This is a genomic window from Aliihoeflea sp., from assembly GCF_052435475.1.
Taxonomy (GTDB): Bacteria; Pseudomonadota; Alphaproteobacteria; order Rhizobiales; family Rhizobiaceae; genus Aliihoeflea.
The window spans coordinates 255,492-366,688 of the sequence record NZ_JBQVMV010000001.1 but is presented as its reverse complement, the minus strand read 5'-3'; the positions used below and the strand labels follow the sequence as shown (position 1 = coordinate 366,688).

Annotated in this window: 112 protein-coding genes and 3 tRNA genes (1 of these 115 only partly in view); 53 read left to right on the top strand and 62 right to left on the bottom strand. The window is 64.2% G+C overall.

The genetic code is table 11. The features are described from left to right. Positions 1-9: 9 nt before the first annotated feature. From ACT6QU_RS01820 to ACT6QU_RS01810, 3 genes are all read left to right on the top strand, one after another. The gene (locus tag ACT6QU_RS01820) at positions 10-1,545 is read left to right on the top strand and encodes an undecaprenyl-phosphate glucose phosphotransferase (RefSeq protein WP_444563138.1); all 1,536 of its coding nucleotides are present in this window, start codon (positions 10-12) and stop codon (positions 1,543-1,545) included. Further along, the gene (locus tag ACT6QU_RS01815) at positions 1,542-2,834 is read left to right on the top strand and encodes an O-antigen ligase family protein (protein WP_444563137.1); all 1,293 of its coding nucleotides are present in this window, start codon (positions 1,542-1,544) and stop codon (positions 2,832-2,834) included. Before ACT6QU_RS01820 ends, ACT6QU_RS01815 begins: the two co-directional genes overlap by 4 nt. A gap of 14 nt (positions 2,835-2,848) precedes the next feature. Beyond that, positions 2,849-2,925: transfer RNA gene (locus ACT6QU_RS01810), tRNA-Pro, on the top strand. A 78-nt stretch (positions 2,926-3,003) separates the two neighbouring features. Here ACT6QU_RS01810 and ACT6QU_RS01805 read toward each other — a convergent pair. The 7 genes from ACT6QU_RS01805 to ACT6QU_RS01775 form a co-directional block, all read right to left on the bottom strand. Beyond that, on the bottom strand, positions 3,004-3,312 hold the full coding sequence (locus tag ACT6QU_RS01805; protein ID WP_444563136.1) for a hypothetical protein: 309 nt from the start codon (positions 3,310-3,312) through the stop codon (positions 3,004-3,006). A gap of 79 nt (positions 3,313-3,391) precedes the next feature. After that, positions 3,392-3,931, bottom strand: a complete 540-nt coding sequence (locus ACT6QU_RS01800; RefSeq protein ID WP_024586117.1) for a MerR family transcriptional regulator — start codon at positions 3,929-3,931, stop codon at positions 3,392-3,394. Between the two features lie 113 nt (positions 3,932-4,044). After that, positions 4,045-4,386 (bottom strand): integration host factor subunit alpha, encoded by a 342-nt coding sequence (locus ACT6QU_RS01795; protein WP_024586118.1) that lies wholly within the window; start codon positions 4,384-4,386, stop codon positions 4,045-4,047. Between the two features lie 122 nt (positions 4,387-4,508). Then, positions 4,509-5,480 (bottom strand): beta-ketoacyl-ACP synthase III, encoded by a 972-nt coding sequence (locus tag ACT6QU_RS01790; RefSeq protein WP_444563134.1) that lies wholly within the window; start codon positions 5,478-5,480, stop codon positions 4,509-4,511. Between the two features lie 10 nt (positions 5,481-5,490). Then, a complete protein-coding gene (gene plsX, locus ACT6QU_RS01785; protein ID WP_444563133.1) occupies positions 5,491-6,555 on the bottom strand; it encodes a phosphate acyltransferase PlsX in 1,065 nt (354 codons plus the stop codon). A gap of 107 nt (positions 6,556-6,662) precedes the next feature. Beyond that, a complete protein-coding gene (locus ACT6QU_RS01780) occupies positions 6,663-7,208 on the bottom strand; it encodes a YceD family protein (protein ID WP_444563132.1) in 546 nt (181 codons plus the stop codon). Next, entirely contained in the window at positions 7,205-7,771 is a 567-nt protein-coding gene (locus tag ACT6QU_RS01775) for a ubiquinol-cytochrome C chaperone family protein (RefSeq protein ID WP_444563131.1), read from the bottom strand. The genes ACT6QU_RS01780 and ACT6QU_RS01775 overlap by 4 nt, the downstream gene beginning before the upstream one ends. 105 nt (positions 7,772-7,876) lie before the next feature. Here ACT6QU_RS01775 and ACT6QU_RS01770 point away from each other — a divergent pair, with 105 nt between their 5' ends. Continuing rightward, entirely contained in the window at positions 7,877-8,404 is a 528-nt protein-coding gene (locus ACT6QU_RS01770) for an outer membrane protein assembly factor BamE (protein ID WP_081718886.1), read from the top strand. A 69-nt stretch (positions 8,405-8,473) separates the two neighbouring features. On the opposite strand, the gene ACT6QU_RS01765 is transcribed toward ACT6QU_RS01770, so the two are convergent. The 12 genes from ACT6QU_RS01765 to ACT6QU_RS01710 form a co-directional block, all read right to left on the bottom strand. Beyond that, positions 8,474-10,615 (bottom strand): sodium-translocating pyrophosphatase, encoded by a 2,142-nt coding sequence (locus ACT6QU_RS01765; protein ID WP_444563130.1) that lies wholly within the window; start codon positions 10,613-10,615, stop codon positions 8,474-8,476. A gap of 141 nt (positions 10,616-10,756) precedes the next feature. After that, positions 10,757-11,971, bottom strand: coding sequence for an MFS transporter (locus tag ACT6QU_RS01760; RefSeq protein WP_444563129.1), 1,215 nt, complete (start codon positions 11,969-11,971; stop codon positions 10,757-10,759). After that, positions 11,968-12,474, bottom strand: a complete 507-nt coding sequence (gene nusB / locus ACT6QU_RS01755) for a transcription antitermination factor NusB (RefSeq protein ID WP_444563128.1) — start codon at positions 12,472-12,474, stop codon at positions 11,968-11,970. The genes ACT6QU_RS01760 and nusB overlap by 4 nt, the downstream gene beginning before the upstream one ends. After that, on the bottom strand, positions 12,471-12,935 hold the full coding sequence (gene ribH / locus ACT6QU_RS01750) for a 6,7-dimethyl-8-ribityllumazine synthase (RefSeq protein WP_444563127.1): 465 nt from the start codon (positions 12,933-12,935) through the stop codon (positions 12,471-12,473). Before ribH ends, nusB begins: the two co-directional genes overlap by 4 nt. Positions 12,936-13,121: 186 nt before the next feature. Next, on the bottom strand, positions 13,122-13,355 hold the full coding sequence (locus ACT6QU_RS01745) for a hypothetical protein (protein ID WP_444563126.1): 234 nt from the start codon (positions 13,353-13,355) through the stop codon (positions 13,122-13,124). Further along, positions 13,352-13,957 (bottom strand): riboflavin synthase, encoded by a 606-nt coding sequence (locus tag ACT6QU_RS01740; protein ID WP_444563125.1) that lies wholly within the window; start codon positions 13,955-13,957, stop codon positions 13,352-13,354. Before ACT6QU_RS01740 ends, ACT6QU_RS01745 begins: the two co-directional genes overlap by 4 nt. Next, a complete protein-coding gene (ribD, locus tag ACT6QU_RS01735; protein WP_444563124.1) occupies positions 13,957-15,063 on the bottom strand; it encodes a bifunctional diaminohydroxyphosphoribosylaminopyrimidine deaminase/5-amino-6-(5-phosphoribosylamino)uracil reductase RibD in 1,107 nt (368 codons plus the stop codon). Before ribD ends, ACT6QU_RS01740 begins: the two co-directional genes overlap by 1 nt. Then, positions 15,060-15,530: a transcriptional regulator NrdR gene (nrdR, locus tag ACT6QU_RS01730; protein ID WP_444563123.1), complete on the bottom strand. Its 471-nt coding sequence runs from the start codon at positions 15,528-15,530 to the stop codon at positions 15,060-15,062. Before nrdR ends, ribD begins: the two co-directional genes overlap by 4 nt. 36 nt (positions 15,531-15,566) lie before the next feature. Then, positions 15,567-16,880, bottom strand: a complete 1,314-nt coding sequence (gene glyA / locus ACT6QU_RS01725; RefSeq protein WP_444563122.1) for a serine hydroxymethyltransferase — start codon at positions 16,878-16,880, stop codon at positions 15,567-15,569. 189 nt (positions 16,881-17,069) lie between these two features. Continuing rightward, the gene (locus tag ACT6QU_RS01720; RefSeq protein ID WP_024586134.1) at positions 17,070-18,317 is read right to left on the bottom strand and encodes a L,D-transpeptidase family protein; all 1,248 of its coding nucleotides are present in this window, start codon (positions 18,315-18,317) and stop codon (positions 17,070-17,072) included. Positions 18,318-18,621: 304 nt separating this feature from the next. After that, a complete protein-coding gene (gene ldtR / locus ACT6QU_RS01715; protein ID WP_024586135.1) occupies positions 18,622-19,137 on the bottom strand; it encodes a transcriptional regulator LdtR in 516 nt (171 codons plus the stop codon). Positions 19,138-19,296: 159 nt separating this feature from the next. After that, entirely contained in the window at positions 19,297-19,665 is a 369-nt protein-coding gene (locus ACT6QU_RS01710; protein ID WP_444563260.1) for a DUF6163 family protein, read from the bottom strand. Between the two features lie 147 nt (positions 19,666-19,812). Here ACT6QU_RS01710 and hemB point away from each other — a divergent pair, with 147 nt between their 5' ends. Next, on the top strand, positions 19,813-20,844 hold the full coding sequence (gene hemB / locus ACT6QU_RS01705) for a porphobilinogen synthase (protein WP_444563121.1): 1,032 nt from the start codon (positions 19,813-19,815) through the stop codon (positions 20,842-20,844). Here the strand turns inward: hemB and ACT6QU_RS01700 are convergent, their stop codons facing one another. Next, the gene (locus ACT6QU_RS01700) at positions 20,845-21,942 is read right to left on the bottom strand and encodes a GGDEF domain-containing protein (protein ID WP_444563120.1); all 1,098 of its coding nucleotides are present in this window, start codon (positions 21,940-21,942) and stop codon (positions 20,845-20,847) included. 142 nt (positions 21,943-22,084) lie between these two features. Here ACT6QU_RS01700 and ACT6QU_RS01695 point away from each other — a divergent pair, with 142 nt between their 5' ends. Both ACT6QU_RS01695 and ACT6QU_RS01690 read left to right on the top strand, forming a co-directional pair. Further along, positions 22,085-22,570 (top strand): RDD family protein, encoded by a 486-nt coding sequence (locus tag ACT6QU_RS01695; protein WP_444563119.1) that lies wholly within the window; start codon positions 22,085-22,087, stop codon positions 22,568-22,570. Positions 22,571-22,658: 88 nt separating this feature from the next. After that, a complete protein-coding gene (locus ACT6QU_RS01690; protein WP_024586140.1) occupies positions 22,659-23,405 on the top strand; it encodes an arginyltransferase in 747 nt (248 codons plus the stop codon). A 6-nt stretch (positions 23,406-23,411) separates the two neighbouring features. Here ACT6QU_RS01690 and ACT6QU_RS01685 read toward each other — a convergent pair whose 3' ends face one another. Both ACT6QU_RS01685 and ACT6QU_RS01680 read right to left on the bottom strand, forming a co-directional pair. After that, positions 23,412-24,917 (bottom strand): helicase HerA domain-containing protein, encoded by a 1,506-nt coding sequence (locus tag ACT6QU_RS01685; protein WP_444563118.1) that lies wholly within the window; start codon positions 24,915-24,917, stop codon positions 23,412-23,414. A 137-nt stretch (positions 24,918-25,054) separates the two neighbouring features. Next, entirely contained in the window at positions 25,055-25,531 is a 477-nt protein-coding gene (locus ACT6QU_RS01680) for a pyridoxamine 5'-phosphate oxidase family protein (protein ID WP_444563117.1), read from the bottom strand. A gap of 230 nt (positions 25,532-25,761) precedes the next feature. Between ACT6QU_RS01680 and ACT6QU_RS01675 the strand changes: the two genes are divergently transcribed. From ACT6QU_RS01675 to ACT6QU_RS01655, 5 genes are all read left to right on the top strand, one after another. Then, positions 25,762-26,763, top strand: coding sequence for a sulfate ABC transporter substrate-binding protein (locus ACT6QU_RS01675; RefSeq protein WP_444563116.1), 1,002 nt, complete (start codon positions 25,762-25,764; stop codon positions 26,761-26,763). Between the two features lie 244 nt (positions 26,764-27,007). After that, positions 27,008-27,832 carry a sulfate ABC transporter permease subunit CysT gene (gene cysT, locus ACT6QU_RS01670; RefSeq protein WP_444563115.1) on the top strand — a complete coding sequence of 275 codons (825 nt, stop codon included), beginning with the start codon at positions 27,008-27,010 and terminating at the stop codon, positions 27,830-27,832. A 2-nt stretch (positions 27,833-27,834) separates the two neighbouring features. Further along, a complete protein-coding gene (cysW, locus tag ACT6QU_RS01665) occupies positions 27,835-28,716 on the top strand; it encodes a sulfate ABC transporter permease subunit CysW (RefSeq protein ID WP_444563114.1) in 882 nt (293 codons plus the stop codon). Beyond that, on the top strand, positions 28,713-29,735 hold the full coding sequence (locus tag ACT6QU_RS01660) for a sulfate/molybdate ABC transporter ATP-binding protein (RefSeq protein ID WP_444563113.1): 1,023 nt from the start codon (positions 28,713-28,715) through the stop codon (positions 29,733-29,735). Before cysW ends, ACT6QU_RS01660 begins: the two co-directional genes overlap by 4 nt. Positions 29,736-29,830: 95 nt before the next feature. Then, positions 29,831-31,579, top strand: coding sequence for a DEAD/DEAH box helicase (locus tag ACT6QU_RS01655; protein WP_444563112.1), 1,749 nt, complete (start codon positions 29,831-29,833; stop codon positions 31,577-31,579). A 33-nt stretch (positions 31,580-31,612) separates the two neighbouring features. Here ACT6QU_RS01655 and ACT6QU_RS01650 read toward each other — a convergent pair whose 3' ends face one another. Both ACT6QU_RS01650 and parC read right to left on the bottom strand, forming a co-directional pair. After that, positions 31,613-31,894: a PepSY domain-containing protein gene (locus ACT6QU_RS01650; RefSeq protein ID WP_444563111.1), complete on the bottom strand. Its 282-nt coding sequence runs from the start codon at positions 31,892-31,894 to the stop codon at positions 31,613-31,615. A gap of 26 nt (positions 31,895-31,920) precedes the next feature. Next, positions 31,921-34,203 (bottom strand): DNA topoisomerase IV subunit A, encoded by a 2,283-nt coding sequence (parC, locus tag ACT6QU_RS01645; protein ID WP_444563110.1) that lies wholly within the window; start codon positions 34,201-34,203, stop codon positions 31,921-31,923. 170 nt (positions 34,204-34,373) lie between these two features. Between parC and ACT6QU_RS01640 the strand changes: the two genes are divergently transcribed. Continuing rightward, a complete protein-coding gene (locus ACT6QU_RS01640; RefSeq protein WP_444563109.1) occupies positions 34,374-35,540 on the top strand; it encodes a hypothetical protein in 1,167 nt (388 codons plus the stop codon). Positions 35,541-35,553: 13 nt separating this feature from the next. On the opposite strand, the gene ACT6QU_RS01635 is transcribed toward ACT6QU_RS01640, so the two are convergent. From ACT6QU_RS01635 to ACT6QU_RS01615, 5 genes are all read right to left on the bottom strand, one after another. Further along, entirely contained in the window at positions 35,554-36,141 is a 588-nt protein-coding gene (locus tag ACT6QU_RS01635) for a DUF922 domain-containing Zn-dependent protease (RefSeq protein ID WP_444563259.1), read from the bottom strand. Further along, complete coding sequence (locus tag ACT6QU_RS01630) at positions 36,141-36,773, bottom strand: pyroglutamyl-peptidase I family protein (protein WP_444563108.1); 633 nt, start codon at positions 36,771-36,773, stop codon at positions 36,141-36,143. The genes ACT6QU_RS01635 and ACT6QU_RS01630 overlap by 1 nt, the downstream gene beginning before the upstream one ends. A 15-nt stretch (positions 36,774-36,788) precedes the next feature. Next, positions 36,789-38,582 (bottom strand): aspartate--tRNA ligase, encoded by a 1,794-nt coding sequence (aspS, locus tag ACT6QU_RS01625; protein ID WP_444563107.1) that lies wholly within the window; start codon positions 38,580-38,582, stop codon positions 36,789-36,791. Positions 38,583-38,711: 129 nt separating this feature from the next. Next, complete coding sequence (locus ACT6QU_RS01620; RefSeq protein ID WP_444563106.1) at positions 38,712-39,002, bottom strand: type II toxin-antitoxin system RelE/ParE family toxin; 291 nt, start codon at positions 39,000-39,002, stop codon at positions 38,712-38,714. After that, positions 38,995-39,273: a type II toxin-antitoxin system ParD family antitoxin gene (locus tag ACT6QU_RS01615; RefSeq protein ID WP_444563105.1), complete on the bottom strand. Its 279-nt coding sequence runs from the start codon at positions 39,271-39,273 to the stop codon at positions 38,995-38,997. Before ACT6QU_RS01615 ends, ACT6QU_RS01620 begins: the two co-directional genes overlap by 8 nt. Before the next feature lie 266 nt (positions 39,274-39,539). On the opposite strand from ACT6QU_RS01615, the gene ACT6QU_RS01610 reads away from it, so the two are divergent. Then, positions 39,540-40,778, top strand: coding sequence for an MFS transporter (locus ACT6QU_RS01610; RefSeq protein ID WP_444563104.1), 1,239 nt, complete (start codon positions 39,540-39,542; stop codon positions 40,776-40,778). A gap of 77 nt (positions 40,779-40,855) precedes the next feature. After that, positions 40,856-42,019, top strand: coding sequence for a ribonuclease D (gene rnd / locus ACT6QU_RS01605; RefSeq protein WP_444563103.1), 1,164 nt, complete (start codon positions 40,856-40,858; stop codon positions 42,017-42,019). Here the strand turns inward: rnd and ppx are convergent, their stop codons facing one another. Both ppx and ACT6QU_RS01595 read right to left on the bottom strand, forming a co-directional pair. Then, positions 42,020-43,537, bottom strand: coding sequence for an exopolyphosphatase (ppx, locus tag ACT6QU_RS01600; protein ID WP_444563102.1), 1,518 nt, complete (start codon positions 43,535-43,537; stop codon positions 42,020-42,022). 6 nt (positions 43,538-43,543) lie between these two features. Continuing rightward, positions 43,544-45,736: an RNA degradosome polyphosphate kinase gene (locus ACT6QU_RS01595; RefSeq protein ID WP_444563101.1), complete on the bottom strand. Its 2,193-nt coding sequence runs from the start codon at positions 45,734-45,736 to the stop codon at positions 43,544-43,546. Between the two features lie 150 nt (positions 45,737-45,886). Here ACT6QU_RS01595 and ACT6QU_RS01590 point away from each other — a divergent pair, with 150 nt between their 5' ends. Together ACT6QU_RS01590 and ACT6QU_RS01585 are read left to right on the top strand one after the other, a co-directional pair. Beyond that, the gene (locus ACT6QU_RS01590) at positions 45,887-46,132 is read left to right on the top strand and encodes a zinc-finger domain-containing protein (protein ID WP_444563100.1); all 246 of its coding nucleotides are present in this window, start codon (positions 45,887-45,889) and stop codon (positions 46,130-46,132) included. Position 46,133: 1 nt separating this feature from the next. Next, positions 46,134-47,276, top strand: a complete 1,143-nt coding sequence (locus tag ACT6QU_RS01585; RefSeq protein WP_444563099.1) for an FAD-dependent monooxygenase — start codon at positions 46,134-46,136, stop codon at positions 47,274-47,276. Here ACT6QU_RS01585 and ACT6QU_RS01580 read toward each other — a convergent pair. The 5 genes from ACT6QU_RS01580 to ACT6QU_RS01560 all read right to left on the bottom strand — a co-directional run bounded on the left by ACT6QU_RS01580 (position 47,249) and on the right by ACT6QU_RS01560 (position 52,218). After that, positions 47,249-47,929, bottom strand: a complete 681-nt coding sequence (locus ACT6QU_RS01580; protein ID WP_444563098.1) for a TIGR02117 family protein — start codon at positions 47,927-47,929, stop codon at positions 47,249-47,251. The two genes, ACT6QU_RS01585 and ACT6QU_RS01580, sit on opposite strands and share 28 nt — an antisense overlap. 23 nt (positions 47,930-47,952) lie before the next feature. Then, positions 47,953-48,756, bottom strand: coding sequence for an amino acid ABC transporter ATP-binding protein (locus tag ACT6QU_RS01575; RefSeq protein ID WP_024586160.1), 804 nt, complete (start codon positions 48,754-48,756; stop codon positions 47,953-47,955). A gap of 17 nt (positions 48,757-48,773) precedes the next feature. Next, a complete protein-coding gene (locus tag ACT6QU_RS01570; protein ID WP_444563097.1) occupies positions 48,774-49,931 on the bottom strand; it encodes an amino acid ABC transporter permease in 1,158 nt (385 codons plus the stop codon). Positions 49,932-49,935: 4 nt separating this feature from the next. Further along, positions 49,936-51,126, bottom strand: a complete 1,191-nt coding sequence (locus ACT6QU_RS01565) for an amino acid ABC transporter permease (RefSeq protein ID WP_444563096.1) — start codon at positions 51,124-51,126, stop codon at positions 49,936-49,938. Positions 51,127-51,189: 63 nt separating this feature from the next. After that, a complete protein-coding gene (locus tag ACT6QU_RS01560; protein ID WP_444563095.1) occupies positions 51,190-52,218 on the bottom strand; it encodes an amino acid ABC transporter substrate-binding protein in 1,029 nt (342 codons plus the stop codon). Between the two features lie 336 nt (positions 52,219-52,554). On the opposite strand from ACT6QU_RS01560, the gene ACT6QU_RS01555 reads away from it, so the two are divergent. The 4 genes from ACT6QU_RS01555 to ACT6QU_RS01540 all read left to right on the top strand — a co-directional run bounded on the left by ACT6QU_RS01555 (position 52,555) and on the right by ACT6QU_RS01540 (position 54,300). Then, entirely contained in the window at positions 52,555-53,721 is a 1,167-nt protein-coding gene (locus tag ACT6QU_RS01555) for a cystathionine beta-lyase (RefSeq protein ID WP_444563094.1), read from the top strand. A 77-nt stretch (positions 53,722-53,798) separates the two neighbouring features. Beyond that, a tRNA-Pro gene (locus ACT6QU_RS01550) sits at positions 53,799-53,875 on the top strand. Between the two features lie 24 nt (positions 53,876-53,899). Continuing rightward, the gene (locus ACT6QU_RS01545; RefSeq protein ID WP_444563093.1) at positions 53,900-54,205 is read left to right on the top strand and encodes an ETC complex I subunit; all 306 of its coding nucleotides are present in this window, start codon (positions 53,900-53,902) and stop codon (positions 54,203-54,205) included. Positions 54,206-54,223: 18 nt separating this feature from the next. Further along, positions 54,224-54,300, top strand: a tRNA-Arg gene (locus ACT6QU_RS01540). 28 nt (positions 54,301-54,328) lie between these two features. Here ACT6QU_RS01540 and ACT6QU_RS01535 read toward each other — a convergent pair. The 9 genes from ACT6QU_RS01535 to ACT6QU_RS01495 form a co-directional block, all read right to left on the bottom strand. Then, positions 54,329-55,429, bottom strand: coding sequence for a hypothetical protein (locus ACT6QU_RS01535; protein WP_444563092.1), 1,101 nt, complete (start codon positions 55,427-55,429; stop codon positions 54,329-54,331). 126 nt (positions 55,430-55,555) lie between these two features. Further along, a complete protein-coding gene (locus ACT6QU_RS01530; RefSeq protein ID WP_444563091.1) occupies positions 55,556-56,740 on the bottom strand; it encodes a hypothetical protein in 1,185 nt (394 codons plus the stop codon). Positions 56,741-56,810: 70 nt separating this feature from the next. After that, positions 56,811-58,649 carry a carbamoyltransferase family protein gene (locus tag ACT6QU_RS01525; protein WP_444563090.1) on the bottom strand — a complete coding sequence of 613 codons (1,839 nt, stop codon included), beginning with the start codon at positions 58,647-58,649 and terminating at the stop codon, positions 56,811-56,813. A gap of 90 nt (positions 58,650-58,739) precedes the next feature. After that, complete coding sequence (locus tag ACT6QU_RS01520) at positions 58,740-58,892, bottom strand: DUF5989 family protein (protein WP_444563089.1); 153 nt, start codon at positions 58,890-58,892, stop codon at positions 58,740-58,742. Positions 58,893-58,962: 70 nt separating this feature from the next. Next, entirely contained in the window at positions 58,963-59,382 is a 420-nt protein-coding gene (locus ACT6QU_RS01515; protein WP_444563088.1) for an SxtJ family membrane protein, read from the bottom strand. 29 nt (positions 59,383-59,411) lie between these two features. Continuing rightward, positions 59,412-59,654 carry a hypothetical protein gene (locus ACT6QU_RS01510; RefSeq protein ID WP_444563087.1) on the bottom strand — a complete coding sequence of 81 codons (243 nt, stop codon included), beginning with the start codon at positions 59,652-59,654 and terminating at the stop codon, positions 59,412-59,414. A gap of 326 nt (positions 59,655-59,980) precedes the next feature. Continuing rightward, on the bottom strand, positions 59,981-60,190 hold the full coding sequence (locus ACT6QU_RS01505) for a hypothetical protein (RefSeq protein ID WP_024586167.1): 210 nt from the start codon (positions 60,188-60,190) through the stop codon (positions 59,981-59,983). Positions 60,191-60,280: 90 nt separating this feature from the next. Then, the gene (hdaA, locus tag ACT6QU_RS01500; protein WP_444563086.1) at positions 60,281-60,958 is read right to left on the bottom strand and encodes a DnaA regulatory inactivator HdaA; all 678 of its coding nucleotides are present in this window, start codon (positions 60,956-60,958) and stop codon (positions 60,281-60,283) included. 3 nt (positions 60,959-60,961) lie between these two features. Further along, positions 60,962-62,095 carry an AI-2E family transporter gene (locus ACT6QU_RS01495; RefSeq protein WP_444563258.1) on the bottom strand — a complete coding sequence of 378 codons (1,134 nt, stop codon included), beginning with the start codon at positions 62,093-62,095 and terminating at the stop codon, positions 60,962-60,964. A 194-nt stretch (positions 62,096-62,289) separates the two neighbouring features. Here ACT6QU_RS01495 and purM point away from each other — a divergent pair, with 194 nt between their 5' ends. Both purM and purN read left to right on the top strand, forming a co-directional pair. After that, positions 62,290-63,354, top strand: a complete 1,065-nt coding sequence (gene purM, locus ACT6QU_RS01490) for a phosphoribosylformylglycinamidine cyclo-ligase (RefSeq protein ID WP_444563085.1) — start codon at positions 62,290-62,292, stop codon at positions 63,352-63,354. Continuing rightward, positions 63,351-64,061 (top strand): phosphoribosylglycinamide formyltransferase, encoded by a 711-nt coding sequence (purN, locus tag ACT6QU_RS01485; RefSeq protein WP_444563084.1) that lies wholly within the window; start codon positions 63,351-63,353, stop codon positions 64,059-64,061. Before purM ends, purN begins: the two co-directional genes overlap by 4 nt. A gap of 33 nt (positions 64,062-64,094) precedes the next feature. Here the strand turns inward: purN and ACT6QU_RS01480 are convergent, their stop codons facing one another. Both ACT6QU_RS01480 and ACT6QU_RS01475 read right to left on the bottom strand, forming a co-directional pair. Beyond that, a complete protein-coding gene (locus ACT6QU_RS01480; protein ID WP_444836586.1) occupies positions 64,095-65,240 on the bottom strand; it encodes a TRAP transporter substrate-binding protein in 1,146 nt (381 codons plus the stop codon). A gap of 42 nt (positions 65,241-65,282) precedes the next feature. Continuing rightward, the gene (locus ACT6QU_RS01475; protein ID WP_444563082.1) at positions 65,283-67,418 is read right to left on the bottom strand and encodes a molybdopterin-containing oxidoreductase family protein; all 2,136 of its coding nucleotides are present in this window, start codon (positions 67,416-67,418) and stop codon (positions 65,283-65,285) included. A 259-nt stretch (positions 67,419-67,677) separates the two neighbouring features. On the opposite strand from ACT6QU_RS01475, the gene ACT6QU_RS01470 reads away from it, so the two are divergent. The 4 genes from ACT6QU_RS01470 (at position 67,678) to ACT6QU_RS01455 (ending at position 70,347) form a co-directional block, all read left to right on the top strand. Then, positions 67,678-68,538 carry a 23S rRNA (adenine(2030)-N(6))-methyltransferase RlmJ gene (locus ACT6QU_RS01470; protein ID WP_444563081.1) on the top strand — a complete coding sequence of 287 codons (861 nt, stop codon included), beginning with the start codon at positions 67,678-67,680 and terminating at the stop codon, positions 68,536-68,538. A 58-nt stretch (positions 68,539-68,596) separates the two neighbouring features. Beyond that, the gene (locus ACT6QU_RS01465) at positions 68,597-69,046 is read left to right on the top strand and encodes a hypothetical protein (protein WP_024586175.1); all 450 of its coding nucleotides are present in this window, start codon (positions 68,597-68,599) and stop codon (positions 69,044-69,046) included. Positions 69,047-69,062: 16 nt separating this feature from the next. After that, on the top strand, positions 69,063-69,680 hold the full coding sequence (locus tag ACT6QU_RS01460) for a ribonuclease T2 family protein (RefSeq protein WP_444836587.1): 618 nt from the start codon (positions 69,063-69,065) through the stop codon (positions 69,678-69,680). A 70-nt stretch (positions 69,681-69,750) separates the two neighbouring features. Further along, on the top strand, positions 69,751-70,347 hold the full coding sequence (locus ACT6QU_RS01455) for a glutathione S-transferase (RefSeq protein ID WP_444563079.1): 597 nt from the start codon (positions 69,751-69,753) through the stop codon (positions 70,345-70,347). A 57-nt stretch (positions 70,348-70,404) separates the two neighbouring features. On the opposite strand, the gene ACT6QU_RS01450 is transcribed toward ACT6QU_RS01455, so the two are convergent. Then, positions 70,405-71,073, bottom strand: coding sequence for an outer membrane protein (locus ACT6QU_RS01450; RefSeq protein WP_444563078.1), 669 nt, complete (start codon positions 71,071-71,073; stop codon positions 70,405-70,407). Between the two features lie 443 nt (positions 71,074-71,516). On the opposite strand from ACT6QU_RS01450, the gene ACT6QU_RS01445 reads away from it, so the two are divergent. From ACT6QU_RS01445 to ACT6QU_RS01420, 6 genes are all read left to right on the top strand, one after another. Next, positions 71,517-72,293, top strand: coding sequence for an SDR family oxidoreductase (locus ACT6QU_RS01445; RefSeq protein ID WP_444563077.1), 777 nt, complete (start codon positions 71,517-71,519; stop codon positions 72,291-72,293). Continuing rightward, positions 72,290-74,347: an excinuclease ABC subunit UvrC gene (uvrC, locus tag ACT6QU_RS01440; protein ID WP_444563076.1), complete on the top strand. Its 2,058-nt coding sequence runs from the start codon at positions 72,290-72,292 to the stop codon at positions 74,345-74,347. Before ACT6QU_RS01445 ends, uvrC begins: the two co-directional genes overlap by 4 nt. 103 nt (positions 74,348-74,450) lie before the next feature. Further along, complete coding sequence (pgsA, locus tag ACT6QU_RS01435) at positions 74,451-75,035, top strand: CDP-diacylglycerol--glycerol-3-phosphate 3-phosphatidyltransferase (protein WP_024586181.1); 585 nt, start codon at positions 74,451-74,453, stop codon at positions 75,033-75,035. After that, on the top strand, positions 75,032-75,289 hold the full coding sequence (gene moaD, locus ACT6QU_RS01430; RefSeq protein ID WP_444563257.1) for a molybdopterin converting factor subunit 1: 258 nt from the start codon (positions 75,032-75,034) through the stop codon (positions 75,287-75,289). Before pgsA ends, moaD begins: the two co-directional genes overlap by 4 nt. 4 nt (positions 75,290-75,293) lie before the next feature. Beyond that, entirely contained in the window at positions 75,294-75,758 is a 465-nt protein-coding gene (locus ACT6QU_RS01425) for a molybdenum cofactor biosynthesis protein MoaE (protein WP_444563075.1), read from the top strand. A 99-nt stretch (positions 75,759-75,857) separates the two neighbouring features. Continuing rightward, positions 75,858-77,321 (top strand): diguanylate cyclase domain-containing protein, encoded by a 1,464-nt coding sequence (locus ACT6QU_RS01420; RefSeq protein WP_444563074.1) that lies wholly within the window; start codon positions 75,858-75,860, stop codon positions 77,319-77,321. A 72-nt stretch (positions 77,322-77,393) separates the two neighbouring features. On the opposite strand, the gene ndk is transcribed toward ACT6QU_RS01420, so the two are convergent. Together ndk and ACT6QU_RS01410 are read right to left on the bottom strand one after the other, a co-directional pair. Continuing rightward, positions 77,394-77,816 carry a nucleoside-diphosphate kinase gene (ndk, locus tag ACT6QU_RS01415; RefSeq protein WP_024586185.1) on the bottom strand — a complete coding sequence of 141 codons (423 nt, stop codon included), beginning with the start codon at positions 77,814-77,816 and terminating at the stop codon, positions 77,394-77,396. A gap of 86 nt (positions 77,817-77,902) precedes the next feature. Next, entirely contained in the window at positions 77,903-78,595 is a 693-nt protein-coding gene (locus ACT6QU_RS01410) for a glutathione S-transferase family protein (RefSeq protein ID WP_444563073.1), read from the bottom strand. Between the two features lie 71 nt (positions 78,596-78,666). Here ACT6QU_RS01410 and ACT6QU_RS01405 point away from each other — a divergent pair, with 71 nt between their 5' ends. Both ACT6QU_RS01405 and ACT6QU_RS01400 read left to right on the top strand, forming a co-directional pair. Next, complete coding sequence (locus ACT6QU_RS01405) at positions 78,667-79,179, top strand: DinB family protein (RefSeq protein ID WP_444563072.1); 513 nt, start codon at positions 78,667-78,669, stop codon at positions 79,177-79,179. Positions 79,180-79,502: 323 nt separating this feature from the next. Further along, positions 79,503-80,243, top strand: a complete 741-nt coding sequence (locus tag ACT6QU_RS01400; RefSeq protein ID WP_444563071.1) for a hypothetical protein — start codon at positions 79,503-79,505, stop codon at positions 80,241-80,243. Between the two features lie 71 nt (positions 80,244-80,314). On the opposite strand, the gene ACT6QU_RS01395 is transcribed toward ACT6QU_RS01400, so the two are convergent. Next, the gene (locus ACT6QU_RS01395) at positions 80,315-80,725 is read right to left on the bottom strand and encodes a hypothetical protein (RefSeq protein ID WP_024586189.1); all 411 of its coding nucleotides are present in this window, start codon (positions 80,723-80,725) and stop codon (positions 80,315-80,317) included. A gap of 151 nt (positions 80,726-80,876) precedes the next feature. On the opposite strand from ACT6QU_RS01395, the gene ACT6QU_RS01390 reads away from it, so the two are divergent. Continuing rightward, a complete protein-coding gene (locus ACT6QU_RS01390) occupies positions 80,877-82,757 on the top strand; it encodes an ABC-F family ATP-binding cassette domain-containing protein (RefSeq protein WP_444563070.1) in 1,881 nt (626 codons plus the stop codon). Between the two features lies 1 nt (position 82,758). On the opposite strand, the gene ACT6QU_RS01385 is transcribed toward ACT6QU_RS01390, so the two are convergent. From ACT6QU_RS01385 to ACT6QU_RS01375, 3 genes are read right to left on the bottom strand one after another with little or no spacing between them, the layout of a single operon-like run. Beyond that, positions 82,759-83,178, bottom strand: coding sequence for a hypothetical protein (locus tag ACT6QU_RS01385; RefSeq protein ID WP_444563069.1), 420 nt, complete (start codon positions 83,176-83,178; stop codon positions 82,759-82,761). Between the two features lie 18 nt (positions 83,179-83,196). Continuing rightward, on the bottom strand, positions 83,197-83,646 hold the full coding sequence (locus ACT6QU_RS01380) for a DNA polymerase III subunit chi (RefSeq protein WP_444563068.1): 450 nt from the start codon (positions 83,644-83,646) through the stop codon (positions 83,197-83,199). Between the two features lie 7 nt (positions 83,647-83,653). Next, complete coding sequence (locus ACT6QU_RS01375; RefSeq protein WP_444563067.1) at positions 83,654-85,144, bottom strand: leucyl aminopeptidase; 1,491 nt, start codon at positions 85,142-85,144, stop codon at positions 83,654-83,656. A 255-nt stretch (positions 85,145-85,399) separates the two neighbouring features. Here ACT6QU_RS01375 and lptF point away from each other — a divergent pair, with 255 nt between their 5' ends. The 6 genes from lptF to rsmA all read left to right on the top strand — a co-directional run bounded on the left by lptF (position 85,400) and on the right by rsmA (position 93,004). Next, positions 85,400-86,584 (top strand): LPS export ABC transporter permease LptF, encoded by a 1,185-nt coding sequence (gene lptF / locus ACT6QU_RS01370; protein WP_444563066.1) that lies wholly within the window; start codon positions 85,400-85,402, stop codon positions 86,582-86,584. Continuing rightward, the gene (gene lptG, locus ACT6QU_RS01365) at positions 86,581-87,669 is read left to right on the top strand and encodes an LPS export ABC transporter permease LptG (protein WP_444563065.1); all 1,089 of its coding nucleotides are present in this window, start codon (positions 86,581-86,583) and stop codon (positions 87,667-87,669) included. Before lptF ends, lptG begins: the two co-directional genes overlap by 4 nt. After that, positions 87,669-90,101 carry an LPS-assembly protein LptD gene (locus ACT6QU_RS01360; RefSeq protein ID WP_444563064.1) on the top strand — a complete coding sequence of 811 codons (2,433 nt, stop codon included), beginning with the start codon at positions 87,669-87,671 and terminating at the stop codon, positions 90,099-90,101. The genes lptG and ACT6QU_RS01360 overlap by 1 nt, the downstream gene beginning before the upstream one ends. Positions 90,102-90,211: 110 nt before the next feature. Continuing rightward, on the top strand, positions 90,212-91,138 hold the full coding sequence (locus ACT6QU_RS01355; protein WP_024586197.1) for a SurA N-terminal domain-containing protein: 927 nt from the start codon (positions 90,212-90,214) through the stop codon (positions 91,136-91,138). A 37-nt stretch (positions 91,139-91,175) separates the two neighbouring features. Beyond that, positions 91,176-92,180 carry a 4-hydroxythreonine-4-phosphate dehydrogenase PdxA gene (gene pdxA, locus ACT6QU_RS01350; RefSeq protein WP_444563063.1) on the top strand — a complete coding sequence of 335 codons (1,005 nt, stop codon included), beginning with the start codon at positions 91,176-91,178 and terminating at the stop codon, positions 92,178-92,180. Further along, positions 92,177-93,004: a 16S rRNA (adenine(1518)-N(6)/adenine(1519)-N(6))-dimethyltransferase RsmA gene (gene rsmA, locus ACT6QU_RS01345; protein ID WP_444563062.1), complete on the top strand. Its 828-nt coding sequence runs from the start codon at positions 92,177-92,179 to the stop codon at positions 93,002-93,004. The genes pdxA and rsmA overlap by 4 nt, the downstream gene beginning before the upstream one ends. 16 nt (positions 93,005-93,020) lie before the next feature. Here rsmA and gmk read toward each other — a convergent pair whose 3' ends face one another. The 7 genes from gmk to fabD form a co-directional block, all read right to left on the bottom strand. Beyond that, positions 93,021-93,674 carry a guanylate kinase gene (gene gmk, locus ACT6QU_RS01340; protein WP_444563061.1) on the bottom strand — a complete coding sequence of 218 codons (654 nt, stop codon included), beginning with the start codon at positions 93,672-93,674 and terminating at the stop codon, positions 93,021-93,023. A 2-nt stretch (positions 93,675-93,676) separates the two neighbouring features. Then, positions 93,677-94,567, bottom strand: a complete 891-nt coding sequence (locus ACT6QU_RS01335) for a YicC/YloC family endoribonuclease (RefSeq protein ID WP_444563060.1) — start codon at positions 94,565-94,567, stop codon at positions 93,677-93,679. A 21-nt stretch (positions 94,568-94,588) separates the two neighbouring features. Continuing rightward, positions 94,589-95,785, bottom strand: coding sequence for an endolytic transglycosylase MltG (gene mltG, locus ACT6QU_RS01330; RefSeq protein WP_444563059.1), 1,197 nt, complete (start codon positions 95,783-95,785; stop codon positions 94,589-94,591). Between the two features lie 96 nt (positions 95,786-95,881). Beyond that, positions 95,882-97,144, bottom strand: coding sequence for a beta-ketoacyl-ACP synthase II (gene fabF / locus ACT6QU_RS01325; RefSeq protein ID WP_444563058.1), 1,263 nt, complete (start codon positions 97,142-97,144; stop codon positions 95,882-95,884). Positions 97,145-97,196: 52 nt separating this feature from the next. Then, positions 97,197-97,433 carry an acyl carrier protein gene (locus ACT6QU_RS01320; protein WP_024586204.1) on the bottom strand — a complete coding sequence of 79 codons (237 nt, stop codon included), beginning with the start codon at positions 97,431-97,433 and terminating at the stop codon, positions 97,197-97,199. A gap of 258 nt (positions 97,434-97,691) precedes the next feature. After that, positions 97,692-98,429: a 3-oxoacyl-[acyl-carrier-protein] reductase gene (gene fabG, locus ACT6QU_RS01315; RefSeq protein WP_444563057.1), complete on the bottom strand. Its 738-nt coding sequence runs from the start codon at positions 98,427-98,429 to the stop codon at positions 97,692-97,694. A 19-nt stretch (positions 98,430-98,448) separates the two neighbouring features. Further along, positions 98,449-99,390, bottom strand: a complete 942-nt coding sequence (fabD, locus tag ACT6QU_RS01310) for an ACP S-malonyltransferase (RefSeq protein WP_444563056.1) — start codon at positions 99,388-99,390, stop codon at positions 98,449-98,451. 355 nt (positions 99,391-99,745) lie between these two features. Between fabD and rpsF the strand changes: the two genes are divergently transcribed. The 10 genes from rpsF to ACT6QU_RS01260 all read left to right on the top strand — a co-directional run bounded on the left by rpsF (position 99,746) and on the right by ACT6QU_RS01260 (position 109,988). Next, positions 99,746-100,231, top strand: coding sequence for a 30S ribosomal protein S6 (rpsF, locus tag ACT6QU_RS01305; protein ID WP_444563055.1), 486 nt, complete (start codon positions 99,746-99,748; stop codon positions 100,229-100,231). Then, on the top strand, positions 100,231-100,479 hold the full coding sequence (gene rpsR, locus ACT6QU_RS01300; protein ID WP_002963610.1) for a 30S ribosomal protein S18: 249 nt from the start codon (positions 100,231-100,233) through the stop codon (positions 100,477-100,479). Before rpsF ends, rpsR begins: the two co-directional genes overlap by 1 nt. 199 nt (positions 100,480-100,678) lie before the next feature. Then, positions 100,679-101,293 carry a 50S ribosomal protein L9 gene (gene rplI, locus ACT6QU_RS01295; protein ID WP_444563054.1) on the top strand — a complete coding sequence of 205 codons (615 nt, stop codon included), beginning with the start codon at positions 100,679-100,681 and terminating at the stop codon, positions 101,291-101,293. 143 nt (positions 101,294-101,436) lie between these two features. After that, positions 101,437-102,693 carry a class I SAM-dependent methyltransferase gene (locus ACT6QU_RS01290; protein ID WP_444563053.1) on the top strand — a complete coding sequence of 419 codons (1,257 nt, stop codon included), beginning with the start codon at positions 101,437-101,439 and terminating at the stop codon, positions 102,691-102,693. Between the two features lie 189 nt (positions 102,694-102,882). Beyond that, a complete protein-coding gene (locus ACT6QU_RS01285; RefSeq protein ID WP_024586210.1) occupies positions 102,883-104,373 on the top strand; it encodes a replicative DNA helicase in 1,491 nt (496 codons plus the stop codon). After that, positions 104,374-105,552: an alanine racemase gene (gene alr, locus ACT6QU_RS01280; RefSeq protein ID WP_444563052.1), complete on the top strand. Its 1,179-nt coding sequence runs from the start codon at positions 104,374-104,376 to the stop codon at positions 105,550-105,552. A 174-nt stretch (positions 105,553-105,726) separates the two neighbouring features. Beyond that, complete coding sequence (gene radA / locus ACT6QU_RS01275) at positions 105,727-107,121, top strand: DNA repair protein RadA (protein ID WP_024586212.1); 1,395 nt, start codon at positions 105,727-105,729, stop codon at positions 107,119-107,121. Between the two features lie 51 nt (positions 107,122-107,172). Next, entirely contained in the window at positions 107,173-107,715 is a 543-nt protein-coding gene (locus ACT6QU_RS01270; RefSeq protein WP_444563051.1) for a CvpA family protein, read from the top strand. Positions 107,716-107,771: 56 nt separating this feature from the next. After that, positions 107,772-109,244 carry an amidophosphoribosyltransferase gene (gene purF / locus ACT6QU_RS01265; protein WP_444563050.1) on the top strand — a complete coding sequence of 491 codons (1,473 nt, stop codon included), beginning with the start codon at positions 107,772-107,774 and terminating at the stop codon, positions 109,242-109,244. Positions 109,245-109,256: 12 nt separating this feature from the next. Beyond that, positions 109,257-109,988, top strand: coding sequence for an SDR family NAD(P)-dependent oxidoreductase (locus ACT6QU_RS01260; protein ID WP_444563049.1), 732 nt, complete (start codon positions 109,257-109,259; stop codon positions 109,986-109,988). Here ACT6QU_RS01260 and ACT6QU_RS01255 read toward each other — a convergent pair. Further along, entirely contained in the window at positions 109,985-110,488 is a 504-nt protein-coding gene (locus ACT6QU_RS01255) for an OsmC family protein (RefSeq protein ID WP_444563048.1), read from the bottom strand. The genes ACT6QU_RS01260 and ACT6QU_RS01255 overlap by 4 nt on opposite strands. Before the next feature lie 160 nt (positions 110,489-110,648). Here ACT6QU_RS01255 and ACT6QU_RS01250 point away from each other — a divergent pair, with 160 nt between their 5' ends. Then, positions 110,649-111,197, top strand: the 5' end (the start) of a protein-coding gene (locus ACT6QU_RS01250) for an AMP-binding protein (RefSeq protein ID WP_444563047.1). Its footprint extends 1,653 nt past the window's final position; only the first 549 of its 2,202 coding nucleotides appear in the window; the start codon lies at positions 110,649-110,651; its stop codon lies beyond the right edge, outside the window.

Here is a 111,197-nt window from a genome sequence, read left to right as displayed (position 1 = left end):
AGTGTGCCCATGAACCACAGCCAGCCGCCTCACCAGTTCACGGCGAAAGCCGTCCGCGATTTCGCCGATGCCTCGGCGCCCGCCGGCACCGGCGAGCTGAGCGAAATCGCACGCACCGTCGCCTCGCAATATCGCGCCGACACGATGTCGCCTGTCATGGTCAGCGGCTTGCTGCGTCTTTGCGAGTTCCTGATCCTCGCCCTGACCGGCCTCTCCATATACTTTGCCTATGCCAGCGGCGCCATCGGCCTAACCTATGGCTATCCGCTCGTCATTCTCGCGGGCTCGGGCCTTGGCGTGCTGCTGCTCGAAATCGCCAATCTCTACCAGCTCGGCGTCATGCGCCGGCCATTCGTGTTCCTGCCGCGCATCGTTCTCGTCGTGACCGCGACGTTCGCGCTTCTGGCGATGGCAGGGTTCTTCCTCAAGATATCCGACGAGTTCTCGCGGGTCTGGTTCGCCGGCTGGCTCGCCAGCGCCCTGCTCCTCGTCCTTTCGGGACGCGTCATGCTGTCGGTCCTGATCCGGCGGTGGGCGCGAAACGGCACGCTGGAACGACGTGCGCTGATCGTGGGCGGCGGCAAGCCTGCCGAGGCGTTGATCCGCACCATCGAGCAGGACCCCGACAACGACATCCGCATCTGCGGCATCTTCGACGACCGCGACGATTCGCGCTCGCCGCCGATCGTCGCCGGCTATCCGAAGCTCGGCTCCGTGACCGAACTCGTGGAATTCGCTCGAATCGCGCGGATCGACATGCTGATCGTCTCGCTGCCACTGAGCGCCCAATCGCGCGTCCTGTCGCTCCTGAAGCGGCTATGGGTGCTGCCGGTGGACATTCGCCTCTCAGCGCATTCGAGCCAGCTCCGCTTCCGCCCGCGCGCCTATTCCTATGTCGGCTCTGTGCCGATGCTCGACATCTTCGATAAGCCGATCAACGACTGGGATTCGGTCGCCAAGCGCCTGTTCGACATAAGTTTCAGCCTAGCCGGCCTGATCGCTTTCTCGCCGCTGATGATCGCGACCGCCATCGCCATCAAGCTCGACAGCAAGGGCCCCGTCTTCTTCAAGCAGAAGCGGCACGGATTCAACAACGAGGTCATCGAGGTCTTCAAGTTCCGCTCGATGTACACCGACCAGTGCGACCCGCTCGCACGCCGCGCCGTCACCAAGGGCGACCCGCGGGTGACGCGCGTCGGCCGCATCATCCGCAAGACCTCGATCGACGAACTGCCGCAGTTCTTCAACGCGCTTCTGGGATCGCTTTCGCTCGTCGGCCCGCGTCCGCACGCCATCAAGGGCCATTCGCAGGACCGGCTGTTCGAGGAGGTCGTCGACGGCTATTTCGCGCGGCACCGCGTCAAGCCTGGCGTTACCGGTTGGGCGCAGATCAACGGCCTGCGCGGCGAGATCGACCATGACGACAAGATCCGCCGCCGCACCGAATACGATCTGGACTATATCGAGAACTGGTCGCTCGGGCTCGACCTGAAGATCCTGTTCCTGACGCCGCTGCGGCTCCTGAATACGGAGAATGCGTATTGAGCGCCGCCGTCGGCACCCTGCCCCGCGCGGCGATCGACGCCAAGATCGTCGCGCTGACGAGTTCCGTCGCCGTGGGCCTTGGCGTCGGGCTTGCCGGGTTCGTGCAGAACGAACCGGCGCCCTACGAACTCTACATGGTCGCGCTCATCGGCATCTGGGCGCTGTTCGGGCTTGCCATCTCGCGCACGACCGCTCCCCTTCTCGTCCTGTGGATCGTCTATCTGATCGGCGGAATGGTCTCGATGACCCAGATGGACGACCTCAAGGACACGCCGCTCTACCTGGCCGTAACGGCATTCCTGGCGCTGACGGCGGTGTTCGTGGCCGCTATCGTCGAGAAGCGGGCCGGGCTGCTGCGTCCGATCTTCATCGGCTGGACACTCGCCGCCTGCCTGACGGGACTTTTGGGCATTCTCGGCTATTTCGGCGCCTTTCCCAGCGCCGACCGGTTCACCCTCTACGACCGGGCGGCCGGCGCCTTCAAGGACCCGAACGTGTTCGGTCCCTTCCTCGTGCTGCCGGCGGTATGGCTTCTGCATGGGCTCGTGACAGGCCGTCTGATGAAGATGCCGATCCAGGCATCCGGGCTTCTCATCCTGTCCTTCGCGATCTTCCTCTCCTTCTCGCGCGGCGCATGGGGTCTTTACGCCCTCTCCGCACTCACCGTCTGCGCGGCGGTCTTTCTCAACTCCTCGAGCAACAAGCTGCGGCTGCGCATCCTCGTTATGGCTCTGATCGGCATGGGCATGATCGCGCTCGCCGTCATGGTCGCGCTTCAGATTCCGCAGGTCGCGACGTTGTTCGAAACGCGCGCGCAACTCGTCCAGGACTATGACGGCGCACGGCTCGGCCGCTTCGCCCGCTACGGACTCGGCTTCGCGCTCGCCATGGAGCATCCGCTGGGCATCGGCCCTCTGGTCTTCGGCACGATCTTCGGCGAGGACACCCACAATATCTGGCTGAAAGCGCTGATGGACTACGGTTGGCTCGGCTTTGCCGCCTATGTCTCGCTGCTGGTCTTCACGGTCACAGCCGGTTTTCGCATCCTGTTCCGCCAGCGGGTCTGGCAGCCATTCCTGCTTTGCGCGTGGGTCGTGTTCATTGGCCACATCCTTCTCGGCACCGTCATTGACATGGACCACTGGCGCCACTTCTATCTCTTGATGGGCATCATCTGGGGATGCGTCGGGCTGGAAGCGCGCCATCAGGCAAGCGGTTCCGCCGCGTCACCGTCCAATTCCATTGCGCCGCGCAATTATGCGCTTGCCTTGCCAAGACCGACCAATTAGAGCTTCGCACGGCTCGGAGCGTAGCGCAGCCCGGTAGCGCACTTGACTGGGGGTCAAGGGGTCGTAGGTTCGAATCCTATCGCTCCGACCATTTTCCTTCCCCTGACCATCTTTTCCCCGATACGAAAAAGGCCGGCAATGCCGGCCTTTCGGTCAGTTTCCGTACAACTCAGCGACGCAGAAGCGCAGCGGCTGCCAGTCCCACGACCGCAAGGCCGGCGAGGACGAGTGCGGGATGTTCGCGTGCGGTCTGCTCCGCATAGCGCGCTTGCTTGCGCACCACCGGCATCCAGTCATGGATGCGCTCGGCAATGTCGTCATAGGCGTCGGATGCGGTCTCGCGCGTGTCGTCGTAGAAGTGCGAGCCGCGCTTGCGCGCCTGCCGGCTGAGGACGGACAGTTCCTTGCTCAGATGCGCAATGCGCCGTTCAAGATCGTCATCCCAGGAACGACGGCCGCCGAAGATCGAATATGACATGAGTGGTCCTTCCATTCGCCACGTGTTTGCCTAACAAACGGCGGCGCAAGGGCTTGGTTCCACTGGAGTTGCGGCGGCTTCAGCGCACCTGGTCGAGCAGGCGCTTGCATTCCAGAAGGTCGAACAGCGCCTCCTGAAGCAAGGCGCGGTTGTCGCGCGACAGGCGTTCGTCGTCGGGCGCCACCGGCCCTTCGTCCTCACCGCGACCGAGCCCGAAAAACCGGCGTGCCGGCTTGGCCTTGGCCTGGCCGAGGATCATCTCGTCGTCGCCATCGCCCTCCGGCGCGGCATGGACGGCCTCCGCCTCCTGCTGCTTGCGCTGCGCAATGGCCTCGACCGCCGCCATATCGCCGTTTCCGATGGCAATGACGAACTGGTTTCCATTGTCGCGCAGAAGCTTCTGCACGCCCTTGATCGTATAGCCCTGGTCGTAGAGCATGTGCCGGATGCCCTTGATCAGCTCGACATCCTGCGGGCGGTAGTAGCGGCGGCCGCCGCCCCGCTTCATCGGCTTGATCTGCGAAAAGCGCGTTTCCCAGAAACGCAGGACGTGCTGCGGCAGGTCGAGATCGTCGGCGACCTCGCTGATCGTGCGGAATGCGTCGGGAGACTTTTCCATGGCGTGCTCGCTTTCAGGGCTCGCGATTCGCCAGTATTACAGACCCTTAGAAGGGCATATTCAAGTGCGGGGCGGTCTTGCCCCCCGATTTTGCTGTCATGACCGGTCCGGCCTCAGCCCTTCGCGAGCTTGGCTTCCGTGACCGGATTTGCGATGGCGCGATGATTGTCGAGAATTCGCTGCTTCAACACGTTCGACGCCTTGAAGGTCATCACCCGGCGCGGAAGGATCGGCACCTCTTCACCCGTCTTCGGGTTACGGCCGACGCGCTCGTTCTTCGAGCGGACCTGGAAGGTCGCGAAGGAGGACAGCTTCACCATCTCCCCGCGGACGATGGCGTCGCAAATCTCGTCGAGCACCATCTCGACGAGTTGCGCGGATTCGGTGCGCGAAAGCCCGACCTGTCGGTAGACAGTTTCGGCGAGATCGGCACGCGTTAAAGTCTTTCCCCCCATCGGCCGTCCAACCATTCTGAAAAAACAGGCGAATTTTCAAGCAGTGAGGACGTTAGGAAATTGGGGTGTCGAGGTCAAGAACCCATTGACCCCGCTTGGTTTATCCCAGCCGCCGGCCAATGCTACCAGCGGACGAGGACCGCGCCCCATGTGAACCCGCCGCCCATGGCCTCGAGAAGCACCAGATCACCTGGCTTGATGCGCCCGGTTTCGACGCCCTCGCAGAGCGCCAGCGGCACCGAAGCGGCAGATGTGTTGCCGTGCTTGTCGACGGTGATGACGACCTTTTCCTCGGCGATGCCGAGCTTCTTGGCCGACGCATCGATGATGCGCTTGTTGGCCTGGTGCGGCACGAACCAGTCGAGATCCTCGGCCGTGATGCCTGCCTGCGCGAAGACGGATTCGACCACGTCCGTGATCATGCCGACGGCGTGCTTGAATACCTCGCGGCCCTCCATGCGCAGGTGGCCGACCGTGCCGGTGGTCGACGGGCCGCCGTCGACATAGAGCTTTTCGCGGTGCGAGCCGTCCGAGCGCAGGCTGGCCGCGAGGATGCCGCGATCGGCGATCGTGCCCTCGCCTTCGCCCGCCTCGAGGATGACCGCGCCGGCGCCGTCGCCGAACAGGACGCATGTCCCGCGGTCCTGCCAGTCGAGGATACGCGAGAAGGTTTCCGAGCCGATGACGATGGCGCGTTTGACCATGCCGCCGCGAATGTGCAGATCGGCGGTGTTGATCGCGTAGACGAAGCCGGAGCACACCGCCTGCATGTCGAAGGCGAAGCCGTGGCGCATGCCGAGGCGTTCCTGGATCTCGACCGCTGTTGCCGGGAAGGTATTGTTCGGCGTCGACGTCGCGAGCACGATCAGGTCGATGTCGTCGACGGTCAGCCCGGCCGCATCGAGCGCCGCGCGCGCCGCCGCCTCGCCGAGCGAAGCCGTCGTCTCGTCATCCGCCGCGATATAGCGCTGCGTGATGCCCGTCCGCTGGACGATCCAGGCATCGGACGTTTCCAGCACGCCCTCGAAATCCGTATTCTTCATCACGCGGCGCGGCAGGGATTTGCCGACCGAGCGCACGACCGATCTGATCATTTTCGAAATCTCACTTTCCCGCCGCAACGGTCACGTCGTCATCTTTGGCGCGCGGGCGAAGACGCCCATGGAATTGCTGCAGCTCGGCCTCGATGCGTTCCCGCAATTTTCCCTTCGCCATGTCGTAGCCGAGCTCGACGGCGGCCGCGAAGCCCTCGTCATCGGTGCCGCCATGGCTTTTCACCACGATGCCGTTCAGCCCGAGGAACACGCCGCCATTGATCTTGCGCACGTCCATCTTCTCGCGCAGGAAATCGAACGCGCCCTTGGCGAGCACATAGCCCATCTTGGACAGGAAACTGCGCGACATCGCCTCGCGCAGATATTGCGCGATCTGCTTGGCGGTGCCTTCGGCCGTCTTCAGCGCGATGTTGCCGGCAAACCCTTCCGTCACCACCACGTCGACCGTGCCCTTGCCGAGATCGTCGCCTTCGACGAAGCCGTGATAGTCGATCGACTTCAGCCCGACCTCGCGCAGGATGCGGCCCGCCTCCTTGACCTCTTCCTGGCCCTTCACCTCCTCGACGCCGACATTGAGCAGGCCGACGGAAGGGCGCTCGATGTCGAACAGCGCGCGCGCCATCGCCGAGCCGAGGATCGCGAAATCGATCAACTGATGCGCATCGGCGCCGATGGTCGCGCCGACGTCGAGGACGACACTCTCGCCGCGCACGGTCGGCCAGATGGCGGCGATGGCGGGCCGTTCGATGCTCGCCATGGTGCGCAGGCAGAATTTCGACATCGCCATCAGCGCGCCGGTGTTGCCGGCCGAAATGCAGACATCGGCATCGCCGTTCTTCACCGCCTCGATTGCCTTCCACATCGATGACTTCCACCGGCCCTGGCGCAGCGCCTGGCTCGGCTTGTCGTCCATGCGGACCGAGATTTCGCAATGGTGGAACTCGGAGACGGCCTCGAGCTTGGGCAGCTTCGCGAGGACCGGGCGAACCTCATCCTCGCGGCCGTAGATCAGGAACCGTGCATCGGGGCGTCGCTCGGCAACACGCGCCAGACCCGGCAGCGTCGTCGAAGGACCATGGTCTCCCCCCATGGCGTCGATGGAAATGCGTATCACGCGGCAATCGTCTTTCGTTGGCCCGTTTCGGGCGGCATTTCAGCAAAGTGCGGCGAAAATAGCGGTTTCGTCCCGGCAAACAACTGCCATTCGCGCTCATCCACGCTTCAACCCTCGCGCTTCAGTCCCTTCAACTGCTCGTAGAGCGGCCCGCGGTCGGCATTCGGATCGGCTGCGGGAGCGACGGGCTGCGCACCAGCTTTGCGCGGATAGGGGTCGATGCCGAGCGCGAAGAACTCCTCCGCAAGCTGGCCGACGTCGATCGTGTCGCCCGAAAACGGCTCGGGCCCGTCATCACCCTCGGCATCGAGGATCATCTCGCCGCCCTCGATCGCATCGGGGCGCATCAGCTTCGAGCCTTCGGGAACGAAGAGCGCGTCAACCTCCTCGTCGACTTCCGCATCGAACGATTCGAGCGAGACGATGCAGGACTGGACGATCTGCGCCTTCACGCGACCGGTCACCTTGACGCCGTCGCGCTTCCAGTTCTCGACCAGGAGATCGGCATGGAAGTTCTTCACCTCGACCAGATGATGCGCGTCGGCCAGCGCACGGCGCTGCTCTTCGTCTGCCTCGATGGAGACGGGCATGCCCTTGCCCGGCAGTCGCAGGACGTTCGCCTCGAAGGCGACCGGGCTCGTTTCGTCGCTCATTTGGTCGCCTCTCCCGTCGCGATCGCGCGCTCGGCTGGCAGGAAGGCGATCTCACCGGCGATGATCGCCGCGGCCGGCTGCGCCGAAAGATCGCGCGCGGACGCCATGACATAGTCGGCCATCGCCTGCGCCTCGTGCCAGTCGGTGCCGCCTGGAAAGACATTGCGGTAAAGCGCCTGCGCCAGCGCCTCGCGGTCCTGCGCCTCCAGCGCCTTGCCATAGGAATCGGCACGCCCATAGAACATCTTCGCCAGCTTCTTCATGCGCTTTGGCACGCCCACATCGCCGATGCCCAGTTCCCGCAGCGAATGGTCGACGTCCTTGAAGAACTCGTCGGTCACGTCCTGCGCGACATCCTGGATCGGTCCGTTCTCGCCGCGCGTGCGATGCAGGAACAGGAACATGTGCAGCGCCATCATCTCGTAGCGGCCGAGCGGCGTGTCGGGCACGTTCCACTGGGCATAGAGGACCGGCTGGCGCGCCGCCGCCACGATTTGTCCATAAATGCTGTGGACGATGGCCGCGTTCTCATTCCGGCGAGCGCCGAACAGTCGCTTGAACATTCCCGAAGGGCTCCTTCTGGCGGTTTCAGTGCCGGCCGTGTTGCATCGGCGCGCAAGCTGGTTTACCGCTTTTGCCCGCAGGCGCAAGGCGCGCTTAACCAAGTCATGGAGTTGTCGTTGCAAGGACGGAATTTCAAGAGCCGTGCACGGCTGGTCACTTCGGGTATCGCTGTCCTGCTTGCAGGCGTGGCTGCCGGCTGTTCCTCGATCTCGGGCGACATGAGCCCACGCCAGACCTTCCAGCAAGGTTATGTCGTCGACGAGCAGATGCTCGAACTGGTCCCGGTCGGGTCGAGCCGCGAGCAGGTGACGCTTGCGCTCGGAACGCCTACCACCACGGCGACCTTCGACAACGAGACCTACTATTACATCTCGCAGACGGCCGTTCGGAACGTCGCGTTCCAGAATCCGCGCGTCGTCGACCGCAAGATCCTGGCGATCTATTTCGGCGCGGACGGCCGCGTCTCCAACATCGCCAATTACGGCCTGCAGGACGGACGCGTGTTCGACTTCATCTCGCGAACCACGCCGACCGCCGGTGGCGATGTGAACTTTATCCAGCAGATGATCACCGGCGTCGTTGGCGGCACGCCGATCGGGACTGGCGCGGGCCGCGGTGCGGTCAACTTCTAGAATTCGGTCCAACACCACAAAGAAGGGGCCGCGGTATTGCTACCGCGGCCCCTTTTCCATGTGCATCGATCAGTTGTGCGCGAGCACGGCCAGCAGCAGAAGCGCCATGATGTTTGTGATCTTGATCGCCGGATTGACGGCCGGGCCCGCCGTATCCTTGTAGGGATCGCCGACGGTATCGCCGGTCACGGAGGCCTTGTGTGCATCCGAGCCCTTCAGATGGCGCGTGCCGTCCTTGTCGATGAAGCCGTCCTCGAACGACTTCTTCGCATTGTCCCAGGCGCCGCCGCCCGACGTCATCGAGATGGCGACGAAGAGGCCGTTGACGATCACGCCCAGCAGCGTTGCGCCGAGCGCCGCGAAGGCTGCGGCCTTCGAGCCCGAGACCAGCAGGATGCCGAAATAAACGACGATCGGCGCCAGCACCGGCAGCAGCGACGGGATGATCATTTCCCGGATCGCCGCCTTGGTGAGGAGATCGACCGCCCGTGCATAGTCCGGTTTGACCGTGCCCTGCATAATCCCCGGATTTTCGCGGAACTGGCGACGCACCTCCTCCACGATGGCGCCGGCCGCACGCCCGACAGCCGTCATGGCGATGCCGCCGAAGAGGTAGGGAATGAGGCCGCCGAAGAGCAGGCCCGCCACCACATACGGGTTCGACAGCGAGAAGGAGACATCCTCCATGCCGGCGAAATACGGGTACTGGTCCGGATTGGCGATGAAATATTCCAGATCGTAGGAATAGGCCGCGAAGAGCACCAGCGCGCCGAGACCGGCAGAGCCGATCGCGTAGCCCTTGGTGACCGCCTTGGTCGTGTTGCCGACCGCGTCGAGTGCGTCGGTGGACTGGCGCACTTCCGGCGGGAGGCCCGACATTTCGGCGATGCCGCCGGCATTGTCGGTCACCGGGCCGAAAGCGTCGAGCGCCACGATCATGCCGGCCAGGCCGAGCATCGTCGTCACCGCGATCGCGGTGCCGAAGAGGCCGGCAAGCTGGAACGTCGCCAGGATGCCGCCGATGATAACGATTGCCGGAAGGGCCGTCGATTCCAGCGAGACGGCGAGGCCCTGGATGACGTTGGTGCCGTGGCCGGTCACCGACGCCTGCGCGATCGAGTTCACCGGGCGCTTGTTGGTGCCGGTATAGTATTCGGTGATCACCACGATCAGCGCCGTCACCACGAGGCCGATCAGGCCGCAGATGAAGAGGTTGGTGCCGGTGACGTCGATGCCGTTGACGACGCCGATGGAGCCCCAGCCGATGGTGAGCGAGGTTGCCGCGCCGATGCCGACGACGGTCAGAAGACCGGTGACGATCAGGCCGCGATAGAGCGCGCCCATGATCGAGGCATTGGAACCGAGCTTGACGAAGAACGTGCCGATGATCGAGGTGATGATGCACGCGCCGCAGATCGCCAGCGGGTAAATCATGATCGAGCCCAGCATGTCGGAACCTAGGAAGAAGATCGCGGCGAGGACCATGGTCGCGACGACGGTCACGGCATAGGTTTCGAAGAGATCCGCCGCCATGCCTGCGCAGTCGCCGACATTGTCGCCGACATTGTCCGCGATCGTCGCCGGGTTGCGCGGATCGTCCTCGGGAATGCCCGCTTCCACCTTGCCGACGAGATCGCCGCCGACATCGGCACCCTTGGTGAAGATGCCGCCGCCCAGACGCGCGAAGATCGAGATGAGCGATGCGCCGAAGCCGAGCGCGACCAGCGCGTCGATGACCATGCGGTCGGACGGGGCGGCGCCCATCGGGCCGATCAGCACCCAGTAGTAGACCGAGACTGCAAGCAGCGCGAGGCCGGCCACAAGCATGCCGGTGATCGCGCCCGCCTTGAAGGCAATGTCGAGGCCGGCCGACAGGCTGTTCGACGCTGCCTGCGCGGTGCGCACATTGGCGCGGACCGAGACATGCATGCCTATGAAGCCGGCGACGCCGGAAAGGACGGCGCCGATCAGGAAGCCGATCGCGGCCGTGACCCCGAGCAGCCACCAGGTGATGGCGAAGACCACGACGCCGACGAGCGCGATGGTTGTGTACTGGCGAGTGAGATAAGCCTGCGCGCCCTCCCGGATCGCGCCCGCAATCTCCTGCATGCGTGCATTGCCCTGATCGGCCGCGAGGACCGACTGGGTGGCCCAGATCGCATAGACGATGGACAGCAAGCCGCAGGCGATGACGACGAAAAGCATGGTCATTGCCGATTTTTCCTTGATGCTCGCCCGGCAGAACCCCTCCCCGGGCATTGGGAACGAAGCCGGAATCGCTCGTCATCCGACATTCGAGGGCAGCTTATGCGAAGGATTCCGCACACATCAAGGAGTTATTCTTACGCATGGTCAGTCGCGTACGGCCAGGATGCTCGGCGGGCGCAGGGCAAGGACGGCCAGGGACGCCAGGCAGGCAAGGCCCACCGGGAAGATGATCCAGTTCAGCATTTCCCAGCCGGCGAAATTGTAGACCAGGCCCGACATGAACGAGGCGAAGGCAACGGTCGAGAACAGGACAAAATCGTGAAAGCCCAGCGCGCGGCCTTTCTCGGAGGGGTGGTAGGTCTCCGCGACCATCGCGGTCGCGCCGATGAAGCCGAAATTCCAGCCGATGCCGAGAAGAACGAGAGCCGTCCAGAACTGCCAGAGCGCAATGCCCGACAGCGCGACGACGGCGCAACCAATCAGCAGGACGAGGCCGGCCGCGACGATTCTTTCCTTGCCGAAACGAGCGATCAGTTTGCCGGTAAAGAAGCTCGGCGCAAACATGGCCATCACGTGCCACGAAATACCGAGCATGGCCTGATCGGTCGAGAAGCCGCAGCCGACCATCGCAAGCGGCGCGCCGGTCATCACAAAGCTCATCAGCGCATAGGTGCCGACGCCGCAGAGAAGTCCGGTCGCATACTTAGGCTGCCGCACGATCTCGCGAAGCGGGCGTGCCGGGACGTTGGCGCCAGCGCTCGCATGCGTTTCAGGCTGACGCTTCGGCAAAACCGACAGGATCAGCGCTCCGACCGCGGCAATGCCGAGCACGGACGCGAACGTGCCGGCGAACATGACCGGTGCCATCAATTCGCGCGTGAAAATGACGATCTGCGGCCCGATGATCGCCGTCAGCACACCGCCGGCGAGCACAAAGGAAATGGCCTTCGCCTTGAACGCGGCGGGCGCCGATTCGGCCGCTGCAAACCGAAATTGCTGCACGAAGGCGTTGCCGATGCCGATCAGCGCTAGGCCCGCCGCGAACAGCCAGAAATTCTGCGCGAACAGGGCGAGCGTCGCAACGAGACCACCAGCGGCGGTCATGCCGGTGCCGGTCATAAAGCCCAGCCGCAAACCCAGCCTTTTGAGGACCAGCGCCGCCGGAACGGCGCCGAGCGCGACGCCGATGGTGAAGCCGGTAACGGGCGCGGTCGCAAGGCTCTTGTCGGCGCCGAGAAGATAGAAGCCGGCAAGGCCGCCGACCGAAATCGCGATGGGCGCCGCCGAACCCACGATGGCCTGCGCAGCGGCGAGAACGATCGCCGTGCGCCGTGCATCGCGGGTCGTGGCCGTCGTCATGCCTTCAGCGTTCCGCCCCTGCCCTCGTTGCGCAGGCGCCGCGCCACGCGGTCGAGCACGGCGTTGACGAGCTTGGGCTCTTCCTCGGTGTAGAAGGCCTTGGCGATGTCGACATATTCGGTGACGATGACCGCAACGGGTACGTCGGCGCGCTTCATCAGTTCATAGACGCCGGCGCGCAGGATCGCCCGCAATGTCGAATCCAGCCGCGACAGCGGCCAGTCGTCGGTCAGCGCCTGCCGGATCACCGGATCGATCGTCTTCTGGTCCTCGACCACGCCTGAAAGGATCGCCCGGAACCATTGCGCATCCGCCTCGCGATAGGTCGCCCCATCGACTTCCTTGCCGAGCCGGTAGGCTTCGTACTCGGCCGAAATCTCGAGAAGTCCGGTGCCGGCGACGTCCATCTGGTAGAGCGCCTGCACGGCGGCAAGCCGTGCCGCGCCGCGTTTGTTGGCTTGACGGATCGGCGGCGTGGTCGGGAGTTCGTCGGCTTCGCTCATCGGGACGCACCTGCCAGTCGCTTGCGGGTCTCCACCATCGTCAGGGCGGCACGCGCGGCAAACCCGCCCTTGTCGCCCTCGTTGCGGCGGGCGCGCGCCCAGGCCTGGTCGTCGTTCTCGACGGTCAGGATGCCGTTGCCGATCGCAAGCGATTCATTGACGGAAAGATCCATCAGCGCGCGGCAGGATTCGTTCGCGACGATGTCGAAATGATAGGTCTCGCCCCGGATCACGCAGCCGAGCGCCACGAACGCGTCATAGTCCGCACCGCCCCCATCCGCACCGTCGAGCGCGAACGAAATGACGGCCGGAATTTCGAGCGCGCCGGGCACGGTGACGACATCGTAGCTCGCACCGGCCGCATCGAGCGCTGCCTTGGCGCCGTCCAGAAGGGCGTCGGCCAGATCGTCATAAAAACGCGCTTCGACGATCAGAACTTTGAGGGGTTCCTGATGGGGCATGAATGTCTCCGGGATTGGCCCGGTGACTTAGGCCGATCCGGCCGAGTTCGCAAGCGAAGCTTTGGAGAAAGTCAGCCGGTCAGCGCTTCAGCGAACGCTCGTGCAGGCGCACGGCGATGTAGGCGCCAATGGCGATGATCGCGGGCAGGCCCAATGAGGTGAACCAGAACATGGGATCGGAAAAGCTCATGGCTTCAAACCCTTTAGAATGCGCCTTGCCCACAAATGTAGTGCAGTTGCGATGCCAAGCCAACCGGCTGCCGTGAAGGCAAGCCAATAGCCGATCGGCGCGGCAAAGCTTATCACGCCATAGAGATAACCAGCCAGCGGCGTTGCCACGCCCACCGTGAAGCACGCCGTCGACGCGCGATCGAGCGCATTCGCCAGAAGCTTGGTGCGTTCGTTGTCGATCACGCTCATTCGTCGCGCGCTTCCATCAGGCGCGCGGCATAGCGCGCCATCGTGTCGACTTCCAGATTAACGTGGTCGCCAACTCGGCGCGCGCCCCATGTCGTCACGCCGAGCGAGTGGTGGATCAGGAGGACGTCGAAGAGGTCGCCGTCGACGCCGTTGACGGTGAGCGACGTGCCATCGAGCGCGATGGAGCCCTTCGGCGCGATAAATTTGGACAATGCGCGGGGGGCGCGGAGGCGAAAGCGGACGGCGTCGCCTTCGTCGATCCGCTCGACGATCTCCGCCATGCCGTCGACATGGCCGGAGACGATGTGCCCGCCGAGTTCGTCGCCGATCTTCAATGCGCGTTCGAGGTTGAGGTGGGAGCCGACCTGCCAGTTGCCGGCCGTCGTCAGTCGCAGGGCCTCTTCCCACGCCTCGACCTCGAACCAGCGGGAACCATCCGAAGGCAGCGCGACGACGGTCAGACAGACGCCGGCGCAGGCGATCGAGGCGCCGATGGCGATGGTCGCCGGATCGTACTCAGTGCCGATGCGCAGCCGGATACCCTTGTCGAGCGGTGCGATGGTCTTGATCTCGCCGATGTCGGTGACGATCCCAGTGAACATCAGTCGATCCTTACATATTCGCAGCAGATATCGCCGCCGAACACATCGCGGCGGACGAGACGGAAGCCTGGGCGAACCCCGGCCGGGTCGATGGGGGATGCGACGCCGCCCTCGCCGATCGGTTTCGCGCCGACGAAGAGCACCAAACGGTCGACCAAGCCTTCGGCGAGAAACTGGCGCGCGGCCATCGCACCGCCCTCGACGAGAAGTGTCAGAACGCCGCGCGCTGCCAGGTCCTCGAGAAACTCCGGCAGGGCGATGCGGCCTTCGTGCTCGTCGCAGGCGATGAAGCCGACGCCGAGTTCCTCAAGCGCCGCACGACGGCCGGCATCGGCGTCGATCGCGGTTGCCAGCAGAACCGGCGTCTCGCGTGCGCTCGTTGCAAGTTTCGACGTCGGCGAGAGTCGCGCATCGCGGTCGAGGACGATGCGGATCGGCGAACGTTTCTCCAGCCCCGGCAGGCGGCAGGTGAGTTCAGGATCGTCGGCCAGAGCCGTGCCGATGCCCACGAGGATGGCGTCGCTTTCGGCGCGCAGGCGATGAACCTGCCGGCGTGCGATGGGCCCGGTTATGGGAACCTGTCCCTCGCCTATGCGACCGATCATGTCATCGGAGGAAACCGCAAGTTTAAGAGTCACTTCCGGACGTTTGCTCAAAGATCGAGTCAGGTAGCCTTTGAGCAGGTCGGCTGCGTCATCGGCGCGAATCTGGGGCGTCACGTCGATCCCGCCGGCTTCGAGGATCGCATATCCCTTTCCGGACACGCGCGGATCGGGATCGGCGGCCGCGCCGACGACCCGGGCAATGCCGGCACGGACAAGCGCCTCGGCGCAGGGTGGCGTGCGGCCGTGATGCGCGCAGGGCTCCAGCGTGACATAGGCCGTCGCGCCGCGTGCCTGCTCCCCGGCTTCCGCGAGCGCCTCCGCCTCGGCATGAGGCCGCCCGCCGATCGCGGTGATGCCGCGCCCCACGATCACCGATCCTTGGCCGTCGTCACGCACGATCAGCGTCCCCACGGATGGGTTGGTCGACGTCAGGCCAAGATTGCGGCGCGACAGGCGGACGGCGGCTGCCATGTACCGGCGATCGGTCTCGCCGACGCTCATTCTCGCGAGGCGTCCTCGTCGCTCTTCAATTCACCGAGCAGATCGTGGAAATCGCGCGCTTCGCGAAAGTTCTTGTAGACAGACGCAAAGCGTACATAGGCGACATCGTCGATGGATTTGAGCGCATCCATGACGAGCCGGCCGATTTCGTCGGATGGAATTTCCGTCTCCCCAGAGCTTTCGAGCTGGCGCACGATGCCCGTCACGGCACGCTCGATCCGCTCCGGCTCCACATTGCGCTTGCGCAGCGCGATTTCGACGGAGCGCATCAGCTTGTCGCGATCAAACGCAACCTTGCGGCCCGACCGTTTGACCACAACGAGATCGCGCAGTTGCACACGCTCGAAAGTGGTGAAGCGCCCGCCGCAGACCGGGCAGACGCGGCGGCGGCGGATGGCCTGCCCGTCTTCGGCAGGCCGGGAATCCTTCACCTGGGTGTCTTCAGACTGGCAATAGGGGCAGCGCATGCGTCTCTTTCAACAAATGGTGTGCTGCCCCAGCGTTTAGCCCAGATACGGATAGATCGGGAAGCGCTCGGTCAGCGCGACGACCTTTTTCTTCACCTCGGCTTCGATGGCGGCATTGCCCTCGTCGGAATTGGCGGCCTTCAGCCCATCCATGACTTCGGCGATCAGCTTGCCGATCTCGCCGAATTCGGCGACGCCGAAGCCGCGCGTGGTGCCGGCGGGGGTGCCGAGGCGGATGCCGGAGGTGACGAAGGGCTTTTCCGGGTCGAACGGGATACCGTTCTTGTTGCAGGTGATGTTGGCGCGGCCGAGTGCGGCTTCCGCGCGCTTGCCGGTCGCGTTCTTCGGACGCAGATCGACCAGCATCGAATGGTTATCGGTGCCGCCCGAAACGATGTCGAGGCCGGTTTCCTTCAGGCTCGCGGCCAGCGCCTTGGCATTCGCGACGACATCCTTGGCATAGGTCTTGAATTCCGGCTGCAGCGCCTCGCCGAAGGCAACGGCCTTGGCGGCGATGACGTGCATCAGCGGGCCGCCCTGAAGGCCCGGGAACACGGCCGAGTTCATCTTCTTGGCGATCGCCTCGTCGTTCGACAAAATCATGCCGCCGCGCGGGCCACGCAGCGATTTGTGGGTGGTCGTCGTCACGACATGGGCGTGCGGCAGCGGCGACGGGTGCACGCCGCCGGCAACGAGGCCGGCGATATGCGCCATGTCGACCATCAGATAGGCGCCGACGGCGTCGGCGATTTCGCGGAAGCGCTTCCAGTCCCAGATGCGCGAATAGGCGGTGCCGCCAGCGACGATCAGCTTCGGCTTGGCTTCATGCGCAAGACGCTCGACTTCGTCCATGTCGATCAGGTGGTCGTCTTCGCGTACGCCATAGGAGACGACGTTGAACCATTTGCCCGACATGTTGACCGGCGAGCCATGGGTCAGGTGACCGCCCGAGTTCAGGTCGAGGCCCATGAAGGTGTCGCCCGGCTGGAGAAGCGCGAGAAACACGGCCTGGTTCATCTGCGAGCCGGAGTTGGGCTGCACGTTGGCGAAATTGCAGTCGAACAGCTTCTTGGCGCGCTCGATCGCCAGTTCTTCGGCGATGTCGACGAACTGGCAGCCGCCATAGTAGCGCTTGCCCGGATAGCCTTCGGCATACTTGTTCGTCATGATCGAGCCCTGCGCCTCCAGCACGGCGCGGCTGACGATGTTTTCCGAGGCGATCAGCTCGATTTCGTGGCGCTGGCGCCCGAGTTCCTTTTCGATCGCGCCGAAGATTTCGGGGTCGCGGTCGGCGAGGGACTGGGTGAAGAAAGCATTCGGCTGGGCGGAAGCGGCAGTCGCGGTGGCCATGGCAGATCGACCCTTCTGGCGTGTGGCGGTAATCCGTGGAGCGGCGCGAATATCACACTATCGCCTGCGCGGCCATGTGCGGTTTGCGCAATTTACGGTTCCGGTCGCGACTGGATCAATGCGGCAAATGCGCGAAACGAAAAGGCCGCCCCGAGGGACGGCCTTTCGCAGAAAGACGTGCGAACGCGATCAGGTCGCGGTCGAAATCTGCAATTCCGACGAACCGTCGAGCGCATAGATGTCGTCGCGGAACTGGACGACGCCGTCGCTGGTCGACCAGGCCGACACATAGCTGAAATGGACGGGCACCGGATTGGTGACGGCCACGGCCACGTCGGCATCGTTGATGATCGTCTGCTCGAAGCGATTGCGATCCCAGCCCGGCGTCTCGCGCAAGATCCAGGTGACGAGATCGCGCACGTTCTGAACGCGCACGCAGCCGGAAGAGTGGAACCGTTCCTGATTGGCGAAGAGGCTCTGCTGCGGCGTGTCGTGCATATAGACGGCATGCGGGTTGTGGAAGTCGATCTTGACGGAAGCCATGGCGTTGATGCGGCCCGGGTCCTGGCGGAAGCGCAGCTTCGCGGCCTCTTCCGTCTGCCAGTTGATGGTCAGCGGATCGACCTCGCCATTGGGGCCGAGAATGCGGATGCCGTTTTCGGTCAGGTAGTTCGGGTTCTGGCGCATCAGCGGAATGATGTCGCGGCGAACGATCGATTCCGGTGCATTCCAGTACGGATTGACGATGATCTGGTGAATGTTCGAATCGAGAATGGGCGTCTGGCGATCGATCTTGCCGACCACCGCGACGTGGCGGCTCACGACACGGCCATTTTCGACTGCCTCGATCTCCGCGGCCGGGATGTTGACCATCACGTAGCGGTTGGCCGTCGTTCCGACCTTCTCGCCGAGGCGGCCGAGATTTCGCTCGAGCTGGCCAAGGCGCACCTGCGCCGACGCGTTGAGCGAGCGGTAAGTATAAGGACCGGTGACGCCGTCGGCCGGAATGCCGTGGCGGTTCTGGAAGCGCTTCAAGGCCGCATCGACATAGGAATCGAAAGACGGCGACATCCCTGCCCGCTCGGACAGATCGCCCGAGATCATCAGGCGCTGGCGCAGCACGTCCACGTCCGGATCGACGACGCCGAGTTGCAGCTTCTTCTGATCGGGAACCATCGGCCAGCCGCCGCGGGCGGCAATGTCCTGATAACGGACGATCGCGTCCTGCAGGTAGACCAGCGTGTCGGGGCTGAAGATCGGACGGGTGGTCGCAACCTGCCCGCCATCGGAGACCTGCGCGTCGAACTGGTCGCCCCAGCCACGGCGGTTCGAATTCAGGATCGAGTCGATCACGTTCTGCGCATGGGCGCTTTGCGACACGGCGGCGGCCGCAAGGGCGGACGCACCGGTGAGAAAGGTTCTGCGGCTGGTTTTCATCTTCTGTCCCGACGCTTCAAGATATGACGGCGCAAGCACGCGCGGTGCGAAGAGTCGAGACTAGTGGGTTAACCTTAACGAAACGCCACCATCCCCGACCCGTGGATTCGGTCGAAATACCGGATGACGTCCGGTCACATTCCAATATGGCGGCTTCGTGACCGTCGGGAAGCTTCGACGGAGGTGTTGCAGTTCGACGACACCTGCGCTGGAGCCGTCCTCGCCCGGCCGCGGATCGGACACCACCCTTGAAGGCGAGTCCGATGCGCCGGCGTCGGCGATGAGCGAGAGGCGTCGCCTCGCCTTACATGCGGTAGGCGATGGTGTCGTTCCAGAAGCGGTCGAGGCGCTGGAGAGCCTTGTTCATCTGCTGGAACTCGTCCTGGCCGATGCCGCCGACCTTTTCGATCGAGCCGATGTGACGGTCATAGAGCGCGCCGACCAGATCGGCGATCTCGCGGCCCTTCGGCGTCAGGCTGACGCGGACCGAACGACGGTCGATGCGCGAGCGCTGGTGGTTGATGAAGTCGAGATCGACGAGCTTCTTCAGATTGTAGGAGACGTTCGAGCCCAGATAGTAGCCGCGCGAGCGCAATTCGCCGGCGGTCAGTTCCGAAGAACCGATGTTGAAGAGCAGCAGCGCCTGGATGGCATTGATGTCGCTGCGGCCGTTGCGGTCGAACTCGTCCTTGATGACATCAAGAAGACGGCGGTGCAGCCGCTCGACGAGCTGAAGAGATTCAAGGTAGAGCGAGCGAATGGAATCGCCGCGGTCTTCGTTCATCTGGACGTTCTTCGACGTCGTACGCGAATTGATCATGGTCGTGCCTCTCGTTAAACGCCGGTGACTTTGTTTTTGATCTCACCTTGGGCACGACCCTAACCAATGCATCTAAAATTCGACTTAAACCGCAGGCTTAACATGAGCTTACCGGGAACTCCCGGATTTCAGGGTTAAGCTGCGGTTAGACCGAAAGGTTCATTTTTCCTCTCTGCGGCGCTCTGCCCAGCGATGCAGCCGGAAACCAGCATAGACCACCACGGTCAGCGCATGGACGATGAGCACGAGATCGCGGCGACCGTAGAGCTCGGGAAAGCCGGCATACATGACCGTCTCGGACACCGCGCACACGAACCAGATCACCGGCCCCCACGATGCCAACATCCAAAGCCCGCTCGCGGCAAAAGGATAGAGCACCGCCAGACAGACGGCGGCCACCTGCCAGTGGACCGGCATCAGGTCGAAACGCCAGGTCAGCCCGTCATAAAAGCCGAGAAGCCTGATCCAGTAGAGAAGGCCGAGCCCGGCGCAAAGCGCAGCGACCGCACGCAGGAACGTCTCGAACATCGTTTCGGAGGCCGACAGGCGCGGCAGGGCCGAATGAATGGACTGGATCACGGATCGGCGACCTTCAGATGTTGGAACCGGCTGGGCGAGACGGGTTGGACCCGCATTCGGCCCATGATACATCCCGCGCTATCAGGAGACGCCATCATGAACAAGATCACCCGCCCTGTTGCCACCACCTTGCGCACGGTCGATGAAATCACCGGCGGCCGGCGACTGCGGCGGATGCGCAAGGCGGACTGGTCGCGGCGCATGGTGCAGGAAACGCGCCTGACGGTCGACGACCTGATCTGGCCGATCTTCGTGGTCGATGGCGAAAAGCGCCGCGATCCCCTCCCCTCGATGCCCGGCATCGAACGCTATTCGGTCGACGTCGCCGTCGAGGAGGCCAAGCGTGCCGCGCAGCTCGGCATACCGGCGCTCGCGATTTTCCCCAATGTCGACATCGCGCTTCGCGACCAGAGCGGCTCGCACATCCTCGACCCGGACAATCTGATCAACCGCGTCACCCGCGCGATCAAGCAGGCGGTACCCGAGATCGGAATCATCACGGACGCCGCGCTCGATCCCTTCACCAGCCACGGCCATGACGGCATCCTGCGCGACGGCGTCATCGTCAATGACGAGACGGTGGCGCAGGTCGCCGCCGCCTCCGTGCTGCAGGCAGCGGCAGGCGCCGACATCGTCGCGCCGTCGGACATGATGGACGGGCGGATCGGCGCGGTGCGTGACGCGCTCGATGCGGCCGGCTACCAGGACGTCGCGATCATGTCCTATGCGACCAAATTCTCGTCGGCCTTCTACGGCCCTTATCGCGAGGCGATCGGCACGAGCGGCCTTCTGAAGGGCGACAAGAAGACCTACTATCTCGACCCGGCGAACGCCGCCGAGGCGATCCGCGAGACCGAACAGGACGTGATCGAGGGCGCGGACATGATCATGGTCAAGCCCGGCATGCCCTATCTCGACATCATCCGCCAGTTGAAGGACGAGTTCGCGCTGCCGACCTTCGCCTATCAGGTCTCGGGCGAATACTCGATGATCGAGGCGGCCGCGGCCAATGGCTGGATCGACGGCGAGCGCGCGATCATGGAGAGCCTGCTCTCGTTCAAGCGCGCCGGCTGCGACGGCATCCTGACCTATTTCGCGCCGCGCGTGGCGCAACTCCTCAAGAGCTGATCAGGCCGCGCGGCGCAGCTCCACGCGGTTGCGGCCATTGTTCTTGGCGTCGTAGAGAGCATCGTCCGCCGCCTTGAAGACGCTCGGGAAGACCACGCCGGCCTTGTCCGCGCCGCTGACGCCGATGCTGACCGTGACCTCGAGATCGGTTCCTTCCACCGCGAGCGACTGACCGGCGACGCTCTGGCGGATACGCTCGGCGACGCGTTCGGCCACACGAAGCGACGTCGCGGGCATCAGCACCGCGATCTCCTCGCCGCCATAGCGCGCAACGATGTCGGTCTGTCTGGTCTCGGCCTTGACGATGGCCGCGATCGAGGCGAGCACGCGGTCGCCTGCGAGATGTCCGAAACGATCATTGATCGACTTGAACCGATCGACATCGACGAGCAGCATCGCGAAAGGCGATCCCTTGGCGCGTGCGCTTTCGCTGATCCGGTATGCCAGACGGTCGAAGGTGCGCCGGTTGGCGAGCGCGGTCAGCGCGTCGGTGCTGGCTTCGGTCCGCAGTTCCTCCTCGCGTCGAAAGTGCCGGTCCTCGCGTGCCAGGAACGCGCCGAGCAGAAGGATGCCGAGGACGGCATTGGTGACGAGGGGGATCGCGGCCGTCTGCACCACCGAAACGGCAGTCTGCCGGGGCAGCAATGCAAGGCAGGCGAGGACCGAGCAGATCGCGAGCGACAGGACCAGCAACTGCTCGGCATTGGGCGTGCGGCCCTTCCAGATGCGATGGAACACGTAGCCGATGGTGGATGCCATCGCGATCGCGGCCAAGCCCGTCACGGCACCCGCGCCGCCCTGGATCATCCGGAAGATCCCCATGATACAGGCTGCAATGACGGCCGCGACCAGCCCGCCGAAAGGCGCCGCCAGGGCGGCCATCACCGTGCGCGAATCGAGCTGGACCCCTTCCGGCGTGCGGATCAGGTCGGCCATCGAAAGGACCCCGGCCAGTCCGAACAGAAGGCCGATCATCACGCTTCGACCGCCAAGTTTCGGAGCGTGACGCACCAGCGTCGAATAGGCCATCACCACCAATGCCATCAGGCCGGCATTGTGGAGGAGGCTGAGAAAAATTTCGCTCGGGGCGTAGGACACTAGGCACGTTCTCCTGCAACCACGCATAGCGATGGCGGCTTTCAGTTGTTTCGATCAGATCGATAAAATTTGAATGAATCGCCCGGCTTGCGATCACGGTTGCGCGATCCCATCTTGATCACGGCAGCAAAGGAACGATCCCATGAACACGACCTCATCGACCGATCGCATCCATGACGGCGAAATTCTCAACGACCGCCTCAACGATGCACGCGTCTATGACGGCGTGCGCACGCGGCGCATCCTGGCTTTCTGCATCGACTATCTGATCGTCGGCCTCCTGATGATCGTTCCCGCCATCGTCATCGGCCTGCTCGGGGTGCTGACGCTCGGCCTCGGCTGGATGCTGTACGGCATCCTCTTCCCCGTCGTCGCGCTCGGCTATATCTGGTGGACGCTTGGCGGAGCCTCGCAGGCGACCGTGGGTATGAACATAATGAACATCCGTCTCGAACGGCTGGATGGCGGACGCATCGACGGACCGCTTGCGGTGCTTCATTCGGTGCTGTTCTGGGCGGGCAACGTCATCCTGACGCCGTTCATCCTGCTGGCCACGCTGTTCCTCGACCGCAAGCGGGCCGTTCACGACCTGCTGCTCGGCACCGTGGTCACGCGCACCGACCGTTAAGCGGAACTTGATGTCGCGCGGCTTGCCAACCGACGCGACTGGGGATTTCATATCCCGATCGCGGCAATCCATTCCGACTCGACGGTCAATGACGCACCAGCCTACGCAGTCACCGCAATTCTTCCTGACGGCGCCATCGCCCTGCCCTTACATCGAGGGCGAGTTCGAGCGAAAGGTGTTCACGCATCTGGTGGGCGACAAGGCGCCGGAGATGAATGACCTTCTGACGCAAGGCGGCTTTCGCCGTTCGCAGAACATCGCCTACCGGCCTGCCTGCGAGACCTGCCGTGCCTGCGTTTCCGTGCGCATTCTCGCCAACGAGTTCCAGCCGACGAAGAACATGAAGCGCGTCTCGGCGCGCAATGCGGACCTCATCGGCGCCGAGCACAAGGCCGAACCATCGAGCGAGCAATATTCCCTCTTCCGCACCTATCTCGACGCCCGCCACAAGCGCGGCGGCATGTCCGACATGACGGTGCTCGACTATGCGATGATGGTCGAGGACACTCATGTCGACACGCGGGTGATCGAGTACCGCAGACGCGGACCCGACAGTTTCATCACCGGCAAGGGCCAGGGCGAGCTCATCGCGGTCGCCCTGTCGGACCGGATGGGCGACGGCCTTTCGATGGTCTACTCGTTCTTCCACCCCGACATGGAGGACCGTTCGCTCGGCACCTTCATGATCCTCGATCACATCCAGCGCGCCCGCGCGCTCGGGCTGCCGCACGTCTATCTGGGCTACTGGGTCAACGGCTCACGCAAGATGGGCTACAAGGTGCGCTTCAAGCCGCAGGAACATCTCGGGCCCCAGGGCTGGGACCGCGTCGAATAGACCGGGTTACTCGGCCGCCTGGCGCGGAATGATGTCCTCGCCCGGCCGGTCAGGCTGGTCGGGTGCCGTTTCGCAGCCGAGGTCGGGGAAGACGACGATGCGCTTGCCCGTCAGGTCGGTGCGCACGACGATCAGATCGCGCTCTTCGAAATAGGTCAAAAGGCGTCGCGCGCGGTTCGCGGAATGGCTGCCATAGGCACGCGCCAACGCCGCGTTGCTGGGGCATGGCCGACCTTCGACGGCCGCCAGCGCGATGATCAAGAAGATCGGCTGGATGTCCTCGGCCAGATCCTTCGACAGGTCGAGCGCGGTGCGCCATGCGTCGCTCGTCGCGGTGTCCTCGCACACCCCGGTCCGGGCGATCGCCAGCCGGCGCTTGAACTCCGGCAGATCGACCGGGCTGCCCGGCACACGCCGGATGCGGCAGCGCACGAGGAAATCCTGGTAAAGCACCGCCACCGTTCGGAAGGGCAGTTCCGGATCGTCGGCGATCTCGCGCATGACGAGGTCCAGCAGTCGCTCGCGCTCGACCTTGTCGATCTCCGGAAACAGGGCCTGCACCGGCTCTTCGGCCGTCTCGCGCGGGCGCGACAACTGCTCAAGGATGTCGGCCGTCGGCGTGGGTGGCGGCGGGGGCCGGCGCACCGGCGCGCGTACTTCCTCGGGTCCTCGCTGGAAGATCAGGTCGCGCGCCTCGTCGCTCGTTTCGGGCAGCGGCATCAGCTTCGGGCTGACCGATCGCGCGGACGTCTCCACCGTACCGATGGTCACCGGCATCGGCCGGCGCGAGACGGCGGGGCCGAGCGCGACGAAGGAGCCGCGCTGCAGGTCGCGGAACTGCTCGGCCTGCCGACGGTCCATGCCGAGCAGGTCTGCGGCGCGCGCCATGTCGATGTCGAGAAAGGTGCGGCCCATCAGGAAGTTCGACGCCTCGGCCGCGACGTTCTTGGCAAGCTTGGCAAGGCGCTGCGTGGCGATGACGCCCGCAAGGCCGCGCTTGCGGCCGCGGCACATCAGGTTCGTCATCGCGCCGAGCGAAACGCGACGCGCCTCGTCCGACACCTCGCCCGCCGCCGCCGGCGCGAAGAGCTGCGCCTCGTCGACCACCACCAGAACCGGATACCAATGCTCGCGCTCGGCATCGAACATGCCGTTCAGGAAAGCTGCGGCGGCCTTCATCTGCTGGTCCGCATCGAGCCCTTCGAGATTGACCACCACCGAAACCCGGTGCTGGCGGATGCGGCCGGCGATGCGAACGAGCTCGGCCTCGGTGCGCGCGGCGTCCACCACGACATGGCCGAACTTGTCGGCCAGCGTGACGAAGTCGCCCTCCGGATCGATGATGCATTGCTGCACCCACGGCGCGCTCTGTTCGAGCAGCCGGCGCAGGAGGTGCGACTTGCCGGAACCGGAATTGCCCTGCACGAGCAGGCGCGTGGCGAGCAACTCCTCCAAATCCATCATGGCCGGCGCGCCGTGCGCGCCCTTGCCCATATCGATGCCGACTTTCAATGCAAATCTCCGATCAGAGCAGCCCTTCTATCATCCGCGCGCGTCGATGCGGGGATGCTTGCAGGGCAATCCACAACTCGCTGCGCCAACAAAAAGGCCCGCCGAGGCGGGCCTTTCCAGAATCGCTCCGGGCAAGCCTAGAGCTTCACCTTCTCATTGTCGCCCATGTCCGGTCGGCTGTCCGATACGGCGGCGGTGAGCATCTTGATATAGCTGACGACCGTGCCGGGGCTGTCCCAATACTGCGCGTCGTTCGGCGTGACCTTCAGGACGCGGATCGAGGGGTCCTCGGGGTCGTCCCACCAAGCCTTCGCCGGCGTCGACCAGAGTTCCTTGATCTTCGCGCGATCGTTCGAGACGGCCGCGCGACCGGTGACCGAGACATATTTCTGGTCGCCGGCATCGGCGAAAAACAGGCCGACATGCGGGTCGCGCTGGATTTCGTCGTCCTTGTGGCTTTCGGCATCGGTCAGGAAGTAGATCGCATGCTCCTCGCGCTCCAGGTGCGCGGCCATCGGGCGGGCCCGAATGTCCTGCCCATCCTTCGTGGCAAGCATGCAAAAGCCGATCTTCTTCATCAGCTTCCAAACATGGTCGATGTTGTCGTCGCTCATCGTATTCCTCTCGGGTTGAATGGAAGCGTCCAACCTCGCGAGGACGCGAGTTGTTCCAACGAGCCGAGAGCATCCCAGCTCAGATTGGATTCATTTTCCTGAAAATCGCCTGCATATGAAAACTCATCCCATTCTCTCTGCGATGGCGGCAGTCGCGGACCTTCATGCCGTACAGTCGCGCGGTTAGATTCCGGTTCCAATCATCCGCCATTTTGACGAGGAAAATTTCAATGAAGCGCCTCTTGCTCGCCGGCGTCGCCGCCGCCCTCCTCTTCGGTGCGCCTGCCCATGCGCAGCAGCCGACCTCGCTCCTCAACGCCTCCTACGACATTGCCCGCGAATTGTTCGCAGCGATCAACGCGGCGTTCATCCCCGCCCACAAGGAAGCGACCGGGCAGGACGTCACCGTCGACCAGTCCCATGCCGGAACGTCCCGCCAGGCACGTGCCATCGCCGAGGGGCTCGAGGCCGACGTCGTGACCTTCAACCAGGTCACGGACATCGACTTCCTCGTCCAGAACGGCTTCGTTTCCGAAGACTGGCAGAGCGAGTTCCCCAACCAGTCGTCGCCCTTCTATTCGCTGCCGTCCTTCCTCGTGCGCGAAGGTAATCCGAAGGGCATCGAGGACTGGGATGATCTCGTGCGCGAGGACGTCCAGGTCATCTTCCCGAACCCGAAGACCTCGGGCAATGCGCGCTACACCTATCTTGCGGCCTATGCCTACGCACTCGAAGCCTTCGATGGCGACGAGACCAAGGCGCAGGAATTCGTGAAGACGATCTTCGACAACGTTCCGGTCTTCGACACGGGCGGACGCGCCGCCACGACGACCTTCGTCGAGCGCCAGATCGGCGACGTGCTGATCACTTTCGAGGCGGAGACGAAGGCCATCGCGCGCGAGTTCGGCGAGGATCAGTATGATCTCATCACGCCTTCGGTCAGCCTTTTGGCCGAATTCCCCGTCGCCATCGTCGACCGCGTCGCCGAGCGTCGTGGTTCGGGTGAACTCGCCAAAGCCTATCTCGACTTCCTCTACACCGAGGACGGCCAGCGCATTGCCGCCGAAAACGGCCACCGCGTCGAGAACGAGGCGGTCGCGCCCGAATTCGCCGAAAATTTCCCCGAAGTTCGCCTCGTGACCGTCGAGGACGTGTTCGGCGGTTGGGACAAAGTGCAGGAAGAGCACTTCGCCTCCGGCGCGATCCTCGACCAGCTTTACGGCCAGCGTTAATTCGCTACACAGTGACTACCCATCCGGCGGGCTTCGGTCCGTCGGATTTCGTTTTGATGGATGATGAAATCGTGGCGTTCTACGTTGCCCCCCTCTGGCCTGCCGGCCCTCGACCCCGCAAGGAGGGAGATGGGGGAGTGGCGGACCATAGAGCGCGAGATAAACCCCCCCCCCGGGGAGATGGCCGGCAGGCCAGAGGGGGGCGCGAAGGATCGTATTCGTATCCGTCGAATGGGTTCGCGTCATGAGCCGCCGCCGCGTCATCCCCGGGCTGCCGCTCTCCCTTGGCATCACGCTCTTCTATGTCGGCCTCATCATCGCCCTGCCGCTGGGCGCGCTGATCTTCAAGGCCGCGAGCCTCGGGCCGGAAGCCTACTGGAACATCATCTCCTCCGAACGCGCGGTGGCCAGCTATCGCGTCACGGTGCTGTCCGCTCTGGCCGCCACGCTCTTCAACCTCGTCTTCGGTCTCGCGCTCGCCTGGGTTCTGGTGCGCTATTCCTTTCCCGGACGGCGGCTCGTCGACGCGATCGTCGACCTGCCCTTCGCACTGCCGACCGCCGTTGCCGGTATCGCGCTGACCACCCTCTTCGCCCCCAATGGCTGGTTCGGCGGCCCGCTTCTGGAGGCTGGCATCCGCGTCGCCTATACGCCGATCGGCATCATGATCGCGATGGCGTTCACCAGCCTGCCCTTCATCGTGCGCACCGTGCAGCCGGTGCTCGAAGACCTCGACCCGGCGCTCGAGGAAGCCGCGCAGTCACTCGGCGGCAGCGACCTGTCGATCTTCTGGCGCGTGATCCTGCCGATCCTCTGGCCCGCACTTCTGGCCGGCACGTCGCTCGCCTTTGCGCGCAGTCTCGGCGAGTTCGGCGCGATCATCTTCATTGCCGGCAACCAGCCCTTTTCGACCGAAATCACTGCGCTTCTCGCCTTCATCCGGCTTGAGGAATACGACTATCAGGCTGCCGCTGCGATCGCCTCCGTCATGCTGATAACCGCCTTCGTCATGCTCGCGGTGACCAATTTCATGCAGGCGCGGGCGCTGCGCTACACGGCGAGGAGCTGACCATGCGACATGCGACAGGACGTCCGCCAAGGATCGGCGACAGGCCAGCCATCCGCCGCGCGCTCATCGGCCTCGTGCTGATCACCGGCGCGCTTCTCATTCTCGCCCCGCTCCTGGTCATCGGTGTCCAGGCCTTTTCGATGGGCGTCGGCTATTTCGGCGCGACCATCGCCAACCCCGATACGCGCCATGCGATCTTCCTGACCGTCGCCACCGCGCTGATCGCGGTGCCGATCAACACCATCTTCGGCGTCGCTGCCGCATGGGCGGTGACGAAGTACGATTTCTGGGGCCGACGCTTCCTGATCGTCATCATCGAAATACCGTTCTCGATTTCGCCGATCGTCGCCGGCGTCGCCTATCTCTTCGTCTACGGACTGCAGGGCCTGTTCGGGCCGATGCTGCAATCGGCCGAGATCAAGGTGCTGTTCGCCCTGCCCGGCATCGTCCTCGCGTCGATGTTCGTAACCGCACCCTTCGTCGCCCGCGAGCTCATCCCGCTGATGCAGGCGCAGGGGCGCGACCTCGAAGAGGCCGCGACCTCGCTCGGCGCATCTGGCTGGCGCACGTTCTTCTCCGTCACGCTGCCCAACATCAAATGGGCGCTGCTCTATGGCGTCGTCCTGTGCAACGCCCGCGTGATGGGCGAGTTCGGCGCGGTGTCCGTCGTCTCGGGCAACATTCGCGGCCAGACCAACACGCTGCCGCTACACATCGAGCTGCTCTATCACGACTACAATTCCGTCGGCGCGTTCGCGGCCGCATCCATTCTCGCGCTGCTCGCCGTCGTGACCATCATCGCCAAGGTGCTGCTCGAGCGCCAGGGCGCCGGCCGCCGCTCGCGTCCCGCACTTGCCGCCCCCATCGTCGAGGCCAAGCCATGAAGATCGCCCTGAAGAACGTCGCCAAGACTTTCGACACGTTCCGCGCCGTGCGCGGCGTCTCGCTCGACATCGAAAGCGGCGAACTCGTCGCGCTGCTCGGGCCCTCCGGCTCCGGCAAGACGACGATCCTGCGCATGGTCGCGGGGCTCGAATATGCCGATGAGGGGCAGATCTTCTTCGGCGACGAGGATGCGACCGATATCCCCGTGCGCGAGCGTGGCGTCGGCTTCGTCTTCCAGCACTACGCGCTTTTCCCCCACATGACCGTCGGCGAAAACGTCGCCTTCGGCATGAAGGTGTCGAAGAAGAAGCGCTCCAAGGCCGACATCGCCGCGCGCGTCGGCGAACTCCTGCGCCTCGTGAAGCTGGACGGGCTTCAGGACCGCTTTCCGAACCAGATTTCCGGCGGCCAGCGCCAGCGCGTCGCCCTGGCCCGCGCGCTCGCGGTCGATCCGAAGGTGCTGCTGCTCGACGAGCCGTTCGGCGCGCTCGATGCCAATGTGCGCCGCGAACTGCGCCGCTGGCTGCGCGAAATCCATTCCGAACTCGGCATCACGACGCTGTTCGTCACGCACGACCAGGAAGAGGCGCTCGATCTTGCCGACCGCGTCGTCATTCTCGACGAGGGCAGGATCGTGCAGGAAGGCACGCCCGAAGAAGTGACGCGGCAGCCCAAATCGGCCTTCGTGGTGCGCTTCCTCGGCGACACCAACCGGCTCGGCGCGTCTGTCGCCAACGGCATGGCCGATCTCGGCGGCGCGTCCATCGCCGCGCCAGCGCTCGCGGACGGCAAGGCCGACGCCTATCTGCGGCCGAGCGATCTCACCTGGTCGGCGACCGGCGGCGGCATCCCCGCCTCGGTCGAGCGCGTTCTCGACCGCCCCGATTCCCGGCGCGTCATTGCCTTGACCGACCGCGGTGATCCGCTCGAATTCGACGTCGCGCCCGAAGTTGCGGTCAGGGCCGGTGACCGCGGCTTCGTCCAGATCGCCCGCGCGCAGCTTTTCGCAGCGTATTAGTCGCTTCTATACATTTGCGGCAAACCCGGGTAGGAAGGCGCAAAATTCAGCGCCGCGCCCGTTGCGCCCGCGCGCCCACTCCCGAAAGACGACCGATGACCGAATTCGAAGGCATTTTGCCTCCGCTTGCCGCCGCACTTGAAAAGCGCGGCTATTCCTCCCTGACTCCGGTGCAGAAGGCCGTGACCGGCTCCGAACTCGGAGATGCCGACGCGCTCGTCTCGGCGCAGACCGGCTCCGGCAAGACCGTCGCCTTCGGCCTCGCGCTCGCGCCGACGCTGCTTGGCGATGACGAGCGTTTCGGCCCCGCCGCCGCGCCGCTGGCGCTCGCCATCGCGCCGACGCGCGAGCTTGCCCTGCAGGTCAAGCGCGAGCTCGAGTGGCTTTATGCCGAGACCGGCGCCACCGTCGCCTCCTGCGTCGGCGGCATGGACATGCGCTCGGAGCGTCGCACGCTCGAACGTGGCGCGCAGATCGTCGTCGGCACGCCGGGCCGCCTGCGCGACCACATCACGCGCGGCTCGCTCCAGCTCGACGATATCCGTGCCGTGGTGCTCGACGAGGCCGACGAGATGCTCGATCTCGGCTTTCGCGAAGACCTCGAATTCATCCTCGAGGCCGCGCCCGACGAGCGCCGCACGCTGATGTTCTCGGCCACGGTCTCGAAGCCGATCGCCGAACTTGCCAAGAACTACCAGCGCAATGCCGTGCGCATCTCGACCGCTGCGGAAGCGCGCCAGCATGGCGACATCGAATATCGCGCGCTCACCGTCGCCGATGCCGACCGGGAGAACGCGATCATCAACGTTCTTCGCTACTACGAGCCGACCAACGCACTCGTCTTCTGCGCGACCCGTGCGGCGGTCAACCACATGACCGCGCGCTTCAACAATCGTGGTTTCTCGGTCGTTGCGCTCTCCGGCGAACTCAGCCAGAACGAGCGTACCCATGCGCTGCAGGCGATGCGCGACGGGCGCGCGCAGGTCTGCATCGCCACCGACGTCGCCGCGCGCGGCATCGACCTGCCAAACCTCGAACTCGTCATCCACGCCGACCTTCCGACCAACCGCGAGACGCTGCTTCACCGTTCGGGCCGTACCGGTCGCGCGGGCCGCAAGGGCATGAGCGTTCTGATCGTGCCGAACAAGGCCGGCAAGCGCGCGAGCCGGCTTCTTCAAAGTGCCTCTATCAACGCCCAGTGGGGCAAGCCGCCGACGGCGGAGGAAGTCGTGCAGCGTGACGACGAGCGCCTGCTCGCCGATCCCGCGCTCTCGGAGCCGATCACCGAGGACGTCGAGGAGTTCGTCCGCCAGATCCTCGAAAAGCATGGCGCCGAACAGGTCGCCGCCGCCTATGTCCGCGCCTATCGCGCGGGCCGTTCGGCGCCGGAAGATCTGATGGAGGTCAACTTCGTCGAGGATCGCAAGGCCGCCAAGGAGCGCGAGCCCTTCGGCGACGCCGCCTGGTTCTCGCTGTCCATCGGCCGCAAGCAGAATGCCGAGCCGCGCTGGCTGATTCCGATGCTGTGCCGCAACGGGAACCTGACCAAGAAGGACATCGGCGCCATCAAGATGATGCCGGAGGAAACCTTCGTCGAGATCGCCGCCGGCTCCGCCGACCGCTTCGCCGCGCTCATCGGCAAGAAGGGCGATCTCGAACGCGGTATCCGTGTAAAGCGGGTGGACGGCACGCCGGAATTCGCGCGCGACGCCAAGCCGGCGCATCGCGGCCAGAAGCCGGACCAGAAGTTCGAGAAGAAGGACTGGTCGAAGAAGCCCGGCAAGCCGAAGTTCGAAAAGCGCCCCGACGGCTTCAAGAAGAAGAAGCCGAAGCGCGAAGGCTGAAATCGAAGGGCGCCTTATGGCGCCCTGTCGAGACTATCGCGGTTGCCCCGATGCCGGATCGATGTCGATGTCGATCTTGGCGCCGTCGGCGCGGTAATATTCGATTTCCCAATAGCCGTCGCTGTCCCATTCGATTTCGTCGAAATAGCCAAAGCCGTCTTCGGCTTCGATCGTTGCGAGAATTTCTGAAAGCGGGATCGAGCCTGGCGCAGGCTGGGCGAGAGCGGGCAATGAGAGTCCGGCAGCGATCAACAGGCTGGCGGCGGCAAGTTGCAACTTCATCAAGAACTCCTCGGTTGGGTCGGTGAAGGCCAACGCAAGGTTGTAACGATGGTTTCTGGTTAGAACTTGCCCGTCCTTGGGAAGCCTTTCGGCACCATACGGCCGGCGCTGGCGCGATTGCCGATCCACTCGATCAGCTCGACCTGGCTTCGGGTGAAGGCGCGTCCGGCCGAATCCGTCCAGGTCAGCCCCGCCTCCATCGCGAAGGTCTTGGCGTCCGAAACGCCGCCATCCTTGTAGCGCTGCAGGCGCACGCCCTTGCCACGCGTCATTTCCGGCACCTCGACCAGCGGGAAGACGAGCAGCTTGCGGTTGTCGCCGACGATGGCGAGGTGGTCGCCCGAAACGGTCAGGCACAGCCGCGCCTCGTCCGGCGACTTGACGTTCATCACCTGCCTGCCCTTGCGGGTATTGGCGACGACTTCGCCTTCCGGCACGGTGAAGCCATAGCCTTCGCGGCTAACGAGCAGCAGCTTGCGCTGCGGATCGTGGACGAATGCGGTCAGGATGTCCTGGTCGTTTTCCATGTCGACCATGATCCGGATCGGCTCGCCATGCCCGCGCCCGCCCGGCAACCGGTCCGCTCCGAGCGTGTAGAACTTGCCGCCCGTGGTGAAGACGATGATCTTGTCGGTCGTCTGCGCATGGAAGGCGAGCTTGAGCTTGTCGCCTTCCTTGAACGTCAGCGCCGAGAAATCGGCCATGTGGCCCTTCATCGCCCGCAGCCAGCCCTTTTCGGACACGACGATTGTCACAGGCTCCTTCTCGATCATCGCGTGATGGATGTCGCCGACATCATGCTCCGGCGCGTCGGCAAACTGCGTGCGGCGGCGCCCGAGATCAGTGTGCGAGCCGAACTTGTCGCGGATCTTCTCGACCTCCCAGCGGATCGTCTTCCACTGCTTGGCCTCGGAGGCCAGCAGGCCTTCGATCTGCGCCTTCTCGGCGGTCAGAGCCTCATGCTCCTTGCGGATCTCAAACTCCTCCAGCTTGCGCAGATTGCGCAAGCGCATGTTGAGGATGGCTTCGGCCTGGATGTCTGTCAGGTCCCAGCGGGCGATCATCACCTTCTTGGGCTCATCTTCCTCGCGGATGATGCGGATGACCTCGTCGATGTTGAGGTATGCAATCAGAAGACCGCCGAGGATTTCCAGCCGCCGTTCGATCTCCGCCAGCCGGTGGCGCGAGCGGCGGATCAGAACTTCCTTGCGATGCTCCAGCCACTCGACGAGCACGCCCTTGAGCGACAGCACGTTCGGCACCTTGCCGCGCGTCAGGACGTTCATGTTGAGCGGGAAGCGGCTTTCGAGCTCGGTCAGCTTGAAAACGGATTCCATCAGCAGCGCTGGGTCGACCAGCCGGCTTTTCGGCACCAGCACGAGGCGGATGTCCTCCGCGCTTTCGTCGCGCACATCGTCGAGCAGCGGCAGCTTGCGGGCCAGCAGGAGTTCGGCGATCTTCTCGACCAGCCGCGCCTTCTGGACGCCGTAGGGAATCTCGGTGACGACGATCTGGTAGGTGCCCCTGCCCTGGTCCTCCTGCTCCCACCTCGCTCGCACGCGGAACGAGCCGCGCCCGGTCTTGTAAGCCTGCGCGATCATGTCGAAATCGTCGACGATGATGCCGCCGGTCGGGAAGTCCGGCCCGCGCACCATGTTCTCGTCCGGATCGGTCGGGTGCGGCTCGCGGGTCAGGAGGTCCTCGACCTCCGCGTCCGGATGGTCGATCAGGTGCAGCGCGGCCTTGCAGAGTTCTGCGAGGTTGTGCGGCGGCACCGACGTCGCCATGCCGACGGCGATGCCGGACGAGCCGTTGGCGAGAAGGTTCGGGAACGCGCCCGGCAGGACGACCGGTTCCTCGTCCTCCTCATTATAGGTCGGGCGAAAATCGACCGCATCCTCGGTGATGCCGGCCAGAAGCTCGGTCGTCACCTCGGTCATGCGCGCTTCGGTGTAGCGCATGGCGGCGGCGTTATCGCCGTCGATATTGCCGAAATTGCCCTGCCCGTCGACGAGCGGATAACGCACCGAGAAAGACTGCGCGAGGCGCACCAGCGCGTCATAGATTGACTGGTCGCCATGCGGGTGGAACTTGCCCATCACCTCGCCGACGATGCGCGCGCACTTGGCAAAGCCCTGCTCGGGGTTCAGCCGCAGGAGGCGCATCGCGTGGACGATGCGGCGGTGGACCGGCTTCAGCCCGTCGCGCACGTCGGGGAGCGCCCGGTGCATGATGGTCGAGAGCGCATAGGCCAGATAGCGCTCTTCGAGCGCCTTCTTCAGGTCGACCGGCTCGATATGATCGCCGTCTCCGGCGCCAGGCGGCAAAAGGCTTTTTCCCATGGCTATGGCTTAAACAGCCGGGGGATTCGCAGCAAGGCCACGCGCCGCCGCACCCCGTGTCAATCCACCGAAAAGCGCCACCCCATGATTTTGTGCCACAGAAACATCATTTGCGTTTTCGCCACGTCTGCGGTCATTCTCGCCGCAACTCAGACAGCAAGGTGCCTCCCATGCAGACCGTTGCAAACAGATTGAAGACACTGGCGCTTGGCGCAGCATTTGCGGCAACCACGCTCTCGGGCGCTTTCGCGCAGGATGTCGACGCTGCGCTCCAGCGCATGAAGGAACTGATGGCGGAACAGGGCGTCCAGCTCGACTGGACGAACGCCGCCATCTCCGGCTCCGATGTCAGGTTGACAGGCGTTACCGTCACGTCCGACGGTGAGTCCCGACCGATCGGCGACATCGACGTTTCGGGCGTGTCCGATGCCGATGGCGGTTACCAAATCGGCCGAATCGCGATGCCGACGTCAACCGCAACCGAGGCGGGAACGACCCTGACGATGACCGATCTCGTCATGGACGAGGTCTTCCTACCCAATGAGGGCGCAGAGAATTTTCTCTACGAGCGGGCAGCGCTCGGTTCGCTCCGTCTCGAAGCGGAAGGACGCGAGATATTCGCGCTCGCCAATCTCAATGTGGAAATCACGCCGCCCGAGGGCGATGGCGAACTTGCCTTTACGGGCGGGGCCGAGCGTTTCTCGACCGACCTGACCGTCACAGACGACGCCAGCCAAAGGCAGGTGCTGTCGCGACTGGGCTACGAACAAGTCACAGGCAGCATGGACTTTGCCGGAAGCTGGGCGACGAGCGACGGTAGGCTCAAAGTCTCTCAATATGATCTGGTCGTAGACGACGCCGGAACGCTCGGCATCACCTTCGACGTGAGCGGGTACACGCCGGCCTTCGCGAAGGCTTTGCGCGAGACCTCGCAGCGCATGAGTGCAAGTTCGGAAGCCGAGCAGTCGCGCCAGGGGCTGGCCATGCTCGGCCTGATGCAGCAGCTCAACCTGCACGGGCTGGAAATCAGCTACGACGATTCGTCTCTGACCCCGAAAGTGCTGGAATTTGCCGCAGAGGATCAAGGCGTTTCGGCGGCCGACGTCGCCAACCAGACCAAGGCCGTCCTGCCCTTCATGATGGCCGGGATCAACGCGCCACAGCTTTCGCAAATGGTGACGGCGGCGCTGTCGCAATTCCTGGACAACCCGCAATCGCTGACGATCCGCGCCGCGCCGGCCCAGCCCGTCCCGTTCTCGATGCTGCTTGCCGCCGGCATGGCCTCGCCCGACGCGCTCGTGCAGCAGTTGAACCTGAGCGTGACGGCGAACGACTAGGCGTCGAGCAAAGTCAGCCGTTGACGAGGGTCAGGATGAGCTGGTGGATGTTGCCGCCATTGCCCATCTCGACCCGGTCGAAATCCCGGCTCTTCTGGCGCTGCGCCTGCGATAGTTCGCCGAGCCGCGCCTGAAGCTTCTGGCGCACCTTCTGGCAGCCTGCGTCGTCGGGCGCGGTCAAGCCCACCGAATAGGCTTCGATGGCGCGGACCATGTCCTTGATGTCCTCGCCATGCACGTTCTCATGGGCGCGGATGCCCTCGATGAAACGATCCCAGTTGCGCTGCATGTCCGCAGACAGGCTGCTCGACGGCTTGGGCAGCGCATAGGTGATGATCAGATGCGGACGCGCGGTGACCAGCACGCAGGAACCGTCCGGCTGCGGCTGGTAGTCGCGCGACCACTTCAGATCGAAATTCGTGTAGGCGATGGCGCGGCCGATGCCGATCTTGGGGCCGTTCGCGCCGATCGACTGGTAGAGCTCGATGCCGGTTGTGCCGGAGATCGAATAGGGCTCGACACGTTCGACGGCTTCCCAATTGGCCCGGGCGGCAGGAATGGCCGTGGCGACCAGCACCAGCACTAACAGTGCACGTCGCATCATGATCCGCCCCATGCATCAATCGCCGCCGACAGGATGATGTCCGCGCCGCGGCGCAGATCGGCGAGCGATAAGGTCGCTCCGGTCGCCGAAACGTCAATATCGAGCGGCGGGACGTGGATGAAGCCCGTCATCGTCGGCTTCAGGCCGTCGCAGGCATGGGCAGCGGAAAGCGTGAAGACCGTGTTGCACAGATAGCCGCCGGCATCGTCCGACCACTCGACCGGCAGGCCCGCTGCGGCGAGACGTTGTTCGATCTCTTCGAGCGGCAAGGTCGAAGCGATGGTTTCAGGACCGGCGCAGATCGCGGCCGCCGCAGGCAAATTGCCAAGATTGTCCGGCCGCGCCTTGGCGTTGGTGTTGCGGGCAACGCGTTCGAATCGGAAACCCGTACATTCGCGCGCAAGCCCGAAATGCAACGCGATGTCCGGCTGGAAATCGGCGCAAATCGAGGCGAGTTGCGGGGTAATCGTGTCGTACTCGACCGAAAGCACAGCCGTCTTCAGATCTGCATCAATTGCGGGCGGTGTCTCGCGCAGACTTCCCACCAGCGCCTCGGTCGGGTTGACCGGCGCGCCGGGGAAGACCGAAAATCCCGTCAGGAGAATGCGCGGGCGACGCTGCTCGGTCATGCCGCCCGCCATCCGTCACGCGTCCTTCTTCGCCGTCGGCGCGACGCGCAGATGGAGTTCGCGCAATTGCTGCGGCGTTGCCGGCGACGGAGCGTTCATCAGCAAGTCCTGAGCCTGCTGGTTCATCGGGAACATGGTCACTTCGCGCAGGTTCTTGGCGCCGACCAGCAACATGACGATGCGGTCGATGCCGGCCGCCATGCCGCCATGCGGCGGCGCGCCGTACTGGAAAGCGCGATAGAGGCCGCCAAAGCGCTCCTCGACCGTCTCTCGGCTGAGGCCCACCATCTCGAACGCCTTGACCATCGTCTCCGGCAAATGGTTGCGGATGCCGCCCGACGCGATCTCGAAGCCGTTGCAGACCATGTCGTACTGGAACGCCTTCAGCGCCAGCGGATCGTCGCCCTGCAAGCCCTCCATGCCGCCCTGCGGCATCGAGAACGGGTTGTGGGCGAAGTCGATCTTCTTTTCGTCCTCGTTCCATTCGAAGAACGGGAAATCGACGATCCAGCACAATTCGAACCGATCTTGATCGATGAGGTTCAGTTCTTCGCCTGCGCGGGTGCGTGCGGCGCCTGCAAACGAGACGAACTTCTTCGGATCGCCCGCAACGAAGAAGCAGGCGTCGCCATCGTCGAGCCCGAGTTGCTGGCGGACAGCCTCGGTGCGCTCTTCACCGATGTTCTTGGCGAGCGGGCCGGCGCCTTCGAGCTTGTCGCCTTCCTTGCGCCAGAAGATATAGCCGAGACCCGGCTGGCCCTCGCCCTGCGCCCAGGAGTTCATCCGGTCGCAGAATGCGCGCGAGCCGCCGGTCTTCGCCGGAATCGCCCAGATCTGGTTCTGCTCGCCTGAAGCGAGGATGTTGGCGAACACCTTGAAGCCCGAGCCGCGGAAATGGTCGGAGACGTCCTGCATCTCGATCGGATTGCGCAGGTCCGGCTTGTCGGAACCGTATTTGCGCATGGCCTCGTCATAGGCGATGCGCGGGAATTTCTGCGTCACCGGCTTGCCGTTCGCAAACGTCTCGAACACCTGCCGCAGCACCGGCTCCATGGTGGCGAGCACGTCTTCCTGCTCGACGAAGCTCATTTCGAGGTCGAGCTGGTAGAACTCGCCCGGCAGGCGGTCGGCGCGCGGGTCCTCGTCGCGGAAGCAGGGTGCGATCTGGAAATAGCGGTCGAAGCCGGAGACCATGATCAACTGCTTGTAGATCTGCGGCGCCTGGGGCAGCGCGTAGAACGTGCCTTCGTGCAGGCGCGATGGCACGAGGAAATCGCGCGCGCCTTCCGGCGAGGAGGCCGTCAGGATCGGCGTCGAATATTCGGTGAAGCCGACATCGGCCATGCGCTTGCGCATTTCCGCGATGATCTTCGTGCGCTGCACGATGTTGCGGTGAAGCGTCTCGCGGCGCAGGTCGAGGAAGCGGTATTTGAGGCGGATGTCCTCGGGATAGTCCGGCTCGCCGAAGACCGGCAGCGGCAGTTCCTTCGCCTTCGACAGCACTTCCATGTCGCGCGCGAAGATCTCGATCTCGCCGGTCGGCAGGTTCGCGTTGACCGTCTCGTCCATGCGCGCCTTGACCACGCCGTCGACGCGGATTACCCACTCGCCGCGCACCGTCTCGGCGACCTTGAAACAGGGCGAATCGGGATCGGCGACGATCTGCGTCAGCCCGTAATGGTCACGCATGTCGATGAACAGCAGCCCGCCATGGTCGCGCACGCGATGCACCCATCCCGACAGGCGCACATTCGCGCCGACGTCGCTCTTTCGAAGTTGCGCGCAAGTGTGGCTGCGATAGGCGTGCATGGGAGGTTCTTCCGAGTTCTGGCTGGCAACGAGGGATGCCCTGGGCACCCCGAAAATCGGCGCGACAAGCGCACGCAGTGTCGCTTTTGTCAAGTTTTGCCGGTCGTCGGTATGGTTGAGCGGATCAGCTCAAAGGTCCAGTCCGCGCAGGCTTCGGGCGTGAACGACCGCGACGACCACGATGCCTTCGCTTTCTTCGCGGTAGAAGATCACATGACTGCCGTGCTCATGCCGACGAAGGCCATTGCGAATGGAATCGGCGCGGCGGCCCATCTTGCGGAACTGAGCCAACTTGTCGAACACGCCCTTCAGTTCTTCGAAATAGCGCGCGGCCTGTCGCTCGCCGAACTGTTCGAAACCGTAGACGAATATGCTTGAAAGGTCTGCGTCCGCCCGCTCGCTCAGCCGATACTCAGTCACGCAGCGTACCGCTCAGTCTCGCCATCTCCTTGGCTTCGGCAAATATGTCGTCGAGCGACCGATTGCTGATGCCGCTCGCCATTCCCTCATCGATGATCCGGCGCAACTCCTCCATGCGCACTTCCTTGTCGCGCTCCGCCTCTCGCTTTTCGCGGTCGCGTCGGATGAGGTCGCGGACATAATCGCTGGAACTGGCGAAATAGCCGGCTTCGAGTTGATCCTCGACCCACTCCTTCATCTTCTCGGGCAGGGAAATGGTCATTGTCGCCATAAGAATCTCCATATTTGTGAGTGATCGTAACAGAGATAAGCAAAATTCATAAATAATGTGAAGCACGCTCACCGCGCAGCTTTGGCCGAACCCGATGCGATCCCCATTCAGCAAGTTCGCCGTCGACGATCCCGCGTCCACAGTGCAAGCGTTCGAGCCGCTGGCTGTCACCCACGATGCCTGTGGGGTCACCCTCAAGGCCGGATTGGATCATGGCCTCGCGCCGCGGCGCGGACTATAGAACGAAGAACCCGGCCCGGATTCCCATGACCTCCATCCGCCCTCTCCTTCCCCTGCTCCTCGCCGCCGGCATCCTGCTCGCCGGCAATGGACTGCAGGGCACGCTGATCGCACTGCGAGGCCAGGAGGAAGGCTTTTCGACCGGCCTCATCGGCGTCATCGGCGCGGCCTATTTCGCCGGTTTCTTCCTCGGCTGCATGACGATCACGCAGATGCTGCGCGCGGTCGGACACATACGCTGCTTCGCTGCGCTCGCCGCCCTTGCCGCGAGCGGCACGCTGACGCTGGTTCTGTTCGTCGATCCGGTGCTGTGGATCATCGTCCGCTTCATCATCGGCTTCTGTTTCGCCGGCCTCTTCACCGTGATGGAAAGCTGGATCAATTCCAGCGTCGGCAACGAGGCGCGCGGGCGCGCGACTGCCGTCTATCGCGTCATCGATCTCGTCGGCACCACCTTGTCCCAGTTCATGATCCCGCTTTTCGGCATCGAGGGCTTCACGATCTTCGGCGTGATGGCGATCATGATCACGCTGTCGCTCGTGCCGGTCTCGCTCGGCGACCGCTCGAACCCCAAGCCGCCGGTGGAACTGAAGCTCGACCTGAAGAGCGTCTGGCTGATCTCACCGCTCGCCTGCATCGGCTCGGCAGTCGCGGGGCTCGCCAACAGCGCGTTTCGTCTCGTCGGCCCGCTCTACGCGCAGTCGATCGGCATGAATGTCGGCGAGATCGCGACCTTCATCTCATTGGGCGTCATCGGCGGCGTCGTGCTGCAATATCCGCTCGGATCCCTGTCTGACCGCTGGGACCGGCGCAAGACCCTGCTGCTGACGTCGGCCGCTGCAATGCTGGCCGCGCTCGCGCTCGCGCTGGCGACCGACGCGGGCAGCCTGATCCATTTCGCGCTGATCCTGATATTCTCGGCCTTCGCCATGCCGATCTACTCGCTGGCGGCGGCGCATGGTAACGACAATGCGGACGAAGGCGGCTATGTGAAGGTCGCGGCCGCGCTGATGTTCTTCTATGCCATCGGTGCCGTGATCGGCCCCCTCGCCTCTTCGGCGCTGCTGACGCAGTTCGGCAATTCGGCGCTCTTCTTCTATCTGGTCGGCGTCTATGCGATATTCATCTGCGTCACGCTCTACCGGATGCGCGTGCGCGCCGCCCCGCCGCGTGCAGAGCGCGGCCGCTTCACCGCGCTTTTGCGAACCTCGCCGTTCTTCGCCAAGCTTGCGTACAAGCCGGGCAAGGCCGACAGGCAGAACTGAGCCGTGTCGAGAATCCGGTTGACGCACGGTCGATCGGCTGTGAATGAGAAGCAAAGGACAGGATAGCCAAGCAAGACATGCATCTCATTCAGGATCAGGCCGAACTCGAAGCCGTCGTCGCCCAGCTCGAACAGTCGAGCTTCGTCACCGTCGATACCGAATTCATTCGCGAGACGACGTTCTGGCCGATCCTGTGCCTGATCCAGATGGCCGCGCCCGGCGTTACGGCGCTCGTCGATCCGCTTTCCAAGAACATCGACCTCGCGCCGTTCTTCCGCCTCATGGCGAACGAGAAGGTCATCAAGGTCTTCCATGCTGCACGGCAGGACATCGAGATCGTCTTCCATCTCGGCGACATGATCCCGCATCCCGTCTTTGACACGCAGGTCGCGGCGATGGTCTGCGGCTTCGGCGACAGCGTCTCCTACGACCAGCTCGTCCAACGGATCACCGGAACCCGGCTCGACAAGTCGTCGCGCTTCACCGACTGGCGCCATCGCCCGCTTTCCGACAAGCAGCTCGAATATGCTCTGGCAGACGTCACCTACCTGATCGAGGTCTACGAATATCTGCGCGCCGAACTCGAGCGCGAAGACCGTGCGCACTGGCTGACCGAAGAAATGGACGTCCTCACGGCCCGCGAGACCTACGATCCGCATCCCGACGATGCCTGGAAGCGGCTCAAGATGCGCGTGCGCAAGCCGCAGGAACTGGCGATCGTGCAGGCGCTGGCCGCCTGGCGCGACCGCGAGGCCCGCGAGCGCGACGTGCCGCGCCAGCGGGTCGTCAAGGACGACGCCATTTACGAGATCGCGCAGCAAGGCCCGCGCGACAGCCAGGCGCTTGGGCGACTGCGTTCGACGCCGAAAGGCTGGGAGCGTTCGTCGACCGCAGCGGCGCTGCTCGAAATCGTCAATCAGGCGCTCGACCTGCCGAAGGAGCAGCTTCCCAGGATGCCCAAGCAGGTTCACCAGCCGGAAGGATCGGGCGCAGCCGTCGAACTCCTCAAGGTGCTGCTCAAGCTGATCGCCGAAAAGGAAGGCGTCGCGCCAAAAGTGCTCGCATCGGGCGACGATCTCGAAAAGATCGCCGGCGAAGGCGAGAACGCCACGGTACCCGCCTTGTCGGGCTGGCGCCGCGAAGTCTTCGGCGAACGCGCGCTGCAACTCGTGCGCGGCGAGGTCGGCTTGAAATTCGAGAAGCGCCGGGTCGTCGCGTTCGATATCGCCGACGGCGAATAGCTATTCGCCGTCGACCACCAGTTCCATCGGCCGCCCCAGAACCTTGGACAACTGCGCCATGCGCCCGGCGGGGCGCTCGCCCATCAGGCCGGCATGCTCGGCGGGGATGACGAGGCAGAGCGTGCCGTCGGGCCGCGTGCGCCAGGTCAGATTCGGAATGATGCCCGGCATCGAGGCCGAGAGCAGATAGACGACGCGCAGCACCGCGCCGAGAACGCGGGCGCGCTCGACATAATGGGGCGTTGCCAGCGCCCGCATCTCCGGCGAGACGGAGTCTTCGAAGACGCCCTCGTGCCGGAACAGGTTCGCCAGCGCGATGAAGGCGCGGCCGGGGTGGTCGACGCCGATGAACGAGGCGTGGGCGATGATGTTGAGCGACTGCGTGCCGCGATATTCGGGGTGCGCGCGCCAGCCGATATCGGCGAGCAGGCATGCCGCCTGCCGGTAGCGCGAATCCGCTTCGCTTTCCTCGATGCCGAAGGTGCGGAAGCTTGTCCCCGTCCATTCGGCGAGTTCGCGCGAATGGGTGACCGATCGGGCGCGCAGGATCGCCAGTTCCTCGGCGGCGGAGATCAGCGGGTCCTTCTGCTTTTCCTCGTCTGATAGCAGCGAATAAAGATAGCCCTCGCGCACGCCAAGCGCCGAGACCACCACCTTTTCCGGCTTCATCGAGCGCATGACTTCCAGCAGCGTCGTCGCGCCGTAAGGCAAGAGCCCGCGCCGGTTCTTGGAGATCCGGTCGATGCCCTTGACCTTGTCGAGTTCGCCCGAAGCCACCTGCTTCAGGAAATCCGAAAGGCCCTCCATCGGCATTTCGTAGTGGTGCATCACGTTGAGGCGGTAGCCGTTCACCATCATGTGGAGGCGGGCGAGATTTCGCCACGTGCCGCCGACGCAATAGAAGGTGCGGCCCTGTCCGGCGCGCAGAAGCTGCGCGCGGATCAGTTCGGTGCGCGCGATCTTGGTCGCGGCCGTTGGCGCGTTCTGTGCCATCTCCTGCAGGCGAAGCCCGCCGAGCGGCAGCGTGATGCCGTCGCCAATCGTCTCGCCCGAAACATCGACGAGTTCGAGGCTGCCGCCGCCGAGATCGCCGGCGATGCCGTCGGCCGGATGAAAGCCGGAAATGATGCCGAGCGCGGAATAGTAGGCTTCCTGCCGGCCGGTCAGAACCTTGATCTTCGTGCCGAGAATGTCCTCGGCGCGCGAGATGAAGTCCGGCCCGTTTTCCGCCTCGCGCGCGGCGGCGGTCGCGATGACGTGCAGGTTTTCGGCGCCCGCCTGCTCGGATAGGGCGCGGAAGCGGCCGAATTCCTCGACCGCGCGGCGTACGCCATCGGGGTCGAGCTTGCCGGTCGTCACGATGCCGCGGCCAAGGCCCGCCAGCATCTTTTCGTTGAAGAGCACGGTCGGCGAGCGCGCGATGCCTTCATAGATGACGAGACGGATGGAGTTCGAGCCGATGTCGATGATCGACAGCGGACGCCGGTCCTGCAACCGGCCCTGGGAGGTGGCGATCATGCGGCCTTAGTCATGCTTCTTGCGGCGGTGGCGCGCGATCCGTTTCGGCGCATGGGATTTCAGGGCATTTCCGCGACCGGAGAGCGACGGGTTCGTCATGAAATATTCCTGCGCGTTGAACGGCTCTTCCCCCTCCTCCGGCGTCATCCGCCGCGAGGTGCCGTCCGGCAATACTTCGAAACTTTGCCGGTTGTCCATCAGGTTTCCCAGCATGATCTGGCCGAGGACCTGCTCGTGAACGGTCGGGTTGGTGATCGGGACGAGTGTTTCGACGCGGCGGTCGAGATTGCGCGGCATGATGTCGGCGGACGCGATGTAGACGATCGCCTCGTCCGACGGCAGGCCGTGGCCGTTGCCGAAGCAGTAGATGCGGCTGTGCTCAAGGAAACGGCCGACGATCGACTTGGCGCGGATGTTGTCCGACAGGCCCGGCACCTGCGGGCGCAGGCAGCAGATGCCGCGAACCACGATGTCGATCTCGACGCCCGCCCGGCTCGCCTCGTAGAGCGCGTCGATCACTGCCGGATCGACCAGCGAGTTCATCTTCAGCCAGATCTGCGCCGGCTTGCCCTTGTTGGCGAAGTCGATCTCGCCGCGGATGTGATCGAGCAGGCGCTGGCGCAGCGTAAAGGGCGAGATGGCGAGCTTCATCTGGTCGGTCGGCTCGGCATAGCCGGTGATGAAGTTGAAGATCTGCGCCACGTCGCGCGCGATCTGCGGCTCACAGGTGAAATAGGACAGGTCCGTATAGATGCGCGCGGTGATCGGGTGATAATTGCCGGTGCCCAGATGCACGTAGTTGCGCAGCTTGCCGTCCTCGCGGCGTACGACGAGCGACATCTTGGCGTGGGTCTTCAGTTCGAGGAAGCCGAACACGACCTGCACGCCCGCACGCTCCAGATCGCGCGCCCAGCGGATGTTGGCCTCCTCGTCGAACCGCGCCTTGAGCTCGACCAGCGCCGTCACCGACTTGCCGGCTTCCGAGGCGTCGATCAGCGCGCGCACGATCGGGCTGTCGTTCGAGGTGCGGTAGAGCGTCTGCTTGATCGCGACGACGTCCGGGTCGAGCGCCGCCTGGCGCAGGAACTGCACGACGACGTCGAAGGATTCGTAAGGGTGGTGGACGACGATGTCCTTCTCGCGGATCGCCGCGAAACAGTCGCCGCCATGCTCGCGGATGCGCTCGGGAAAGCGCGGATTGAAGGGCTGGAACTTCAAATCCTCGCGCGGCAGCGAGACGATCTCCGATATCTGGCTGATCGCCAGCGGGCCGGAAAGCACGCTGATGCGCGAGGGGCCGACATTGAGTTGCGAGGCGACGAAGTCGCGCAGCGCCGCCGGCATCTCGTCGTCGAACTCGATGCGAATCACCTGCCCGCGCCGGCGCCGCTTCAGCGCGGTCTCGAACAGGCGCACCAGATCCTCGGCCTCCTCCTCCACCTCGATGTCGCTGTCGCGGATGATGCGGAACGTACCCGATCCCTTGACCTCATAGCCGGGAAAGAGCCGCCCGATGAAGAGCTCGACCACGTCCTCCAGCGCGATGAACCGGGTGTGCTTGCGCTTGTCCGGCAGGCGGATGAAGCGGTTGAGCGCCATCGGCAGGCGCAGCAGCGCCGACATCTCCTCGCCCTCCTTGCGATGGCGCAATTGCAGCGCCATCGAGAAGCCGAGATTGGGGATGAACGGAAACGGATGCGCCGGATCGACCGATAGCGGCGTCAGCACCGGATAGATCGCCTCGAGGAAATGGTCCTCCAGCCACGCCTTGTCCTCCTTCGACAGGGGCGCGGTGCGGACGATCTCGACGCCCTCCTTGCGCAGGAGTTCGGCGAGCAGCGAAAAGCTCTTCTGCTGGTCCTCCTGCAGGCTCGACACCTCGAGCAGGATTTGTTCGAGCTGTTCCTCGGGCGTGCGTCCGTCAGGGCTCCTGATGGCGATGCCGGCGCGCACCTGGCCCGCGAGGCCCGCGACCCGGACCATGAAGAACTCGTCGAGATTGGTCGCCGAGATCGACAGGAAGCGCAGCCGCTCCAGGAGCGGATGGTTGGGGTTCTGCGATTCATCCAGCACGCGCCGATTGAACTGCAGCCAGGAGAATTCGCGATTGACGAAGCGGTCCGGATTGTCGTCCGGCGACTTGACGAGCTTTGCCACCGGGCTTGCAAAGCTTCGTTCGACTGGCTTCATCTCGTTCATCTGCTTACCCGGCTCCCCCGCGCCGCGACCATCGCGACCAATGCCCGTTCCTGCCAGCCTTTTGCGACAGTTTCATATCACGCATCTTGCAATGGTGGGGCCGATGCTGCAAACGCTCAAGGCCTATTCGTACGATCTTCGGAGTCCGTCATGGCCGGCCACGCAATTCCCCATTTCCAGAACGACGAGGGTCATCCGGTCATCGAGATCGGCGTCAAGGAATTCATGTGCGTCGGCGCGAACCCGCCTTACGACCACCCGCACGTCTTCCTCGACATGGGCGATGGCGACGAGAAGGTCTGCCCCTACTGCTCGACGCTCTATCGCTTCAATGCGAGCCTGAAGGCCGGCGAGAGCGTGCCGGCAGGCGCGGCCTATCACGAACACGCCGCTTGAGGTGAGCGCGCGCGGCGGCGTCGAGATCGCAGGCGCCGGCATTGCCGGCCTGACGAGCGCCCTCTTCCTCGCCCGTGCGGGCTTCGACGTCCAGATTCACGAACGCGCGAAATGCCTCGAGCCGGTCGGTGCCGGGTTGCAGCTTTCCCCCAATGCGACCCGGCTTCTCGATCGTATGGGCCTCCTGCCCGCGCTTGAAGCGGCATCCGTCGCGCCGCAAGCGATCGAACTTCGCGACGCACGCAGCCTCAAGGCGCTCGCCTCCGTCGCCCTCGGCGATTTCGCCGCCAAACGCTGGGGCGCGCCCTATCTCGTCATCCATCGCGGCGATTTGCAACGGATCTTGCTTGATACGGCGTTGCGGGAACCTCGAATAAGTATCCGTTTCGGATCAGAAATCGATCATACGACACATGCCGTCCTGACCATCGGCGCCGATGGCGTCTGGTCCGTGATGCGGGCCCGTATCCCCGGCGCGTCGCCGGCCCGGTTCAGCGGACACGTCGCGTTGCGCGCGCTGGTCGAAGCCGACCATCCAGCTTTCGCCGACCTCGTCGCCCGCTTATCGCCGACCAGTGTCACCGCGCTTCTCGCCCCCTCCTTTCACCTCGTCGCCTACCCGATCCGGCAGGGTCAAGCGCTCAATCTGGTCGCGATCATGCCGGGGAATGCCGGTACGGACGACTGGTCGCAATACGTCGCGGACGCAGCACCGCTGCCGGAGGATCGCGTCGGGGTGTTGCGGGACCTGCTTTCGGGCGTACATGGCTGGACGCGCTGGCCGCTTCACGACGTTGCCCCATCGGGCAGATGGGGGGATGCGAGCGGCTTCCTCCTCGGCGATGCCGCACATGCCATGACGCCCTATGCCGCGCAGGGCGCGGCGATGGCAATCGAGGATGGCGCGGCGCTGGCAAGCGCCCTCGCCGCGGCGCCCGACATCGCTTCCGCGCTCACCCGCTTTGAGGCCGTCCGCCGCCCGCGCCTTGCCCGCGTTGCCGGTCGCGCGCGGTTCAACCGCTTCGCCTGGCATGCGGCCGGCCCGGTCGCGCTCGCGCGCAACCTCGTCCTGAAGACGCGCAGCCCTGAACGCCTCGCCGCTGATTTCGACTGGCTCTACGGGTTCGACGCCGCCGCATTGTGAGCATCGACGGACCAGACGAGGCTCACCGGCAGCGGGTTCCACCAGCCGGTTCGAAAGCCGCCTTCGCGCAGCACACGGCTCGTCCACAGATTGCAGCCGACCAGCACGTTGAACCAGCCGCGCGCTTCGTAGAAACGATCGAACTCGCCATAGCCGGCACCCTCGATCACGTCCGGCCGGCCAGCCGCGTCCGGCACCAGCGTCGCCAGCACCTCGTCAATCATCGCCGTCATTTCCCGCTCGGAGACGTCGAGGACGACGACACCCTCGGCAGGCAGTTCGATTTCGCCACCAAGCGCGGCGTGGAGCACCGCGCGGTCGAGCGTCAACGCCTTCGCCGCCGGCCCGGGCTTCAGATCGGCCCATGTCGGTGTTTCGAGATAGAAGGCGCGCCCGCCCCATCCGATCACCAGCCAGGCAAGTTCCGGCGCGTCGAGCGGCAGGCCGTCTTCGGCCAGGAAGCCGAACCGGGCGAGAATGTCGGGATCGGCGGGGAAGGCGATGTCGGTGTGGATGGCGTTGGCGACGAGAAGCACCCGCCGCGTCGGCGGCTCCCCGGCGGGCGCGAAGAGCGGGCGCGGCACGATGGCGCCGAGCACGAAGGCGACCGCGGCAAGGGCCGCGATCGCGAGCAACCCGCGAAGCAGCCGCATTCGGCGGCTTCGCGTCGGCATCGTCAGTGCAGGATCTGGCTCAGGAAGAGCTTGGTACGCTCATGCTGCGGATTGTCGAAGAACTTCTCCGGCACGTTCTGCTCGACGATCTGGCCCTGATCCATGAAGATGACGCGATTGGCGACCTGGCGTGCGAAGCCCATTTCGTGCGTCACGCAGATCATGGTCATGCCTTCTTCGGCCAGACCGACCATCGTCTCCAGCACTTCCTTGATCATCTCGGGATCGAGTGCGGAGGTCGGTTCGTCGAACAGCATGATGCGCGGGTTCATGCACAATGAGCGCGCGATCGCCACGCGCTGCTGCTGGCCGCCCGAAAGCTGGCCGGGATATTTGTGGGCCTGCTCGGGAATCTTAACGCGCTCCAGATAGTGCATCGCGATCTCTTCAGCCTGCTTCTTCGGCATCTTGCGCACCCAGATCGGCGCAAGCGTGCAGTTTTCGAGGATGGTCAAATGCGGGAAGAGATTGAAGTGCTGGAACACCATGCCGACTTCGCGGCGCACTTCGTCGATCTTCTTCAGATCGTTGGTCAGTTCGATTCCGTCGACCAGTATCTTGCCCTTCTGGTGCTCTTCGAGCCGGTTGATGCAGCGGATCATGGTCGACTTGCCCGATCCCGACGGGCCGCAGACGACAATGCGCTCGCCGCGCATGACCTTGAGGTCGATGTCGCGCAGCACATGGAAGTCGCCATACCATTTGTGCATGCCGATGATCTCGATCGCGACGTCTGTGTCCGAGATCTGCATCTTCGAACGGTCGAGCGGGCGGTCACTTGCCATGACGGCGTCTTGAGTAGCCATGTCGGTTCCCCTTGGCCTTATTTTCTATGGCCGGTGTCGAGCCGGCGTTCCATGTAGATCGAATAGCGCGACATCGCGAAGCAGAACGCCCAGAAGATCAGCCCGGCGAAGATCAGGCCCGATTTCGGCGTCTGCGGCGAGGCCCAGTTCGCATCCGAGAAGTTCTGGCGCACGATTGCCAGAAGGTCGAACATGCCGACGATGTAGACGAGGCTGGTGTCCTTGAAGAGCCCGATGAAGGTGTTCACGATGCCCGGGATCACCAGCTTCAGCGCCTGTGGAAGAACGATCAGCCCCATCGACTGCCAATAGCCGAGGCCGAGCGAGGACGCGCCCTCATACTGGCCCTTCGGAATGGCCTGCAATCCGCCGCGCACCACCTCTGCCATATAGGCGGAGGCGAAGATCGACAGGCCGACGACGGCGCGCAGGAAACGGTCGAAAGTCGTGCCGGCCGGCATGAAGAGCGGCAGCATGACGCTCGCCATGAACAGGACGCTGATCAATGGCACGCCGCGGATCGTCTCGATGAAGACGACGCAGATCATCTTGATCACCGGCAGCCTCGATCGTCGACCAAGCGCCAGAAGGATGCCGAACGGAAGCGAGACCGAGATGGCGACGAAGGACAGGACCATCGTGACCAGCAGGCCGCCCCAGAGCGAGGTCTGGACGCGGTTCAGGCCGAAATTGCCGCCGACGAGCAGGAAATAGGCGACCACCGGGAAGACGCCGAAGAACACGATCGCGTTCAGCGCCTTGTAGGGGATGCGCGGGATCAGGAGCGGCACCAGCAGCGCGATGAACATCACTGCCGTCAGGTCCACGCGCCAGCGTTCGAACACCGGATACCGGCCGTACATGAACTGCGAGAACTTGGCGTTGACGAAGGCCCAGCAGGCGCCGGACCAGCCATCTGGCTGGATGCCTCCCTGCGACTGCGTCGAGCAGACCGAGCGGTCCGGCCCGACCCAGGCAGCATCGATGAAGGCCCACCGCACGATGTTGGGAAGCGCGTAGGCGACGATCAGGAGGCCGATCAGCGTCAGGAGCCCGTCGACGGGTGTCGCGAACAGGTTCTTGCGCAGCCAGCGGGTGACGCCCTTCTCGCGCTCGGGCGCATTCTGGGCGTTCACCATCTCCATGCGGACGTAGGAAAGGTCGTGTTCCTGCATGGCCCTACCGCTCCACCAACGCCATCTTGGCGTTGTACCAGTTCATGAATGCCGAGGTGATCAGGCTGAGGCCGAGATAGACGACGATCCAGATCGCCACGACCTCGATGGCCTGACCCGTCTGGTTCATGGTCGTCTGGCCGATCGCCACCAGATCCGCATAGCCGACCGCGATCGCCAGCGACGAGTTCTTGGTTAGGTTCAGATACTGGCTCGTGAGCGGCGGAATGATGATCCGCATCGCCTGCGGCACCACGACGAGGCGCAACGTGCGGCGCGGCGAAAGCCCGAGCGAATAGGCTGCCTCCGACTGTCCCTTGGCCACGCCGAGAACGCCCGCTCGCACGATCTCGGCGATGAACGAGGCCGTGTAGAGCGACAGAGCGAGATAGAGCGACAGGAATTCGGGAAGCACGACCTGGCCGCCGCGAATGTTGAAGCCTGCCATTTCCGGATATTCGAGCGTCGCGGGCATGCCCGCGACGATGAAGGCGAGGATCGGCAGTCCGAAGATCAGGCCGAGACCGACGCGGAAACCGGGGAACACCTGTCCGGTAGCCATCTGGCGACGGCGTCCCCAGCGGATGAAGAAGAAGGTCAGCACGACGCCCAGCGCGAGCGCGGCGGGGACGAGCCAGAAGCCGGGTTCGGTCAAAAGGCGCGGCAGATAAAGGCCGCGATTGTTGATCATGCCGCCGAGCGGAAGATCGACCGACTGGCGCGGTCCGGGCAGGACCGAAAGCACGCCGACATACCAGAAGAAGATGACAAGCAGCGGCGGAAGATTGCGGAAGATCTCGACATAGACGGTGCAGATCCGCGCGATGAGCCAGTTGCCCGACAGGCGCCCGATGCCGACCATGAAGCCGACGATGGTCGCCGTGATGATGCCGGTGACGGCCACGAGGAGCGTGTTCAGCAGCCCGACGATGATCGCCCGCATGAAGGTCGAGTTCGACGAATAGGGAATCAGCGCCTGGCTCAGATCGAAGCCGCTGCGCCCGTTGAGGAAGGCGAAGCCCGACGAGATGTTCGCGCGCCGTAGATTTTCCGCCGTGTTGCCGATGATCCAGTAGATGAAGCCGATCAGCGCAACTGCGACGACGACCTGAAAGACGATGCCGCGCGTCTTGGGGTCATTCACCCAGGACACCCGTGCGGGCTCTTCGCCGCGCACACTCATCTGCGAAGCCATTTTTCCTCCGCGCCAAAGAGAACGGGAGGCGGAATCCGCCTCCCGAAACCAGTCCGAACCTGCTTAGCGCAGCGGCATTGCGTATTGCAGTCCGCCGTCGGTCCACAGCGCGTTCAGGCCGCGGGCGATGGCGAGCGGGCTGCCGGCGCCGATGTTGCGGTCAAACACTTCACCGTAATTGCCGACTTCGCGGACGATGTTCTGGACCCAGTCGTTTTCAAGACCGAGGCCCTGGCCGATCGTCGACTCGTCTTCGAGACCGAGCACGCGGCGGATTTCCGGGTTCTCGGAATTCAGCATCTCCTCGAGGTTTTCCGAAGTGATGCCGAGTTCTTCGGCCTGGACCATCGCGTAGAGCGTCCACTTGACGATGTTGAACCACTGCTCGTCGCCCTGGCGCACGGCAGGTCCGAGCGGCTCCTTGGAGATGATCTCTGGCAGAACGACGTGCTCGTCCGGGTTGGCGAGCGTCAGGCGAAGTGCGTAAAGGCCCGAGGCGTCGGTCGTGTAAGCGTCGCAACGGCCGGCCTCATAGGCCGCGTTGGTCTCTTCGAAGCCCTGGAAGACAACCGGGTTGTATTCCATGTTGTTGGCCGCGAAATAGTCGGCGAGGTTGAGTTCGGTCGTCGTGCCGGACTGCACGCAGATCGCCGCGCCCGAAAGCTGAAGAGCCGAGTTGATGTCCGGCAGGGCGGTCTGATTGATCATGAAGCCCTGGCCGTCATAGTAGTTCACGCCGGCGAAGGTCAGGCCGAGCGTGGTGTCGCGCGTCAGCGTCCAGGTCGTGTTGCGAGCGAGCAGGTCGATTTCGCCCGACTGCAGCGCGGTGAAGCGCTCGGTCGCGTTGGTCGGCGTGTACTGAACGCTTTCGGCGTCGCCGAAGACCGCTGCCGCAACGGCGCGGCACATGTCGACGTCGAAACCGGTCCAGTCGCCGGCGTCATCGGGGGCGGCGAATCCGGCCAGGCCGGTGTGAACGCCGCACTGGACGAAGCCCTTGGCCTTAACGTCGTCGAGGGTCGCAGCCGAAGCAGTCGATGCGCCGAGCGCCATCGCCGCACCACCGAGAATTCCCACCATAAATTTGTTCATTGCCCACTTACCCTCTTGTTTTCGAAGCATGTTCCTAATGCTCCGTCTTGTTTTGTCTGGGAGCCGCGTGAGCGGCCTCATGCGCCACAGCGAACTGCGGCGACGCCGGCCCCCTGCCCTGTCTCCCATTCACGAAGGCCATCGAAGGCCATAAATTTTGCTGGGTCAAGCCTGAAAGCGCCAGTGGACCTATCGGCCCGTCATCATTCGGCCATCTTCCCCCACGTCGCCTCGGCCCCCTCCTTTGCCCAGCGGATGGGCAGGACCGCTGCGTTGCACCAATTCGTGCAGCCGCGTATTGATCTCGCCAAGATTTGAAACCAACGGTGGAAAAGCATGAAGAACGATGTCGATCGCAAGGGTATCAACACCCGCCTGGCCCATGGCGGCAACAATCCGCGCGATTATTTCGGCTTCGTCAATCCGCCCGTCGTTCACGGCTCCACCGTACTCTTCCCCGATGCCGCGACGATGGCCTCGCGCAACCAGAAATATACTTACGGCACCCGCGGAACGCCGACTTCCGATGCGCTTTGCAATGCGATCGACGATCTCGAGGGCTCCGCGGGCACGATCCTCGTCCCTTCGGGCCTCGCGGCGGTGACGATTCCGCTCCTCGCCTTCCTGTCGGCCGGTGATCACGTGCTGATCGTCGATTCGATCTACAATCCGACCCGCCGCTTTGCCGATTCCATGCTGAAGCGGCTCGGCGTCGAGGTGGAATATTACGCGCCGCGCGTGGGCGCCGGGATCGCCAAGCTGATGAAGCCGAACACGAAGGTCGTCTTTACCGAAGCACCCGGCTCCAACACGTTCGAAATGCAGGACATACCCGCGATCGCCGAGGCCGCCCATTCTGGCGGCGCGATCGTGATGATGGACAACACCTGGGCGACGCCGCTTTATTTCAAGCCGCTCGACCACGGCGTCGACATCTCGATTCATGCCGCGACGAAGTATCCCGCCGGGCATTCGGACGTACTGCTCGGCACCGTCTCGGCCAACGCGGATTGTTGGGAGCAGCTTTGGGACACCTATCTGACGATGGGCGTGTGTTCGGCGCCGGACGACGTCTACCAGGTGCTGCGCGGCCTGCGCACCATGGGCGTGCGGCTCGAACGCCACCAGCAAAGCGCGCTGGAGCTCGCCCGCTGGCTGGAGACGCGTGACGAGGTCGCGCAGGTGCTGCACCCCGCGCTCGAAAGCCATCCCGACCACGCGCTCTGGAAGCGCGATTTCTCCGGCTCGTCCGGCATCTTCTCGATCGTGCTGAAGTCAGGCGGCGAGCGTGAGGCGCATGCCTTTCTCGACGCGTTGAAGATATTCGGTCTCGGCTATTCGTGGGGCGGCTATGAGAGCCTGGCGGTCCACGTCAACCTGTCGGACCGGACCGTTTCGAAGGTCGACTATCCAGGCCCCGTCCTGCGCCTCCAGATCGGCCTCGAAGACGTCGCTGACATCAAGGCCGACATCGAGGCCGGGCTCGACGCCCTGCGCGCTTGAGAATCCGGCCCGATTGCGTATTTCCCCTTGCGAATGGCCTGCCGACCAACTAGGCAGGCTGCGTCCGCAGTGACCGTCGGAGCGTAGCGCAGCCTGGTAGCGCATCTGGTTTGGGACCAGAGGGTCGCAGGTTCGAATCCTGCCGCTCCGACCATGCGGCCCGAACGGAGTATGATCGATGTCCGCACGTATCTTCAGCCCCGCCAAGACGGCGATGCAGTCCGGCAAGGCCAAGACCGGGTTCTGGGTGCTTGAATTCGATCCCGAACAGCCGCGCAAGATCGACCCGCTGATGGGCTACACGTCGTCGGGCGACATGAAGAGCCAGATCCGCCTGACCTTCGAGACGAAGGAAGAGGCCGTCGCCTATGCGCAGCGCAACGGCATCGCCTTCCGCGTTCAGGAGCCGAAGGACGCGCGCCGCCGGCAGATTTCCTATGCCGAGAATTTTCGCTACGATCGCAAGATCCCCTGGACGCACTGACAGCCCTGCCCCGGTTCAGGTCCCGTAGCTCAGTTGGATAGAGCACCGGCCTTCTAAGCCGATGGTCGCAGGTTCGAATCCTGCCGGGATCGCCAACATAATCAACGCCTCGTACGCCCGACATCAGATCCTGTCGTGCAGCGCGTCGTACAGATACTTGGCGATGGCCCGCGAGCCCGAGCTCGTCGTGTGCACCGAATCGTAGAAATCCCTGCCAACATCGAAATCGATATTCTCGAAGAGATCGATACAGATTGCGTCCGCAGCCTTGCATTCGGCCATGATCGCTTCGGCAACGCGTTCTTCCACATGGTGAATGTCGACCCCGTTGACGACGTCTGCTAGCAACCGGAACTCGCTGCTTTCGTCGCCATAGGCAGGGATGCCGACGATGCGTCCGTCGATCCGGTCCCACCGGGCGCTGCGCTGGGTCACGAAAATGCTCGATGCCCCCATCTGGCGCGTCAGCCGATCGAGCTCGGCGATCCGCAGCCTAAGAGCTTCGATGTTGTCCTGGAGTTGAGGCACATCGAAGGTCGCGACCCGGCCACGGTCCACAGCCGTCGCAGGATCGACGATGTGTTCCCTCGAAACGCCGTGAGCATAAGGCGAGGCAGCCGCGTGCTGCTTGGCGATCAGGTAGAGCTGGTAGAGGACCGATTTCTCCCGGACGTAGAGCTGCCACTTCAACCGCGTCGTCTGAACCTCGACGACGTCATATGTCTCGTGGGGCGCGAATTTGAGGACGTCGTTGATTCCGACATAGTAGAGAACGTAGCGCATCTTGAGGCCTTCGATCCTGTCGAACCAGGAGGCGAAGTTGTGGATGTGGCCTATGGTCGATTGACCGTCGATCCCGGCATTGACGATCGAGACGTCGCGGCCCTCCTTCTTGAACAGACTGGCCAGAACGGCCTGGTAGGTCGCATCGTCGTCGAGATATCGCTGATCCGTCGTGCTGCCGCCCACCGTCAGAATATCGATCTCGTCGACGCCGGATTTCAGGCCGCGAAAGCCATTGTCGTCGCGCGTATAGACGATCTGCGCCGGATCGTTGCCGAACGGATTTGCCTGCTCGAGGCGCAAATTGCGGGCTTTCGTGAACTGGTAGAGGGCATGCGTGTCGGAAAACCACGAGCCGAATACGAGTTCGACGACGCCCAGTCCCACCGCGACCAGGAACAGGTTGACGGTTGCCACCTTCACGAATGATGCGAGCTTCATGCTGGCTGTCTCCAAAGCGGGCGGGTCGTGAAACGGTTCATCGTCCGCTCCCGCAGCCCGGGGTCAAAGAGCTTGCTGCGAGGCACGAGCGAAGCGCTTGCGCGGCAACCGACTGGCCGATCTCGTTCATATGCGTGTCGCCCCAGAACCAGGGAATTTCGCCCTGCCCGGCGGAACGATCAGCGGCTCCGTCAAATCCAGAAGCGGAATGCCCGTACGCACTGCCCATTTTGAGACGAAGTCACGGAACGGACCGAGTTCCCAGGCGGCGTCCTTTATCCCGCCATCGGGCGGAAAGTTGCAGAAAGGTGCAAGGACGCGCAGCTTGTCCGGCACGAATACGACCAGATAGCTTCCGCCGGCGAAACGTATGCTCGATGCGAAACGCTCGAGCGCATCCGCGATCACCTCCTGCTCGGCCTCGAGGCCCTCGAAGGAGCGTCTTCCCCACAAGAAGGTGTAGGTGCTGCCGTCGATATCGCAGACGCGCAGACCCTCGGTGCCGCCGAGATCGTCGGTGGAGACGACCAGCAGGTCCCACATCTGGCGCAGCAGGCTGTCGTCGCCCGGTTGCGGCGGCTGCTGCGGGCCGCGCTCACCATAAATCCGCGAGTCGACGAGGTCGTTTCCCTCGAATATGAACTGGGCAACGGTCCTGCCCCTGACGTCCACGTCTAGCAGATCGAAGAGTTCGTGCTCGCGTTGCGGCGAAATGGCGCTAAGCGCGACCTGCATCACGGGGCGCCCCGTCGCCGCCTCCAATTGTGCGCCGATCGTTCGGTCGAACGGGACAAGCGCGGCGACCAGAATCGAATCGCCCAGCAGGATGATGTCGACATCGTTCGCAGTCCGGTCCGGATGATTGCGGAAGCCGTACCGATCGGTGCGGAAATGGAACGGTACGGGATCGGAGGGCAGTCCCCAGATCACGGCCGTATCCTGGAAGCTCGTCCCTTCGACATCGACGTTCGGCGAAAGATCGACGCTGAGGCCGCCCAGCTCGTCCGAGTTTGCCCGCATCAGGCTCGACCATGGGATCAGCCCGACCGCCCCGCCAAGCTCGAGCAGGCCGAAAAGCGCGATCGTGGTGCCCGTCGTGGCAAGGTAGGACAGCAGCCTATGACGGGACGTCGCAGCCATCAGAAGGCCGACGCCCACAAGAACCAGGACGATGACCGGCGCTACGTGCCGAAGGCGCCAGAGACCGAAAAGTCGGCGCGCCGCGTACGTCGTTTCGGTGAAGTCCGCCGAAGCTGCCAGCAGCGCGGCCGCCGCACAAAGGCACGCACCGCCACCCAGAAGAAGGGTCATGCGGTGCCTGCCCGCCCTGGGGCGGATTTGCGACGATGACTTTACATCCCCTCCCGGCACCGAACTGTCCTCAATCGAGTTCGAAACGATCCTTGTAATCGACCTTCAGCGCCTCGTTCTGCGCCGGCTTGCGTAGGACGCAATTGCCGACGACGAGGGTCTCCATCTCGCAGCCCATGAAGCAGCGAAAGGCATCTTCGGGCGTCAGCACGATCGGCTCGCCCCGGACGTTGAAACTGGTGTTCACGACGACGGGACAGCCCGTGCGCGCCTTGAACGCCGAAATCAGCGCGTGATAGCGCGGGTTCGTTTCGCGATGCACGGTCTGGACGCGGGCGGAATAGTCGACATGCGTCACCGCCGGGATGTCCGACCGCGGAACATTGAGCTTGTCGATCCCGAACAGCGCTTCCTCGGCCGCGCTCATCTTGCGCCGACGCTCACCCGCGACTTCGGCCACGAGCAGCATGTAGGGGCTGTCGGCGTCGAGATCGAAATAGTCGGACACGTCCTCGGCGAGGACCGAGGGCGCGAACGGGCGGAAGCTTTCGCGGTACTTGATCTTCAAATTGAGGTTGCGCTGCATCTGCGGATTGCGCGGATCGCCGAGAATGGACCGTGCGCCGAGAGCGCGTGGGCCGAATTCCATCCGTCCCTGGAACCAGCCGACGGCGTGTCCGGCCTCCAGTGCGTCCACCGTCTGCTCCAGCGTGGCAGCGTCGTCGAAGGTCTCGAATTTCGCGCCCGCCTGCGTCAGGCGTTCCTCGATCTCGGATTGAGAATAGGCGGGGCCGAGAAATGAGCCGGACATCCCGTCGAGCGCTTCGGTCCTGTGGCGCGGACGGTTCATATGAGTGGAATGCGCCGCATAGGCCGCGCCGAGTGCGCCACCCGCATCGCCGGCCGCCGGCTGGACCCAGACCCGCTCGAACGCGCCGTCGCGCAGAATTTTGCCGTTGGCGACGCAGTTCAGCGCGACGCCGCCCGCCATGCACAGATTGGGAATGTCGTAGGTTCGGGCAAGGTCGCGCGTGATGCGCAACATGACCTCTTCCGTCACCGCTTGGACGGAGGCCGCCAGATCCATTTCGCGCTGGGTGAGCGGCGATTCCGGCCGGCGCGGCGGGCCGCCCATGAGGTCGTCGAAGGCCCTGGAGGTCATGGTCAGGCCGGTCGCGTAGTTGAAGTACTTCTGGTCGAGCCAGAAGCTTCCATCGGCCTTGAGGTCGACGATATTTTCGAGGATCGTGTCGGCAAATCGCGGCGCACCGTAAGGTGCCAGACCCATCACCTTGTATTCGCCCGAATTGACCTTGAAGCCCGCATAATAGGTGAATGCCGAGTAGAGCAGGCCCAGGCTGTGCGGCCACTGGATTTCGCGCACCGTTTCGAGTTGCGAACCTCGCCCGATCGCCACCGAAGTCGTTGCCCATTCGCCCACGCCGTCGAGAGTCAGGACGACCGCCTCCTCGAAGGGTGACGGGAAGAACGCCGAAGCCGCGTGGCTCTGGTGGTGTTCGGCGAAAAGGAGCTTTTCCTCGATGCCTTTTTCCGATGCGGAAAACGGCTTCAGGGCCTTCACCATCCCGACCTTCTGGAACAGCTTTTCCTTGAGCCAGATCGGCAACGCCATGCGGAACGAGGCATATCCCGCGGGCGCGTTGGCGAGATAGGTTTCCAGCAGCCGCTCGAATTTCAGGATCGGCTTCTCGAAGAAGACGACGTAGTCGATGTCGTCGAGCCCGACCTTCGCCTCGTCGAGGCAATAGCGAATGGCATTCTCGGGAAATCCCGGATCGTGTTTCTTGCGGGTGAAACGCTCTTCCTGTGCGGCCGCAACCGGCCGACCGTCGACCAGCAACGCCGCGGCGCTGTCGTGATAGAAGGCGGAAATACCCAAGATGCGCATACGCACGTCCCCACGACCCCGACAACTCGCACCATCGAGGGTGCGAGATGACCAACCAGACCCCACCGCGTAACGCCGACCGCCGTCGTCTCAAAAAACGGTGTAGATGAAGGGAGCGATCGCCGAGCCTTGCGCCAGCACGAGCAACCCGCCCACGACCAGCAACATGAAGATGACCGGAAACAGCCACCACTTCTTGCGCGCGCCCATATAGACGAAGAGTTCATTCAGAAGCGAAACCATCGCGATTCCCCAGCTCCAACTCTACTGCGACCACTCCATAAAGCTGCTTTGCCCGATGTCCCTCATGGCTCTAGAACTGCTGCTTCATGTTGGACGTGCGGGCCCGTTCGACCTGATCGACAGCGATCCAGTAGGTCGGCGTTTCGACCTTGCGCTTTCGCAACGGGTCGCGAACGCGCTGCATGATCAGTCCGGTTGGCACGATGGCGATCGCAAACAGGATCAGCATGACGACCGGATTGACGATCTTGCTGAGCAGCACCGCAAAGCGCATCCACAAGACGTTCAGCGGACGAAGCCGGCCGGGCGCAACGAAGCTGACGGTTGCAAGCACGGCCGACAGGGCAAGCGCGATGCCAAGCACGACCTCGTTCGATCGCCAGATGGCCGCGACGATCAGCGCGACCGCGGTGAACACCAGCCCGGTCGACCGGTCCGATGGCAACGGCATTTCCGGCCGGTCGAGACTTTCGTGAAAATTGCTGCCCAACTACCCCCCTCCGGCGCTCGAATGCGCCGTCACTTCCGGTCGAGCGGACGCGCGACGCCCCGCAACTGATCGATGAGCCCCCGATCGAGCTCCGAAACCATGCCTTCCGTCCGGCTCTCCAGATCGGTCAGCGCGGTGAATATGCGCTTGAGAAGGAGGTCCTTGTCGATGGCGCCCTGTATGTCCATCTCCCTGACCAGCATGACGAACATCTCGACGAGGCCGGCGTTCAGCCCCTGTTGATACAGCCGATCATTGTCCAGCGTCGTCATCGAAACCTCACTCGCCCGCAGGAAACCACAACCCTCTTCGATCGTTTCGCCGTCATCTCTCGGCGTCTTCTTGATCGGTCCCAATATTTTGTACTAGATCGCGATCTAAATAGTTTGTTATACTATATCGATCCGACCATAACTCAATAAACACTAATACAGAATGGCATCATGTCAAGCAGACGCCATTCTGCATTGCATCGCCGTTTAGATCAGATCGGATAATTGGTCTGAAAATACATGAGCCGCATGCGCTCGACGCTGTAAATGGCGCGTCCGGCGAGTCGTTTCCCGATCCGGGAAGGCGCAGCCACCCGTCAGGCGCCCTACCGCTGCAAAGGTTGGCGCGCGAGCGTTATCAGTTCGCTTTCGTCATCGATGCCGGCCAGATAATAACCGAGGATGCGCGAGGCGCGCGCCTCGCGGTCGGTCTCGTTCTCGCCGGTGCGGCCCGTGGCCTGGAAGACGCGGGCCAGGAGCGCCAGTTCGATGGGCGAGATGATCCCAGCTTCTTCCGCCTTGCGATGCAGCGGCATGGCCCCCTCCATGATGACCGTCACAGAGTAGTGGAAAATCTTTGGGACGCAACAGGATCAGTTGGTTAGGCCCGACGACCGGTGCGTCGGTCAAAGTTCGCCGACGACTTCGGCCGCAAGCGCGCGCGTGATCCGAGACTTGCGCGCGAGGGCCGCTGCGTCCAACCTTTCGACGATATCGTTGGCGCTTTCGAGCGATCGCTCCATCCGCTTGACGAGATACTGAATCACCGCCGGATCGACCTCGACCTGGCGGTCGGAGAAGAGCTTGGTGAGGACACCGGCGAGCAGCATGTCGTCGGGCTCACCGATGTCGACAACCGCCGCCGCGCGCAGGCGCGAGACGAGGTCAGGAAGCTCGATAGGCCACGCCGCCGGGCGCGTCACGGCCGTCAGCAGGAGGTGCGTTCCGGCCGAGCGGATGGCGTTGATCAGATGGAACAGGCCCGTCTCGTCGATCGGCGCGCGATCGGCATCGTCGACCAGGATCGGCCCGCGCTCGGCCCAGTCCAGCGCCTCGGGCGCGATGCCGGCGATGGCTAGCGAGGCGGCGCCGGTCATCTTCTGCCAGGCGGAGGCCAGATGGGTCTTTCCGGCCCCGCACGGCCCGACGATCACCACGACCGGAGCCGGCCAGTCGGGATAGGTGTCGATGAGATGCAAGGCGGGGCGGATCGACGTGCCCGGCACGAGATCGTCGCGGCTCGTGGCCGGCCGATGCGCCAGATCGAGCGGGATCTGCTGCGGCCGTCTTGGCGCGAGTGTCACGGATCAGACCCGGTCGAGCGGCTTTTGTCCGCCGCTATAGAGCGGCGAGGCTTCGTAGCGGCCGATCGCAAAGCGCACCAGAACGGCGACGGCCGCTGCCGCCGGCACCGCGATCAAAAGCCCGACGAAGCCGAACAGATAGCCGAAGGCGAAGAGCGCGAACATCAGCCAGACCGGATGCAGGCCGACGCTCTTGCCGACGAGATTGGGCTGCAGGATGTTGCCCTCGATGAACTGGCCGCCGAAGAAGATCGCAGCGACGAGCGCCACCATGTGCCACTCGGGCCAGAACTGGACGAAGGCGACGCCGACCGACAGAACGAGGCCGACCATCGACCCGACATAGGGAATGAAGGAGATGAGCCCGGCGAACATGCCGATCAGCAGGCCGAAATTGAGGCCGACGATGGTCAGGCCGATCGCATACATGGTGCCGAGGATGAGGCAGAGCGTGCCCTGCCCCCGGACGAAGCCGGCCACCGACGCGTCGATGTCGCGCGCGATCTGGCGCACGGTTTCGACGTTGTTGCGCGGCACGAGCTGGTCGACGCGGGCGACCATCTTGTCCCAATCGAGAAGCATGTAGAAGGCGACGACGGGAGTGACGACCAGCAGGCCGACGATGTCGACCAGCGCCTGTCCGCCGCTCCAGATCGAGGCCAGCAGCGCGGCGACCATGCCCGAGCCTTCGGAAAAGATCGAGCCGATCCCCTCTTCCAGCCCGCCCGGCTCCATCCCGATACGCGAGGACAACCAATCGAAGTCGAACGAGGTGACCAGCGACTGCAGCCGCGCGAAATAGTCCGGCACGCGCTCGATGAAGCCGGCAAGCTGGTTGGCGAGGATCGGGACGATAACCGCCAGGCCGACGACCAGAAGAAGCACGAAGGAGATCAGGATCAGCACCGTCGCCCAGATGCGCGACAGGCCGCGCCGCTCCAGCCAGTCGGCCACCGGATCGAGGAAATAGGCAAGGATCATGCCCGCAAAAAAGGGCAGCAGGACCGACGCGAAGATGTAGAGGAACAGGACGAAGACCGCGACGGCGGCCGCCCAGAACATGGCCTGCCGGCGCAGCGACATGCGCGGCTGCACCGTGGCGGGCGTCGTGGCAGGAGTGGGCGATTCCGTCGTCATGCGCTTCGTCATCCGCTGTTCGGGCAGGCTCACGACATAGGCGCGCGCGGTTGCGGTGGTCAAGTGGCCGGCAAGCAAGCCTTCGCCTTGCAGGATGGGCGTGCTTCGTGCCAAGAGCGGGCACGAGCATACGAAATTTGGACGGCTTGCGGCGAGCGTGGCTCGTAAGGCCGGTCCGGAGCGGAGTTTCTCAGATGAGCGACCAGAAGAACGGGCTCACCTATGCGCAGGCCGGCGTCGACATCGATGCGGGCAATGCGCTGGTGGAGAAGATCAAGCCGATGGTGCGCTCGACGCGGCGACCGGGCGCCGATGGCGAGATCGGCGGCTTCGGCGGCCTGTTCGACCTGAAGGCCGCGGGCTTTTCCGATCCCGTCCTCGTCGCCGCCAATGACGGCGTCGGCACCAAGCTGAAGGTCGCCATCGACGCCGGCATCCACGACACGGTCGGCATCGACCTCGTCGCCATGTGCGTCAACGACCTCGTCGTGCAGGGGGCCGAGCCGCTCTTCTTTCTCGACTATTTCGCGACCGGCAAGCTCGATCCCGACCAGGGCGCGGCCATCGTGTCCGGTATCGCCGAGGGCTGCCGACAGGCAGGCTGCGCGCTGATCGGTGGAGAGACGGCAGAGATGCCGGGAATGTATCGCGATGGCGACTACGATCTTGCGGGCTTCGCCGTCGGCGCAGTCGAACGCGGCCAATTGCTGCCGACCGACGACATCGTCGAAGGCGACGTCATTCTCGGCCTCGCCTCCTCCGGCGTCCATTCCAACGGCTATTCGCTCGTCCGCAAGATCGTCGAGCTTTCAGGTCTCGATTGGGATGCGAAGGCGCCGTTCGACAAAAGCCGCACGCTCGGCGAAGCGCTGCTCGAGCCGACCCGCATCTACGTCAAGCCGATCCTCGCCGCGATCCGCTCCACGCACGGCATCAAGGCGCTCGCCCACATCACCGGCGGCGGCTTTCCCGAAAACATCCCGCGTGTCCTGCCGAAGGATTTCGCCGCCGAACTCGACCTCGACGCGATCGACGTTCCACCCGTCTTTTCCTGGCTCGCCAAGACTGGCGGAGTCGCGCCCGTCGAAATGAAGCGCACCTTCAATTGCGGCGTCGGCATGATCCTCGTCGTCGCGTCCGGACAGGCGGCGCAAGTCGCCGCCGTTCTCCAGAAGGAAGGCGAACACGTCATGACCATCGGACGCATCGTGCCCCGTCGCGAGACCGGCGTCGTCTATCGCGGACATCTCGACCTATGAGCATCACGAAGAAGCGCGTCGCCGTCCTGATCTCCGGCCGCGGCTCGAACATGAAGACACTGGCGGAAGCCGCAGCCGGCCCGCGCGCGACCTACGAAATCGTCGGCGTCATCTCCGACAAGCCGGAGGCGACCGGCCTCAACCACGCCGCCGCCCTCGACATCGAGGCGCGCGCGATCCCGCGCAAGGAGTTTGCCGACAAGGCGGCGCACGAAGCCGCCATCGACGCGCAACTCAAGCGCTGGAATGTCGAAATCGTCGCGCTAGCAGGCTACATGCGGCTTCTGTCGGCGGATTTCGTCGAGAGTTGGAAGGGCCGGATGATCAACATCCACCCTTCCCTCCTGCCGCTCTTCAAGGGGCTCGATACGCACAAGCGTGCGCTCGATGGCGGGCTTCGCATCCATGGCTGCACCGTCCACTTCGTCACCGCCGAAATGGATGGCGGGCCGATCATCGCGCAGGCGGCCGTACCCGTCTCGCCTGACGACAACGAGGACAGCCTGACGCGCCGCGTGCTCGCCGCCGAGCACCAGCTCTACCCGATGGCCCTCGACCTCGTCGCCGCCGGCCGCGCTCAACTCGTCGGCAACCGTGTCGCCTTCGATCATCTCGGCGCATCGAGCGGCCGCGAACGCATCCTCTCGCCCTCCACCGGCCACGACAGCGAAGCCGACCTCGAATCGCTGGCACGGTTTACGCCCTGAGATCGCGTTTGTCGGGCGTTGCCCTTCCAAGCCTCAGAGCTTGAAGTATTGCTCCCGCGCCCGGACGAAGGGCGTTTCGGCCAGTTCCGTCTTGCGCCGCACGATCGCTAGAGCCGCGATGAAGCCTTCCACGGCACGCGCCGTCAATTCGTCGCCGTCGCGCAGCGAGTTGATCGCCTCCGCAGCCGCCTTGGCTCCCGCCTCGAGGATGTCTTCCGGAAACTGGCGGACCTGAACGCCATGGTCATCGATAAGCGTCTCCAGCGCCCGCGGATCATTTGCCGCAAAATCCGACGCAATCTCGTCATGCTCGGCTTGGGCCGCCAGTCTGATGATCGCCTGCAAGTCTTCGGGAAGCGCCAGATATTTGGACTTGTCGATTGCCAATTCGGCAGTCAGCGCGGGCTCGATGAAGCTGGGAAAATAGTAGTTCTTGGCGATCTGGTGGAAACCGAGCGCAAGGTCGTTGTAAGGTCCGACAAATTCGGCCGCATCCAGCGTACCCGATTGAAGAGCCTGAAAAATCTCACCTGCAGCCATGTTCGTCACTGAAGCGCCAAGCTGCTGCCAGACAGTTCCGCCAAGGCCGGGGGTTCGAAAGCGCAAGCCCTGAATGTCCGCGACGCTCGTCAACTCGTTGCGAAACCAGCCGCCGGCTTGAGTGCCCGTATCGCCGGCAAGGAAGCCCTGGACGCCGAATTGATCGTAGATGTCGTCCCAAAGCTGCTGGCCGCCCATATGGCGTATCCAAGCCGATAACTCCCTTGAGGTCATGCCATAAGGGACGCCGGAAAAGAGTGACAACCCGGCGCTCTTGTTCTGCCAGTAATACGAAGCGCCGTGGCTCATTTCGGCATTACCGTCGATGACGGCGTCGAGGGACTGGAGCGGCGGAACGAGTTCCCCTGCGGAAAAGACCTGAATCGTCAGCCGTCCGCCCGATGCCTGCGTGATGCGGTCAGCCAGGCGTTGCGCGCCTACACCCTGGCCGGGAAAATTCTTGGGCCAGGCCGTGACCATCCGCCATGTCTGAGTGTTTTGTGCGATGGCGGGCGTTGCCAAGGCGGTCGCGCTCGCAGCCACGCTGCCAGTCGCCAAACCGCCCAAAAACGATCGTCGTTGCATGTCATCCTCCCAGATGTCCCGGCGATCAATCAGTCGCTGGCAAAACACGGTCACCTCCTGACCGAGCTTTCATTACCGCATATGGAGGACGTCAATTCAACCCAAGGATGTCGCAGGTGGTCCAGCAGGTGGTGCCGGCCGCAACCAGACCTTGGTGTCGTGGAAGGCTGCGCCGCCGTAGGGGGCGGCGGCGTCGGAGCCGGTGAGGACGTTGATGCCTTCGCCGCGCTCGTGCGAGCCGTTCGGCCAGATGCCTTCGGCGATTACCACGCCGCGCTTCACGCCATCGAAAAGCTTTGCGTTCAGAACGACTTCGCCGCGTTCATTGCCGATCTCGATGCGGTCGCCGTCAGTGATTCCGAGGGCGCCTGCGTCATCGGGGTGGAGCATCAGTTCGGGCCGGCCTTCCTTCTTGCGCGAGGTCGGCATTTCGGTGAAGGACGAGTTCAGGAACGACCGCGCCGGCGAGGTCGCCATGCGGAACGGATGAGCCGGATCGGCGCTCTCGATCAGCTCGACATGGTCCGGAAATGCCGGCAAACCGGCCCAGTTTCCCTGCAAACCGATCGATTTCGGCGGTTTATTCGGCGAAACCGTCGCGATCCAGTCCGGTTTGAAGCGAAACTTTCCGCCAGAATGGCCGAATCCGCTCAAAAAATGCGCCTTTTCGAAGTCCAGCTGCATGTCCGACCAGCGTTCTTCGGAAAAGGTTTCGAAGGTGCCGAGGCCGCGCTTTTCGAGCATCTTGTCGATGTGCTGGCGCTCGGTCAGGCCGAAGCCGGGGAGGCCGGCGACACCGAGGCGTTTCGCCAGTTCCTCGATGACGAAATGGTTGGTCTTCGGTCCTTCCGGCGCATCGACGACCTTTGGCCCGAGCACGATGTGGCTTTGCCCGCCGCCGCGATAGATGTCGTCATGTTCGAGGAACATGGTCGCGGGGATGACGACGTCGGCGAGCATGGCCGTGTCGGTCATGAAATGTTCGTGCACCGCGGTGAAGAGGTCGTCGCGCAGGAAGCCTTGCTTCACAAGCCTTTGCTCGGGCGCGACGTTGGCCGGGTTGGTGTTCTGGATCAGCATCGCGGTGACCGGCGGGCCGCCATTCAGCGCCGAGGGATCGCTGGTCAGGATCGGACCGATGCGGGACTGGTCGAGATGGCGGATTTTCGGGTCGAGGAAGCGGCGGCCTTCGAGCTCGGTCTTGTCGAGCTTGAAAATGTCCGAATTGGAATGAAAGGCGCCGCCGCCTTCATATTGCCAGGCGCCGGTGACCGCGGGAATGGAGAGCGCGGCGTGCATGTTGGCCGCGCCGTTGCGGCTGCGGGTGAAGCCATAGCCGAGGCGGAAGAAGGTGCGCTTCGTTTCGCCGACGAGGCGTGCCAAGGTTTCGATCTCGGCGATCGAGAGGCCTGTGATCGATGCCGCCCATTCAGGAGTCTTCGCAACTAGGTGCGCCTCGAGCCCCTTCGGATCGTCGGTGTACTTTTCCAGATAGGCGCGATCGGCGAAGCCGTCGCGGAAGAGCACGTGCATGACGGCGCAAGCGAGGGCGCCGTCGGTGCCGGGCTTGAGGATCAGCGCCAGGTCGGCCTGCTTCATCGTCGCATTGTCGTAGACGTCGATGACGACGATCTTCGCGCCGCGTTCCTTGCGGGCCCTGACCGCGTGGGTCATCACGTTGACCTGCGTGACAACGGCGTTGGTGCCCCAGATCACGACGCAATCCGACTTCGCCATCTCGCGCGGGTCGACACCGGTCAGCGCGCCCGCGCCCATGACCCAGCCGGTCCAGGCGAGATTGGTGCATATCGTGTCGAAGAAGCCGGAATATTTCTTGGCGTGGCGCAGGCGGTGGATGCCGTCGCGCTGAACGAGGCCCATCGTGCCGGCATAGTAGTATGGCCAGACGGATTCCGAGCCGTGCTTCGCCTCTGCCGCCTCGAACTTCTCCGCGATCAGGTCGAGCGCGGCGTCCCAGCTTGCCTCCTTCCACTTGCCCTCGCCCTTGGCGCCGGCGCGCACCAGCGGCTTCAACAGGCGTTCGGGGTGGTGGATGCGCTCGGCGTAGCGGGCGACCTTGGCGCAAATGACGCCGGCGGTGTAGCTGTTTTCCTTCGCGCCATGGAGGCGGCCGATCTTGCCGTCGACGACTTCCACGTCGAGCGCGCAGGTGGACGGACAATCATGCGGGCAGGCCGAGTGGCCGATGCGGATCGGAGCGTGCTGGTTCATGCCGTGGAACCTAGCCGAAATCGTTTGCAGCGTGTAGGCCGTCGACCCAACAAAAGGATTGATCCACCATGTGTGGGTCTGTTGAATATCACCGCACGGCTGTGCCGCGCTGAAATCTGCCGGTTCGGCGTCGGTCGTCGTCGAATATGCTCGGCATGTCCTTCCTCCTCCCTCCTTGAACCGACAAATTTCCTCTGCGGCGCAGTCCGTGCGGTGATACTAAACAGCCCCCCCTCGACGCGATCGATCGGACAAAAACGTGAACTATCGCCACATCTACCATGCCGGGAATTTCGCCGACGTGGTCAAGCACATCGTCGTTGCCCGCACGATCGACTATCTGAAGCGCAAGCCCGGCGCGTTCCGGGTGATCGACACCCATGCCGGGATCGGGGTCTACGACCTGTCGTCGGACGAGGCGCAGAAGACCGGCGAGTGGAAGGACGGGATCGGCCGGCTGCTCGACGCCGATCTGCCCGGCGATGCGGCGGCGCTGATCGCGCCCTATCTCGACGCCGTCCGTGCGGCGAACCCCAAAGGCGGCCTCACCGCCTATCCCGGATCGCCAGCGATCACGCGTCATCTCCTGCGCAATCAGGACAGATTGACGGCGATCGAACTCCATCCGGCGGATGCCGAAACGCTGAAGACGCATTTTGCCGGCGATTTCCAGACCCGCGTGATCGCCCTCGACGGCTGGCTGGCGCTCGGCGCGCACCTGCCGCCGAAGGAAAAACGCGGCCTCGTCATCGTCGATCCGCCCTTCGAGCGCGAGGGCGAGTTCGACCGGCTCATCGACGGACTGGTCAAAGCGTACAAGCGCTGGCCGGGCGGGACCTATCTGATGTGGTATCCGGTGAAGAACCGGAAAGCGGTCGCCGCCTTCCGCGATGCGCTTCGCGAAGCTGGGATCGCCAAGATTCTCGACCTGTCGCTCGACATCCGGGCACCGAGTGTGCCGGAGCGCCTCGACGGGACCGGGCTCGTCGTCGTCAACCCGCCCTACCCGCTCGAAGCCGAGATGAAGATCGTGCTCCCCGTGCTCGCGCGGCTGCTCGGTGATGGCAAAGACGCAACATGGCGGGCGGAATGGCTCGCGGGGGAACGGCCTGCATCTTGACCGAAATGCGGCGGTGACAGACATTGCCGACTCATTGACCGCCTTCGGGAGACTTTCCATGGCCATTTCGCTTCGCCGGGCCGGCGCTGCTTTCTTCACGGCACTTTCCATCCTCGCCGGCGGCATGACGCATCAGGCGGCGGCGGCCGACATGGTCCGGGGCGTCTATGCGACCGATCCGGGCGTCTGCGGAAACGACAAGGTGCTCGGCGCGATCACCAAGAAGTTCGCCTATCAGGTGCGCAACGTGCCGAACCTGCCGATGGTCGACATCGTCGAATTCCGCCAGATCCGCGAGAACCGCTATTTGCCCTCGCGTCCCGACTGGCCGATCGAGCGCCGCTATTGCATCGCCAACGTTCACCTGACCGACGGCCATATGCGCGACGTCTGGTATCTGATCGAGCATCCGATGGGCTTCGCGTCGATCGGCAGCAATGTCGAATTCTGCGTTCTCGGCTTCGACCGCTGGAAGGTCTATGGCGGCAATTGCCGCGTCCTGCGCTGATCATTTGCCTGTTCGTTTGATCGGTTTGCTGGCGGCCTGCCTTGCTCTTGCAGGCTGCGGTGACGAGACCGGCGGCGAGCAGGCCGCGCCCTTCGACTTCTACGTCCTCTCGCTTTCCTGGTCGCCGAGCTATTGTGCGGCCGAAGGCGGCAATGCCGATCCGCAGCAATGCGATGCGGATCGCGATCTCGGCTTCGTCGTGCATGGGCTTTGGCCGCAATTCGATCAGGGCTGGCCGGAATTTTGCGACGACGATGCACGCAATCCGTCGCGCGCCGAGATCGATGCCATCTCCGACATCATTCCCTCCGACGGATTGATCCGCCATCAATGGCGCAAGCACGGCACCTGTACCGGGCTGGCGGCCGACGGCTATTTCGACACGACGCGCGCGGCGTTCGACAAGGTGACGGTGCCGGAGTTCAGCCAGCGCCGCGTCTCTGCAGCCGACATGCGCGATGCCTTCCTCGAGGCCAATGACGGATTGCCCGCCGATGGGCTCGCCGTCACCTGCAGCAGCGGCCTCCTGCGCGAAGTGCGCATCTGCATGACGACTGCGCTCGACTTCCGCTCGTGCTCGGAAGTCGCCGAGCGGTCCTGCCGGCAGCCGGATTTGCGCCTGCCCGCACCCTGAACGAGATGTGATTGCCGACCCGGCCGTGCTCGCATAGCTTGTCGGCAACCGATCGCATGGAGAGAAATGGATGCCGAGACTGCTTTATTCGCCCGCTTCACCTTACAGCGCCAAAGTCCGGATGGCCGCCGTCCACACCGGATATGCGCTCGAATCCGAAACGGTCGACACCAATGCCGACCCCGAGAAGCTGCTGAAGGCGAACCCGCTCGGCAAGATCCCCTGTCTCGTCACCGATGACGGCGACGGCATTCACGACAGCCGGGTCATCATGCAGTATATCGGCCGCGAGACCGGCAATACGCTCTATCCGCGAAATTCGGCGAAGCGGCTCGAAGCCGAGCGGCTCGAAGCGATCGCCGACGGCATTTGCGACTGCCTGCTCGCGCATGTTTACGAACGCCGCTTTCGGCCGGAGGAGAAAATCCACCTGCCCTGGCTCGAGCGGCAATGGTCGAAGGCGACGCGGGCGCTCGACGAACTGAACGAAAATCCGCCGAAGCTGACCAAGAAGATCACCGGCGGTCATATCGCGCTGCGGGCGACGCTCGGCTATCTGGCGCTACGCTTCGACGGCCAATGGGAACGGGGGCGGCCGAAGCTGACGCGCTGGGCCAAGCGTTTCGACGAACGTTTTCCGGAGATTGCCGCCGAGCTTCCGAAATAGCGCAAACAAAAAGGCCGGCGAAATCGCCGGCCTTTCTGCATTCAGTCGAAGACCGAATTAGAACTTCACGCCGAGGCCAACCGACACGCGGTGGTTGCTCGAGTCAAAGTCGGCACCATTGACGCCCGGAAGCGCGTAGTCCTTGCTGCCGTAGTCCGTGTAACGGTACTCGAGGCGGCCGAAGACCTGGTCGGTCAGCTTGGCATCGACGCCGGCGCCGACGGTGTAGCCGAGAGCGACGTTGGTGTCGCGGTCGCCCGTTGCAACGTCGGTGATGCGCTGACGCTCAGCGGCAACACCAGCCGTACCGTAGAGCAGGATGTCTTCCGTGACGGTGACACCAGCGCGGGCACGGAGCGAGCCGTCGACCGTGGAACGCGAGTCGAACGTGGTGGCTTCGCCATCGACGCGGCTGTAATTGATGTCGGCTTCAGCACCATACACGAACGAGCCATTCTGCATGTTGAAACCGCCGAACGCGCCGCCCATCCAGCCGTCGGTTTCGGCTTCTTCGTTGGTGGCGCGGTTGCGGGTCTCACCGTTGAAGCCGTAGCCGAGGCTCACACCGGCGTAAGGGCCGGACCAGGTGTTGACCGGAGCGAACTCCATCGGAGCGGCCGGTGCCGGCGGCTCCTGGTAGACAACGTCAGCAGCAAAGGCCGGGGCCGAAGCGAGGACGGCAACGCCGAGAGCGAGAGCGGCGGGGCGGTAGAAACGATTATTCATTTTTATAACTCCTTAGCCACGAGAACCATTACGCGGTTCCCGACTTCGAGACAGACGCTGAACCCTTACGGGAGGCAAATGGTTCCAGGCGTCGACCGAGGCGAATTTCGTTTCGAATTGCGGCTGAACCCAAACTGAAAATGGGTCATTCCCTGGCTGCAATATGGCTGCAATGTGACGTTGCATTCGTGCCACAGTAACGCACGCCTGCCTCGGTTAACTCTCTGTTTACTATACCCTAATCGGATCGGGCGCAAGGACCGTCGTCTCATGTCCGGGCGGCAATCGGCGTCTTAGTGGCGGCGTACGAGCGTCACGTTCGCGGCACGATCCGAGATCTGGGAAGATGGCGGGATCGTCATGGGAAAAGACCGGTGCGGTCTTCTGGTTTGGACGTTCGCCGCCTATATCTGTCGTTCCCTTCCCGGCAGCACGAACGGATGATGCAGACCAATCTCCAGGCAAAGCCCCAAGTCGCACTCGTCACGGGCGGTGCGCAGCGCATCGGCAGGGCCATCGTCGAGGACCTCGCGGCGCATGGCTTTGCCGTGGCGATCCATTGCAACGGTTCGCGCGCAGCGGCCGAAGACCTTTCTGCCGGCCTTGCCCGCAACGGGGCGAAGACCGCCGTCGTCGATGCGGACCTCACCGACCGCGCCGCCGTGGCGCAGCTCGTGCGTCGCGCCGAGAGCGCGCTCGGGCCGATCTGTCTGCTCGTCAACAATGCCTCGCTCTTCGAGGAGGACGGGGCCGAAAATTTCGAATGGGAGGCATGGGATCGCCATTTCGCGATCCACCTCGAAGCGCCGGCGATGCTTGCCCGCACGATGGCCGAGCGCCTGCCGGCAAGGACCGACGGGCTCGTCGTCAATCTGATCGATCAGCGGGTGTGGCGTCCGACGCCGAAATTCTTCTCCTATACCCTCTCCAAATCCGCGCTGTGGACGGCGACGCGCACACTGGCGCAGGCACTCGCGCCGGCGATCCGCGTCAACGCGATCGGGCCTGGACCGACGCTCGCCAATGCCCGGCAGGACGATGGCGATTTCAAGCGCCAGGTCGATGCGCTCCTGTTGAAGCGCGGGCCGGACCTGGCCGAGTTCGGCCGGACGATCCGTTGGCTGTGGGATGCCCGTTCGGTGACCGGCCAGATGATAGCGCTCGACGGCGGCCAGCATCTCGCCTGGGAAACGCCGGACGTCGCCGGGGTCGCGGAATGAAGCCGCCCACACCCGAAAAAGGCACCTCCGCCCTGAAACGTGCCGAACGTTCCGGTGGTGACGTCGCGGGCTATATGCCGAACGGCGACGACGAGGACGACAACGAGACCGAAGCCGAGCCGCAGCCGGCGGGCACCGATCTCGGCATCGAGTGGGATGGCGACCGCGGCGACGCGGAAGGCAAGACGGGCATCGACGTCATCCAGACGCTGGTCAAACGCCTGCCCAATTCGCCCGGCGTCTATCGCATGACGAATGCGGCCGGCGACGTGCTCTATGTCGGCAAGGCGCGCAGCCTGAAGAAGCGCGTTACGAACTATGCGCAGGGCAAAGGCCACACCAACCGGATCGGTCGGATGGTGCGCGAGACGGCGCATATGGAGTTCGTCGTCACGCGCACGGAGATCGAGGCGCTTCTTCTGGAAGCGAATCTGATCAAAAGGTTGCGGCCGCGCTTTAACGTTCTGATGCGGGACGACAAATCGTTTCCCTACATCCTTTTGACCCGCGACCACCCCTCGCCCGGCATCTTCAAACATCGCGGCGCGCGTTCGAAGAAGGGCGACTATTTCGGCCCGTTCGCCTCGGCCGGCGCGGTCGGGCGGACCATCAACTCGCTGCAACGCGCGTTCCTTTTGCGCACCTGCACGGATTCGGTCTTCGAGAGCCGGACGCGGCCTTGCCTTCTCTACCAGATCAAGCGCTGCTCCGGCCCCTGCACGAACGAAGTGTCGAAGCCCGATTATGACGAACTCGTCGACGAGGCGAAGGCGTTCCTGTCGGGCAAGTCGTCGAAGATCGTCGCGGAAATCTCGAAGGCGATGCAGGAGGCGTCGGCGGATCTCGATTTCGAGCGGGCGGCGATCTATCGCGACCGTCTGTCGGCGCTCTCCCACGTGCAGAGCCATCAGGGGATCAACACCCAGTCGACCGAGGAGGCCGACGTCTTCGCCATTCATCAGGAGGGCGGGCAGAACTGCATCGAGGTGTTCTTCTTCCGCACCGGCCAGAACTGGGGCAACCGCGCCTATTTCCCGAAGGCCGATCCCTCGATCGAGGCGCCCGAGGTGCTCGGCGCGTTCCTGGCGCAATTTTACGACGACAAGCCGATCCCGCGCACGATCCTCCTGTCACAGCCGGTAGAGGAACAGCAATTGCTGGCCGAGGCGCTGGCGACCAAGGCAGGACGCAGGATCACGGTGATGGTGCCGCAGCGCGGCGAGAAGAAGGACCTGACGGATCACGCGCTGCAGAACGCCCGGCAGGGCCTCGGGCGGCGGCTGGCCGAGACGTCGTCGCAGGCGCGGCTTCTTGCGGGGCTTGCCGAGGCGTTCGGCCTGGATCGGACGCCGCGGCGGATCGAAGTCTTCGACAATTCGCACATCATGGGAACGAACGCCGTCGGTGCGATGATCGTCGCCGGGCCGGAAGGCTTCGTGAAGAACCAGTACCGCAAGTTCAACATCCGCTCGACCGAGATCACGCCCGGCGACGATTTCGGCATGATGCGCGAAGTGATGGAGCGGCGGTTCTCGCGGCTGATCAAGGAGAACGGAATTCCCGATCGCAACGCGCCCGACGACCGCGACGAGTTTCCGGCATGGCCGGATCTCCTGCTCATCGACGGCGGACAGGGCCAGCTTTCGGCCGTGCGCAAGATTTTGGTCGATCTTGGCATACAGGAAGCGATGGCGACGATCGGCGTTGCCAAGGGCGTCGACCGGGATGCCGGGCGGGAACGTTTCTTCATTCCGGGCCGCGATCCCTTTTCGCTGCCGATGCGCGATCCGGTGCTCTATTTCGTCCAGCGCCTGCGCGACGAGGCGCACCGCTTCGCGATCGGCTCGCACCGGGCGCGGCGCAAGAAGGAGATGGTGCGCAACCCGCTCGACGAGATCGGAGGCATCGGCCCCGGCCGCAAGCGCGCGCTGCTGCACCATTTCGGCACCGCAAAGGCCGTCAGCCGTGCGGGGATCGAGGATTTGATGTCCGTCTCGGGCATCTCGGCGACCGTTGCCAAGACGATCTACGACCATTTCCACGAAAAGGGATGACGGTCGGCCGTGCTATCGGCTTGACTTGCCCCACCCGTCCCGCGAATTTGCAGCCAGCCCGGACGGTGCAGGTTCGGCGCTCCAGAATAAACGACAGGCTTTCATGTCCAATCGCGCCTTCAATATTCCAAACATCCTGACCTATGCGCGCATATTGGCGGTTCCGCTCGTCGTGCTCTGCTTCGTGCCGGACGACCGCCAACAGGCGACCGATTTCTGGCGCTGGACCGCGGTCACCATCTTCTTCGTCGCCAGCCTCACCGATTTCCTCGACGGCTATCTGGCGCGCATCTGGGACCAGACCTCGAATATCGGCCGAATGCTCGATCCGATCGCCGACAAGCTGCTCGTCGCAGCGGCGCTTCTGCTTCTGGCGGCCGAAGGCACGATCGGCGAGTGGTCGCTTTGGGCCGCCATCATCATCCTGTGCCGCGAAATCCTCGTTTCGGGATTGCGCGAATATCTTGCCGCGCTCAAGGTTTCGGTGCCGGTGACCCAGCTCGCCAAGTGGAAGACCACGATCCAGCTCGTGTCCATCGGCTTTCTTCTGGCCGGCCCCGCTGGAGACAAGGTCCTGCCCTATACGAGCGAAATGGGGCTGGCGCTGCTCTGGATCGCGGCCATGCTGACGCTCTACACCGGCTACGATTATTTTCGCGCCGGCCTGAAGCACGTCATCGAGGACTGAGCATGAAGCTGATCTATTTCGCCTGGGTGCGCGAGCGCATCGGCATTTCCGAAGAAGACGTCGACCTGCCCGGCGACGTGAAGACGGCGGGCGATCTTCTCGCGTGGCTGCGCGAGCGCGGGGACGGCTATGCCGAAGCGCTGCAGAACCCGAAAGTCATTCGCGTCGCGATCAACCAGGAGCATGTCGACCACCGCGAACCCATTGCCGGCGCGCGCGAAATCGCGCTCTTTCCGCCGATGACGGGCGGGTGACGACGTGACGGACGCATGCGTCATTCGCGTAGCTGTTCAGTCCGCCGCCTATGATACGGCAGCCGAAATCGATGCGGCGAAGGCGGCGGGCGGAAATGTCGGTGCGGTCGTCACTTTCAGCGGCGTGTGCAGGGACGAAAGCGGGCGGCTCGCCGCACTCGAGCTCGAACATTATCCAGGCATGGCTGAGGGCGAGATCCGGCGCATCGCGGCGCAGGCTGCCGAACGCTGGCCCGTCACCAGCCTGACCGTGATCCATCGTCACGGCAAGCTCACGCCCGGAGAGGACATCGTCCTCGTCGTCGCCGCTTCGATCCACCGCCAGGCGGCATTCGAGGCGGCCTCGTTTCTGATGGATTTCCTCAAGACCAGCGCCCCATTCTGGAAGAAGGAACATCTGGTCGACGGCACGTCGGGGGAATGGGTCGAGGCGAAGGATGCCGACGACGACGCTGCCGCGCGCTGGTGAGCAAATCCCCAGCCAACCGGCCCGGCCAAAATCTCCATGTTAGGCATTTGGTAGCCGCCATCGGCTAGGCTCCGATCCTTGCAATGCGGGCGGGCGGACATGCTGGAGACGGTGGCGGAAATTCAAGGCTGGCTGGACGGGGCGATGCTTGCCGTGGTGGCGTGTTCGGTCGCAGGCGCCGTCTACTTCCAGCGCCGTCACGCAGCCGTCGCCGACGAACTTTCGCGCAGCCGCTTTCTGTTCGAGAACCTTGCCGAAGGCGTCTACCGGGCCCTGCCCGACGGTCGGCACATCCGTACCAACACGGCGATGGCGCGGCTTCAGGGCTACGCCAGTTCCCAAGCGGTAATGCACGCCTCTCCTCGCCCTTCTGTCGAATGCTATGTTGACCCGACGCGCGGCGCGCAGTTTCGCGAACTGCTTTTCCGGGACGGCACCGTCACCGACTTCGTGTCGCAGGCCTATCGGCACCGCACCGGCGAGCGCATCTGGATTTCCGAATCGGCACGCCTGATCCGCCATCGCCGGACGGGCGCTCCCCTCTGCTATGAAGGCACGGTGCGCGACGTCACCGAAACGATGCAGCGCCTGAACCTGGAAGAGCGCTTCACGAAGCTGACGAGCCACCTGCCGGGCGGACTGTTCCAGTTCAAACGAGGGCACGACGGCAGCTTCGACGTCGCCTACATTTCGGACGGGTTCGTCTCGATGACGGGTCTGTCGTTCGAGCGCGGCTATCCCTCCCCGCATCGCTTCTTCGAGATCGTGTTGGAGAAGGACCGGCCGCCCTTCTTGGAAAGCTTCCACCGAGCCCGCAAGGGCGGTCGTCCGTGGGAACATGAATTCCGGATCAAGCATGGCGAGGCGTTTCGCTGGCTGCGCGTCCTCGCAACGCCGGAGCCGGTTGCCGACGGCATCATGTGGCACGGATACGTGACCGACATCTCGCTGCGCAAGGCGCAGGAAATGGAGATCCGCCGGCTCGCCTATCGCGATCCGCTGACCGATCTGGCAAACCGCCGCGCGCTGATCTACGACACCCGCAAGGCGCTTCAAGCCTGCCGTCGCGACGGCAATTGCGGTGCGCTGATCTATGTCGACCTCGACAATTTCAAGGGGCTGAACGACAGGCACGGCCATGAGGCGGGGGATCGATATCTCAAGCAGGTCGCCGAGCGCCTGACCGCCGTGGTCGGCGTTGCAGGCTACGTGGCACGGATCGGCGGCGACGAGTTCGTTGCCCTCCTGCCCGCCGAAGCCGAGGACCGGACGCGTGCACTGACGGATACCCTCTCCCTCGCCGAGCGGATGGCCGCGGAAATGGCCCGTCCCTTCCAGATCGGCGCCATCGCGCACCAGGCTTCGGCAAGCGTGGGTGTCGCCATGTTCGACGGCACCGAAACGTCCGTCGATGTGCTCCTGAAGGAAGCGGACCAGGCGATGTACGACATCAAGGCGGCAGGTGGAAACGGCGTCGGCGTCACCGATGCGCGCCGGTTGCAGGCGCTCGGCACGCAGATGCGCGATCATGCGGGTGAGCGCGACTCTCGGCTCCGCGCATAAAAAAAGCCGCGGCATCGACCGCGGCTTTTCCTGCGATTTCAATTGTTTCGAAGCTTCAGCGTCGAAACTGAATCAGCCGACGATCTCGGTGTCGGAGAACCAGTAGCGGATTTCCTGAGCGGCCGTTTCCGGCGCATCCGAACCGTGGACCGAGTTTTCGCCGATCGACAGCGCGTGAACCTTGCGGATCGTGCCCTCATCGGCATTGGCCGGATTGGTCGCGCCCATCACTTCACGGTTCTTCAGGATGGCGCCTTCGCCTTCGAGAACCTGAACGACGGTCGGGCCGGACGTCATAGTGTCGACCAGTTCGCCGAAGAACGGACGATCCTTGTGGACCGCGTAGAAGCCTTCGGCTTCGCGGCGGCTCATCCAGACGCGGCGCGAGGCGACGACGCTGAGGCCGGCATCCTCGAGCATCTTGGTGATGGCGCCGGTCAGGTTGCGCTTGGTCGCGTCCGGCTTGATCATGGAAAAGGTGCGTTCGATCGCCATGTCGGGTCTTCCTCAATTCTTTGGGGGAGTGATTGGATGCGCGTCTATACCCACCTCGCCCCGTGATGTGAAGTCCCGCCGGCGGCCTATGCGGCGGCGGGAACCGAACGGCCCAGACCGGAGTGAAGATCGAGGCAGCGGTCGAGCCACGCCCTAACGGGATCTTCGTTCTCAAGGAACTCGTAATCGGAGATGACGCGGACCCACTGGAACGCGCTCGCCACGATGTAATCCGCGAAGAGCGGGCTTTCGCCGCCGAGAAAGGGCTGGAACGTCAGGGTCGAGCGCAATGGCTCCAGGCTTGCGCGGAATGCGGGACGGCGCTCGTCGCGTGTTAAGGGGATGTCTTCGAGCCGCTTGCCGAAACGCGCCTCGCGCGTCGTGCGGAAATGCGCCTGATCCTCAGGTTGAAGCCGGTCGTGAATGTCCATGAGTGCGGCCTGCGCGAGATAAGGATGCAGGGTGACAAGCGCCCAGCGCTCGATGAAGCGCGCGGAGGCTTCACCGCCCGCGCCGCCGAAGAGGGTCGGCCGGTCGGGATAGCGTCGCTCCAGATCGAGCGCGATCTCGAAGGAATCGCCGACCGTGCGCTCGCCCTCGCGGATGACCGGAACCGTCTTGTGCCTGCCGCCCTCGACACCGGCCACGGCCGTGAAGGGCGTCGGAACACGCTCGAAGGCGAGGCCCTTGTGCGCAAGCGCGAAGGCGACCTTCCAGCAATGCGGGCTGAACGGACGGGTCGGGTCCGAGCCGACGAGATCATAAAGCAGAACGGTCATTGCTGTGCGGCCTCCCGGGCGTGTAAGCGTTACGCAAATCTATGCCCGCGACCACGACGAATGAAAACCCGATGAAGCAGCATTTCTCCATGTTCGCCGCCTATAATGCCTGGGCCAACCGGTTGATCTACGATGCTGCCACCAGGGCCGGTGACGACGCACTTTGGGCAGACCTCGGCCTTGCCTTCACCTCGCTCGGCGGCACGCTCAATCACGTCCTCGTCGCCGACGGGATCTGGATGAAGCGGTTTACCGGCGAAGGCGCGGCGGCAAAGCGGCTCGACGCGATCCTGTTTCGCGACATTGGCCCACTCTGGGATGCCCGCGAGGCCGAGGACGAGCGCATCTTGCGCTATGTCGCCGACCTGACCGACGACGATCTGGGTGGCCGCTTTTCCTATACGACCACGACCGACATGCGCACGATCTCGCAGCGCCTTGCGCCCGCGCTCGCCCACTTCTTCAACCACCAGACGCATCATCGCGGCCAGGCGCATGCCGCCCTCACCCGGCTTGCCGGTGAAGCTCCGTCGCTCGACCTCGCCTATTTCCAGCGTTCCGAAGGCGGGCGCAGCTTCGCCTAGGGCGGCAAGGACGTGCGCTTCGGGCGCTTGCCTGCGAATCACGCGCCTGAGCTGAAGAAACTGCGCGTTGCATCAATACTCGTTTAGCGGGCATCGATCTCCCGTATAACGTGCATCCGACTCCCGTATAGCGCGAATTCGGGCCGAATCGAGACAGTTCAGATTACGCTCGAATTTTATCATGATCCGTATAGTATATCTATATAACGCACTATATTTCTTTCATGATATTACTGTGAATTGAAGAAACCTTCCTCTGGGTAATCCGTATTGTTGCATGGTCGGTACCCTTCCGATCGCAACAATGGGAAGAGGAGAAGACGATGAACTTCAATTTCAGGAAAACAGCGCTGGCACTTGCGACCGGAACTGCTCTGGCATTGGCGAGCGCAGCGCATGCGCAGATCGGCGCCGGAGTGGGCGTGGGCATCGGCGGTGTCGATGCCGGCGTCGGCGCATCGGTCGGCAGTGATGGCATCGGCGCAGGTGTGGGCGCCTCCGTCGGTGGCTCGGATGGCGTCGGTGTGGGTGCCGGCGCGTCCGTCGGCGGCGGCTCTGGCGTCGATGCGGGCGCAGGCGCCAGCGTCGGCGGCTCGGATGGCGTCGGGGTCGGGGCCGGTGCGTCCGTCGGTGGCGGTTCGGGTGTCGATGCGGGTGCAGGCGTCGGCATCGGTGGCTCGGGCGGCGTAAATGCCGGCGTGGGCGTTGGCATTGGCGGTGGTTCTGGCATCGATGCCGGCGTCGGAGCCAATGTCGGCGGGCCCGGCGGCGTCGATGTCGGGCTGGGCATCGGCATTGGTGGCGGCGGTACGGGTGGTGGTCCCGGCGGACCCGGCGGGCCTGGTGGCCCCGGCGATCCGGGCGGCAATGGCGGCTCCGGCCCAGGGACCGGGCCCGGCACCGATGACACCGAAACCGGCAGTGTCTCCCCCGGCCTCGGCAGCATGAATTCGGCGGAGATCGCGCGGCTCAGCCGCCGCTGCGTCGACGTGCTGGCATCGCCAGGCGTCTACGACCGTGCGCTGGTCGACCTGTGCAACATGGTTCAGACGGCGACGCGTTAATTTTCCAGGCGGGCCTAGGATCGCCCGGATCAAGTCTCAGAGGGCGCCGGTGCGAGCCGGCGCCCATTTCGTCAGTTCACGGCAAGCGGGCCGCGCGGCATTTCGCGGGCGGCGGGCGCTGGAGCGAAGACGATGAAGGCGAAGATCGCCACGCCGAGAAACGCGATCAGCGACGAGATCGCCACGAACGGCTCGGCGCCGGCATTGCCCTGCAGCAGCAGATAAAGCGACGGCACCATGACGACGACGCCGAGCGTGTAGACGCCGAACTGGATCATGGCGAGGCGCTGGGCCGCCTTCTCCTTGTTGAGCGCGTAGTATGTGCCGAACAGCGCGCTCGTCACCCAGCCCAGAAGATTGGTATGCGCATGTGCGCCGATGACGTTGTGATTGCCGGAGATCGACATCTGCAGTCCCATGCCGATGCCGACCAATAGAAACAGAATTGCAGCCTTGAAGAAGAGTTGCGAAACCTGTGGCATTGCCGTTCACCCCTCGATGATTGTTTTCGCCGTCTTGGCGGCAGCCGATTATAACATGTTCGTGATCGACGGGTCAGGCACCGCATCGATCTAGCTCGCGAACTGCGCCCCCTTGCGCGCGATGCGGCGGCAGTCCAAACAGCGCAGCATCATGCTGGTTCTCGACGACATCTCCCTGCGCATCGCCGGTCGGCTCCTGATCGACCGCGCGACGCTGTCCCTCCCCGCAGGCGCCAAGGCCGGCCTCGTCGGCCGCAACGGCACCGGCAAGACGACGCTGTTCAAGGCGATCACCGGCGAAATGCCGACCGAAAGCGGGTCGATCAACCTGCCGCGGAACACGCGGATCGGCCAGGTGGCGCAGGAAGCGCCGGGGACGGAAGAATCGCTGATCTCGATCGTGCTCAAGGCCGACACGGAGCGCGCATCGCTGCTTCACGAGGCCGAAAGCGCGCACGATCCGCACCGGATCGCCGAAATCCAGATGCGGCTGGCGGACATCGACGCCCATTCGGCCGAGGCGCGGGCGGCGACGATTCTTGCCGGGCTCGGCTTCGACGAGGCCGCGCAACAGCGGCCGGCCTCCTCCTTTTCGGGCGGCTGGCGAATGCGCGTCGCGCTCGCCTCGGTGCTGTTCGCCGAACCCGATCTGCTGCTTCTCGACGAACCGACCAACTATCTCGACCTCGAAGGCACGCTCTGGCTCGAGACCTACCTATCGCGCTATCCGCACACCGTTTTGCTGATCAGCCACGACCGCGACCTGCTCAACCGCGCGGTTTCCTCGATCGTGCATCTGGAAAACAAGAAGCTGACCTTCTGGCGCGGCGGCTACGACCAGTTTTCGCGGCAATATGCCGAACAGGCCGAATTGCAGCAGAAGTCCATCGTCAAGCAGGAAGCCCATCGCAAACACATGGAAGCCTTCGTCGAGCGCTTCCGCTACAAGGCGTCGAAGGCGCGGCAGGCGCAATCGCGGCTGAAGGCGCTGGAGAAGCTGAAGCCGATCGACAGCTTCATGGGCGAAAGCGTGCGGCCGTTCACCTTCACCGAGCCGACGAAGACGGTGGCCGCGCCCATCATCGCGATTTCGGGCGGATCGGTCGGCTATACGCCGGGCAAGACTGTCCTGTCGCGCATGTCGCTCCGCATCGACGATGACGACCGCATCGCGCTTCTGGGTGCCAATGGCAACGGAAAGTCGACCTTTGCCAAGCTGCTCTCGGGCCGGCTGCAACTCGATTCAGGCACGATGACCATCGCGCCCGGCCTCAAGGTCGCGATCTTTGCCCAGCACCAGCTCGACGATCTGCGGCCGGAGGAAAATGCCATCGAGCATGTTCGCCGTCTGATGCCGGATGCGCCCGAGGCCAAGGTGCGCGCGCGGGTCGCCCAGATGGGTCTCGTGACAGAGAAAATGCTGACGCCCGCCAAGGATTTGTCGGGTGGCGAGAAGGCGCGGCTCCTGATGGGGATCGCGGCCTTCGACGGCCCGAACCTGCTCATCCTCGACGAGCCGACCAACCATCTCGACATCGACAGCCGCGAAGCGTTGATCCACGCGCTCAACGATTATTCGGGCGCCGTGATAGTCATCAGCCACGATCGGCATTTGATCGAGGCGTCGGCCGACCGGCTCTGGCTCGTCAAGGACGGCCAGGTGGGACCCTTCGACGGCGACATGGCCGACTACCGGCAGGTGGTGACGGGCGGTGCCTCCGACCGGCGCGAAAAGCGCGAAACGGACAAGGCCTCGAAGGCGGACAAGCGCCGCGAAGCGGCCCAGAAGCGCGCAGCGCTGGAACCGCTCGCCAAGCAGATCAAGGCGACGGAAGGCCTGATCGAGCGCACGCGCAAGCGCATCGACACGCTCGACACGGAACTGGCCGTGCCGACGCTATACGAGCGCGATCCGGGCAAGGCGGCGAAACTGGCCAAGGAGCGCTCCGACAATGTCGCAGCACTCGAGCGGCACGAGGAAATCTGGCTGAACCTTTCGACCGAATACGAAGAGGGAATATCGGCCGCCTGAACTATGGGCAGCGGACCAGACGCTCGTCGTTGCGTTCGGTTCGATCGATATAGTTGAGTTCGAGCTTTTCCTCGTTCGGCACGAAGCGCACGCGCTCGGTGACGTCCTCTGCACCGTTCGAACCGGTGCATTCGAGCGTGACCAGCCATCCCTCCCCGTTCACCTCGGGTGTGGTCATGGTGCAGGCGTAGTTGCGGGAGTCGAGCTTCTGCTCGACGATCGTGATGACACGGCTTGCGCCATCCGCCGAGCAAAAGGCCGGGTCCAGCGCCCAACGTCCATAGATGTGGCCGACGCCCGGCTGGGTCTGGACGACCGGGGCCGCGGCTTCCGCTGTCTGTGCGATCGGCGCTTCGCTGCCGCAGCCGGCAAGGGCGGCGGCGCAAGCGATCAAGGCAAGTGAAGGTAAAGTTCTATTCATGACCGCCAGAACTCTTGATCAGGCCTTGCGTTCCCAGCGGCGATCCGAGGATTGCTGCCAATAGGTGACGGTGTGACTTTCTTGCCGCAGTTGTTTCCAGCTCTCGCGCGCCTTGCGAAGCTGCTCGTCGTCATGGCCGTCAAACATGAAGACCGCGCGCTCGTATGCGGCCAGGTCGGGTGCGTCGGCACCATCGACCAGAAACCGGATCTGCGCGCCGTTCTCGTTCCCCTGCCCGGTCGTCAGCAGAACCGGGTTTTCCGAAGCGTGGGGTTCGGCATCGGTGCCATGCGCTAGGAACGAATCGTCGCGAAAGGTCCACAAGGCGGCGTCGAGCGCATCCCGGCGCTCCTCGCCCCCTGCCTGGACGACCGCCTTCCAGCCCCGGTCGACCGATTTTTCGAGGAGCGCCGGCAGCGCCTCCTCGAGTGTCGATTCGGTCAGGTGATAGAACAGGATTTCCGTCAAACGCGCCTCAGCCTTCGTAGTGATCGCGCACGAGACGGTCGAGAAGGCGCACGCCGTAGCCCGACGCCCAGGTCTGGCTGATCTCGTTGGTGGGCGAGCCCATGGCGGTGCCTGCGACGTCGAGATGCGCCCAGGGTGTGTCCTTGACGAAACGCTGCAGGAACTGGGCGGCGGTGATCGCGCCGGCATGGCGTCCGCCGATGTTCTTCATGTCGGCGTTCTTGGAATCGATGAGCTTGTCGTAGTCGGGACCCATCGGCATGCGCCAGACCTTCTCGCCCGTTGCCTGGCCCGCCTCGAAGAGACGGCCGGCGAGTTCGTCATTGTTGGAGAAGAGGCCCGCATGGTGCTGCCCGAGCGCGATCAGGATCGCGCCCGTCAGCGTCGCCAGATTGATCATGAAGCGCGGCTCGAAGCGGTCGTTGCAATACCAAAGCGCATCCGCCAGCACGAGGCGGCCTTCGGCGTCGGTGTTGAGGACCTCGATCGTCTGGCCGGACATGGAGGTCACGATGTCGCCGGGACGCTGCGCCTTGCCGTCGAGCATGTTCTCGACGAGGCCGATGATGCCGACGACATTGGCCTTGGCCTTGCGGGCAGCGAGCGCGTGCATGAGGCCGGTGACGGCGGCCGCGCCACCCATGTCGCCCTTCATGTCCTCCATGCCGGCGGCCGGCTTGATGGAGATGCCGCCCGAATCGAACACCACGCCCTTGCCGACGAAGGCGACGGGCTTGTCCTTGGCCTTGCCGCCATTCCACTTCATGACGACCATACGCGCCGGACGCTCCGAGCCCTGCGCGACGCCGAGCAGCGCGCCCATGCCGAGCTTTTCCATGTCCGCATCGTGAAGGATTTCGACTTCGACGCCGAGCGACTCCAGTTCCTTGGCCTTGGCGGCAAATTCCAGCGGGCCGAGGATGTTGGCGGGCTCGTTGACGAGATCGCGGGCCAGGAGCACACCGCCGGCGATGCCCTCCAGTTCGGCGAACTTCTTCTTCGCCCCTGCGGGATCGGCGCAGGCGACGACGAAGGCGGTTTCCTTGTCGCCATCGCCGTTGGCGTCATCCTTGCGCGTCTTGTATTTGTCGAACGTGTAGGCGCGCAAAAGAATGCCCATGGCAAGCTGCGCGGCCTCGGTGGACGACGCCTCGGCGCCGGCGACATCAAGGATCACCGTCACTTTCTTCGCCTTGCGGGCCGCGGTCTGCACCGCGCCGCCGACCTTCAGCCAGGCCTGTTCGTCGAGCGCCGACGGCTTGCCGATGCCGAGCACGACCAGCCTGTCGAGCGCGGTTCCGTGCGGCGCGAGGATGTCGGCCGAGGTGCCCATCTTGCCCTTGAACGAAGCGGCTTCCACCGCGCGGGGGAGAACGCCCTGCGGGTCATGTCCCGCCGCCGAGGCAGCCAGCCCGGTTTCCTCGCCGCTCAAGAGCACCAGAACGCCTTCTGAGATGGATGACGGCTTGGCAAAGCTGATGGCTGGGGTGCGGGACATTGGCTATCCTTGTGCGAAGGGATGGAAGGCGAGGTCGTTGCCTTTGCGGTAGAGAATCGGGCACCGCATTTCAAGAAAAGACAGGTGGGCCAGGTCGAAAGAGGTCGTCAACCAAACGTTAACCATGCGTGTTTGGCATTTGTTTGCCAAGGAGGCCGATTGTATGTTCCACGGATCGGGTTGCGTCGGCAAAGCGACGCAGCGGCAGCAGCATGCGCCGTAGACTTGCCCCAATGAACGGATCAATCAGCTCGCATGAGAGTGCTCGAAACCTATATCATGCGGCGCACCTTCGCGATTTTCGCGGTGACGCTGCTATGGGTTCTGGCCATTGTATGGACGACGCAGGTCCTCACCCGCATCAACATCGTCACCAGCAGCGGACAGTCCGCCGCAACCTTCTTCGAGATCGCCGCGCTGGTTCTGCCCGCCGTCATCCCGATCGTGATTCCGTTCGCGCTCGGAATCGCCGTCGCGCAGACGCTGAGCTCCATGAACACCGATTCGGAGCTGATCGTGATCACCGCCTCGGGCAGCCCGAAGACGACGGTGGTCCGACCGATCCTGCTGATCGCGGCCCTCGCCTCCGTCGCCTCCTTCGCCATCGAAAACGGGGTCGAGCCGTTCGCCCGCGAAAGGCTTCGCGCCCTCGTCTCCGAAGCGCGCGCCGATTTGATCACCTCGGTCGTTCAGGAAGGCACGTTCCAGACGATCGATGACGGTCTCGTCATCCAGATCAGCGAAAGGCTGCCCGATGGCCGCTTTGCCGGCATCTTCCTCGCCGATACGCGCGAGGAGGAGACCGAGCTGATCTACTACGCCGACACCGGCGCGACGATCGAACTCAATGGCGAGCACGTTCTGGTGATGCAGGACGGCGTCGTCCATCGGCGCAACGCGACCGGCAACGTCTCGATCATCCGCTACCAGTCCTATGCGTTCGACCTGGCCGAATTCGCGCCGGCAACCTCTCAGATCAACTATCTGCCCAAGGACCGGACGCTCGGGTTCCTGATGAATCCGGACCCAGCCGACCCAGTCTTCCAGAGCGCGCCGCTTGCCTTTGCGGCCGAGTTGCACCGGCGGCTGACAGACTGGGTCTATCCGCTGGTATTCGCCCTGGTGGGCCTGGCGGTTGCCGGCGATTCGCGATCCTTCCGTGAATCACGCATCCATCCACTGATCACGACCATGCTGATCGCGCTTTTCATCCGGTGGGAAGGCTTCATCGTCGGCAATGCCGCGGCCGACAGTCCTGCCGTCATTCCGGCCCTGTATGCGGTGCCGCTGATGGCGATGGCCGTGTGCATCTGGGTGATCGCGGCAAACAAGCGGCTCGAAATCCCGACCCGCTGGACCGAACGCATGCAGGAGTTCTGGACCCGCCAGGCGTCGCGGTCGATTTTTCGCCGCCGCTCCGCCTCGGAGGGCAAGTCATGATCGGACGTACCCTCGGCGCCTATTTCATGCGGCGCTACCTGATCATCACCTTCTGGTTCTTCACCGGTATCTTTGGCCTCATCTTCATCGTCAACTTCACCGAAGTCTCGCGCCGGGTCGGCGACCTGCCGGACTATTCGCTGTGGTGGGGTGTTACTTTCGCTGCCCTGCAGACGCCGTTCATCATGCAGCAGGCGGTGCCGTTCATCGCGCTCGTCTCGGGAATCGCGACGCTGATCTCGCTCAACCGCAAATATGAGCTCGTCGTGGCGCGGGCCGCCGGAATCTCGGCCTGGCAGTTTCTGTTGCCGATCTGCATCGGCGCGCTTCTCTTCGGCTTCGCCGCGCTTTTCGTCCTCAACCCCCTCGCCTCGTTCGGCTACGAGCGCACGCAGTTTCTCGAGGCCGACATTCGCGGCGGCAACAACACGCCGGTGGCCGGCGGCGAAGCGCCGTGGATCAAGCAGCGCTTCGGACAGACCGAAACCTATATCGGCGCGGCCGGCGTCCTCGACGAAGGGCTGCAGCTCGTCGGCGCGACCTTCATCGTCATCGGCGCCGACATGGACGCGATGGAACGGTTCGATGCGCAGCGGGCATTCCTGCGCGCCGGCGAATGGCAGCTCGAAAACGCCCGTCGCACCACTCGCGGCAATCCGCCGGAACTCATGGAAACGGTCTCGATACCGACCAACCTGACGCCCGAATTCGTGCTCGAACGCCTGGCAAGCCCGGAGACGATCCCGATCTTCCAACTGCCGCGCAAGATTGCTGCGGCACGCTCGTTCGGGCTGCCGGCAAACAATTTCGCCATGCACATGCACTCGATGCTGGCCATGCCGGCGCTGCTCGTCGCGATGACGCTTATCGCCGCGACAGTGTCCATGCGTTTTGCCAGAATGGGACAATCATCCGCCATGATTCTGGGTGGCGTGATGGCGGGGTTTCTGCTTTATGTCGTGACGGTTCTGGTCAAGGCGTTCGGGAGCGCCGGATTCGTGCCGCCTGTCGCCGCCGCTTGGTTTCCGGTCGTCGTCGCAGGCTTTTTCGGGGTGACTTTCTTGCTGTACAGAGAGGACGGTTAGTGAGGGGCGTGCTTTCCGGCCTGAGCAGAGCGGTTCGAGCCCGGCGCCTTCTGGGTGCGACGGCGCTCGCCGGCGTCCTCGCCGCGACCGGTTCGATCGTCGCGTTGCAGCCCGTCATCGCGCAGAGCATCGATCTGTCCGCGCAGACCGATCCCAATGCCGACATGCTGCTCGAGGCCGACACGCTGGTCTACGACAACGACCGCAACCGCATCACCGCCCTCGGCTCCGTCCAGATCGACTATGACGGCAATCGCCTCGTGGCGCAGCGCGTCACCTATGACCGCGCGACATCGCGGCTGATCGCGAGCGGAGGCGTCGAGATCATCGACCCTGACGGCACGCGCTTCCAGGCCGACGAGATCGACGTCACCGACGATTTCGCGGACGCCTTCGTGCGCACGCTGCGCGTGGAGACGCCGGACCGCGTCTATTTCGGCGCCGACAGCGCGGAACGGCGCGGCGGTGCGGTGACCGAGTTCGAGCGCGGCGTCTACACCGCGTGCGAGCCGTGCGAGGAGAACCCCGACAAGCCGCCGGTCTGGAACATCAAGGCGCAGAAGATCATCTGGAACGGCGAGACCAAGACCGTGCGCTTCGAGCGCGCGCGGTTCGAGTTCCTCGGCGTGCCCCTCGCCTGGGTGCCGGCGTTCGAGATCGCCGATCCGACGGTCAAGCGCAAAAGCGGCTTCCTTTTCCCCACCTTCGGCAGCTCGGACAATCTCGGCACCTTCATCAACGTGCCGTATTATTTCGCGCTTTCGCCGACTTACGACCTGACGGTCACGGCGGGCGGATATACGCAGCAGGGCTTCCTCGGGCAGGCCGAATGGCGCCAGCGCTTCGACAATGGCGAATACAATCTGCGGATCGCCGGGATTTCGCAGCGCGACCCCGACACGTTCGGCTCGCGCACGGTCGACGGCAACGAAACCGGGCGCGCCCTCATAGCCTCGCGCGGCGACTTCACGATCAATCCGCGCTGGCGCTTCGGCTGGGACGTCCTGGCTCAGACCGACAAGAATTTCGGCTATACCTACGATATCGAGCAGGCGAACGACTACGATCAGGTCTCGCAGGTCTATCTCACCGGCCTCGACGGTCGCAATTTCTTCGACCTGCGCGCCTATCATTTCAGCAAGCAGGAAACCGCCCTCGATTTCATCACGGACGAAAGCGGCACCCGTGAACTGAACCCCAGCGCATCGTCGCCTCTCCAGCCGTTCGTCCTGCCCTCATTCGACTACAGCGTGACGCCAGACACGCCGATCGCCGGTGGTGAGCTGACGATCGACGTCAACAGCCAGGCCCTCTGGCGCGATCGTTTCGATGGTCGCGGCTTCGCGACGCAATCCTCATCGCCGACGGGCCGCGGGATTGACGGCGGGTCCGGGCGCCTGACCGCCGAAGCGGAATGGAAGCGGACCTTCATCACCGGCGGCGGACTCCTGATCACGCCCTCGCTCCACGCACGACAGGACGCGATCGGCGTGCAATTCGGCGACGGCGCACTTTCCGACGCGGGTATTGCCAGCGTCGCCAGTGCGCAGGGCGTGGCCGCGGACATCCGCTCGGCCTACTACCGCTCGATGGCGACGGCAGGCCTCGAGGCACGCTGGCCGATCCTGTTCTCCACGTCCAGCTCGACGCATGTCTTCGAGCCGATGGGGCAGATCTTCGCCCGGCCCGACGAGCCCTATGGCGGCCGGCTGGGTATTCCGAACGAGGACGCGCAGAGCCTCGTCTTCGACGCGGCCACGCTTTTCGAGCGGGACAAATTCTCCGGCTACGACCGGATCGAAGGCGGCACCCGCGCCAATGTCGGTATCCGCTATACGGGCGAACTCGGTCGCGGCTGGGGCGTCAACGCGATCGTCGGCCAGTCCTATCATCTGGCCGGCACGAACTCCTACGCTTCGCCCGACCTCGTCTATGCCGGCGCCTATTCCGGCCTTGAGGAAGACGTTTCGGACTATGTCGGCATGGTCGGCCTGAACACGCCAGTCGGCGTCTCCCTGGCAGCGGGCGCACGGCTCGACAAGGACGATCTCGAAGTCCGTCGCACCGATGTCGCGGCGAGCTACGCGACGCAGGCCGTTTCGCTTTCGACCCAGTATTCGTTCATCGAAGCCCAGCCCGACTACGGCTTCGCCGACGATCGCCATGAAGTCCGTGTCGGCGCATCGGCGCAGGTGCACGAATACTGGCGTGTTTTCGGTAACGCCACTTTCGACCTGAACACGAGCAACCTCGTTCAGCGCCGGATCGGCTTTGCCTATGACGATGATTGCTTCGGCATCAATTTCACGGCATCGGAGACACGCGGCAACGTCAGCAACGAAGTGCTCTCGCGCGACTTCGGCATCAACATCTCGCTGCGTACGCTGGGCGATTTCGGCCAGTCGACCAGCGGCAACTCGACCACCTTCTAGCCAAGGCACAGTGCGGCTACGTCAGGCGTTGACATCGTTTTGCCCAAGATGCACTTCAGGGGCTTGCCATTCGCAACAACGCTTGCGCCCCGGATCAGGAGGCTAGACGCATGAAGACATTGCTGCTCTCGGCCAGCATCGCCCTCGCCCTCGGCTTCGCGGCCCTGCCCGAACCGGCATTCGCGCAGACGAGCGAAGTGCGCTACGTCGTCAACAACACGCCGATCACGAGCTACGACATCCAGCGACGCGCCGCATTCCTGCAGTTGCAGCGTCGCGGCGGCGGCCAGCAGGCGGCGGCGGACGAGTTGATCGAGCAGGCCTTGCGCCGCAACGAGGTTCGCCGCCTCAACATCAACATCTCCGACGACGACGTCGCGCAGGCCTATCAGCGCTTCGCCAGTTCCAACAACATGTCCCCCGCCCAGATGGACCAGGTCATGTCGCAGACAGGCGTGACCAAGCAGCATTTCCTCGAATTCATTCGCTCGCAGATGGGCTGGAGCCAGGCGCTCGCCGCACGCGCCCGCCACGATCAGGGCAGCCGCGTCAGCGAGCAGGACGCCGTGCAGCGGATGCTTCAGCAGGGCGGCGAGAAGCCGGTGGCGACAGAATACATGCTGCAGCAGGTCATCTTCGTCGTGCCCGCCGCAGAGCGCGGTGCCCGGCTTGCGACGCGCCGGCGCGAAGCCGAGGCCATGCGCGCCCGCTTCCAGGGCTGCGAATCGACCGTTCAGTTCGCAAGAGGCCTCATCGACGTGACCGTGCGCGATCTCGGCCGTGTGCTCGAACCGCAACTGCCGCCCGAATGGGCCGACCCGATCAAGTCGACCTCCGCCGGCAACGCGACGGTGGTGCGCGACACCGAACGCGGGGTCGAGTTCATCGGCATCTGCAGCGCCCGCCAGGTTTCGGACGATACGGTCGCGCAAGCGGTGTTCGAGGCCGAGAACCTTGGCAACAGCGCGGATTCCGACGATCTGAGCAAGAAGTACACGGCCGAGCTACGCGAACGCGCCCAGATCGTCCAGAGATAAGCCAAGCGCCGGCGCGTCGCGTCGCTGAAAGGTCGTCGTGCCGGCATCTCTCGTCATCACTTGCGGCGATCCGTCCGGGATCGGACCGGAATTGATCCTGAAAGCCTGGAGCGCCCGGCGCGAGCGCCCGGTCGCACCGTTCGCGGTGCTCGCTGATCCGCAACTTCTGCAAAGCCGCATGCGGCTGCTTGGCATCGAGGGCCAGATTGCAAGCATCGACGGCACGCAGCGCAGCTCCGACCTATTCGCCGAAGCCCTGCCGGTCATCCCGCTCTTCAATCGCTTCATCGACCGGCCGGGCGTTCCGGACCGGGCGAATGCGGAGGGCATCATAGAGGCCATCGAACGATCTGTCGAGTTCGTCTCCAACGGCGACGCCCGGGCCATCGTCACCGCGCCGATCTCGAAGAAGCCACTCTACGAAGCCGGCTTCCGCTTTCCAGGCCATACCGAGTATCTCGGCCATCTCGCAGCCGCCCGCTACGGACACCCCGTCCAGCCCGTCATGATGCTGGCCGGTCCGGCGCTTCGCGCGGTGCCGGTAACCATTCACATTCCGCTTGCCGACATTCCGGCCGGCCTGACGCGCGATCTCATCGTCTCGACCTGCCGGATTGTGGCGACCGATCTTCATGCCCGCTTCGGCATTTCCCGGCCGCGCCTTGCCATTGCCGGCCTCAATCCACATGCGGGTGAAGGTGGCGCGATGGGAACCGAGGAAATCGACACGATCGTTCCGGCGATCGAGGATTTGAACGGCGAGGGCATCGATGCCTTCGGGCCCCTGCCCGCCGACACCATGTTCCATGCCCGCGCCCGCGAAAGCTACGACGTGGCGATCTGCATGTATCACGACCAGGCGCTGATACCGGCCAAGGCGCTGGCCTTCGACGAGACGGTCAACGTCACGCTCGGCCTGCCCTTCGTGCGCACCTCGCCCGACCACGGCACCGCGTTCGACATTGCGGGCAAGGGCATTGCGCGCCCCGACAGCCTGCTCGCCGCGATCGACATGGCCGACCGGATGAGCCGTCTGACATGAGCATCGACGGCCTGCCGCCGCTGCGCGACGTGATCGCACGGCACGAATTGCGCGCGAAAAAGTCGCTCGGCCAGAACTTCCTGCTCGACCTCAACATTACCTCGAAAGTGGCGCGCGGCGCCGGCGACCTGACTGGCGCGACCATCATCGAGGTCGGTCCCGGTCCCGGCGGGCTCACGCGCGCACTGCTTCTCAACGGCGCAAAGCATGTCATCGCGATCGAGCGCGACGAGCGCTGCCTTGCCGCGCTGGAGGAAGTCTCCGCACATTATCCCGGCCGGCTCACGGTCATCTCGGGCGATGCGCTGACGACCGACTTCGCCGCGCTCGCCAATGGCCACGAGGATGTGCGGATCGTCGCCAATCTGCCCTACAATATCGGCACCGAACTTCTCGTGCGCTGGCTGTCGGTCGAGCCGTGGCCGCCTTACTGGACGTCGCTGACGCTGATGTTCCAGAAGGAGGTCGCGCAGCGCATCGTCGCGACGCCGGATGACGACGCCTATGGCAGGCTCGCCGTGCTCGCCGGCTGGCGGGCGCATTCAGATATCCTCTTCGACCTGCCGCCCCAGGCCTTTACGCCGCCGCCAAAAGTGACTTCGGCCGTCGTACATCTGGTTCCGCGGGAAAATCCCCTGCCTGTCGAAGGCACCAAGCTCTCGAAAGTTACGGAATTCGCCTTCGGCCAGCGCCGGAAGATGCTGCGCCAGAGCCTGAAACCGCTCGGCGGTGAGGCACTGCTCGCTCGCGTCGGCATCGAGGCGACGCGCCGCGCGGAGACGCTTTCGGTAGCTGAATTCGTGCGGATCGCGCAGGCGATCTGAGCATCTCGTCGCGAGGTCAGATTTTCTCGTCCAGCAGCCCGCTCACGAATTCGAACAGGCCGGGACGCCGGTCGCGGCGCAGGCGCTCCGCCTTCACGATCGCCTCGACGGCATGGAAGGCACGGTCGAGGTCGTCGTTGACGACGACGTAGTCATACTCCCGCCAGTGTTCGATCTCGACGCGCGCATTCTTCAGCCGCGCTTCGATGACATCGGCATTGTCCTCGGCGCGGCGCGTCAGACGGGATTTCAGTTCCCGCATCGACGGCGGCAGGATGAAGATGGAAACGATGTCGCCGCGCATCTTGTCGCGAAGCTGCTGGGCACCCTGCCAGTCGATGTCGAACAGCATGTCGTTGCCGGCCGCCATCGCCTCTTCCGCGGGCTCGCGCGGCGTGGCGTAGAAATTGCCATGAACCTCGGCCCATTCGAGCAGAGCATCATTGTCGCGCAGGATGTCGAACTCGCGCTTGGTTCGGAAATGATAGTGGACGCCTTCGATCTCGCTCGGACGGCGCGGGCGCGTCGTGACGCTGACGGAGAGCTGGAAGCCCTGGTCGCTTTCGAGCAGGTTGCGCGCAATGGTCGACTTTCCCGCGCCCGAAGGCGAGGAGATGACGAGCATCAGGCCGCGTCGACGGATCGCGACGGACGAAGGTTCGTTGTGCATTCCTACTCCAGATTCTGGACCTGTTCGCGGAACTGGTCGATGACCGCCTTCAGTTCCAGCCCGATCGCCGTGATGGCCGCCGCGTTCGACTTGGAGCACAACGTATTCGATTCCCGGTTAAATTCCTGCGAAAGGAAGTCGAGACGCCGGCCAACCGCGCTGGTTCCGGCCAGAAGCGTGCGCGCGGATGCGATATGCGTCCGCAGACGGTCGATTTCCTCGCGGATGTCCGCCTTGGTCGCGAGATAGGCGGCTTCGGCGTTGAGACGCGCCTCGTCGAGCGGCGCGCCGGTTTCGAGCAGCAGCCGCACCTGATCGGCCAGGCGCGCACGGATCGCGGCGGGATCGCGGGACGGATCGGCCGCGGCGCGCTCGGTCAGGCTTTCGATCCGGTCGATCTGGTCGAGCATGATCGCCTTCAGCGCCTGCCCCTCCTCGCGCCGCGCCTCGGTCAGCCCGGCCAGCGCTTCGCCGAGGACGGTGAGAACGGCCGCGTCGCGGGCGGCGCGCGCATCGTCATCGAGAATGCTCTCCTGCAACTCGATGACGCCGCGCAAGGCCAGAAGGCCGTCGGCACGGGCCGGAGCGATGCCGAAATCCTGTTCGAGGCGCTGGGCCAGTGTGGCAAGTTCGACCAGCAAGGTCTCGTTGACCGTGACGGCCGTCGATGCGCTCGAGAGACGGGCGACGGTCAAGTTGGCGTAGATGTTTCCGCGCTGGAACGTCTTCTGCAGCGCCTGGCGCGCGGGCTGCTCGATGCTTTCGAAGCCCGGCGGCAGGCGCAGGCGCGCGTCGAGCCCCTTGCCGTTGACGGATTTCAGCTCCCAGACGATCCGGTCGTCGCCGGCCTGTCCCGATGCGCGGGCGAAGCCCGTCATGCTCTCGATGGTCATCACGTCCCCAATTCGCGCCCGCTATTCGTCCTCGACGACCTCGTCCGCAAGAACGGCGTCGTCATCGGTCGGGGCAGCACCCGCTTCGCGGCGCTCGCGTTCGATCTGGCGCCAGCGGGCGACGTTGCGGTTGTGCTCGTCCAGCGTCTGCGCGAAGGCGTGACCACCGCTGCCGTCGGCGACGAAGTAGAGGTCGTCAGTCTGCGACGGGTTCGCGACCGCCTCCAGCGATGCACGGCCCGGAATGGCGATCGGTGCGGGCGGCAGGCCGGCGATGCGATAGGTGTTGTAAGGCGTGTCGCTCTCGATGTCGGAACGGTAGATCGGACGGTCGGACGGCTTACCCTCGCCGCCGAAGATTCCGTAGAGAAAGGTCGGGTCCGACTGGAGGCGCATGCCCTGGTTGAGACGGTTGATGAAGACCGACGCGACATGCGGACGCTCGTCGGCGCGGCCGGTTTCCTTCTCGACGATCGAGGCCAGCGTGACGAATTCCTCGATCGTGTCGATCGGCAGATCGTCGTCCCGGCGGGCCCAGATTTCCTCGATCATGCGCTGCTGGTCGGACGACAGGCGGCTGATCAGTTCCTGCCGGTTCATGCCGCGGGTGAAGCGGATCGTGTCGGCGGCGATCGAGCCTTCAGGCGGCAGGTCCGCCGGCATCTCGCCTTCGAGTTCTTCCATCGCCGCGATGCGGGCGAAAGCCTGGTGGACGGTGAAGCCTTCCGGGATGGTCAGGGCATGGAGGACGGAGCGGCCGCTCCTCAGAAGTTCCATGATCTCATACATGGAAGCTCCTGCCTTCACTTCATATTCGCCGGCGCGCAGATTGGCGTCGCTGCCATAAGCGCGAAGGCCGAGGCGGAAGATCCGCGCGTCGGAAATCAGCCCTTGGCGCTCCAGCGTCGCGGCGATTTCGGAGGTGCCGGTGTTCGGGCGAATGAGGACGGTCTGCGTCGTCGCCGACGGCCCCGTACCCTCAAACTGCACCTTGCCGTAGTAGACCGCCGCGCCAGCCGCCAGCGTCGCGAAGACGATGCAGGACATGACGAAGTTCATGAAGATGACGAACTGGCTGCGCGACCGGCGAGACCGGCGAGACGGCGGGGGCGTGCCGGCCTGCGGCCGCAACGCCTCGCTTCCCGACTTCGCAACAATGGGCCGCGACGGCATGGGCGGCTGGCCGGGCTGGTTCCCGCCTGCAGGATCAGTGGTCATCTGGCCTCGAACTCTCGAATGCAAATGGAATCGCCACGCAAAGTAGCGGCCAATATGGCAAAATCTTTGCGCGCGCAAAACGCCTGACGGGAGCGATCAGCCGTTATAGCGCTGGAAGACGAGCGATGCGTTGGTGCCGCCGAAGCCGAAGGAGTTCGACAGGGCGACATTGATCTCGCGCTCGCGCGGCTTGTGCGGGACGAGATCGATCTCCGTCTCCTTCGACGGATTGTCGAGATTGAGCGTCGCCGGCGCGATGTTGTCGCGGATGGCGAGGATGGAGAAAATCGCCTCGGCCGCGCCGGCTGCGCCGAGCAGATGGCCGATCGACGATTTGGTCGAGGACATCGAGATTTTCGACGCCGCATCTCCGACCAGGCGCTCGACGGCGCCGAGCTCGATCGTGTCGGCCATGGTCGAGGTGCCGTGCGCGTTGATGTAGTCGACGTCGGACGGCTTCAGCCCGGCGCGCTTCAGCGCCATGGTCATGCAGCGGAATGCGCCGTCGCCGTCTTCCGACGGGGCGGTGATGTGATAGGCGTCGCCCGACAGGCCGTAGCCGACCACTTCCGCATAAATCTTGGCGCCGCGCGCCTTGGCGTGTTCGAGCTCTTCCAGAACGACGACGCCTGCGCCCTCGCCCATGACGAAGCCGTCACGGTCCTTGTCGTAGGGGCGCGAGGCCTTTTGCGGCGTGTCGTTGAAATCGGTCGAGAGGGCCTTGCAGGCCGAGAAGCCGGCGATCGACAGCCGAGTGATCGGCGATTCCGCGCCGCCGGCCAGCATCACGTCCGCGTCGCCGAAGGCGATCAGGCGGGCCGCGTCGCCGATGGCGTGTGCGCCGGTCGAGCAGGCGGTGACGACCGCATGGTTCGGCCCCTTGAGGCCGTGGCGGATAGACACCTGGCCGGAGACCAGGTTGATGATGTTGCCGGGAATGAAGAAGGGCGAGATGCGGCGTGGGCCACGTTCCTGAAGGATCAGCGCGTTTTCCGCGATGCCCTCGATGCCGCCGATGCCCGAGCCGATCATGACGCCGGTGGCATTCTGGTCTTCGGTGCTGGTCGGCTTCCAACCGGAATCGGCAAGTGCGAGTTCGGCCGCGGCGACGCCATAAAGGATGAAGTCGCCGACCTTGCGCTGTTCCTTCGGCTCCATGAACGCGTCAGGATCGAAGGCGCCTTCCTGCGACATGTCGCGCGGGATCGGCATGGCGATCTTGCAGGGCAGATCGCTCGTCTCGAACTGGTCGATGGGCCGCGCAGCGCTTTTGCCGGAAAGAAGCTCTTTCCAGCCATGTTCAACACCGACGCCGAAAGGCGACAGAAGGCCAAGGCCCGTGACGACGACGCGTCTCATTGGCCGTCCTCCCTCAAAATCGTGAACATGTTTCCGCTGCGCGGCAATCGGATCAGGCGGTTGCCTTCTCGATGAACTTGACGGCGTCGCCGACCGTCAGGATCGTCTCGGCGGCATCGTCCGGGATTTCCACGCCGAATTCTTCCTCGAAGGCCATGACGAGTTCGACGGTGTCCAGGCTGTCTGCGCCCAGATCGTCGATGAAGCTCGCGCCTTCCGTGACCTTGTCGGCTTCGACGCCAAGGTGTTCGACGACGATCTTCTTGACCCGTTCTGCGGTATCGCTCATTTCGAAAAACCCTCGAGTTTGTGGTTTGCGTATGGTGTTCGGTCTTCGTTAGCCGCCCGATAGCGGCTAATCAAGCTTTAAGATGCCTTCAAATCCGGCGGGCGGCATACTGTTCCATTGCGGTGGGGAACGAGGTTGCATTGCCCCGTACCGGCGGCAATTGCGGCCCGATTACACGACTTCCGGGCCGGTTCCAAGGCGAAAGCGTACGCTTTTCGGTTGAAAAGAGCCCGCTCGCACCGTTTCCCGCGAAGACGATCAGATCATCGCCATGCCGCCATTGACGTGCAGCGTCTGGCCGGTGACGTAGCCGCCGGCGTCCGAGGCGAGGTAGATGACGGCGGCCGCGATGTCGTCGCCCTTGCCCATCTTCTTCATCGGGATCGCGCCCATGATCGCCTCGCGCTGCTTGTCGTTCAGCTTGTCGGTCATGGCCGATTCGATGAAGCCGGGGGCAACGCAATTGACCGTGACGTTGCGCGTCGCGATCTCCTGCGCCAGCGATTTGGAAAAGCCGATCAGCCCGGCCTTGGAGGCGCAATAGTTCGCCTGGCCCGGATTGCCGGTCACGCCGACGACGGAGGTGATGTTGATGATGCGGCCGGAACGGCGGCGCATCATCGGGTGCGTCAGTTCGCGCGTCAGGCGGAAGACGGCGCCCAGATTGACGTCGAGCACGGAATCCCAGTCCTCGTCCGACATGCGAACGAACAGGCCGTCGCGGGTGATCCCGGCATTGTTGACGAGAATGTCGGCGCCTTCGAGGTCCGCCTCGGCCTTCTTGCCGAGTTCCTTGACGGCTTCGCGGTCCGACAGGTTTGCAGGGAAAATCTTGACGCGATCGCCCAGTTCGCCCGCCAGCGCCTCGAGCTTCTCGACGCGGGTGCCGTGTATGCCGACGGTGGCGCCGGCCGCGTGCAGCGCGCGGGCGACCGCCTCGCCGATGCCGCCGGTCGCGCCGGTGACGAGGGCCTTCTTTCCAGTCAAATCGAACATGTGCTTCCTTTCGGATGTATCAGGCCAGATTGGCGAGCGCGGTCTCGACATCCTGCGGCGTCGTGATCGACACCGGGGTCAGGTCGCGGTTGATGCGGCGGGCAAGGCCGGAGAGGACCTTGCCGGTACCGACTTCATAAAGCGTCGTCACGTCGTTCGCGGCGAACCACTCGATCGTCTCGCGCCAGCGCACCTGGCCGGTGACCTGCTCGACGAGGCTGTTGACGATCGCATCGGGATCGGTGAGCGGCGAAACGGTGACGTTGGCGACGACGGGCACGACCGGCGGCTTCTTGTCGACCTCGCCGAGCGCGACGCGCATCGCGTCCGCCGCCGGCGACATCAGCGCCGAATGGAACGGGGCGGAAACGGGGAGCATCAGCGCGCGCTTGGCGCCCTTTTCGGTGGCGATGCGGGCGGCTTCGGTCACCGCGTCTTTCGAGCCGGATATAACGAGCTGGCCGCCGCCATTGTCGTTTGCGATCTGGCACACACCCTTGGCTGACGCCTCTTCGCAGGCCGCCTGCACGACATCCTGCTCCAGGCCGATGATCGCCGCCATGGCGCCCTCGCCGACCGGAACGGCCGCCTGCATGGCGTTGCCGCGCGTGCGCAACAGGCGCGCCGTGTCGGCGACCGAGAACATGCCGGCGGCGCAAAGGGCGGAATATTCGCCTAGCGAATGACCTGCGACATAGGCGATTTTCGACTTCATGTCGAAGCCGCGCGCTTCCATGGCGCGGATCGCGGCCATCGAAACGGCCATCAGCGCCGGCTGCGCGTTGGCGGTCAGGGTCAGCTTTTCTTCCGGCCCTTCCCACATCAGAGTGGAAAGCTTTTCGCCCAGCGCCGCATCGACCTCGTCGAACACCGCGCGCGCCTCGGGAAAGGCGTCGGCGAGATCCTTGCCCATGCCGACCGACTGGCTGCCCTGCCCCGGGAAGGTGAATGCAATCGCCATGGCGCGTCTCCTCTGGTCGTCCGGTCCGTATTCGTGGCAAAGCGTGTGGCGCAGGCGGGGCCGCAAAGTCAAGGCTGGCGGGCAAATGGCGTCCCACCGGAGCCCGAGCATTGCATCCCGGCGAAGATGGTGTATATGAGCCGCACTCTGCCGGTCCTAGCTGGGGGCTGAACGGAGGGCCATGCGCGTTTTTCGATAAGAATTGCACATGAATGAAGGCCAGGTGCCTTCGGCCTCCCGTGTCTCCGCTCTCGACCGTCTCGACCACAGCCTTTCCGCCCGCCTCGCGGGTGAGAGAAGTTGATGAGGCTTTAGCCGCTGGCGCCGCGCAGGGAAACGAAGAAAGGCAAATAACATGGCACTTTACGAACACGTGTTTCTTGCCCGCCAGGACCTCTCCGCGCAGCAGGTCGATGCCCTCGTCGAACAGTACAAGGGTGTCATCGAAGCGCATGAAGGTTCGATCGGCCGGGTCGAGAACTGGGGCCTCAAGTCCCTCACCTACCGCATCAACAAGAACCGCAAGGCCTACTACACCTTGATGGACATCACCGCCCCGGCGGCTGCTATCCAGGAGATGGAACGCCAGATGGGTCTGTCGGAAGACGTCCTGCGCTTCATGACCATCAAGGTCGAGGCGCATGAGGAAGGCCCGTCCGCGATGATGCAGAAGCGCGACGACCGTGGTGATCGCGGCGATCGCGGCCCGCGCGGCGACCGCTTCGGCGGCGACCGCGACCGTGGCCCGCGCGATCGTGACGATCGTGGTCCCCGTGGCGATCGCGACGATCGCGGCCCGCGCCGCCCGCGCGAAAACCAGGCTGAAGGAGCTGGCGCATAATGGTCGACATCAACCAGATCCCGACGCGCCGGCCGTTCCACCGCCGCCGCAAGACCTGCCCGTTCTCCGGCGCCAACGCTCCGAAGATCGACTACAAGGACGTCAAGCTCCTGCAGCGCTACATTTCCGAGCGCGGCAAGATCGTGCCGTCGCGCATCACGGCCGTCAGCCAGAAGAAGCAGCGCGAGCTCGCCAAGGCGATCAAGCGCGCCCGCTTCCTGGGCCTCCTGCCCTACGTCGTGAAGTAAGCATCTTCGTCGGAGGCGGCCTGCCGCCTCCGACGTCCCTCCCGTCATGTTCGGCATTACGGCGAGACGAGAATTTCCGAGTTGGAGCGCACCGCTCCTAACTGCCAACCGGCAGGACAGCGCCCGAAGACGCCGCATGCGGCTCTTCCTTCCTGTTCCTGCCCGCCGGACGACCGGCGCGAAGACAAGGAACAGTGACATGGACGTCATCCTGCTTGAACGTATTTCCAAGCTCGGCCAGATGGGCGAGACCGTGAAGGTGAAGGCCGGGTTCGCCCGCAACTTCCTTCTGCCGCAGGGCAAGGCGCTGCGCGCCAACGAAGCCAACAAGAAGAAGTTCGAAGGCCAGCGCGCGCAGCTCGAAGCCCGCAACCTCGAGCGCAAGAACGAAGCCCAGCAGGTCGCCGACCAGCTCGATGGCAAGACCTTCGTGGTCGTCCGTTCGGCGGGCGAAACCGGCCAGCTCTACGGTTCGGTCTCCACGCGCGACATCTCCGACATCGTGACCGCCGACGGCTTCTCGGTCGGCCGCAACCAGGTCGAACTCAACCAGCCGATCAAGACCATCGGCCTGACCAACGTCGCCATCGCGCTTCACCCGGAAGTCGAAGTGACGATCACGCTCAACATCGCGCGTTCGGCCGATGAAGCCGAGCGTCAGGCCCGCGGCGAGACGCTCGATTCGGCCGAAGCCATCTATGGCGACGACATCAACGAGAACGCCCGCCCCGACGCCTTCTTCGATCCGGAAGCGGACTACGAAGACGACGGCGAAGGCGAAGAAGCTGCCGGCGACGAGGGCGAGGAGCGCTAAGCTCCCCGTCATCAGCGCGAACTTTCAGGAACGCCCGGACCTCTGGTTCGGGCGTTTCGCATTGGTGGACCGATGGACGGCCTTCAAATCGCGGCGATCTTCCCTTACGGTAGAAGGATCGTGTCGAACCTCTTGGTCCTGCGATGTTCTGGGTGCTGAAACGTCTCGGCCGCCGGCTCGTCAGAACCGGAAACCTGCTCGTGACGGATGCGCGTGGCGAGCAACACCGGTTCGGTGACGGCTCGGGAACGCCGATCCACATTGCGATCCGCACGCGCCTTGCGGAACGCGCCATCTCCCTCAACCCCTCGCTTGCCGTGCCCGAGGCCTATATGGCCGGCGATCTGGATTTCGTTGAAGGCGACCTGATCGACTTCGTGCGCCTCTCCTACGCCAATCTCGACGTCGCCTACGCCAAGCTCGGCACGCTGAAGGCTGCCGAAACCGGGCGGCGGCTCGCCAAGCGCATCCACCAGTGGAACCCGGCGCCGCGCTCGCGCGCGAACGTCAAGCATCACTACGACCTTTCAGGCGAACTCTACCGGCTCTTCCTCGACGACGACATGCAGTATTCCTGCGCCTATTTCGAGCGGTCGGACATGTCGCTCGACGCGGCGCAGTTTGCCAAGAAACGACACCTGGCAGCGAAGCTCGCCATGCGGCCGGGCCTTGGCATCCTCGACATCGGCTCGGGCTGGGGCGGGCTCGGCATCTATCTCGCGCAGGAATTCGACGCGGACGTCCTCGGCGTCACGCTTTCGGACGAGCAGCACAAGGTCTCGACCGACCGCGCGCACCGGCTGGGGCTGGAGCGGCACGTCCATTTCGAGATACGCGACTATCGCAGCCTGCAGGAGCGGTTCGACCGGATCGTCTCGGTCGGCATGTTCGAGCATGTCGGCGTCAACCACTACCGCGCCTTCTTCGACACCTGCGCCAAGCTTCTGAAGCCCGACGGCGTCATGGTGCTGCACGCGATCGGCAGGTCCGGACCGCCGACGGCAACGGCGCCCTTCATCCGCAAGCATATCTTCCCCGGCGGCTATATTCCCGCACTGTCGGAAGTGCTGCCCTCGATCGAGCGGTCGGGGCTGATGGTGACCGACGTCGAAATCCTGCGGCTGCACTATGCCGAGACAATCCGACACTGGCGCGAGCGGTTCGCGGCCAATCGCGAGCGCGCCAAGGCGCTTTACGACGAGCGCTTCTGCCGGATGTGGGAATTCTACCTCGCCGCCTCCGAAGGCGCGTTCCGCTGGCAGGATTTGATGGTGTTCCAGATCCAGATGACCCGGCGCAACGACACGTTGCCGCTGACTCGCGACTACATGGTCGAAACCGAGCGCGTGCTTGCGCACGAACCCGCCCCGCCAAAACAGCGGCGACGGCGCAAAGCCTAAAACTTTAGCGGCCTGTTGCGCGCTTGCACATGTCAATCACCGATCGTGTTTGGCCGCGTACAGGCTGTGAAGTAATGTTGATCTTGCGATTCGCCGTTGGTCCGTTCGGGCAGTCGCGCTAGACACTCGTCACCCAGCCGCGATTCACGTTTCTCGTCCCGTCCGGCGCATCCGACAGATGGACATGGAATGGCCGAAGCCGCTCGCAAGCTCGCACCCGTCGAGACCCCGCTCTATCGCGAAGCCCCGAACAATATCGAGGCCGAACAGGCGCTGCTCGGCGCGGTGCTCGTCAACAACGACGCCTTTTACCGGGTCTCGGACTTCCTCAAGGCCCAGCATTTCCACGAGCCGCTGCACCGCAAGATCTTCGAGGTCGCGGGTGAACTGATCCGGATGGGCAAGATGGCCAATCCGGTGACGCTGAAGACCTTCCTGCCGGCCGAGGAGAAGGTCGGCGAGATGACCGTCTCGCACTATCTGGCACGGCTCGCCGCAGAAGCCGTCAACGTCATCAATGCCGCCGATTACGGCCGCGCGATCTACGATCTTGCCACGCGCCGCGCATTGATCACGGTCGGCGAGGACATGGTCAACATCGCCTATGACGCGCCGGTCGACATGTCGCCGGCCGCGCAGATCGAGGATGCGGAGCGGCGCCTGTTCGAACTGGCGGAGACCGGCCGCTACGATGGCGGTTTCGAGAGCTTTTCCGACGCTGTGAAGACCGCGATCGACATGGCCGCCGCCGCCTATCAGCGCGACGGGCATCTGTCGGGCGTCTCCTCCGGCCTGCGCGACCTCGATGGCAAGATGGGCGGGCTGCAGCCGTCCGATCTGATCATTCTTGCCGGTCGTCCCGGTATGGGCAAGACGTCGCTCGCAACCAACATCGCCTTCAACATCGCCCATGCCTATGAGCCGGAGATGCAGGCGGACGGCTCGTTCAAGGCGAAGAATGGTGGCGTCATCGGGTTCTTCTCGCTCGAAATGTCGGCCGAGCAGCTTGCGACGCGTATCATTTCCGAGCAGGCCGAGGTGCCCTCCTCCAAGATTAGGCGCGGCGACCTGACCGAGGCCGACTTCGAGAAGCTCGTCGGCTGCACGCAGACGCTGCAGAAGATTCCGCTCTTCATCGACGCGACCGGCGGCATCTCGATCGCGCAGCTTTCCGCGCGCGCCCGGCGACTGAAGCGTCAGCGCGGGCTCGACGTGCTCGTCATCGACTACGTCCAGCTCATGCAGGGCTCGTCCAAGGCGTCGGCGCAGAACCGCGTGCAGGAAATCACCGAGATCACGACCGGGCTGAAGTCGCTGGCCAAGGAACTCAACGTCCCGATCATCGCGCTCTCCCAGCTCTCGCGTCAGGTCGAAAGCCGCGACGACAAGCGGCCGCAGCTTTCCGACCTTCGCGAATCGGGCTCGATCGAGCAGGATGCGGACGTGGTGCTGTTCGTCTATCGCGACGAATATTACCTCAAGAACAAGGAGCCCGAGCGCAACACGCTCGAGCATCAGGAGTGGGAGACGAAGCTGAACGAGGTTCGCGGCAAGGCCGAAGTGATCATCGCAAAGCAGCGCCACGGCCCGACGGGCACCGTTTCGCTCTCCTTCGTCGGCGAATTCACCCGCTTTGCCGACCTCGCAGAGGAGCATCACCTTCCCGAGCGGTTCGAATAGTTGGCGTTCTTCGCAGCGAATCCGGCTGACATCGATCCGCGCATCTGCGGCGGCCGGCTGTCGATCGACGTCGAGGCGCTGGCGGCGAATTACCGCCTGCTGGCGGCGAAGGCGCGACCTGCGCGCGTCGCGGGTGTCGTCAAGGCGAACGCCTATGGGCTCGGCATCGAGGTGGTCGCGCCGGTGCTTTGGGCCGAGGGCTGCCGCGTCTTCTTCGTCGCGCTGCCGCAGGAAGGCATGGCGCTGCGCAAGCTCCTGCCCGAAGCCGACATCTATGTCCTCGCCGGCCTGTTCGAGCCACACGCGGCGCAGGCCTATCGCGAGACGCGGCTGATTCCGGTGCTCAACGACGAGGCCGACATCTCGCTATGGGAGGCGTATGGCTGGGATGCGCCGGACGGGCCGCGCCCTTGCGCGCTGCATGTCGACACCGGCATGAACCGGCTCGGGCTGAGCGGTCATCAGGTCACGCGATTCTTCCACGAGAACAAGCTGACGCGGGCGCTGACGCCGCGGCTCGTCATGAGCCACCTCGCATGCGCAGACGAGCCCGCGTCCCCCGCGAACCAGCGCCAGCTCGAATCATTCCAGTCGGTTGAGCGGCTCTTCAAAGGCGTCGTTTCAAGCCTGGCGAACTCCGCCGGGACGTTTCTTTCGGGCGACTATGCGTTCGACATCGTGCGGCCCGGCATCGCGCTTTATGGCGGTGCGCCGCAGGCAGGGCTCGCGAACCCGATGCGGCCGGTCGCCACCGTCGAGGCGCGGATCGTGCAGGTACGCGCGGCGAAGGCCGGCGAGACCGTCAGCTATGGCGGTACGGTGACGCTGGCGCGCGACACGCTGATTGCCGTCGCCGCGGTGGGATATGCGGATGGGCTTCATCGCGCGCTTTCGGGCTCGGGCGTGCCTTTGCGGGAGGCGCGGGCTGACGGCGGGCATGGCTTCATAGCCGGGCAGCGCGTGCCGATCCTGGGGCGGGTGACGATGGATCTGACGCTGTTCGACGTGACCGATCTCGGGCCGGGTGCCGTAGGGCACGGCGACTGGATCGAGTTGTTCGGGGCGAACATTCCGATCGACGAGGCGGCGGCTGCGGCGGGGACGATTGCGTATGAGTTGCTGACCTCGCTCGGGGGGCGGTATTTGCGGCGGGTGGTGCATGGGGAGCGCCATCGATGAAGGTTTGCGCTCGACGTTGGCCCCCTCTGTCCTGCCGGACATCTCCCCCGCGAGGAGGGAGATCACGCGGTGTCGGCGACGAGACTAATCTCCCCCCATGCGGGGGAGATGTCCGGCAGGACAGAGAGGGGCGCCGTAGAGCACAAACCGAGCAGATTTCGGGAATGCCCTCGAATGGCTAAATCCCGCACCCAGTTCATCTGCCAGAATTGCGGCACCGTGCACACCCGATGGGCCGGCAAATGCGATGCTTGCGGCGAGTGGAACACGCTCGTCGAGGAAGGCTCCAATTCCGGCATCGGTGCGGGTCCGGGCTCGCTGCGCTCCTCACGCAAGGGCCGCATCGTCGCGCTGACGACGCTGTCGGGCGAGATCGAGGAGGCGCCGCGGATCTCGACCGGCATCAGCGAGCTCGACCGGGCGACGGGTGGAGGGTTCGTGCGCGGGTCGGCGCTGCTCGTCGGCGGCGATCCGGGGATCGGCAAGTCGACGCTGCTGACGCAGGCCGCCGCTGCACTCGCGCGCCGGGGCCATCGCATCGTCTATGTATCGGGCGAAGAGGCGGTGGCGCAGATCAGGCTGCGCGCGCAGCGGCTGCATGCGGCAGACACGAGCGTGGAACTCGCCGCCGAAACCAATGTCGAGGACATCCTCGCGACGATTTCCGAGGGCAAGCGGCCGGACCTCGTCATTCTCGATTCGATCCAGACGCTCTGGACCGACCTCGCGGATTCCGCGCCCGGCACGGTGACGCAGGTGCGTGCATCCGCGCAGGCCATGATCCGCTATGCCAAGTCGACCGGCTGCGCGATCGTGCTCGTCGGCCACGTCACCAAGGACGGGCAGATCGCGGGGCCGCGCGTCGTCGAGCACATGGTCGACGGTGTCCTCTATTTCGAAGGCGAAGGCGGTCATCACTACCGCATCCTGCGCACCGTGAAGAACCGCTTCGGGCCGACCGACGAGATCGGCGTCTTCGAGATGTCCGACAAGGGCTTGCGCGAGGTTTCCAACCCGTCCGAGCTGTTCCTCGGCGAGCGTTCGACCAAGGCGCCGGGCGCCGCCGTCTTTGCCGGCATCGAGGGCACGCGGCCGGTGCTCGTCGAAATCCAGGCGCTGGTCGCGCCCTCGCCGCTCGGCACGCCGCGGCGCGCGGTGGTGGGGTGGGACAATTCGCGCCTGTCGATGATCCTTGCGGTGCTCGAAGCGCATTGCGGCGTCAGGTTCGCCCAGCATGACGTCTATCTCAACGTCGCGGGCGGCTATCGCATATCCGAGCCCGCGGCCGATCTTGCGGTCGCGGCGGCGCTCGTTTCCTCGCTCACCGGACTTGCCCTGCCTGCCGATTGCGTCTATTTCGGCGAAATCAGCCTTTCGGGGGCTATCCGGCCTGTCGCGCATGCGCAGCAGCGCCTCAAGGAAGCCGAAAAGCTGGGCTTTGCTCAGGCCGTCATGCCGCAGACGAGCGAAGAGGCGAGCAAGGGGGCGAACGGGCGTTTCGCGCAGCTTTCGCAGCTTGCCGATCTCGTCGTGCGCATCGCCGGCAGGCGCAAGCCGCAGGACGATTAGGAATTGGAACGAGCCGGTAGGCAGAGCCGCCGGCAGGTGAACGGAGCTTCAATGCCGATTACGCTGCTGGACGGAATTCTCGTCGGCTTCACCCTCGTTTCGGCGATGCTCGCCATGGTTCGCGGCTTCTCGCGCGAAGTGCTGTCGATCGCGTCCTGGGTCGCGGCGGCCGCGGCGGCATTCTACTTGCATCCGCTTCTGGTGCCTTACGTCGCGCCCTATATCGACAATGCGCAGCTCGCGCTCTTCGCGGCTGCAGCCATCGTGTTCTTCATTGCGCTGATCATCGTCACCGTGATCACCATGAAGGTGGCGGATTTCATCATCGACAGCCGCGTCGGCGCGCTCGACCGCACCCTCGGCTTCGTCTACGGCGCCGCGCGCGGCATCCTGGTCGTCGCCGTCGCCTTCCTGTTCTTCTCGTGGCTGGTCGGCTCCAACCAGCCGGGCTGGGTCGCGGAAGCCAAGTCGCGGCCACTGCTCGAAGGCATCGGCACCTGGCTCGAGGGCGTGCTGCCCGACGATCCCGAAAATTCGCTGATCGATCGGCTCGGCACGAGCGACGACGAGACACCGCCGGCTACCGGCAACTAGATGATCACGCGGCGCCTTTTGGCGCCGCTTCCCTTCGTTCTGAAAGGCGAGATGCCATGGCAGACGCAGACGATACCCCGTTCTCCTCCGGGGGCGACGACCGCTTTCACGACGAATGCGGCGTGTTCGGTATTTTCGGCCGTCAGGACGCGTCGGCCATCGTGACGCTCGGCCTGCACGCGCTCCAGCATCGCGGGCAGGAAGCCGCCGGCATCGTCTCCTATGACGGGACGCAGTTCCATGTCGAACGGCATATCGGCCTGATCGGCGACACCTTCACCAAGCAGTCCGTGATCGACAGCCTGCAAGGCTCGCGCGCCATCGGCCATACGCGCTACGCGACGACTGGCGGCTCGGGCCTGCGCAACGTGCAGCCCTTCTTCGCCGAACTCGCAGATGGTGGGCTCGCCGTCGCGCATAATGGCAACATCACCAATGCGATGACCGTGCAGCGCCGGCTGCAGAAGGAAGGCTCGATCTTCTCGTCGACCTCCGACACCGAAACCATCCTGCACCTGATCGCCACGTCGAAGGAGCGCGACACGAATTCGCGCTTCATCGAGGCGGTGCGCCAGCTCGAAGGCGCGTTCTCACTCGTGGCGCTGACGTCGAAGAAGATGATCGGCTGCCGCGACCCGCTCGGCATCCGCCCGCTGGTGCTCGGCGATCTCGACGGCGCCTACATCTTCGCTTCGGAAACCTGCGCGCTCGACATCATGGGCGCGCGTTTCGTCCGCGACCTGAAGCCCGGCGAGATGGTGGTCGTGACGACCAAGGGGCTGGAAAGCTTCTTCCCGTTCGAGCAGGTGAAGCCGCGCTTCTGCGTCTTCGAATATGTCTATTTCGCCCGGCCGGATTCCTCGGTCGAGGGACGCAACGTCTATGACGTGCGCAAGCAGATCGGTGTCGAATTGGCGCGCGAAAGCCCGGTCGTGGCCGACATCGTCGTGCCGGTTCCCGATTCGGGCACGCCGGCGGCGATCGGCTTTGCGCAGGAGGCCAAGCTTCCGTTCGAGCTCGGCATCATCCGCAACCACTATGTCGGCCGCACCTTCATCCAGCCATCCGATTCGATCCGCCACATGGGCGTCAAGCTCAAGCACAACGCCAACCGCCGCATGATCGAGGGCAAGCGCGTGGTGCTCGTCGACGATTCCATCGTGCGCGGCACGACCAGCCAGAAGATCGTGCAGATGGTGCGCGATGCGGGTGCGCGGGAAGTCCACATGCGCATCGCCTCGCCGCCGACCCGCGCCTCGTGCTTCTACGGCGTCGACACACCGGAGACGGCCAAGCTTCTCGCCAGCCGCATGTCGGTAGAGGAGATGGCCGAGTTCATCCGGGTCGATTCGCTCGGCTTCCTGTCGATCGACGGGCTTTACCGCGCGGTGGGCGAGCCTGCCCGCGACAACGAGCAGCCGCAATTCTGCGACGCTTGCTTCACCACGCAATACCCAACGCGCCTGACCGATCTCGACGGCGTCGACAACGTTCGCACGCTCTCCCTGCTTGCGAACAACGGGCAATAACAGACGGAAAAGATGACGGAAAAGCTCGACCTTCAAGGGCGCGTCGCGCTCGTGACCGGCGCCTCGCGCGGCATCGGCTACCATGTCGCCAAGGAGTTGGCCGCGGCCGGCGCACATGTGATCGCGGTCGCGCGGACCGTCGGCGGACTGGAAGAACTCGACGACGAAATTCAGGCGGCCGGCGGACAGGCGACGCTCGTTCCGCTCGACCTGATGGACATGCCCGGCATCGACCGGCTCGGCGGAGCGATCTTCGATCGCTGGGGCAAGCTCGACATCCTCGTCGCCAATGCTGGCATTCTCGGCATAATCGCGCCGATCGGCCATGTCGAGGCGAAGGTTTTCGACAAGGTGATGGCGACGAACGTGACCGGCACGTGGCGGCTGATCCGCTCGGTCGATCCGCTCCTGAGGAAGTCCGACGCCGGCCGTGCTATCGTGATGACATCCGACCTTGCCGCGCATCCGCGCGCCTATTGGGGACCGTTCGCGGCATCCAAGGCCGCCGTCGACGCGATGGTCAAAAGCTGGGCGCTTGAGACGCAGAACTCGGCGCTGCGCGTCAATCTCGTCGATCCCGGCCCGACGCGCACCGCGCACCGCGCACTCGCCATGCCCGGCGAAGACCCGAAGACCATCCCGCACCCCTCCGAGATCGCCGCGCGGATCGCGGCGACGGTTTCGCCGAACGTCAGCGAGACGGGGCGGCTGTTTTCGGTGCGCGAGAACCACTTTCTCGATTAAGCCGCCGTGACGGTCAGTTCCGGCTTGGTGTTGATCGTCTGGAAGACGACGCAGTAGCGCTCGGTCAGTTTCAACAGCGCGTCGATGCGCTCCTGCGGTTCATCGGTGTCGAGATGGAAATTGAGACGGATCGACTGGAAGCCGACCGGCGCATCCTTCGCGACGCCGAGCGTGCCGCGGAAATCGAGATCGCCTTCGGCTTCGACCGTCGCATTGCCGAGCCGGAATTCGAGCGCGGTCGCGACGGCCTTCAGCGTGACGCCGGCGCAGGCGACGAGCGCTTCGAGGAGCATGTCGCCGGAGCACAGCTCAGCGCCAGAGCCGCCGGTGGCCGGATGAAGCCCGGCCATTTCGAGCGCCCTGCCCGTCTCGACCTTGCAGGCGATCGACTGGTCGTCGAGCGTGCCCCGCGCCTTGAGCGTGACGATGGCGGCCGTCGCATCGTCCTTGTAGCGGGCCTTGAGCGGCGCCTGCAGGGTCTTCAGTTCCGTCGAATCCATGACCATCTCCCAATATGTTCTCAATGCTAACTGCCCATTGGTCAGGCCGCCAGCGGAACAAGCGGGGCGGCGTCCGGATTGACGTGGACTGCCATTCGGCTACCCTCCGCGCCAACGGCCGATAAGAGCCGCTTGGCCTCGAGAGGTTGGAGGTGCGGCAATGCTCCAGACCGTTCTGATCATCGCTGGGATTCTGGCGTCATGGGCCGCGTTTGCGGCGTGGCTGTCGCATCGACAGGGTATTTCGCTGCATCAGGCGCTGCTCTATGCACCGCTGAAGCTCGCCTTCCGGATCGACGATTCGTCGCTGCGGGCCGCGCAGACGCCCGGCCCCGTGATCTATGCGATCTCGCACCAGTCGCGGCTCGACCCGGCGCTGATGCTCTCGGTCCTGCCCAACGACACCCTGCACATTCTCGACGAGCCGTCGGCGCGCGCGATGTGGCTGGAGCCTTGGCGCGAGCTTGCCCGTACCATCGCCTTCAAGGCGCAGCACGTCTTCGTCAACCGCCGCCTGACCCGGCGCCTCAAGGGAAACGGCCGGCTCGCGGTCTATTTTCCCTTCGACGCCGAACCGGACGTGAAGAGCTTCCGGCTCTATCGCGCGGTCGCCAAGATCGCCGTTTCGGCGGACGCCAAGGTCGTGCCGATCTATATTCGCGGTTCCAGCCACCTGCCCGGCGCCTATGAGCCCGCGGCCAAGACGCCG

Excerpts from the sequence above, each read along its gene's own strand:
- ACT6QU_RS01780 (WP_444563132.1), bottom strand. The coding sequence starts at position 7,208 with ATGAGCGACGAAACGAGCCCGGTCGCCTTCGAGGCGAACGTCCTGCGA.
- ACT6QU_RS01535 (WP_444563092.1), bottom strand. The coding sequence starts at position 55,429 with ATGAAGCTCGCATCATTCGTGAAGGTGGCAACCGTCAACCTGTTCCTG.
- ACT6QU_RS01680 (WP_444563117.1), bottom strand. The coding sequence starts at position 25,531 with ATGAGCGACGACAACATCGACCATGTTTGGAAGCTGATGAAGAAGATC.
- radA (WP_024586212.1), top strand. The coding sequence starts at position 105,727 with ATGGCTAAATCCCGCACCCAGTTCATCTGCCAGAATTGCGGCACCGTG.
- nrdR (WP_444563123.1), bottom strand. The coding sequence starts at position 15,530 with ATGCGCTGCCCCTATTGCCAGTCTGAAGACACCCAGGTGAAGGATTCC.
- ACT6QU_RS01375 (WP_444563067.1), bottom strand. The coding sequence starts at position 85,144 with ATGTCCCGCACCCCAGCCATCAGCTTTGCCAAGCCGTCATCCATCTCA.
- ACT6QU_RS01355 (WP_024586197.1), top strand. The coding sequence starts at position 90,212 with ATGAAGACATTGCTGCTCTCGGCCAGCATCGCCCTCGCCCTCGGCTTC.
- mltG (WP_444563059.1), bottom strand. The coding sequence starts at position 95,785 with ATGACCACTGATCCTGCAGGCGGGAACCAGCCCGGCCAGCCGCCCATG.
- ACT6QU_RS01770 (WP_081718886.1), top strand. The coding sequence starts at position 7,877 with ATGGAGTTGTCGTTGCAAGGACGGAATTTCAAGAGCCGTGCACGGCTG.
- fabG (WP_444563057.1), bottom strand. The coding sequence starts at position 98,429 with ATGTTCGATTTGACTGGAAAGAAGGCCCTCGTCACCGGCGCGACCGGC.
- ACT6QU_RS01745 (WP_444563126.1), bottom strand. The coding sequence starts at position 13,355 with ATGAGCGTGATCGACAACGAACGCACCAAGCTTCTGGCGAATGCGCTC.
- ACT6QU_RS01465 (WP_024586175.1), top strand. The coding sequence starts at position 68,597 with ATGGCCATTTCGCTTCGCCGGGCCGGCGCTGCTTTCTTCACGGCACTT.
- ACT6QU_RS01635 (WP_444563259.1), bottom strand. The coding sequence starts at position 36,141 with ATGCGACGTGCACTGTTAGTGCTGGTGCTGGTCGCCACGGCCATTCCT.
- ACT6QU_RS01610 (WP_444563104.1), top strand. The coding sequence starts at position 39,540 with ATGACCTCCATCCGCCCTCTCCTTCCCCTGCTCCTCGCCGCCGGCATC.
- ACT6QU_RS01255 (WP_444563048.1), bottom strand. The coding sequence starts at position 110,488 with ATGGATTCGACGGAACTGAAGACCCTGCAGGCGCCGCTCAAGGCCCGC.
- ACT6QU_RS01290 (WP_444563053.1), top strand. The coding sequence starts at position 101,437 with ATGTTCTGGGTGCTGAAACGTCTCGGCCGCCGGCTCGTCAGAACCGGA.
- ACT6QU_RS01760 (WP_444563129.1), bottom strand. The coding sequence starts at position 11,971 with ATGACGACGGCCACGACCCGCGATGCACGGCGCACGGCGATCGTTCTC.
- lptG (WP_444563065.1), top strand. The coding sequence starts at position 86,581 with ATGATCGGACGTACCCTCGGCGCCTATTTCATGCGGCGCTACCTGATC.
- rsmA (WP_444563062.1), top strand. The coding sequence starts at position 92,177 with ATGAGCATCGACGGCCTGCCGCCGCTGCGCGACGTGATCGCACGGCAC.
- purF (WP_444563050.1), top strand. The coding sequence starts at position 107,772 with ATGGCAGACGCAGACGATACCCCGTTCTCCTCCGGGGGCGACGACCGC.
- parC (WP_444563110.1), bottom strand. The coding sequence starts at position 34,203 with ATGGGAAAAAGCCTTTTGCCGCCTGGCGCCGGAGACGGCGATCATATC.
- ndk (WP_024586185.1), bottom strand. The coding sequence starts at position 77,816 with ATGGCGATCGAACGCACCTTTTCCATGATCAAGCCGGACGCGACCAAG.
- pgsA (WP_024586181.1), top strand. The coding sequence starts at position 74,451 with ATGTCCAATCGCGCCTTCAATATTCCAAACATCCTGACCTATGCGCGC.
- ACT6QU_RS01285 (WP_024586210.1), top strand. The coding sequence starts at position 102,883 with ATGGCCGAAGCCGCTCGCAAGCTCGCACCCGTCGAGACCCCGCTCTAT.
- rpsR (WP_002963610.1), top strand. The coding sequence starts at position 100,231 with ATGGTCGACATCAACCAGATCCCGACGCGCCGGCCGTTCCACCGCCGC.
- ACT6QU_RS01385 (WP_444563069.1), bottom strand. The coding sequence starts at position 83,178 with ATGAATAGAACTTTACCTTCACTTGCCTTGATCGCTTGCGCCGCCGCC.
- ribD (WP_444563124.1), bottom strand. The coding sequence starts at position 15,063 with ATGAGCGTCGGCGAGACCGATCGCCGGTACATGGCAGCCGCCGTCCGC.
- ACT6QU_RS01820 (WP_444563138.1), top strand. The coding sequence starts at position 10 with ATGAACCACAGCCAGCCGCCTCACCAGTTCACGGCGAAAGCCGTCCGC.
- ACT6QU_RS01590 (WP_444563100.1), top strand. The coding sequence starts at position 45,887 with ATGGCCGGCCACGCAATTCCCCATTTCCAGAACGACGAGGGTCATCCG.
- ACT6QU_RS01270 (WP_444563051.1), top strand. The coding sequence starts at position 107,173 with ATGCCGATTACGCTGCTGGACGGAATTCTCGTCGGCTTCACCCTCGTT.
- ACT6QU_RS01720 (WP_024586134.1), bottom strand. The coding sequence starts at position 18,317 with ATGAAAACCAGCCGCAGAACCTTTCTCACCGGTGCGTCCGCCCTTGCG.
- ACT6QU_RS01790 (WP_444563134.1), bottom strand. The coding sequence starts at position 5,480 with ATGATCAGATCGGTCGTGCGCTCGGTCGGCAAATCCCTGCCGCGCCGC.
- uvrC (WP_444563076.1), top strand. The coding sequence starts at position 72,290 with ATGAAGCCGCCCACACCCGAAAAAGGCACCTCCGCCCTGAAACGTGCC.
- ACT6QU_RS01395 (WP_024586189.1), bottom strand. The coding sequence starts at position 80,725 with ATGCCACAGGTTTCGCAACTCTTCTTCAAGGCTGCAATTCTGTTTCTA.
- purN (WP_444563084.1), top strand. The coding sequence starts at position 63,351 with ATGAGCATCACGAAGAAGCGCGTCGCCGTCCTGATCTCCGGCCGCGGC.
- ACT6QU_RS01555 (WP_444563094.1), top strand. The coding sequence starts at position 52,555 with ATGAAGAACGATGTCGATCGCAAGGGTATCAACACCCGCCTGGCCCAT.
- ACT6QU_RS01565 (WP_444563096.1), bottom strand. The coding sequence starts at position 51,126 with ATGGCTTCGCAGATGAGTGTGCGCGGCGAAGAGCCCGCACGGGTGTCC.
- rplI (WP_444563054.1), top strand. The coding sequence starts at position 100,679 with ATGGACGTCATCCTGCTTGAACGTATTTCCAAGCTCGGCCAGATGGGC.
- ACT6QU_RS01545 (WP_444563093.1), top strand. The coding sequence starts at position 53,900 with ATGTCCGCACGTATCTTCAGCCCCGCCAAGACGGCGATGCAGTCCGGC.
- cysT (WP_444563115.1), top strand. The coding sequence starts at position 27,008 with ATGAGCCGCCGCCGCGTCATCCCCGGGCTGCCGCTCTCCCTTGGCATC.
- ACT6QU_RS01800 (WP_024586117.1), bottom strand. The coding sequence starts at position 3,931 with ATGGAAAAGTCTCCCGACGCATTCCGCACGATCAGCGAGGTCGCCGAC.
- fabF (WP_444563058.1), bottom strand. The coding sequence starts at position 97,144 with ATGAGACGCGTCGTCGTCACGGGCCTTGGCCTTCTGTCGCCTTTCGGC.
- ACT6QU_RS01560 (WP_444563095.1), bottom strand. The coding sequence starts at position 52,218 with ATGAACAAATTTATGGTGGGAATTCTCGGTGGTGCGGCGATGGCGCTC.
- ACT6QU_RS01520 (WP_444563089.1), bottom strand. The coding sequence starts at position 58,892 with ATGGTTTCGCTTCTGAATGAACTCTTCGTCTATATGGGCGCGCGCAAG.
- hemB (WP_444563121.1), top strand. The coding sequence starts at position 19,813 with ATGAACAAGATCACCCGCCCTGTTGCCACCACCTTGCGCACGGTCGAT.
- ldtR (WP_024586135.1), bottom strand. The coding sequence starts at position 19,137 with ATGATCAATTCGCGTACGACGTCGAAGAACGTCCAGATGAACGAAGAC.
- ACT6QU_RS01405 (WP_444563072.1), top strand. The coding sequence starts at position 78,667 with ATGAAGCAGCATTTCTCCATGTTCGCCGCCTATAATGCCTGGGCCAAC.
- ACT6QU_RS01320 (WP_024586204.1), bottom strand. The coding sequence starts at position 97,433 with ATGAGCGATACCGCAGAACGGGTCAAGAAGATCGTCGTCGAACACCTT.
- ACT6QU_RS01660 (WP_444563113.1), top strand. The coding sequence starts at position 28,713 with ATGAAGATCGCCCTGAAGAACGTCGCCAAGACTTTCGACACGTTCCGC.
- ACT6QU_RS01690 (WP_024586140.1), top strand. The coding sequence starts at position 22,659 with ATGACGCACCAGCCTACGCAGTCACCGCAATTCTTCCTGACGGCGCCA.
- ACT6QU_RS01390 (WP_444563070.1), top strand. The coding sequence starts at position 80,877 with ATGCTGGTTCTCGACGACATCTCCCTGCGCATCGCCGGTCGGCTCCTG.
- ACT6QU_RS01505 (WP_024586167.1), bottom strand. The coding sequence starts at position 60,190 with ATGCCGCTGCATCGCAAGGCGGAAGAAGCTGGGATCATCTCGCCCATC.
- ACT6QU_RS01710 (WP_444563260.1), bottom strand. The coding sequence starts at position 19,665 with ATGTTCGAGACGTTCCTGCGTGCGGTCGCTGCGCTTTGCGCCGGGCTC.
- ACT6QU_RS01575 (WP_024586160.1), bottom strand. The coding sequence starts at position 48,756 with ATGGCTACTCAAGACGCCGTCATGGCAAGTGACCGCCCGCTCGACCGT.
- ACT6QU_RS01775 (WP_444563131.1), bottom strand. The coding sequence starts at position 7,771 with ATGTTCAAGCGACTGTTCGGCGCTCGCCGGAATGAGAACGCGGCCATC.
- ACT6QU_RS01260 (WP_444563049.1), top strand. The coding sequence starts at position 109,257 with ATGACGGAAAAGCTCGACCTTCAAGGGCGCGTCGCGCTCGTGACCGGC.
- gmk (WP_444563061.1), bottom strand. The coding sequence starts at position 93,674 with ATGCACAACGAACCTTCGTCCGTCGCGATCCGTCGACGCGGCCTGATG.
- ACT6QU_RS01805 (WP_444563136.1), bottom strand. The coding sequence starts at position 3,312 with ATGTCATATTCGATCTTCGGCGGCCGTCGTTCCTGGGATGACGATCTT.
- ppx (WP_444563102.1), bottom strand. The coding sequence starts at position 43,537 with ATGATCGCCACCTCCCAGGGCCGGTTGCAGGACCGGCGTCCGCTGTCG.
- ACT6QU_RS01335 (WP_444563060.1), bottom strand. The coding sequence starts at position 94,567 with ATGACCATCGAGAGCATGACGGGCTTCGCCCGCGCATCGGGACAGGCC.
- ribH (WP_444563127.1), bottom strand. The coding sequence starts at position 12,935 with ATGCCCCATCAGGAACCCCTCAAAGTTCTGATCGTCGAAGCGCGTTTT.
- ACT6QU_RS01495 (WP_444563258.1), bottom strand. The coding sequence starts at position 62,095 with ATGACGACGGAATCGCCCACTCCTGCCACGACGCCCGCCACGGTGCAG.
- ACT6QU_RS01675 (WP_444563116.1), top strand. The coding sequence starts at position 25,762 with ATGAAGCGCCTCTTGCTCGCCGGCGTCGCCGCCGCCCTCCTCTTCGGT.
- ACT6QU_RS01445 (WP_444563077.1), top strand. The coding sequence starts at position 71,517 with ATGCAGACCAATCTCCAGGCAAAGCCCCAAGTCGCACTCGTCACGGGC.
- ACT6QU_RS01475 (WP_444563082.1), bottom strand. The coding sequence starts at position 67,418 with ATGAACCAGCACGCTCCGATCCGCATCGGCCACTCGGCCTGCCCGCAT.
- ACT6QU_RS01765 (WP_444563130.1), bottom strand. The coding sequence starts at position 10,615 with ATGACCATGCTTTTCGTCGTCATCGCCTGCGGCTTGCTGTCCATCGTC.
- ACT6QU_RS01640 (WP_444563109.1), top strand. The coding sequence starts at position 34,374 with ATGCAGACCGTTGCAAACAGATTGAAGACACTGGCGCTTGGCGCAGCA.
- ACT6QU_RS01630 (WP_444563108.1), bottom strand. The coding sequence starts at position 36,773 with ATGACCGAGCAGCGTCGCCCGCGCATTCTCCTGACGGGATTTTCGGTC.
- ACT6QU_RS01695 (WP_444563119.1), top strand. The coding sequence starts at position 22,085 with ATGAACACGACCTCATCGACCGATCGCATCCATGACGGCGAAATTCTC.
- ACT6QU_RS01455 (WP_444563079.1), top strand. The coding sequence starts at position 69,751 with ATGCCGAGACTGCTTTATTCGCCCGCTTCACCTTACAGCGCCAAAGTC.
- ACT6QU_RS01580 (WP_444563098.1), bottom strand. The coding sequence starts at position 47,929 with ATGCGGCTGCTTCGCGGGTTGCTCGCGATCGCGGCCCTTGCCGCGGTC.
- ACT6QU_RS01410 (WP_444563073.1), bottom strand. The coding sequence starts at position 78,595 with ATGACCGTTCTGCTTTATGATCTCGTCGGCTCGGACCCGACCCGTCCG.
- rnd (WP_444563103.1), top strand. The coding sequence starts at position 40,856 with ATGCATCTCATTCAGGATCAGGCCGAACTCGAAGCCGTCGTCGCCCAG.
- glyA (WP_444563122.1), bottom strand. The coding sequence starts at position 16,880 with ATGGCCACCGCGACTGCCGCTTCCGCCCAGCCGAATGCTTTCTTCACC.
- ACT6QU_RS01595 (WP_444563101.1), bottom strand. The coding sequence starts at position 45,736 with ATGAACGAGATGAAGCCAGTCGAACGAAGCTTTGCAAGCCCGGTGGCA.
- ACT6QU_RS01570 (WP_444563097.1), bottom strand. The coding sequence starts at position 49,931 with ATGCAGGAACACGACCTTTCCTACGTCCGCATGGAGATGGTGAACGCC.
- aspS (WP_444563107.1), bottom strand. The coding sequence starts at position 38,582 with ATGCACGCCTATCGCAGCCACACTTGCGCGCAACTTCGAAAGAGCGAC.
- ACT6QU_RS01530 (WP_444563091.1), bottom strand. The coding sequence starts at position 56,740 with ATGACCCTTCTTCTGGGTGGCGGTGCGTGCCTTTGTGCGGCGGCCGCG.
- fabD (WP_444563056.1), bottom strand. The coding sequence starts at position 99,390 with ATGGCGATTGCATTCACCTTCCCGGGGCAGGGCAGCCAGTCGGTCGGC.
- ACT6QU_RS01795 (WP_024586118.1), bottom strand. The coding sequence starts at position 4,386 with ATGGGGGGAAAGACTTTAACGCGTGCCGATCTCGCCGAAACTGTCTAC.
- ACT6QU_RS01525 (WP_444563090.1), bottom strand. The coding sequence starts at position 58,649 with ATGCGCATCTTGGGTATTTCCGCCTTCTATCACGACAGCGCCGCGGCG.
- ACT6QU_RS01400 (WP_444563071.1), top strand. The coding sequence starts at position 79,503 with ATGAACTTCAATTTCAGGAAAACAGCGCTGGCACTTGCGACCGGAACT.
- lptF (WP_444563066.1), top strand. The coding sequence starts at position 85,400 with ATGAGAGTGCTCGAAACCTATATCATGCGGCGCACCTTCGCGATTTTC.
- purM (WP_444563085.1), top strand. The coding sequence starts at position 62,290 with ATGAGCGACCAGAAGAACGGGCTCACCTATGCGCAGGCCGGCGTCGAC.
- ACT6QU_RS01420 (WP_444563074.1), top strand. The coding sequence starts at position 75,858 with ATGCTGGAGACGGTGGCGGAAATTCAAGGCTGGCTGGACGGGGCGATG.
- ACT6QU_RS01740 (WP_444563125.1), bottom strand. The coding sequence starts at position 13,957 with ATGTTCACTGGGATCGTCACCGACATCGGCGAGATCAAGACCATCGCA.
- ACT6QU_RS01450 (WP_444563078.1), bottom strand. The coding sequence starts at position 71,073 with ATGAATAATCGTTTCTACCGCCCCGCCGCTCTCGCTCTCGGCGTTGCC.
- nusB (WP_444563128.1), bottom strand. The coding sequence starts at position 12,474 with ATGAGCGAAGCCGACGAACTCCCGACCACGCCGCCGATCCGTCAAGCC.
- ACT6QU_RS01510 (WP_444563087.1), bottom strand. The coding sequence starts at position 59,654 with ATGACGACGCTGGACAATGATCGGCTGTATCAACAGGGGCTGAACGCC.
- rpsF (WP_444563055.1), top strand. The coding sequence starts at position 99,746 with ATGGCACTTTACGAACACGTGTTTCTTGCCCGCCAGGACCTCTCCGCG.
- cysW (WP_444563114.1), top strand. The coding sequence starts at position 27,835 with ATGCGACATGCGACAGGACGTCCGCCAAGGATCGGCGACAGGCCAGCC.
- ACT6QU_RS01655 (WP_444563112.1), top strand. The coding sequence starts at position 29,831 with ATGACCGAATTCGAAGGCATTTTGCCTCCGCTTGCCGCCGCACTTGAA.
- ACT6QU_RS01615 (WP_444563105.1), bottom strand. The coding sequence starts at position 39,273 with ATGGCGACAATGACCATTTCCCTGCCCGAGAAGATGAAGGAGTGGGTC.